Origin of the sequence: Phocaeicola coprocola DSM 17136, from assembly GCF_000154845.1 — a bacterium.
GTDB classification, from domain to species: Bacteria; Bacteroidota; Bacteroidia; order Bacteroidales; family Bacteroidaceae; genus Phocaeicola; species Phocaeicola coprocola.
The window spans coordinates 1-98,850 of record NZ_DS981432.1 but is presented as its reverse complement, the minus strand read 5'-3'; the positions used below and the strand labels follow the sequence as shown (position 1 = coordinate 98,850).

Annotated in this window: 73 protein-coding genes, 2 tRNA genes and 2 pseudogenes; 41 read left to right on the top strand and 36 right to left on the bottom strand. The window is 40.4% G+C overall.

Features of this window, described 5'->3' with window-relative positions:
- The first annotated feature begins 36 nt into the window (after positions 1–36).
- The gene (locus BACCOP_RS01425; protein ID WP_007565395.1) at positions 37–396 is read left to right on the top strand and encodes a hypothetical protein; all 360 of its coding nucleotides are present in this window, start codon (positions 37–39) and stop codon (positions 394–396) included.
- Between the two features lie 92 nt (positions 397–488).
- On the top strand, positions 489–1,652 hold the full coding sequence (locus BACCOP_RS01420) for an IS4 family transposase (protein ID WP_007565393.1): 1,164 nt from the start codon (positions 489–491) through the stop codon (positions 1,650–1,652).
- 383 nt (positions 1,653–2,035) lie between these two features.
- Here BACCOP_RS01420 and BACCOP_RS01410 read toward each other — a convergent pair whose 3' ends face one another.
- The 8 genes from BACCOP_RS01410 to BACCOP_RS01375 form a co-directional block, all read right to left on the bottom strand.
- A complete protein-coding gene (locus BACCOP_RS01410) occupies positions 2,036–3,517 on the bottom strand; it encodes an MBOAT family O-acyltransferase (RefSeq protein WP_007565389.1) in 1,482 nt (493 codons plus the stop codon).
- Positions 3,495–4,451 (bottom strand): GDSL-type esterase/lipase family protein, encoded by a 957-nt coding sequence (locus BACCOP_RS01405; RefSeq protein WP_007565387.1) that lies wholly within the window; start codon positions 4,449–4,451, stop codon positions 3,495–3,497. The genes BACCOP_RS01410 and BACCOP_RS01405 overlap by 23 nt, the downstream gene beginning before the upstream one ends.
- A 6-nt stretch (positions 4,452–4,457) precedes the next feature.
- A complete protein-coding gene (locus tag BACCOP_RS01400) occupies positions 4,458–5,834 on the bottom strand; it encodes an SGNH/GDSL hydrolase family protein (protein ID WP_007565386.1) in 1,377 nt (458 codons plus the stop codon).
- 61 nt (positions 5,835–5,895) lie between these two features.
- Positions 5,896–6,534: a TetR/AcrR family transcriptional regulator gene (locus tag BACCOP_RS01395; protein WP_007565384.1), complete on the bottom strand. Its 639-nt coding sequence runs from the start codon at positions 6,532–6,534 to the stop codon at positions 5,896–5,898.
- Positions 6,535–6,543: 9 nt separating this feature from the next.
- Complete coding sequence (gene lpxA / locus BACCOP_RS01390) at positions 6,544–7,311, bottom strand: acyl-ACP--UDP-N-acetylglucosamine O-acyltransferase (protein ID WP_040311708.1); 768 nt, start codon at positions 7,309–7,311, stop codon at positions 6,544–6,546.
- A gap of 24 nt (positions 7,312–7,335) precedes the next feature.
- Positions 7,336–8,718 (bottom strand): TolC family protein, encoded by a 1,383-nt coding sequence (locus tag BACCOP_RS01385; RefSeq protein WP_040311707.1) that lies wholly within the window; start codon positions 8,716–8,718, stop codon positions 7,336–7,338.
- A gap of 11 nt (positions 8,719–8,729) precedes the next feature.
- Positions 8,730–11,963, bottom strand: coding sequence for an efflux RND transporter permease subunit (locus tag BACCOP_RS01380; protein WP_007565377.1), 3,234 nt, complete (start codon positions 11,961–11,963; stop codon positions 8,730–8,732).
- Positions 11,964–12,010: 47 nt separating this feature from the next.
- Positions 12,011–13,168 (bottom strand): efflux RND transporter periplasmic adaptor subunit, encoded by a 1,158-nt coding sequence (locus tag BACCOP_RS01375; RefSeq protein ID WP_007565375.1) that lies wholly within the window; start codon positions 13,166–13,168, stop codon positions 12,011–12,013.
- Positions 13,169–13,541: 373 nt separating this feature from the next.
- On the opposite strand from BACCOP_RS01375, the gene BACCOP_RS01370 reads away from it, so the two are divergent.
- From BACCOP_RS01370 to BACCOP_RS01365, 3 genes are all read left to right on the top strand, one after another.
- A complete protein-coding gene (locus BACCOP_RS01370; RefSeq protein ID WP_007565373.1) occupies positions 13,542–15,827 on the top strand; it encodes an NADP-dependent malic enzyme in 2,286 nt (761 codons plus the stop codon).
- Positions 15,828–15,939: 112 nt separating this feature from the next.
- Entirely contained in the window at positions 15,940–16,116 is a 177-nt protein-coding gene (locus BACCOP_RS20580; RefSeq protein WP_007565371.1) for a hypothetical protein, read from the top strand.
- A gap of 164 nt (positions 16,117–16,280) precedes the next feature.
- Positions 16,281–17,615, top strand: a complete 1,335-nt coding sequence (locus tag BACCOP_RS01365; protein WP_007565369.1) for an NADP-specific glutamate dehydrogenase — start codon at positions 16,281–16,283, stop codon at positions 17,613–17,615.
- A gap of 149 nt (positions 17,616–17,764) precedes the next feature.
- On the opposite strand, the gene BACCOP_RS19175 is transcribed toward BACCOP_RS01365, so the two are convergent.
- Genes BACCOP_RS19175 through BACCOP_RS01330 form a run of 7 tightly spaced genes read right to left on the bottom strand, consistent with a single transcriptional unit; the run spans position 17,765 to position 26,682 of the window.
- Positions 17,765–18,460 (bottom strand): DUF4493 domain-containing protein, encoded by a 696-nt coding sequence (locus BACCOP_RS19175; protein WP_007565367.1) that lies wholly within the window; start codon positions 18,458–18,460, stop codon positions 17,765–17,767.
- Between the two features lie 11 nt (positions 18,461–18,471).
- Positions 18,472–20,667: a DUF4493 domain-containing protein gene (locus BACCOP_RS01355; protein ID WP_007565365.1), complete on the bottom strand. Its 2,196-nt coding sequence runs from the start codon at positions 20,665–20,667 to the stop codon at positions 18,472–18,474.
- The gene (locus BACCOP_RS01350; protein WP_007565363.1) at positions 20,660–22,279 is read right to left on the bottom strand and encodes a PCMD domain-containing protein; all 1,620 of its coding nucleotides are present in this window, start codon (positions 22,277–22,279) and stop codon (positions 20,660–20,662) included. Before BACCOP_RS01350 ends, BACCOP_RS01355 begins: the two co-directional genes overlap by 8 nt.
- A gap of 11 nt (positions 22,280–22,290) precedes the next feature.
- On the bottom strand, positions 22,291–23,019 hold the full coding sequence (locus tag BACCOP_RS01345; RefSeq protein WP_040311703.1) for a hypothetical protein: 729 nt from the start codon (positions 23,017–23,019) through the stop codon (positions 22,291–22,293).
- A 7-nt stretch (positions 23,020–23,026) separates the two neighbouring features.
- The gene (locus BACCOP_RS01340) at positions 23,027–24,673 is read right to left on the bottom strand and encodes a DUF4493 domain-containing protein (RefSeq protein WP_148315655.1); all 1,647 of its coding nucleotides are present in this window, start codon (positions 24,671–24,673) and stop codon (positions 23,027–23,029) included.
- A gap of 24 nt (positions 24,674–24,697) precedes the next feature.
- On the bottom strand, positions 24,698–26,041 hold the full coding sequence (locus BACCOP_RS01335; RefSeq protein ID WP_007565357.1) for a DUF4493 domain-containing protein: 1,344 nt from the start codon (positions 26,039–26,041) through the stop codon (positions 24,698–24,700).
- Between the two features lie 17 nt (positions 26,042–26,058).
- On the bottom strand, positions 26,059–26,682 hold the full coding sequence (locus BACCOP_RS01330) for a DUF4493 domain-containing protein (protein ID WP_185150264.1): 624 nt from the start codon (positions 26,680–26,682) through the stop codon (positions 26,059–26,061).
- Between the two features lie 277 nt (positions 26,683–26,959).
- On the opposite strand from BACCOP_RS01330, the gene BACCOP_RS01325 reads away from it, so the two are divergent.
- Positions 26,960–28,090 carry an ISAs1 family transposase gene (locus tag BACCOP_RS01325; RefSeq protein ID WP_007565353.1) on the top strand — a complete coding sequence of 377 codons (1,131 nt, stop codon included), beginning with the start codon at positions 26,960–26,962 and terminating at the stop codon, positions 28,088–28,090.
- A gap of 107 nt (positions 28,091–28,197) precedes the next feature.
- Here BACCOP_RS01325 and BACCOP_RS01320 read toward each other — a convergent pair whose 3' ends face one another.
- Positions 28,198–28,410 carry a hypothetical protein gene (locus BACCOP_RS01320; RefSeq protein ID WP_148315654.1) on the bottom strand — a complete coding sequence of 71 codons (213 nt, stop codon included), beginning with the start codon at positions 28,408–28,410 and terminating at the stop codon, positions 28,198–28,200.
- 265 nt (positions 28,411–28,675) lie between these two features.
- On the opposite strand from BACCOP_RS01320, the gene BACCOP_RS01315 reads away from it, so the two are divergent.
- Positions 28,676–29,791 carry a PCMD domain-containing protein gene (locus BACCOP_RS01315; RefSeq protein ID WP_007565349.1) on the top strand — a complete coding sequence of 372 codons (1,116 nt, stop codon included), beginning with the start codon at positions 28,676–28,678 and terminating at the stop codon, positions 29,789–29,791.
- A gap of 35 nt (positions 29,792–29,826) precedes the next feature.
- Positions 29,827–30,609 carry a porin family protein gene (locus tag BACCOP_RS01310; RefSeq protein ID WP_007565347.1) on the top strand — a complete coding sequence of 261 codons (783 nt, stop codon included), beginning with the start codon at positions 29,827–29,829 and terminating at the stop codon, positions 30,607–30,609.
- A 374-nt stretch (positions 30,610–30,983) separates the two neighbouring features.
- Here BACCOP_RS01310 and BACCOP_RS01305 read toward each other — a convergent pair whose 3' ends face one another.
- Positions 30,984–32,540 (bottom strand): PCMD domain-containing protein, encoded by a 1,557-nt coding sequence (locus BACCOP_RS01305; protein ID WP_007565345.1) that lies wholly within the window; start codon positions 32,538–32,540, stop codon positions 30,984–30,986.
- A gap of 218 nt (positions 32,541–32,758) precedes the next feature.
- Here BACCOP_RS01305 and BACCOP_RS01300 point away from each other — a divergent pair, with 218 nt between their 5' ends.
- Positions 32,759–33,607, top strand: coding sequence for a helix-turn-helix domain-containing protein (locus tag BACCOP_RS01300; protein WP_007565344.1), 849 nt, complete (start codon positions 32,759–32,761; stop codon positions 33,605–33,607).
- A 67-nt stretch (positions 33,608–33,674) separates the two neighbouring features.
- Here BACCOP_RS01300 and BACCOP_RS01295 read toward each other — a convergent pair whose 3' ends face one another.
- Complete coding sequence (locus tag BACCOP_RS01295; protein ID WP_007565342.1) at positions 33,675–36,629, bottom strand: PEP/pyruvate-binding domain-containing protein; 2,955 nt, start codon at positions 36,627–36,629, stop codon at positions 33,675–33,677.
- Between the two features lie 232 nt (positions 36,630–36,861).
- Between BACCOP_RS01295 and gdhA the strand changes: the two genes are divergently transcribed.
- The 8 genes from gdhA to BACCOP_RS01255 all read left to right on the top strand — a co-directional run bounded on the left by gdhA (position 36,862) and on the right by BACCOP_RS01255 (position 47,553).
- Positions 36,862–38,199, top strand: coding sequence for an NADP-specific glutamate dehydrogenase (gene gdhA, locus BACCOP_RS01290; protein ID WP_007565341.1), 1,338 nt, complete (start codon positions 36,862–36,864; stop codon positions 38,197–38,199).
- A gap of 232 nt (positions 38,200–38,431) precedes the next feature.
- Positions 38,432–40,168 (top strand): fimbrillin family protein, encoded by a 1,737-nt coding sequence (locus tag BACCOP_RS01285; protein WP_007565339.1) that lies wholly within the window; start codon positions 38,432–38,434, stop codon positions 40,166–40,168.
- Between the two features lie 73 nt (positions 40,169–40,241).
- Positions 40,242–41,111, top strand: coding sequence for a hypothetical protein (locus tag BACCOP_RS01280; RefSeq protein WP_007565337.1), 870 nt, complete (start codon positions 40,242–40,244; stop codon positions 41,109–41,111).
- A gap of 6 nt (positions 41,112–41,117) precedes the next feature.
- Positions 41,118–42,494, top strand: a complete 1,377-nt coding sequence (locus BACCOP_RS01275) for a S41 family peptidase (protein ID WP_040311696.1) — start codon at positions 41,118–41,120, stop codon at positions 42,492–42,494.
- Positions 42,495–42,637: 143 nt separating this feature from the next.
- On the top strand, positions 42,638–44,110 hold the full coding sequence (locus tag BACCOP_RS01270; RefSeq protein WP_007565334.1) for a TolC family protein: 1,473 nt from the start codon (positions 42,638–42,640) through the stop codon (positions 44,108–44,110).
- Between the two features lie 9 nt (positions 44,111–44,119).
- Entirely contained in the window at positions 44,120–45,106 is a 987-nt protein-coding gene (locus tag BACCOP_RS01265) for an HlyD family secretion protein (RefSeq protein ID WP_007565332.1), read from the top strand.
- A gap of 10 nt (positions 45,107–45,116) precedes the next feature.
- Positions 45,117–46,292 carry an ABC transporter permease gene (locus BACCOP_RS01260; RefSeq protein ID WP_007565330.1) on the top strand — a complete coding sequence of 392 codons (1,176 nt, stop codon included), beginning with the start codon at positions 45,117–45,119 and terminating at the stop codon, positions 46,290–46,292.
- Positions 46,293–46,302: 10 nt separating this feature from the next.
- Positions 46,303–47,553 carry an ABC transporter permease gene (locus tag BACCOP_RS01255; protein ID WP_007565328.1) on the top strand — a complete coding sequence of 417 codons (1,251 nt, stop codon included), beginning with the start codon at positions 46,303–46,305 and terminating at the stop codon, positions 47,551–47,553.
- Between the two features lie 116 nt (positions 47,554–47,669).
- On the opposite strand, the gene BACCOP_RS01250 is transcribed toward BACCOP_RS01255, so the two are convergent.
- A complete protein-coding gene (locus tag BACCOP_RS01250; protein WP_007565326.1) occupies positions 47,670–49,559 on the bottom strand; it encodes an AAA domain-containing protein in 1,890 nt (629 codons plus the stop codon).
- Between the two features lie 11 nt (positions 49,560–49,570).
- Positions 49,571–50,503: a DMT family transporter gene (locus BACCOP_RS01245; RefSeq protein ID WP_007565325.1), complete on the bottom strand. Its 933-nt coding sequence runs from the start codon at positions 50,501–50,503 to the stop codon at positions 49,571–49,573.
- A 109-nt stretch (positions 50,504–50,612) separates the two neighbouring features.
- Between BACCOP_RS01245 and BACCOP_RS01240 the strand changes: the two genes are divergently transcribed.
- Positions 50,613–51,437 (top strand): AAA family ATPase, encoded by an 825-nt coding sequence (locus BACCOP_RS01240; RefSeq protein ID WP_007565323.1) that lies wholly within the window; start codon positions 50,613–50,615, stop codon positions 51,435–51,437.
- Positions 51,438–51,449: 12 nt separating this feature from the next.
- Positions 51,450–52,448 (top strand): DUF4435 domain-containing protein, encoded by a 999-nt coding sequence (locus BACCOP_RS01235; RefSeq protein WP_007565321.1) that lies wholly within the window; start codon positions 51,450–51,452, stop codon positions 52,446–52,448.
- A gap of 50 nt (positions 52,449–52,498) precedes the next feature.
- Here BACCOP_RS01235 and BACCOP_RS01230 read toward each other — a convergent pair whose 3' ends face one another.
- Positions 52,499–53,536: a hypothetical protein gene (locus BACCOP_RS01230; RefSeq protein WP_007565319.1), complete on the bottom strand. Its 1,038-nt coding sequence runs from the start codon at positions 53,534–53,536 to the stop codon at positions 52,499–52,501.
- Positions 53,537–53,539: 3 nt separating this feature from the next.
- Positions 53,540–54,387: pseudogene (locus BACCOP_RS01225) on the bottom strand (HAD-IC family P-type ATPase); the annotation flags it as partial.
- 106 nt (positions 54,388–54,493) lie between these two features.
- On the opposite strand from BACCOP_RS01225, the gene BACCOP_RS01220 reads away from it, so the two are divergent.
- Positions 54,494–56,035, top strand: a complete 1,542-nt coding sequence (locus tag BACCOP_RS01220) for an outer membrane beta-barrel family protein (RefSeq protein ID WP_007565314.1) — start codon at positions 54,494–54,496, stop codon at positions 56,033–56,035.
- A 348-nt stretch (positions 56,036–56,383) separates the two neighbouring features.
- Here the strand turns inward: BACCOP_RS01220 and BACCOP_RS01215 are convergent, their stop codons facing one another.
- Positions 56,384–57,841, bottom strand: a complete 1,458-nt coding sequence (locus BACCOP_RS01215; RefSeq protein ID WP_007565312.1) for an aminoacyl-histidine dipeptidase — start codon at positions 57,839–57,841, stop codon at positions 56,384–56,386.
- A complete protein-coding gene (locus BACCOP_RS01210) occupies positions 57,834–58,847 on the bottom strand; it encodes a lysylphosphatidylglycerol synthase transmembrane domain-containing protein (protein WP_007565310.1) in 1,014 nt (337 codons plus the stop codon). Before BACCOP_RS01210 ends, BACCOP_RS01215 begins: the two co-directional genes overlap by 8 nt.
- 101 nt (positions 58,848–58,948) lie before the next feature.
- On the opposite strand from BACCOP_RS01210, the gene rsmA reads away from it, so the two are divergent.
- The 3 genes from rsmA to BACCOP_RS01195 all read left to right on the top strand — a co-directional run bounded on the left by rsmA (position 58,949) and on the right by BACCOP_RS01195 (position 63,078).
- Positions 58,949–59,737 carry a 16S rRNA (adenine(1518)-N(6)/adenine(1519)-N(6))-dimethyltransferase RsmA gene (gene rsmA / locus BACCOP_RS01205; RefSeq protein WP_007565308.1) on the top strand — a complete coding sequence of 263 codons (789 nt, stop codon included), beginning with the start codon at positions 58,949–58,951 and terminating at the stop codon, positions 59,735–59,737.
- A gap of 3 nt (positions 59,738–59,740) precedes the next feature.
- Positions 59,741–61,081: a magnesium transporter gene (gene mgtE / locus BACCOP_RS01200; RefSeq protein WP_007565306.1), complete on the top strand. Its 1,341-nt coding sequence runs from the start codon at positions 59,741–59,743 to the stop codon at positions 61,079–61,081.
- A gap of 194 nt (positions 61,082–61,275) precedes the next feature.
- Positions 61,276–63,078 (top strand): DUF349 domain-containing protein, encoded by a 1,803-nt coding sequence (locus BACCOP_RS01195; protein WP_007565304.1) that lies wholly within the window; start codon positions 61,276–61,278, stop codon positions 63,076–63,078.
- Positions 63,079–63,253: 175 nt separating this feature from the next.
- Here the strand turns inward: BACCOP_RS01195 and BACCOP_RS01190 are convergent, their stop codons facing one another.
- Together BACCOP_RS01190 and BACCOP_RS01185 are read right to left on the bottom strand one after the other, a co-directional pair.
- Positions 63,254–63,565 (bottom strand): hypothetical protein, encoded by a 312-nt coding sequence (locus BACCOP_RS01190; protein WP_007565303.1) that lies wholly within the window; start codon positions 63,563–63,565, stop codon positions 63,254–63,256.
- A 22-nt stretch (positions 63,566–63,587) separates the two neighbouring features.
- The gene (locus BACCOP_RS01185; RefSeq protein WP_040311695.1) at positions 63,588–66,344 is read right to left on the bottom strand and encodes a TonB-dependent receptor; all 2,757 of its coding nucleotides are present in this window, start codon (positions 66,342–66,344) and stop codon (positions 63,588–63,590) included.
- Between the two features lie 375 nt (positions 66,345–66,719).
- On the opposite strand from BACCOP_RS01185, the gene BACCOP_RS01180 reads away from it, so the two are divergent.
- The 7 genes from BACCOP_RS01180 to BACCOP_RS01150 all read left to right on the top strand — a co-directional run bounded on the left by BACCOP_RS01180 (position 66,720) and on the right by BACCOP_RS01150 (position 73,888).
- Positions 66,720–67,577 carry a sensor histidine kinase gene (locus BACCOP_RS01180; protein ID WP_007565299.1) on the top strand — a complete coding sequence of 286 codons (858 nt, stop codon included), beginning with the start codon at positions 66,720–66,722 and terminating at the stop codon, positions 67,575–67,577.
- A complete protein-coding gene (locus BACCOP_RS01175; protein WP_007565297.1) occupies positions 67,574–68,281 on the top strand; it encodes a LytR/AlgR family response regulator transcription factor in 708 nt (235 codons plus the stop codon). Before BACCOP_RS01180 ends, BACCOP_RS01175 begins: the two co-directional genes overlap by 4 nt.
- A gap of 164 nt (positions 68,282–68,445) precedes the next feature.
- Positions 68,446–69,741 (top strand): cardiolipin synthase, encoded by a 1,296-nt coding sequence (gene cls, locus BACCOP_RS01170; RefSeq protein WP_007565295.1) that lies wholly within the window; start codon positions 68,446–68,448, stop codon positions 69,739–69,741.
- Between the two features lie 110 nt (positions 69,742–69,851).
- Entirely contained in the window at positions 69,852–70,805 is a 954-nt protein-coding gene (metF, locus tag BACCOP_RS01165; protein WP_007565293.1) for a methylenetetrahydrofolate reductase [NAD(P)H], read from the top strand.
- A gap of 2 nt (positions 70,806–70,807) precedes the next feature.
- Entirely contained in the window at positions 70,808–71,932 is a 1,125-nt protein-coding gene (locus tag BACCOP_RS01160; RefSeq protein WP_007565291.1) for a DNA polymerase III subunit, read from the top strand.
- A gap of 4 nt (positions 71,933–71,936) precedes the next feature.
- Positions 71,937–73,382: a PSP1 domain-containing protein gene (locus BACCOP_RS01155; RefSeq protein WP_007565290.1), complete on the top strand. Its 1,446-nt coding sequence runs from the start codon at positions 71,937–71,939 to the stop codon at positions 73,380–73,382.
- Positions 73,379–73,888 (top strand): gliding motility lipoprotein GldH, encoded by a 510-nt coding sequence (locus tag BACCOP_RS01150; protein ID WP_007565288.1) that lies wholly within the window; start codon positions 73,379–73,381, stop codon positions 73,886–73,888. Before BACCOP_RS01155 ends, BACCOP_RS01150 begins: the two co-directional genes overlap by 4 nt.
- On the opposite strand, the gene rodA is transcribed toward BACCOP_RS01150, so the two are convergent.
- From rodA to purH, 6 genes are all read right to left on the bottom strand, one after another.
- Positions 73,847–75,301 carry a rod shape-determining protein RodA gene (gene rodA / locus BACCOP_RS01145; protein ID WP_007565287.1) on the bottom strand — a complete coding sequence of 485 codons (1,455 nt, stop codon included), beginning with the start codon at positions 75,299–75,301 and terminating at the stop codon, positions 73,847–73,849. The two genes, BACCOP_RS01150 and rodA, sit on opposite strands and share 42 nt — an antisense overlap.
- Positions 75,282–77,132 carry a penicillin-binding protein 2 gene (mrdA, locus tag BACCOP_RS01140; protein ID WP_007565284.1) on the bottom strand — a complete coding sequence of 617 codons (1,851 nt, stop codon included), beginning with the start codon at positions 77,130–77,132 and terminating at the stop codon, positions 75,282–75,284. Before mrdA ends, rodA begins: the two co-directional genes overlap by 20 nt.
- Entirely contained in the window at positions 77,132–77,632 is a 501-nt protein-coding gene (gene mreD / locus BACCOP_RS01135) for a rod shape-determining protein MreD (RefSeq protein WP_007565282.1), read from the bottom strand. Before mreD ends, mrdA begins: the two co-directional genes overlap by 1 nt.
- Positions 77,633–77,637: 5 nt before the next feature.
- The gene (gene mreC, locus BACCOP_RS01130; protein ID WP_007565280.1) at positions 77,638–78,477 is read right to left on the bottom strand and encodes a rod shape-determining protein MreC; all 840 of its coding nucleotides are present in this window, start codon (positions 78,475–78,477) and stop codon (positions 77,638–77,640) included.
- A gap of 98 nt (positions 78,478–78,575) precedes the next feature.
- Positions 78,576–79,598, bottom strand: a complete 1,023-nt coding sequence (locus BACCOP_RS01125) for a rod shape-determining protein (RefSeq protein ID WP_007565278.1) — start codon at positions 79,596–79,598, stop codon at positions 78,576–78,578.
- A gap of 150 nt (positions 79,599–79,748) precedes the next feature.
- Positions 79,749–81,275, bottom strand: coding sequence for a bifunctional phosphoribosylaminoimidazolecarboxamide formyltransferase/IMP cyclohydrolase (gene purH / locus BACCOP_RS01120; protein ID WP_007565276.1), 1,527 nt, complete (start codon positions 81,273–81,275; stop codon positions 79,749–79,751).
- 198 nt (positions 81,276–81,473) lie between these two features.
- Here purH and BACCOP_RS01115 point away from each other — a divergent pair, with 198 nt between their 5' ends.
- The 6 genes from BACCOP_RS01115 (at position 81,474) to BACCOP_RS01085 (ending at position 91,559) form a co-directional block, all read left to right on the top strand.
- A complete protein-coding gene (locus BACCOP_RS01115; protein ID WP_007565274.1) occupies positions 81,474–83,762 on the top strand; it encodes an inorganic phosphate transporter in 2,289 nt (762 codons plus the stop codon).
- 230 nt (positions 83,763–83,992) lie between these two features.
- Entirely contained in the window at positions 83,993–84,850 is an 858-nt protein-coding gene (locus tag BACCOP_RS01105) for a peptidylprolyl isomerase (protein ID WP_040311692.1), read from the top strand.
- The gene (locus BACCOP_RS01100) at positions 84,847–86,085 is read left to right on the top strand and encodes a M16 family metallopeptidase (protein WP_007565267.1); all 1,239 of its coding nucleotides are present in this window, start codon (positions 84,847–84,849) and stop codon (positions 86,083–86,085) included. Before BACCOP_RS01105 ends, BACCOP_RS01100 begins: the two co-directional genes overlap by 4 nt.
- Positions 86,082–87,407 (top strand): MATE family efflux transporter, encoded by a 1,326-nt coding sequence (locus BACCOP_RS01095; protein ID WP_007565265.1) that lies wholly within the window; start codon positions 86,082–86,084, stop codon positions 87,405–87,407. Before BACCOP_RS01100 ends, BACCOP_RS01095 begins: the two co-directional genes overlap by 4 nt.
- Before the next feature lie 2 nt (positions 87,408–87,409).
- Positions 87,410–89,914 carry a hybrid sensor histidine kinase/response regulator gene (locus tag BACCOP_RS01090; RefSeq protein ID WP_007565262.1) on the top strand — a complete coding sequence of 835 codons (2,505 nt, stop codon included), beginning with the start codon at positions 87,410–87,412 and terminating at the stop codon, positions 89,912–89,914.
- Between the two features lie 307 nt (positions 89,915–90,221).
- A complete protein-coding gene (locus BACCOP_RS01085) occupies positions 90,222–91,559 on the top strand; it encodes a sigma-54-dependent transcriptional regulator (RefSeq protein ID WP_007565258.1) in 1,338 nt (445 codons plus the stop codon).
- A gap of 379 nt (positions 91,560–91,938) precedes the next feature.
- Here the strand turns inward: BACCOP_RS01085 and BACCOP_RS01080 are convergent, their stop codons facing one another.
- The 3 genes from BACCOP_RS01080 to BACCOP_RS01070 all read right to left on the bottom strand — a co-directional run bounded on the left by BACCOP_RS01080 (position 91,939) and on the right by BACCOP_RS01070 (position 94,085).
- The gene (locus BACCOP_RS01080; protein ID WP_007565255.1) at positions 91,939–92,613 is read right to left on the bottom strand and encodes an RluA family pseudouridine synthase; all 675 of its coding nucleotides are present in this window, start codon (positions 92,611–92,613) and stop codon (positions 91,939–91,941) included.
- Between the two features lie 105 nt (positions 92,614–92,718).
- Positions 92,719–93,465 (bottom strand): 3-oxoacyl-[acyl-carrier-protein] reductase, encoded by a 747-nt coding sequence (fabG, locus tag BACCOP_RS01075; protein WP_007565253.1) that lies wholly within the window; start codon positions 93,463–93,465, stop codon positions 92,719–92,721.
- 26 nt (positions 93,466–93,491) lie between these two features.
- On the bottom strand, positions 93,492–94,085 hold the full coding sequence (locus tag BACCOP_RS01070; RefSeq protein ID WP_007565251.1) for a TetR/AcrR family transcriptional regulator: 594 nt from the start codon (positions 94,083–94,085) through the stop codon (positions 93,492–93,494).
- A 439-nt stretch (positions 94,086–94,524) separates the two neighbouring features.
- On the opposite strand from BACCOP_RS01070, the gene BACCOP_RS01065 reads away from it, so the two are divergent.
- The 4 genes from BACCOP_RS01065 to BACCOP_RS01050 all read left to right on the top strand — a co-directional run bounded on the left by BACCOP_RS01065 (position 94,525) and on the right by BACCOP_RS01050 (position 97,089).
- Positions 94,525–94,597 (top strand) — tRNA-Met (locus tag BACCOP_RS01065).
- Positions 94,598–94,615: 18 nt separating this feature from the next.
- Positions 94,616–94,688: transfer RNA gene (locus BACCOP_RS01060), tRNA-Met, on the top strand.
- A gap of 130 nt (positions 94,689–94,818) precedes the next feature.
- The gene (gene cysK / locus BACCOP_RS01055) at positions 94,819–95,766 is read left to right on the top strand and encodes a cysteine synthase A (RefSeq protein WP_007565249.1); all 948 of its coding nucleotides are present in this window, start codon (positions 94,819–94,821) and stop codon (positions 95,764–95,766) included.
- 36 nt (positions 95,767–95,802) lie between these two features.
- Positions 95,803–97,089 (top strand): O-acetylhomoserine aminocarboxypropyltransferase/cysteine synthase family protein, encoded by a 1,287-nt coding sequence (locus BACCOP_RS01050; RefSeq protein ID WP_007565247.1) that lies wholly within the window; start codon positions 95,803–95,805, stop codon positions 97,087–97,089.
- 210 nt (positions 97,090–97,299) lie between these two features.
- On the opposite strand, the gene BACCOP_RS01045 is transcribed toward BACCOP_RS01050, so the two are convergent.
- The gene (locus BACCOP_RS01045) at positions 97,300–97,947 is read right to left on the bottom strand and encodes a helix-turn-helix transcriptional regulator (RefSeq protein WP_007565244.1); all 648 of its coding nucleotides are present in this window, start codon (positions 97,945–97,947) and stop codon (positions 97,300–97,302) included.
- 238 nt (positions 97,948–98,185) lie between these two features.
- On the opposite strand from BACCOP_RS01045, the pseudogene BACCOP_RS01040 reads away from it, so the two are divergent.
- Positions 98,186–98,850: pseudogene (locus tag BACCOP_RS01040) on the top strand (hypothetical protein); the annotation flags it as partial.

Sequence of the window (98,850 nt, the reverse complement as noted above, 5' to 3'; positions counted from 1 at the left end):
TAAGATACAAAGAAACTGATACAAAAGAAGAATAATATGTTCACCAACAATTTAGGTCCGTTTTCCGGAAAAAACGCTCCTGAAATACATTATCATCCATCTATCGCAGATAGGATATTGGAAGGTACAGCAGCTCTCTGCTTGCTTTCTGGCATCGGAATAGTATGCTGGAATTATTTCCATACAGACCTCCTCTCCGATTATGGAGTATATGGAATATTCATCAGTATAGTAGTATTTGCTTTATTGTTTGGAGGAGCCTATGCTCCCGTACGTTGTATCAATTTTCCGGTACGCATTGGAAAACATAATGTTGTCAAACAATATATACTGGTCATTAAACTCATACGTATCTTCAATATCTTTTTGACATTAGTGTCCACTAAAAAATCATAGAAGTTCTTTGAAATTATTGAAATTCAATTTGTTATAGGAGATTTTTGGGAGAACGGATTTGAATTTACTTTTGTGGTAATTTTCAGACCGTTATGCATAAAGACCCATATATTTTTGCCCAATTAGTTAAGTTCCTTGACCGAAGTAAATTCAATCGTATCGTTACAAAGTATGAAGGCGATAAGTATATCAAGAGCTATACCTGTTGGAATCAGCTGCTTACGATGATGTTCGGTCAGCTATCCAATCGAGATAGTCTTAGAGATTTGATTGTGGCTATGGAAGCTCATGCTGGAAAACTTTACCATCTCGGAATCGGGAAGTCTGTAACTCGGAGCAATCTTAGTAAGGCTAATGAGCAACGTAACTACCGCATCTTCGAAGAGTACGCAACATTCATGATTGCCGAGGCCCGCAAGCGTAGAATCAATAAAATATTCGAACTTGACGGTCATGTTTATGCATTTGACTCTACAACGATTGATCTGTGCCTGTCAGTGTTTGAATGGGCTAAATTTCGCAAACATAAAGGCGGAATAAAGTTGCATACGCTCTACGATATTGAAGCGGAAGTACCTGCATTTGTGCATATTACACCTGCCAATATTCACGATTCAAAGGCTATGCCTGAGATTCCATATGAATCAGGAGCGCATTATATATTCGACCGAGGGTATAACGATTTCAGCAACCTTAATACAATAAATCGTATAGGTGCTTTCTTCCTTGTACGAGCCAAAACAAATGTACGGATCAAGCCTAAAACCTGGAAACGAAGATTGCCAGAAGGTGTAGTATCGGATGTAATCGGATGCTTTACGGTTTATAAAAGTTCTAAGGATTACCCTGAGGAACTTAGAAAACTCATCATTGAAAATCCTGAAGACGGTACACGATACATCTTCCTGACAAATAATCTTGACGCATCTGCAGAGTTTATATCATCGCTTTATAGAAACAGATGGAGTGTTGAACTGTTCTTCAAATGGATAAAACAACACCTCAGGATTAAGAAGTTCTGGGGAACATCGGAAAACGCTGTACGCATACAAATCTATTGTGCGATAATCACTTACTGCTTAGTAGCAATAGTCCAACACGATATGAAATTAGAACGTAGCGTCTATGAAATTCTCCAAATACTCGGAATCTCTCTGACCGACAAAACACATCTCAGTGACTTGTTTGACAAATCGAATTTCAAAAATGTCAAAGACCGATATGATTCAAGTGAACCGAATTTATTTAATTTTTAACCTTGTCCATTTTTAGTGGACAGTAGTGTCTTTTTGACAATGTTTATGGTTGCAGGCATTTTATCTGACTATTATAAATGGGCAGCAATCTTAAAAGTTATTTCATTGATAATATGTGTTTTATCAATTGGCGTATATTATATACTGGCATTCCGATACAAGTAAAATTTACAAAATAAGAAAGGACAGCAAATTCTACTGAAAATCTGTACAAATAATTGTAACTTTCGTACAGATTTCTATAAAAAATTGCTGATGTTTTCATGAAAACATCAGCAATTTTTTTCTTAAACAAGTTTTCTTATATTTTTCCCCTTTTGCACCCTTCACATATATGAGTTATTATACGATAAAAGGAAAAATCAATCACCCCATTTTTCAGTCTAGAATTGGAAATAAATAAACGGCTGTATGTCGCTGCTCTTTACCTGTATGACCAGAAATATCAGGGCTATCAGAATCAATGCCTGTCCTACCAACGGCATGCGTGTCATGCCACGGCTACATGCATTCTGCCAGCTATCCGGACACCAATGAAGCACATATCCTATTCCCATCAGCACGAATACTTTCCAGTATCCTTCTACGAGTTGTACGAACAGTTCGGGATGGAAAGAAGTGAATATCTGACGAATCATCGATACCGAACCTTCGAATTCGGTGTTACGGAAGAATATCCAGCAGAAACATACGAAATGGAAGGTAATGATGACAGCAAAAACACGTCGCCAGCCGGTACTGCGGTAGTTCTTGGGGCGATGGAACAGACTGCGGATAAATTTATGCACGGCCAGAGCTACACCGTGAAGTGCTCCCCAGATAATGAAATTCCATGAGGCTCCATGCCACAGACCTCCCAGAAGCATGGTCAGAATAAGATTGATATAGGTACGTATCTTGCCTTTCCGGTTCCCTCCCAACGAAATATACAGGTAGTCACGCAGCCAGCTGGACAGAGATATATGCCAGCGATGCCAGAAATCGGTTACACTGTCCGACTTGTAGGGTGAATCGAAGTTTATCGGGAAACGGAAGCCCAACAGCAAAGCAATACCGATTGCCATATCACTGTATCCGGAAAAGTCGCAGTATATCTGTAAGGCATAGCCATAAACACCAAATAGGTTCTCCAAACCGGAATACAGACTGGGATTATCGAAAATACGCTCTACAAAGTTTATACTTATATAATCGGATATAACGGCTTTCTTAAATAATCCGCTCACAATAAAGAATACTCCTTGTCCGAACATTTCTTTCGAAACAAACAGGGGCTGACGGATTTGCGGAATAAAGTCACGGGCACGTACGATGGGACCTGCTACAAGCTGTGGAAAGAATGAAACATAAAACACATAGTCCAACAGACTGTCGAGTGGCTTCAAATCACGGCGGTATACATCGATAGTGTAGCTGAGCGACTGGAACGTAAAGAAAGATATTCCTACGGGAAGGAAGATATCGAAAGCTTCATAATGGCCGTTCCACAACGGACAGAGTATTTCATAGAAAAAGTTAGTATACTTGAAATAGCACAACAGCCCTAAATTGATACATAAGCTCACTACAACCAGCATTTTACGTTTCCAAAGAGTTTCGGTACGTGCCATTCTAGCGGCCAAGAGATAGTCGCTTACAGAAACGACTCCCAATAAAAAGAAATAGACACCGCTACTCTTATAATAAAAATAATAAGAGAAAGCTGATACAAAAAGCAGACGTGCCGTAGTACGTTTCTGCAAAAGTGCGTATATCAGGCTGAATCCGAGGAAAAGAAACAGAAACAGTCCGCTGCTGAATATCATCGGCTGCCGGGGATCGTAAGTCAGTATGTCTGCCAGTTTAGTCCAATCTAGTTGCCACATAATTATTGTATGCTTTTATAAATGCTTCATGTAATAATAATCCTTGTAAAGTATATCCTTCGCGGGTAAAATGTATTTTATCTCGCTGATACATTTTTGCTGCATTCCAGTTAAGGCAGGCACGTTGTCGGCCTCCTACGATGTCATACATATCCCAGATAGCAATGCCATGCTCACGGGCAAATTCCAACTCGTTTTCTACAACCAGCGGTATACGTGGATTGATAACTCTGCCTCTTCTCCCGTTTCTGACATATGCTCCCGGAGGAGTTGTCATGAGAAAATGAACATCAGGACACGCTGTCTTCAACATATTTATCAGATGGCTCATAGCTTGTGTATGCTCCGATGCATTATAACGACGTGCGTGTGCCTCATTGGTCCCGAATGACAGTATGACCAGATCGGGATGTAAACCTACAATTTCATGAATGCGTTCCGGAGTAGAATAAGTCTGGCAGGTTGCTCCGTTTACACCAAGAATATGGTATACTATACCGTTCGAACCTGTTTCCTTTGCTATTCCAGAGGTATGGTACGATACAGGAATATGCTCTACTGCCTTTGCCCCAAAATCATCTTCCAGACAGCAACGCATTACATAGGGAAAAACATGACCTCTGACGTGTGAATCGCCTATATGTACAATACGTAACGGACGGTCTAATTTTCCGAGCTTTTCCCAAAAAGGATATAAAGAGCCCGCAGGATCTGTCAGTTCGTTTTCTGTAACATTCTTGAAAACATCGGGCATCGGGCTGTCTACTGCAACAAACTGCATGAGTTGTTTCATCTCACGGCTTGGATAGACGGGAGATGAATGTGTATCCGGCTTTGGACATACAGGTATAGCATCCTGTGCATACCCCGGCCTCACAACTAATAGTCCCAGAGCACTAAGCAGATAAAAAATCAGAACATTCAGCTGTTTCATAGTGCATTAATTTTCATATGCCTTACGCTTTTCGTATTGTTCCTTGTCGTACATCAGCGCTTCGAACAATATTTTTGCCAGATGTTTTCCTCCTCGGAAATTAATATGCGTATAGTCATAATTTGCCATTGCCGGTTTGCTGTTTACCATTTCTACCATACTTCCTTCCCCTCCCATCGCTTCGAACATATTCCAAAAAGCAACATGAGTATTTGCAGCCAAAGCCTGCTGGTAGCGGATGAGATTTTTTACTCCAGGCATAGTTCGCAACTCTCCGGTTTCTGTTTTATTTTCTCTGTCACCGATTCCGATTATCAGAATAGCTGCTTCAGGAAAAGCTTCTTTCAGATGTCTGACAACTTTCTCCATTTCGTGTGTGTAATAAGAATAGTTCGATACATTTTCGGAAGCGACATTCAATCCATACTGTAAAACAATCAGATCGTAGGTACGCAAGCGGTTGTATGCTTTCAGGATAGACAGAGGAATGCTGGTCAGTTGCTGTCCGCTACTGCCTCGGGTACTGAAATTATCGAGTATAACTCCTTCTTTCGAATCCATTGTAGCCGCAAAGCACCGGGTATTTTTTCCAGCCTGCAATACGTTCCAAGATACATTTCCTATTCTACCTTCTACCTGGGCAACCTGCATTCCCGTACTGTCGCCGGGGAAAATGTATTCTGTATCCTCACCTCCATTGACTTGCACGGACAGTTTTACGGAATCAGACGAAAAGAAATAGAAAGAAGATATATCGCATGTATCCAAACAAGAAGTATAATTTTTACCACCTTTCAGACTGACAGATGCTCCCTGACGAGGGATAAAATAATGATTGGATATATCTTGCATGGAACGATGAAAGGCTACGGAATCGGTTATAGCATGGCTCTCCCACCCGCTGAAAGTGTGTTTTACAGTGGGACGGAATCCAGCAATACGGGAAGTTACAGGCACGTATCCTACACCTCTTCCTCCAAACTTCTGCTGGAACAGAGTACGTAAATCGGCTGTCAATATATCACCTTCTATAAAGGAATCGCCAAAATAAGCGATACGAACGGGACGATTGAGTGAAGCACGATTCTCCAAAGCTTCATAGAAAGCTCCCATTCCCAACTCCAGAGAATCTGCATAGTCTTCTATACAGGTCATACCAGCCTTACAAGTATCAACAAATATAGGCTTTGCCACAACAGGCAAAGGTATGGAATCGGTATCGGAAACTTCTTCGATTACAGGATCAGGACGTAAGTCGGATAATAAATCGACCTTACGCAAAGGACTCCCGTTAAAATTTACAGGAGGCAAATAATAGAGTGCCAATAGTCCGCAGACTACCAGTAATGTAAAGGCAAAAGTTATTGTTATTTTATTCTTCATCGATGATTCTTTGCAAACAGCTGCAAAGATAGAGGTTTTTTGAAGAATATAGGGGGTATTATCAAGGCTTTTCTTTTACTGACTGTAAAAAAGCATCTACCATCTGCATACCTTTCGGGGTAGTAATTCCTCTCATATGCAGGAAAGTAACTTCACTATAGATTTCTGAAATAGGGTAATTTTCTGTTATATCCGAATATATCAGCATTTCCATCTGCATCGACATTGCCTGATTAATAATGGCAAAATTTATATCATTACGGAATATGCCTTCTTCTACTCCCTTTTGGAAATGTACCAATGCCGCTGCATCGTTCAATTTCTGATGTTCGCGTATATATGTCAACACATTAGGATACTTACGTAAATCGCGGAAGAAAAGCGGATTTATCTGTCCCAACTCATTCAACTTACGCTTATAAAAAGCAAAGATTACTTCCAGAGCATTTTCAGCTCTGGAAGCAACTTCGCTAATGTATGTACTCATCTCTTGCTGGTGCATGGCAAATACTTCCAGCAAAAGCTGTTCTTTATCGCAGAATAGCTCGTAAAGAGTCCGTTTGGATATAGAAAGTGCGCACGCAAGACTGTCCACATGAACATTCTTGATGCCAGATTTGGCAAAAGCATGGGAAGCTTCCAGTATTACTCGTTTCCTCAGCTCTGCTCTGTCACACTTATTTCTCTTTACGCCTGCCATAAAATACAATTAATGAATAATGCCTAACTTCGATGTTTTTACAAACTCTATAATCCGTTCGATTTCCGGACTATTAGGAACCTGTTCCTGAATACGAAGCAACGCATCGTGCTGAGAAGTATTTGCCTTATACAGAATACGATATGCCTGAGCAATATGTTTAATCAGAGTTTCAGAGAAACCAGCAAGCTCGAGCACTTTCGTATTTATGCTGTAAAAAGCAATAGGTTCGTGAGCTGCCACGATATAAGGAGGAATATCTTTGATAAAACGGCATCCTCCCTGTACCAGAGAGTAACTTCCCAAACGTGTGTTACCCTGCATCAGCACATTGGATGTAAGAATCGCACAGTCCTGGATAATACAATTACCAGATACCTGCGAGCCATTTCCGATAATACAATGATTTCCAACTTCAACATCATGTGACAGACGTGCACCTGCCATAATGAAGTTTCCATCGCCAACGCTTGTAGCATGTCCGGCATGTGTACCACGAATAATCACAGCATTTTCACGGATTACATTATTATTGCCAATATAGGCTAATGTATCTTCACCTGTATAAGCAAAATCCTGTGGAACTGCAGCAACAACAGCTCCCTGATACACTTTATTGCCATTTCCCATGCGAGTACCACTCATCAAGCTGGCATAAGGCATAATCACATTATCGTCGCCTATCTCGACATTTTTGTCGATATAAGCAAACGGATGTACCGTAACGTTTTTCCCAATCTTGGCAGACGGGTCAACGTAAGCTAAAGGACTAATCATAGTTTCTTTCATATTTAAGGTTAATTATTCTCTTCCTCCTCCCAAAGCACTATACAAGTTTATAACAGCTTGCATACGCTGGAAATTATCAGAAACCTCGCTCAGCTGTGCACTCAGCAAATTCTGCTGTGCTGTCAGAATTTCCAGATAAGTGGCTTCTCCACTCTGGAACAAAGCTTTGGTATAAGTAACAGCTTTATCCAACTGTTCTACCTGTCCACGGTCTTCTATAAGTTTCTTGTTCTGTGTATCATATAAGAACAATGCATCACTAACTTCCTTACCAGCTTCCAATATCGTCTGCTGATAGTTCATCTTGGCAATTTTTTCTTCTGCCTTAGAAACTTTCAAATTGGCTACCAGTTTGCCGTTATTGAATATAGGTTGAGCCAATGAAGCCAGTGCCTGCAACATAAATTCACCCGGATTAACTACAGATATACCTGAACCGTTTGTCCATCCGGCTGTTCCTGTTATGTTTAAACCTGGATAGAATGCTGCACGGGCAGAGTTCGTGGTATAATAAGCTGCTGCCAATGTCATTTCTGCCATCTTTACATCAGGACGATTTTCCAGCAACTGCAATGGTACACCGGCTGTCAATTCTTCAGGCATTACCTGTTCGCCCAGAGTATTACGGTCGATAGTTTGCGGAGCTTTAGCCAGTAATACAGCCAGAGAGTTTTCTGTTTCGCGTACCTGACGTTTCAAATCCATCAGCGAAGCTTCTACCTGATGACTAGCAGCACGCATTTGTGCAACTCCCGCTTCGGTTGTCATACCAGCCACTTTCATAGCTTCCATTACACGTACATTTTCTTTGTAGATGGCAGCAGTTTCTGTTGTAATTTCCACCTGACGGTCGAGCATCAGCAACGAATAATAGATATTGGCTATGCCACAGATAATCTGTGAACGTACTGCCTGTTCCGCATACTTGCTTTGTTCATAAGCAACTTTCTGTCCACGTTTTGTATTGAGAATCTTGCCAAACAAATCGATTTCCCAACTTGCAACAGCTGGAAGTTGATAAGCTTTTACATAACTTCCTCCTCCCATACTAGTTGTTGTTCCTTGAGGAGCCAGATTAATAGAAGGAAGATACGACAGTTTAGCGGCAGTCAGCATCACTTTAGCTTCCTGTACACGAAGAGCTGCAGCCTGCATATCTACATTGTTTGCCAATCCCTCTTCAATTAAAGCCTGCAATTTTGCATCGCGAAAGACTTCTTTCCATGGCAAGTTTCCCATATTTGAAGTATCGGCAACCAACGTATCGGTAGCCGACGCCGGGTCACGATAGATGCCTGAGGCATCTATCGATTCCGGACGATCGTAAGCTTTATAGATGTGACAACTACTCATCATGGCAGCCAGACACATCGCACCTAATATTTGTTTTTTCATTATCGTCTTTATCATTTATGAGTTTTAGCAGTAGGAGAATATTGTTCGATTTCAGCCTCTACTTCACTTTCGTCAAGGCTATCCCATTCCATCGGCTTAATCTTCTCCTGTAGCCATTGGAATATAACAAACAGTACCGGAACAATGAAGATTTGCAGAATCATACCAATCAACATACCACCGATAGCTGAAGAACCCAGAGTACGGTTACCGTGAGCACCTACGCCAAACGCAAACATCAACGGAAGCAATCCGACAATCATAGCCAAAGAGGTCATCAAGATCGGTCGCAAACGAGCTGCCGCACCCAGCACAGCTGCCCAGGAAATACTCATACCTTGCTTACGACGGTCGAGGGCAAACTCTACAATCAAAATTGCATTCTTAGCCAACAGACCCATCAACATAATCAATGCAATCTGCATGTAGATGTCATTTGACATAGTTCCCAGAATCATCTTCAATGCTGGTATATTTCCTAATGCACCGAATCCGTTAACGAAAATAAAGCTACCCATCAAACCGAACGGAACTGAAAGCAATACAGCCAACGGAAGAATATAACTTTCGTACTGAGCACTCAGCAACAAGTAAACGAATACAAAACACAACACAAAGATAATACCTGTTGTACTACCACTTGTAGATGCCTCTTCACGTGCCATACCTCCTAATTCGTAACCAAATCCAGCAGGTAAGTTTTCCTTAGCAACTTCGGCAATAGCCTGCAATGCCTGACCTGAAGTGTATCCTGAAGCCGGAGCAACCATGACTTTCATAGAAGTATACAGGTTGAAACGGTTGATGATATCCGGACCATACACTTTCTTCATGCTGACAAACTGTGTAATAGGAGCCATTTCGTTACCACTACGAACTTTGATACTGTTCAGAGATTCCATGTTTTTAGTAGCATCCGGCTCAGCCTGAATCATTACACGGTACATCTTACCGAAACGGTTGAAGTTTGATGCATATAAACCTCCGAAGTATCCCTGCATAGTAGAAAGAATATCGCTCGGGCTGATACCTGCTTTCTTACAAGCTGCGGCATCGATATCCAGCTGATACTGCGGAAAGCTAGGGTTAAATGTTGTTTTTGCTGAGTTAATTTCAGGACGTGCTTCAAGCGCAGCTCTATAGTTATTGACTACTTCGAAGAAGTGATCCAAACTACCACCGGTCTTATCCTGCATATTTAACTCGATATCACTTGATACAGAGTAACCCGGAATCATAGGAGGAGCGAAGAACAATACCTGTGCATCTTTGATGATTTTCTGCGCACGCATGAACAATGTTGCATAAATAATATCAGAGTTCTGCATCATAGAACGTTCTTCCCAGTCTTTCAACTTGATAATGACAGAACCGTAAGAAGGTCCCTGACCACCAATGAAGCTATATCCGGAAATAATAGTACGAGATTCAACAGCAGGTTCGGCTGCAACCAAACTATCTACTTTAGCCAAAACTTCCATTGCACGTTCCTGAGATGTTCCAGGAGGTAAAGTTACAGCACCCATGATAGTACCTGTATCTTCATTAGGAACCATACCTGTAGGAGTGATCTTCATAAAGAATACCAGCAAAACAATAGAAGCAGCTACCAAACCTAATGATAACCATTTCTTATGGATAAAGAATACAACACGTTTCTTGTAACTCTTCAACAATGAATCGTAAGCAGCGTTGAATGAAGTATGGAAACGATCGATAACACTCATTTTCTTTGGCTTGTGTTCTGAATCATGTGGTTTCAGGAAGATAGCACACAAAGCCGGAGACAGTGTCAACGCGTTCAGTGCAGAGAATGCAATAGAGATAGCCATGGTAATACCGAACTGACGGTAGAATGTACCTGCTGTACCTCCCATGAAACTTACCGGAATGAACACAGACATCATGACCAATGTAATTGAAACCAATGCTCCACCCAGTTCGCTCATGGCATCAATAGAAGCCTCACGAGATGATTTATATCCCTGATCCAATTTTGCATGGACACCTTCTACCACCACTATGGCATCATCGACCACAATCGCAATGGCAAGCACCATCGCCGACAGAGTCAACAAGTTCACACTAAATCCAATCAGCTTCAATACGAAGAATGTAGCAATCAAAGCTACCGGGATAGCAATAGCCGGAATCAATGTAGAACGCATATCCTGCAAGAATACATATACAACAATGAACACCAGGATAAATGCTTCGATCAAAGTCTTGATTACTTCATGGATTGATGCATACAAGAAGTCGTTTGCATTTTGAGCAACGTTGATCTTCAGACCGGCAGGCAAACTTTCTTCTGCCTTGCTGATAACATCAAGCAGGTTATTAATAGTTTCAGTAGCATTAGTACCTGCCATCTGGAACACAATACAAGTTACAGCCTTATGTCCGTTTACTGTATTATTAAAGGTATAAGCCAAACGTCCGAGTTCGATACGAGCAACATCACCTAAACGAAGAACTTCTCCATTTGGCAATGCTTTAATAACGATATCTTCAAATTCTTCTGTCTGCTGCAAACGTCCCTTATAACGAATAGTATATTGGAATGTCTGATTTCCACGTTCACCAAACTGTCCGGGAGCAGCTTCAATATTCTGTTCGGCCAATACACCAGAAATATCAGATGGGACCAAATTATATTGCGCCATTACATCCGGCTTCAGCCAAATACGCATAGAGTAGTCCTGACCCATCACGTTGGCATCACCCACACCCTTTACACGCTGAACTTCCGGAATCAAGTTAATCTTGGCATAGTTTTCAATAAACTCGATGTTATACTTATCTTCTGCATCGTACAAAGAGAAAATCAACAACATAGAGTTCTGACGCTTCTGAGTTGTCACACCGACTCTTGTTACTTCGGCTGGCAGCAAACCCTGCGCCATAGAAACACGGTTCTGTACATTGACCGCAGCCATATCCGGGTCAGTACCCTGGTTAAAATAAATACTGATATCGGCCGAGCCGTTGTTTGACGCACTAGACTGAATATACATCATGTTTTCTACACCATTGATCTGGTCTTCCAGCGGTGCAATAACTGAGTTCAATACAGTTTGCGCATTGGCACCCGTATAGGCAGCTCTTACCGATACGGTAGGAGGCGCAATATCCGGATACTGTGTTACCGGCAATGTAGCAAGGCCGATTATACCCAGGATAACCATCAAGATAGATATTACCGTTGACAGTACCGGACGATTAATAAATTTATCTAGTTTCATTCTATTCCTTAATAATATTATACGAATACATTATTCTCCCCACACAATCAATTGAAAGCAGTCTGGATATTTCCATCACGCTGATCCTGGAGGGCTTTTTGATATTTAGCTTCTTTTTGAGCAACAGTAATAGGAACGATCTTCTGTCCATCCTGTAAAGTTTGAACACCTTCCACTACTACCTTATCTCCTTCCTTCAAACCGCCGGTTACGATATAATTCTTACCGTCGTTCAAGTTAGAAACCTGTATTTCCGTATGTTTCAGTGTACTGTCTGCCTGCAATACATAAACGAATTTCTTATCCTGAATTTCCTGTGTAGCTGTCTGAGGTATCAAAATAATATTATCCATTGCATAAGGGAATACAACATTTGCCATACCTCCACTACGTAAAATATTTTGCTTGTTCGGGAAAATAGCACGCATGCTAACAGAACCTGTAGTCTGATCGATAACTCCACTTACAGCATCAATTTTACCTTCTGCATCATACATAGTACCATCAGAAAGTTGCAGTTTTACTGCCGGCATTTTTTCCAGCTGTTCTTTCAATGTACCACCAGCTTTTGTCAAAGCCAACAACTGTTTTTCTGTCATAGAGAAATATACATACATATCACCAATCTGAGAAACAGTTGTCAATGGTTGAGCTACCGATGCACTAACCAAAGCACCTACACGGTACGGGAAAGTTCCGATAACACCATCAGACGGACTTGTAACTGTACAGAAGCCAAAATTTTGTTTTGCAGCAGCATAAGCAGCTTCAGCCTGCGCCAGATTAGCCTTAGCTGTCAGCAAATTATTTACAGCTGTCTGATATTCAAAATCGCTGATAATCTTCTGTTCATGCAGCATTTTCTTATTTGCTTCTGTTTCTGTAACAGTCTTTAAATTAGCTTTAGCAGATTCTACACCAGCCTTAGCCTGGTCGTAAGCAGCTTTATACTGAGTTGGGTCTATCTGAAATAGAGCCTGACCCTTACGAACTGTAGCTCCTTCATCTACGCATAATTTCACTATGAATCCTGACACCTGAGGACGAATTTCAATATCCTGCAAACCTTTGATTGTAGCCGGATACTGAGTGGTCTGGCTACTAGAAGTTACTGTAACCGATTGCACAGCAAACTCGTTGTCACCCATTTTCATGCCGCCTTGGCCCCCACCACAGGCAGTCAAAACCGATAACCCTAAAGCCATAAGGGAAATTCGGCTAGAAAAAAAACTTCTGTTTCTTTTTACACTCATATTCATATTATAAAAAAATTAATGTTTTTCTTACCCTCGTTTTATCGTTTTAATAGAAAACTTTTTCAACCCGATTAGTTTTTAACCGTGCAAATATAATGAAAAAATCACTCACAAAACCAACTGTTTAACTAACAATAACCATAAAACTAGGATAGTTATTACATATAGCCAAATTAAAACGACTAATTGACAAATATTATCGACAGAAACTTCTGCATATTATACAAATTACAGTTTTTTAAAAGAAAAAATCTTCCATTTGTTATTTTATTCCTACATTTGCGCTACACATTAATTGATAATTCATAAAACCAATAAAATTATGGTCAAAATAACAAAAGAAGCCGCTTTGCTCTATCACTCACAGGGCAAACCGGGTAAAATTGAGGTCGTTCCGACCAAACCTTATCAAACACAAAGAGACTTGTCATTAGCATATTCGCCGGGAGTTGCAGAACCATGTCTTGAAATCCAGAAAAGTCCTGAAACAGCATACGACTATACTGCTAAAGGTAATTTGGTTGCTGTCATTTCAAACGGAACAGCTGTTCTGGGATTGGGTGACATAGGTGCCATGAGCGGAAAACCTGTAATGGAAGGAAAAGGATTATTATTTAAAATATATGCCGGCATCGATGTATTCGACATAGAAGTAAACGAAAAGGATCCTGACAAATTTATCGAAGCTGTAAAAGCTATCGCTCCTACATTTGGAGGTATTAACCTGGAAGATATCAAAGCACCCGAATGCTTTAAGATAGAACAACGCCTGAAAGAAGAACTTGACATTCCTGTCATGCATGATGACCAGCACGGAACAGCAATCATCTCAAGTGCCGGTCTGATCAATGCTCTGGAAGTAGCAGGAAAGAAAATAGAAGATGTAAAAATCGTCGTAAACGGTGCTGGAGCTTCTGCTGTATCATGTACCAAGCTGTATGTATCGCTGGGTGCACGCCTGGAAAATATCGTCATGTTGGATAGTAAAGGGGTTATTTCCAAGCAGCGTACCGACCTGAACGAACAAAAGAAATATTTCGCTACCGATCGTACTGACGTACATACATTGGAAGAAGCGATCAAGGGAGCTGATGTTTTCCTCGGGCTGTCAAAAGGAAACGTGCTTACTCAAGATATGGTAAGAAGCATGGCAGACCATCCGATTGTTTTTGCTTTGGCAAACCCAACTCCAGAAATATCTTACGAAGATGCTATGGCATCACGCCCTGACGTACTGATGTCAACCGGACGTTCAGACTATCCTAACCAGATTAATAACGTTATCGGATTCCCGTATATATTCCGTGGAGCATTGGATACACGTGCTACTGCTATCAACGAAGAAATGAAACTGGCAGCAGTACGAGCTATCGCCGGCCTTGCTAAAAAGCCTGTACCCGATGTAGTAAATGAAGCATATCACGTCAACAACCTGACATTTGGTCCTGAATATTTTATACCGAAGCCAGTAGACCCACGACTGATAACAGAAGTTTCCATGGCTGTAGCTAAGGCTGCAATGGAATCGGGAGTCGCACGTAAGCAAATTACCGACTGGGAAGCATACAAGAATCACCTGCGTGAACTGATGGGCCAGGAAAACAAACTGACTCGCCAGTTATATGAAACAGCACGTCGCTGCCCGCAACGCGTTGTATTTGCCGAAGGAACTCACCCCAACATGCTGAAAGCTGCAGTAGAAGCCAAGGCCGAAGGTATCTGTAACCCAATCCTGTTAGGTAATGAAGAAAGAATAGCTAAGCTTGCCAAAGAACTCGACCTGAATCTGGATGGAATAGAAATCGTAAATCTCCGTCACGACCGTGAAGCAGAACGCCGCGAACGTTACGCACGCATACTGTGTGAAAAACGTGCCCGCGAAGGAGCAAACTTTGCCGAAGCAAACGACAAGATGTTCGAACGTAACTATTTCGGTATGATGATGGTGGAAACAGGAGAAGCCGATGCATTTGTTACAGGTCTGTACACCAAATATTCAAATACTATCAAAGTAGCCAAGGAAGTTATCGGTATACAGCCGGGATACAACCATTTCGGAACAATGCACATCCTGAATTCCAAGAAAGGAACATATTTCATCGCTGATACATTGATCAACCGTCATCCGGATACCGATACACTCATCGACATAGCAAAATTGTCAGTAAAGGCAGTACGTTTCTTCAATCAGGAACCGGTTATGGCCATGCTTTCATACTCTAACTTCGGTTCAGATACTGAAGGAAGTCCGGCAAAAGTACACGAAGCAATAAACTACATGCACAACGAATATCCGGAACTGGCTATCGACGGAGAAATGCAGGTAAAATTTGCCTTGAACAATGCATTGCGTGATGAAAAATATCCTTTCACACGCCTGAAAGGAAAAGAAGTCAATACGCTTGTATTCCCTAACTTAAGTTCGGCAAATGCAACTTATCAGCTTATACAAAATATGAGTGAGACAGAGGTTATCGGTCCGATTCAGATGGGATTGAACAAACCTATCCACTTTACCGATATAGAAAGTTCTGTACGTGATATCGTGAATATCACCGCTATTGCCTGCATCGATGCAATAGTAGATAAGAAAAAGAAACAATGTTAAACCCTTTATAAAAGGAAAAGCTGAAATCGGGAAAATGACGAATTAAAATTCACAGAAGAATTACTTCATTTTCTGATTTCAGCTTTTCCTTTTTTATCCATAAACAAAAGCTATGAGAAAACCACTAACAAAAACCCAAAGTGTCATACTTACCCTGTTTTGGGCAGCTCTTTGTTTTGTAGTCCTGACTTCTTCTCCACGTATTGACGGACCGCTTATCACAATGCTTCTCATTTCAGGAGCTTTGGTATTTATTCCTATCGCTAAATCTATGAAAGACAATAAATAATAAGCATTTACACATATTTAATTCACAAAATCAAATATTTTGATATTTTTTCTTTGATTTTATTTATCAAATGTTGCACAAATAAATTTTTATCTATATTTTTGTCATATCAAAAATTGATCAATTTAGAAAATCAAATAATCCAACAACTAAATAGATAATTTATGAATGCAGCTAAAGTATTGGAAGATCTGAAAAGAAGATTTCCTAATGAGCCTGAATATCACCAGGCAGTAGAAGAAGTGTTAGGCACTATCGAAGAAGAATACAACAAACACCCTGAATTCGACAAAGTAAATTTGATTGAACGCTTGTGCATTCCTGATAGAGTTTATCAGTTCCGTGTAACTTGGATGGATGATAAAGGCAATATCCAGACTAATATGGGTTATCGCGTTCAGCACAACAATGCAATCGGTCCGTACAAAGGCGGTATCCGTTTCCATAGTTCTGTAAACTTAGGTATCTTGAAATTCCTTGCTTTCGAGCAGACATTCAAAAACTCTCTGACAACACTTCCTATGGGTGGTGGTAAGGGTGGTTCTGACTTCTCTCCACGTGGTAAGTCAAATGCAGAAGTAATGCGTTTCTGCCAGGCGTTTATGTTGGAGTTATGGCGTCATATCGGTCCTGAAACAGACGTTCCAGCCGGAGATATCGGTGTTGGTGGTCGTGAAGTAGGTTTCATGTTCGGTATGTACAAAAAACTGGCTCACGAATTTACAGGTGTATTGACAGGCAAAGGTCGTGAATTTGGTGGCTCATTGATTCGTCCAGAAGCAACTGGTTACGGAAATATTTATTTCTTGCTGGAAATGCTTAAGACACGTAACATAGATATTAAAGGTAAAACTTGTCTTGTATCAGGTTCAGGTAACGTAGCTCAGTACACAGTAGAAAAACTGATCCAACTGGGAGCAAAAGTTGTTACAATGTCTGATTCAGACGGTTATATTTATGATCCGGACGGTATCGACCGTGAAAAGCTGGATTACATCATGGAACTGAAGAACTTGTACCGTGGCCGTATCCGCGAATACGCTGAAAAGTATGGCTGTAAATATGTAGCAGGTGCTCGTCCATGGAACGAAAAAGCAGATATCGCTCTTCCTTCTGCAACTCAGAATGAAATCAATGGCGATGATGCAAAAGCATTGGTTGCAAACGGTGTAATCGCTGTTTCGGAAGGAGCAAACATGCCTTCTACTCCAGAAGCTATCCGTGTATTCCAGGAAGCTAAAATTCTTTATGCTCCGGGTAAAGCTGCTAATGCTGGTGGTGTTTCTGTTTCTGGTTTGGAAATGACTCAGAATTCTATCAAACTGAGCTGGAGTCAGGAAGAAGTAGACGAAAAACTGAAGAGCATCATGAAGAACATTCACGAAGCTTGTGTACAGTATGGTACAGAACCAGACGGTTATATCAACTACGTGAAAGGTGCAAACGTTGCCGGCTTCATGAAAGTTGCCAAAGCTATGATGGCTCAGGGTATTGTATAAACAGATTATCCCTAACATAAAAACAGAAACGGGTGGAATGCAAATAACGTTCCACCCGTTTTTTATATCAGTAAATACTGTTCACAACAACAAAAAATCCTCCTTTATTCATGAAGAACAAGAAGGATTTTGTGAATGTTATCAATTCTTTACTCTTTCAAAGACAAAGAATGAGTATCCCAGTTGTAAACAACAGTATATATCGTATTTGTGTTTATGACTTCTCCTTCATCTTTTCCCCAATCACCATTTAATGTATTCGTTTCTGAATCAGAGTTTGTCAAAGTCAACTGATAACTGAAAGAAACACCTTCAGAATAGGGAAAATAAGCAATATCTCCATTGTCTAAAGCTACAGTTCTATCTCCAGCAGTCACTGTAAAATCATATTCCTGTAACCAATCCCCGATCACTTCCGACAGATTTAGGCTTACAGCAAATGTAATCGTAGGAACCTGAACTTTCAATCCTGTAGTTTCTCCCAGTTTTACGACAAAAGGAACTTCCGTATAATAAACAGGCTCGCCTTTCTCATCGTTAGTCCAGCCTTTTTCCACTCCATAATTCGGACTATACACTTTCAACATATAATCATCTGCAGCATCCAATTCGATTTTATTCTGCATTTCTTCAGTAGAAAGTGTGCGAAGCTTCTCACCCCCCTTCCACAATTCAACAGTCCAGATTATATCATCAGTTGAACGCGAAGCGACTTCTGCCACAGTTTGCGATTGGACTTCTATACCAGAAACAGACATATAACCTGCCCCAGATAAAACTTCTTTTTGCTGACAACCAATCAGCAAAAAGATTCCACACAATATATAAAGTATATTTCGTTTCATGACTTCATCTTTTATTTATCAAATGCCAAGGAAATATCATCTATCTTCAAAATACTTCCCATATGCACAGTCCAATCGCCAATCACTGGATAAGTTATAGTTGTTCCTAAATCAAAATCACTCTGAGAAAGTGAAGTTTTATTCGAGGCCAAAAACTGCACACATATAGAAGTTGCTTTCCCAAAAGGTTCAGTATAATTAAAATCAACTGTGGCGTGTCCATATTCACCATCTTCTTCCGAAGAGGCAGCAGGTTCATACGTTCCAGTTGCAATTTCCCGATCTCCATTCTTTAAAGACACAACAACCTTGAAAGCATCAGAATTATAGGGCTTATATTTATACCAAAAAGACATCGAAGTTGGACGAGAACCAAAATCATGCCCTTGTATAATACCAGAGTCATAAGTTCCAATAAACAAGCTACCTACCATAGCACCACCGACATAAGTACCCGCAGTATTGGCATAGCCATCACCACATCCCGAAAGATACATCAACGCAGCTTTTGTGCCTCCATGAGCATCTTCTGTATAACTGACACAGGATGCAAAGCAACCTTCATACCAAATACCCAAAGCATACGTTCCTCCTTGAGCTTTATCGTTGTTTGTTGCCCACCAAGACGAGCTGGCATTACCTTCTGCATAAGGATGGAAAGTGTAATAAGTTTTATCCTTAAAAGGCCATGTACCCGATTTTTTCTTTTCCTCAATATACCATTCTTCCATATCCGAATTCGGTAACTGTTGCGGAGTTTCCAGCATTACATCCACTGGTTCTGTTTCGATACCCTCACGATAAACAGCACGTATCTGATATTGCTTATCCACAGGATAGTCGTCAAACTGTACCAAGCGATCACAGTCTATCCATTGCTCGTCGCCTTTCTTACGATATTGATATTGAATTTTCTGCGAAATCGTTTCGATATCTCCAGTCTTTATATCACAGCTGTCCACACTAAATTCCTTACACCAGAAGTTTCCCGGATTAGTTACGATAGAGAACTCCGGCTTATTACACTTAAGTGTATAAACCCGATTAACTGTTGAATCTTCACTAGCCCAGCGGTTATTGGCCTTCACATCCACTTCTATTGTTGACGTAACAGTTGCTCCCTTATTCGTCATCAGCTGTGGTAATAAAGAAGTAAAATCCAAAACAGCCTCCGTTGCTCCAACTTCCGGTAAGGAAATACCTAATGCATTTTCAATCGCAGACTTATCTTCAGCACTAGACAACAAATATTCTTTTCCTTGTTCCAATCCAGCAAACTTAGTATCTGCCGAATTAAATTTCAACTTCAACTCCTGCAAGGCAGATGAAAGTTTCAAACGAATAGTTGCCGATTTTTTTTCTGTTTCAGCGAACGAGAGCTCGTTATTCAGAAAACCATCCGATTCCAATTTCGGCTTAGGCATAAACTCTGAAGGTATCGTTTCAGCAATAGAAACCGTTTCTGTTTCAAGTTTCTCAATAGAAATACCTACTCCCGATGAAATTTCTGAATCACCCAGACCTAATGTAACCTTTACATGAGTCTTTACTGCAATATTTGCAAACTGCTCCTGATCCGGAATATCATATACGACCTCTTTTCCCGTACCAGATAAACGGCCATGGAAAACCAGCTTCACTGACGAACCTGCACGAAAATAAGCACTCTTTCCTGAATCAGCATCCAGATCGACAGACTCACTGCCTACAGATACTGTTACGAAATAGGATTCATACATCTTGTTCAGACTCTCTCTGTTATAAATGACAGACAACAGAGAATTGGCTACAGAGCAAGATATAGAAGCTGAAGTCATTTCTCCTTTTATCACTTCCTGTGCATTCAAACTTCCTACATAATAGGGAGCATCCAATGCAATCACTGGATTATCACCATACGTAGCAGTCAAATCGTACAGACCTTCCTGTAATAAAACATATTCCTTACAAGTTCCCTTATAGGCAGATTTATCGGTACCACTATATAGAATCTTCAACTGAAACATTTCTGTCAGCGGATCTTCCAACTCAGAAGGAGCTTTACGTGAATATGCTTTATTATCCTCATCAGTCAAGGTAACAAGCAATCCCGTTTTGCCAGATAAATCAGTTTCCTCATTCTCCTGACACCCTCCCAGTAGCATACATAGCAGCAGCGAGCACAAGCCTCCTATCCACTTCATATATTCAATAACTAATTTATTCATAACCTAATTCAAATTCATCTACCCACAACGTACTGCCGTCGCCAACCTGTCCGATTACTTTCTTTCCATTCTCATCAAAATCACCGCCATACTTACTGGAAGTAGCAACAATCGCGATTTTCGCAGGTTTCGATTCAGTATTACTATACTTAATATCAAACTCAAATTTCGTATATTCAGTAACAGTCTCTGTACCAATAAACTCACCATAAGCTATTTCCTGTCCGGCATCATCCCATAATCTTAAATAAATATGGCATTGATCTGTTTTCAGATTTCCGGGAACAGTACCAGCGTATGTAACAGGCATTGATTTATATTTATAATACCCACTCAGTTTTGTAGGACGGGCTCCAGAATAAGCACGTCCAAACGACGGACTCGACTCAGGTTTTCCTACATTCGTTTTATAAGTCCCGATAAACAAATTACCGGCAGCAGCACCGACCAATAAAATATCTCCGTACGTATACATTTTGGCAGCCTTTCCTTTATAAGCATCACTACCAGTAACAGGTACGGTACTCGACTCCTTATAAATAGTCACTCCCTCATTACCTGTAGCCCAATAAGCCTGCGGATCATCCAGATTATCGGCAACAGGGTTCGGATACCATGTTTTTCCATCCTGTGTCCAAGTTTCGAAATTCATGTTGGGAAGAGTCACAATCGTTTCCGTCTGGAAAGAATATACATCGCCTTCACTACCTCCGGCCAGTGCCCGTACTTCATAATCCGTACCACTCTGCAACCCCGTAAGTTCAGCAGAATAAGAAGTGCTTCCTGTTTCAGTAATAGCCGAATTATCCAATTTCGTCCATTCCTCATTACCTTTCACACGATATTCCACAGAAATATCAGTTCCAGCACGAAAACTTCCACTGATATAAGCCTTAGTAGCCCATGCATTTACTTTTTCTACAGAAGCGGCTACCGATGATTTCTGTACATCCACCGTCCAGTCGCATATATATCTGCCATTACGGTAAGCCTTAAACACACGTGGACGAGTAAAATCCGTTACTGTTGCCGGATCTGGATCTAATACTGTTTTTGAGCCCTCCAGATTTAATTTTTTAATCTTGATATTCCGGTAATCAGCATCTTCCGTGACATAGATAATAGCAACATGATTATATAAGTCCAATGAAGGAGCAGTACCCGACTGATTCTCCACCTCAATCACACGTTCAATTTCTTGCTTTACTGTAATCTTCCACCAGTACTCCTGATAAGTTTTCAATAAGACCCCTACCGGATTTGTAAAATCGACAGCAGTATTTGCATTGCCAGGAAGCTCATTTAACGAAGCAAAACTAAAATTCGGAAAACCGTTAGGCTTAATACAAGCAGCTGTATCCGGATAAATCAGTGCTTCCGAATTTGCAACCAACCTGGTAATCGGCAAACTATCGATAAAAGCATCTTCACCTATAGTAAGTTCAATAGTACGAGCCTGATTATTGAACACGGCTTCTCCCTGCATTCCGTCTACCTGAATTTCCTGAATAACCCCCTCGATATAAGGATAAGGAATGTCATTCTCTATACACGAAGACATGTTCAGTAACAAGAGTGATATAAAGCTAAACTTTAAAGCTTTTATAATCATAATTTGTCAATTTAAAAATAAGTACAAACACCGATATTGATGGAAAATATATTAATCTTAAAATCAGCGGAACTCTGACGGTATGACCCATGTTCAACCTGATTGGTAGTCTGTTCAATCCACTTGAAGTCCAGACCAACGACATTAATCGACACCTCGACTGCCATATTGTTCGTAACGAAAGCCGTCAAGCCCGGCGCCGCACCAATCTGTAAACGATGAGAGGTCTGATAGGTACCCGTAGCTTTCTCATCCGACCCGGACAACGTTTTTCCCTGACCATATCCATACGTCAGACGAAGCTCATTGAAAAAGCCAAAAACTTTACTGTTTCCCAGCCCCATATATGTGCGTAAAAATCCGGCAGCAGTATATTCATGCTCCAGATATTTATAATCGCTGATATCGAATGTCAGGTCATCTCCCAAATCCAGATTAATACTACCTATATCCGCATAGGTACGGTTATAATTCAAACGCACACCGGCAGCCATATTATCACGGAAAAAATATCCGGCATATGGACTTACCTTAAAGGTATACCCTTCACCGTTTACATCATCCAATATCAGAAGCTTATAATTATCACCGGTCAATTCTGTATAAGAGAATGTGACACCTCCCATCCACGATCCTTTCGGAACAAATAAGGAGGGCTTTATATTACGATCATAACCTTTTCGTGCGTAGACCGAAGTTACGCACAAAAAGGTTAATAATAAAATGAAATATTTCTTCATGCAAACATTAATAGTATGACAATTCAAAATCATCTACCCAAAGGGTACTGCCGGCTCCAACCTGACCAACTACTTTCTTACCACTAAAATTACCACCATAACGACTGGAAGTAGCAACGATTGTTAACTTAGCAGGACGTTTCTGAGTATTACTATAATTAATAGTAACTTCAAACGGAGTATATGTACCAACAGATTCAGAACTCACGAACTCACCAAAACCTATTTCTGTCCCACTTGCATCCCATAAGCGAATATAAATATTACATTCATCAGTTGTAAGTGTACCTGGTTGAGAACCATAATTGATTGCACAAGAAGTATATTTATAATAACCTGAAAGTTTTACAGGACGAGCCCCTGCATAATCACGACCAAAATTTACACTCGTTGATGGATTCGTCATATTGGTTTTGTAAGTTCCAATAAACAAATTACCAGCAGCAGCTCCAACCAGCATTACACCATCAACAGTAGTCATCTTAGCAGCTTTTCCGCTATGCGCTTCACTCCCCTCAACAGGAACAGTTGTAGCATCCTTGATAAGAGTCACTCCAGAATTACCGGTAGCCCAATAACTATCTGAAGCATCAGCATTGGCATACCAGTTCTTTCCTTTCTGTCTCCAAGTATCAAAGTTCAGATTCGGAATTTCCACATACGATTCTGTAGTAAACGTACAAGTTTCGCCTGTTTTATCTCCACATACAATATAATATTCGTACTCCGTACCGAAATCTAGCGGGGCAACCTTTGCTGAATAGTTCTTGGTGCCTTCTTCCTGAACAGCTTCAATTGTAGTCCATTCAGCATCGGCTTTCTTCTTGTAACGGAACTGTACCGGAGAAGTAATTTCCGCTAAATTACAAGAACCCGACAAATAAGCAAACTGTCCCCAAACCTTAGAAGCATCGTTCTTAATATCGCTGGTTACCATATCAGCACTTTCCTGCTTGGTAGGTACTTTTACTGTTACGTCGTACTGATGAATAGTCTGGTCTACCGAGATATCGAATCCGGCATTACCTTCCGTAATATCCAGGTTTACTTTATAGTGATAAGCAGCTTCCGCTTTCGAAGTGATTTCCTGAGAGAAAGACTTTCCATTACCGAAATCAACTTTTACAGTCAAAGGCTGACCAGCTTTTACATAAGCAGCACGTGCTTCATCTTCTACAAATGGAATGCTCAGCGCATCAGCACCTTCTATATAACATGTATAACCAGCAAAAGTAGATTTAAAAGTTTCCGAACAATTTACAGAAACCATTGTCTGAGCCAGCTTACAAGTAATGTTTACATTCTTTGCCTTATTGGCTTCGATTACTACATCTTTTTGTCCTGCATAATAAGGCTGAGCATCAAAGCCCTGAGTTTCCATATTCTTGTCGGCTGAATATGCCTTGATGGTATATGTAGCAACAGGCAATATCACATCATCTAAGTTTCTCCAATCGTCGGCATGCTGTACTACAGCATTCGACTCATCTAATATATCGACAGCTATTGCTTCCGATTCAGTTATGTCAGCACGAGTTTCTACACCCTTATTAACATCAATGGAAGACAGCTGGAGATAGCCATATCCTTTGGCTTCATCTATTTCTGACTGGCAGGAAGAAATCAGTCCTACACCCAGAAATAATCCTATCATTATATTTGTTAATTTCATAAACTCTTACTCTCCTTTCTTTGGATTTACAATAACTGTAATATCTCCGTCTTTAGTGCTAACACCATCCGAAACAGCTAAGTTAAATACACTCTCTCCAGATTGAACAACACTTGGAACAAGTACTAATAATTTTCCCAGTCTAAACGTAAAATCTTTACAAGTTCCCATATGCAACTGATTATATTCATCTTCTGTAATAAGTCCCAACATAATCAGTGTAGGTTTAATATCATCAGTTAGATTACAAATATCGAATGTTTCCAGTAAGCCTACCTCGCCTAACATAGCTGCAATCTCACCTGAAATAGTAACATTCAGATTTTTAATATCATTAGGAGCTAAGATGTGAACATCCTGCAAACCTGCAATAGTATCATTTCCATGGGTACAAGTATAAGTAGCAGGCAATCCTTCGAATGTGATAGAAGCTTCCGGTTCTTCACCACCACCTTCACCCGGAGTATCCGGACCTTCATAAATAATATTATCTACAGGGATTTTAATTGTTTCACCCACTTCAGTGAATGTCAGGTCAACTGTAATACCGATAGAAATATAAGAATCTGTAGAACCGTCTTCTGTCAGTTGAATATTAAAAGAATCTCCACCAGCCAAATAAGATTCGCTACCCTCTGCATCAGAAGGCTTCTGAATAGTTGCTTTCAATTCAATAAAATTACCTTCTACAGAAGTTGCCTTGATAGAAGCATTCAGGCTGTTCTGGCGTTCAGGAACCTGAAAATAATATTTCTTACCAAGAGAACTCTTATCGAATATTTGGGTGGCACCATCTCTATTATCAACTATTACTGAATAATCATCTTTAAAAGCTTCTTCAAACGAGCTTGTCAAACCTATTGATACTTCAACACATGCCAACTTACAAGTCAGATCAACATTTGTAGCAATACCCTTCTTTACAGAGAAAGTCTGTTCCCCTTTAAAATAAGGACGCTCGGATACTGTTACATTTTCACCTTCGTAATTGTAAGCAGTTACAGCATAGCTTCCTTCACCCAAAGGAAGAACTACCTTACCGTTTTCGTTCTTCAATTCACTGACTTTACCTCTGGCTGCTTCTTCCTGAGTTTCAGTATTCGTAACAACCAGTGTATAATTGTCTACATTTACATCTTCTTCATTAAAACTTCCGGTAGTAGTTCCGCCGTCTACAGTTTCTCCGGCACGACTTATTGTTACTCCGTTATAAATAGATGCCAGGTCAAGCTCCAGTGTACCGGCATTTTCTCCGGCTCCTCCTTTACCCAAAAGTTCGTCACGCATTTCGCAAGATGACAAACTTACAATAAGGCCTAAAAGCCATATTAAACTCTTATATTTTTTCATTTTATTCGTATTTTATCTTAATTTGGAATGTAATCACCCGGGATATTAACAGTAACATCTTCATCTGTTACCCCATCATCAACAGTAATAGTCAAGCCCAGCTTACCTCCTGGAATATCTGTTTGATTCGGCTTGATAGTCAAAGTATAAGAATAGCAAGGTTTCAAATCGATTACCTTAGAAGTATCGAAACCATCAACAGATACAGGTTCACCATTTTTATCGATTAAAGAGAAGGACAAAGTAGCATTTGTACCTTCATCACCGGTTTTCAGATAAAGCTGTTGACCTTCATTCGACTTGTTCATAGTCCAAGCCTCATCCATATAGTCGGTCTTTACAGTAACGGTACAATCCTGGAAGTAATCTTCGAATGCATCGTTATCACCATTTCCTTTATAAACCAAAGTAATTCTGGCATTGGCAGGTTTACAAAGAATAGAAACAGTTTTTTTATCACCTTGAGATACCGTAAATGTCTGCCTACCCTTTACGTACAGTTTGTCGTAACCAGCAGCAACATCCTCTCCATAATAAGCGGTCAGTGTATAAGAAACACCAAAATCAACTTTCTGTTCTACATCCAAATCTCCATAAAGCTGATCTGTATAAACAGGCTCTTCTCCTTTATATAGAGACACGGCTCTTTCATTTAAAACAACCTCTATAATCCTTGTTATTCTCCGAAAAACCATTATTTTTGCGCACAGCGATGCAGGAAGCACCGCTTCCGGTGTTTCTTTTTATCGTTCATATAAAATTATTTTTGTAGGCGGAAATCAAATGCGACAGAGGTCGTTTTTTGATTTCCGCCTTAATTTTCGCTATGCGAAAATAAGATTTATTTTGCTGATATGCAACATTTTGCATGTCTAATATATAAAAAAGAAACATGCATTCTGCCGTCGTGGCAGCATAATGAAACATCTGAAAGAATTTGTGAAATCAGTGCCGGATTACCGCAGGACAGACAAGGGAAACTACAAATACAAGCTGGAAGATATTCTTCTCCTTGTAATACTCGGACGGCTGGGCAAGTGTATGACAAGACCGGATATAATCAGATTCGGCGAGCGTAATCTGAAACGCTTCCGCTCTTTAGGAATTTTGTTGGACGGTGTGCCTTCTGAACCTACGCTCTGCCGTATATTCAAACATATTGATGATGAAGCCATGTCTGAGCGGATGTCTGAATTTACCTCCACCTTCCATGATGAGCTTGTCGGTTGTGCCGGAGACATCCTCTGTATTGACGGCAAGGCAATGAGAGGGACGGTACTTGAAAACGGACGCACCCCCGACATCGTATCCGCCTATTCCCTTGAAGGAGGTTTCACCCTTGCCACGGACATGTGTGAAGAAAAAAGCAACGAGATAACTTCCGTACCCAAACTGTTGGACAAGGTGGATGTGTCAGGATGCATAGTTACGGCAGACGCCATGTCCTTCCAGAAAGCCATCATAGATAAAATCCGGGAAAAAGGCGGTGATTTCCTTATCGAGCTGAAGGCAAACCAGAGAACTCTGCGATATGGGGTTGAGGACAATGTCGAACTTGCAGAGCCTGTGGATGTATATTCGGAAGGCCCTTTTCTTGAACATGGCAGAATAGAGACCAGAGTATGCCGTATCTTTCGTGGAAATGACCTGATTACGGACAGGAAAAAGTGGAATGGAAATCTGACGGTTGTCGAAATACGGACTGCAACGGAGAGAAAATCTGATGGTCAGAAATCTTCCGAGAGGAGGTTCTATGTCTCCAGTTTTCACGGAAGTGCCAGGCGGCTGAGTACAATAGCCAGAATGCATTGGGCAATAGAAAGCATGCACTGGGACCTTGACCGCAACCTGAGGCAGGACTTCATCAGGCGGAATAGTGCAAGGTCCGCCAGAAACCTTGACACGATACAGAGGATAGTACTGGCAATACTTTCTATATGGAAAGGTAAAAGGAAAAAGCTCTCCGACAAGGCTAAGGGAACGGCCGAACTTATTAGAGAACTTTCTTTGGACTTTACCGCAATGATACATATGCTGGATCAAAAATGAGATAATTTGTAATTTCAGAGGATTCGTAACGTTTTGGGTATCAATCATAACAAAATCCCTACTTCCCATAAGAAGTGGGTGGGGGAATTATGTGCCTTTATCTAAGCTTAAATGAAAGAGCCGTGATATAGAGATACCTTATAATTGTTTACGTTACGGTAAGCGCTCTCATCTACAGCGCGACTATAAGACAGATTGGTCGACAAATCAACCATGATACTGCCTTGCCCTGAAACACTCTCCTTTCCTTCTTCACCCGAGCAACTGCCTAAAAAAGCCAGTAACATTACGGAAGAAAGAACTTTTAAATAGTTTTTCATTTTCATTCAATTAGTAATTTTATTTTTTCGGGGCACAAAGTAATAGAATTTTCAGCTTATCGAAAAGGTCTGTTTTTTTTATTTTTGTTCTATTTTTTATCTTTCCGCACTTATACCATATCATAAAGTATCGAAAGTCATACATTTTACCAATATTGTTTTAGTCTATTTTTCATAAATACAGTATAAAAATTAAGATGGAATTAGCTTCCATCCTGCTTTTTTTGTTGTATATTTGCCACGTCAACGATAATTAAAAAGAAACATGAATTTAAAAAACATTTTAATCGGAATCACCTTATCCTTATCCACAATATCCTGCATTCAGGATGAAGCATTAAATGTAGAAGCGGCAATAGACGGATGCAGCGGAGCAAATATCCAATTAATAAACATCAATGAAATAAGCAGAGAAATCGAGATCTTCGTTTTCGAAGGCTCTAATATAGCAGCTCAGGAATTGAATTTCACTCTCCCTGACGGGGCTACCATCAGTCCAGACCAATCTCAAAGCAAGGACAATCCACCTTACTACGATTTCAGCACTGAAAAAGAGCGTACCTTCACTGTCACATCCGAAGATGGAAGTAACAAGGCAACTTATACAGTTAATCTATACACAATAGAGCTGCCTTTAAAACATTCATTCGAAAACTTAAGAGAAATCAATCCATATCATATATTATACCTGACTGATGTGAATGGTATCATGCAATGGGCAAGTGGTAATCAGGGATATAATTTATGCGGCATGGCAACCAATGCCATACAATATCCGACATCACAGGCTGACGGAGGAGTAGAAGGCAAATGTGTAAAACTAGTTACTCAGTCAACAGGAACCTTCGGTATGAATACCAATCCTAAAATGCCGATTGCAGCCGGAAATCTCTTTATCGGCTCTTTCAACATGACTTATGCTATCATTGCTCCACGACAAGCAACTCAGTTCGGCTTCCCCTTCACACGGAAACCTCTGAAAATGTCGGGATACTACAAATATAAACCGGGAGCAACATTGACAGACCAGAACGGAAATGTCATTTCAGGAAAAACCGATACCGGTGATATCTATGCCGTGCTTTATGAAGCACCCAACAGTGACTTCTCGCTGGATGGTGACTTATTTACAGAAGGCAACGAGAAGGCAAAGAACATTGTTTCAATGGCACGTATAGACAAAACAGAAGCAACCGACCAGTGGGCCAGATTTGATCTGGACTTCAAGCTCCAAAATGGTAAAACCATTAATGAAGATAATCTGAAAGCTGGTAAATATAAACTTGCTATTGTCTTCTCTTCCAGCATTCAGGGAGCCTATTTCGAAGGGGCTATAGGAAGTGAGCTTTGCATTGACGAAGTAGAAATAACTTGTGAATAATACAATTCAATCATCTAGATATTCGAAACAGGAATATGAAAAAATATATATTTATATTAGCTGCGGCACTTACCGCAGGAGCAAATTTGTTACATGCACAGTCTACCGAACATAAAGGTTTGCTATGGTCATCCCTACATGGACTGGATTACGAATTCAAGGCAGGAGTAAATATCGGAGGAACTTCACCGCTTCCTCTTCCAAAAGAGATCAGAAGTTTGGACAGTTACTCACCAGGACTTGCCATAACAATTGAAGGAAACGCAACAAAATGGGTTGATGCTGCCCAGAAATGGGGAATAAGTCTTGGAATAAGACTTGACAGCAAAGACATGACCACACGTGCTACAGTAAAAAATTACGGAATGGCTATCTTCAACGAGGTAGGCGGAAAAGTAGAAGGACTCTGGACCGGAGGTGTCAAAACCAAAGTCAAGATGTCGTATATCACTATTCCATTGTTGGCAAACTATAAAATCAATAACCGCTGGAAAGTTGTAGCCGGCCCTTATTTCTCATACATGATGGATGGAGATTTTTCAGGAGAAGTTTATGAAGGACATTTGCGCACTCCCGATGCTACGGGAAGCCGCATTGATTTTGAAGGTGACAACTCAGCTGCATATGACTTTTCTGATGAATTACGTCGTTTCCAATGGGGTATTCAGGCTGGAGGAAGCTGGAAAGCTTACAAACACCTCACTGTACACGCCGATTTGACATGGGGACTCAATGACATATTCAAGAAAGACTTCAATACTATTTCTTTTGCCATGTACCCCATTTATCTGAATTTCGGATTTGGCTACGAGTTTTAACCTCGCATAATGGAAATGCATATTTTTCAAGCCTCTCATCAAATTTTCAGCTATTGAAGAAAACGTGAGGGCAAAGCAAAGATCAGGCTCTTTCCAAAAGAGTTTATTACATTAAGAATCAACCACTTTACTTACTATAAAAAAGGCTCTGTCATTCTCCCAAATACGATTGATAGAGCCTTTCTAGTTTATATCAGATATCTATATTTTAGGAATCACTGCATACTAAAAAAAACATGAGCATAAATTCAAGAAAACTTGCCCAAGAATTGGATAAAACATCAGCATGTTTTTTTATAATTTGTACAAATAAAAAGAGGTGGTAAAGTAATAATACTTCACCACCTCTTCTCTTCTTGTTAAATATCTAGAAATTACTTATTTATGATTGTTACATCATCAATCAGCAATTTACTGCCTACTGCAGCATTGTAACTAGCTCCATCAGCACTTGCTGAAAAAATAACAGCGAACTTGTACAATTTTGAAGAATCGTAATCTTTTACGTATTCCAAATTCAATTCAAATGGTGCATAAGATTCTACAGCTTTATCATTTGTAAATACAGCTTTAGCTACAATTTTATCAGAAGTGTAAATATTACCACCATTCAAAGTTTCATCTTCACTAGAAACTTCATAAAGCACTGCACTTAAAGAGCATTTATCAGTAACACCAGCCTGCAATTCACCATTTGCATTATAAAATTCAGCACCCGGAGTATATTTATAAAAGCCTGTTACTTTAAGCGGTTGTTTGTCATACATAACACCAAAGCTTGTAGTAGCCATAGGATCTCCTCCTAATGCACCAAAAGCATTAAATGTTCCTAAAAATGCTGTAGCTGCTGTTACCTTAGGAACAGGAGTACCGAAAATGTTTCCGCCTTTAGTATCTACAGATTCCAGCAGAAGAGCCTTTTCACCTGCATGTACATCGTCGGTAGAAGGACGTACTGGATATTCTCCTTCATAAGTAATACCACCCAACGCTCCCATTTTTTTAATTAACAGGACAGCATCGTTACAGCAAGCCCATCCATTCAATATAGGACAATCCTGTTCTTCAGGATACATAGTACTACCATAACTCCAGCTTTCAAAATCATAGAAAGAAGCATTACCAGAAATAGAAGCTACATATTCTACTGTTGTTCCATTTTCAGCAGTAACTGTATAAGTTACAGTCTTGCCATTTGAGAAATCCTGTGCTACACCACTTGCAGGAGTAACTGTCGCTTTTTCAGAAACTTCAATAGTCGGAACTAAAGCCGTAAGATATTCAGCTTTTGCAGTATCAGCAACCATGAAAGTAATAGTCTTAGATTCTTCGTTGATAACCACATCACCAACAACCAATGAATCTACAGCTGCAACTTCTTTGTCGAAAACAAAAGAAAGGATCTTAGCTTCACCGCTTTCTGTACCAGAAAGTTTAGTACCAGAATAAGCTACTTTTACAGTATAAGGTACTGGAGATCCCATCAGTTTGACATCATCTATATCCAAATCGAGTGTAAGAGTTTTATCTTCAAAAACTCCATTTGCTTTGATTCCAGCAGACAGCAGCCCTGTTACGTCCATCGAAGAAGTTGCTGTAAAAGTATATTTACCATTTCCAGCATCAGTCAACTGGCAACCACTTACTTCAATATCACCTAGTTGCATTCCACTGAAAGAAAAGTTGCTGATTTTTAAATCTACAGTATTTTCTCCAGCATTAGTCACAGAAACAAGCTGAGCAGGAACATTACCAGCAGGAACATCTCCAGTTTCCATTTTCAACGTAACATTCAATGCTCCTTTATAGTCACCTGCTACATCAACATTGCCAGGGACAGTTACTGTTGGTTCATCATCGTCACTACAAGAAGTGAACAAGCTCACTGTACACAATACAGCAAACAAGTAAAAAAACAAATTCTTTTTCATTTGATACCTTAAAATTTTATTTTTATTAATCGGTGCAAAGTAATAACCTTTCAGACGAACTGACAAGGTCTAATTTTATTATTTTTGTTCTATTTTTTAATATGAGATTAAAAGTGAATATATAACGTACTAATTTATAAACTATATTAGGTTATTTAACTAATCAGTGAATAGTCTATATTTCAAAAAACATATAACTTTGCAGAAAGTTTTAAACGATGGAAAAAGAATTACCCAAGATAGATTTACCGGAAGAATGGATTGTAGGGACAGGTATCAGTAAAGAGCTACTAAGCTTATACACCAATTTCCCATGCCGAATAAAATCGGAAATTTTTGTTCTGTGTATGAGCGGTGAAGTAGAAGCATCGGTTAACCTGAACCGAATAACTGTACGTGCCAACGATTTTGTAACAATCATGCCCGGAACAATTCTTCAGATACATAGTGTAAAAGGAGAAATGGAGCTATACTTCGGAGGGTTTTCATCGAAATATGTAGAACAGGCTAACTTAAACCGTTCTACAATGAACACTTTATACATCACTTTAGGACGCCCGCTCATTACCCTCCGTCAGGAAGGTGCTGCACTGCTGAAAGATTATCTCTGTTTTTTGATAAAGCTGTATGAATTCTTTAACGAGAATACCCGAAAGTTCATAACTCCACACCTCTATAATAATATACATATAGGTATAGCAGCCATGTACAGCAACCGGGCAAATGAAAACAAAAGTAATTTGTCGAAGAGCGAAATATTATGCAAAAACTTCACTCAGCTGGTCATGCAGAATTACAATAAAACACGTAATGTAGCATGGTATGCCGAAAAGTTAGGAATAACTCAAACACACCTCTGCACTACGGTAAAACAGGCAACGGGAAATACCTGCATGGAAATTATTTCGCGCATGGTTATCATGGATGCAAAGTCGCAACTAAAATCAACAAATCTTTCGATTCAGGAGATCTCAGACTCGCTCAACTTTGCTAACATGTCTTTTTTCGGAAAATATTTTAAAAGATATGTGGGGATGAGCCCGCTGGATTACCGGAATAACGGATAAAAAAGCTATAAAAAGAAAGGTGGAGCAATTATACTGAAGTTGCCCCACCTGTCTTATATTTATCCGATCAGTCAAAACTAACCACTCCTATTTTCTTCTTACCATTCATCTTGACAGCAAGCGGCTTATCGAAATGTACCCAGCGTAAATACTTGGTTTCTTCCACAGCCGGCATACTGTTCAGCAATTCCTGATTATACAGTCCGTCGTTCATATAAGCATTTATCGTAAAATAACCGACACCGAAGGATGTCAGATTCTGGAAGAAATGGGTTCCCTGACTCGGATCGACACGATAATTGGTGAGTCCAGCCTCTACAATGACACGCGCAGCCGATATATTAGGCCATTTTACCGGAATACCCAGCCATGTATCACTGCTTCCCCAGCGTCCCGGACCAATAAGAATATAATGCTTTCCTTCATCCAGGAAACGTTTGTTAAGTTTCTCTATATCATAGGCAATCAGCTGATTATTGGAAGCGGAATATCCTTCGGTCTTTACATATATTACGTCTTGAATATCGTCCATAATACCTTGTCCGAGAGAATTTACACTCTTCAGCAGGAGCTGGTCTTCGGGGATAGCATCCAAATCTTCATTCAAATCGGCTTTCATATCTACCATCGGACGTATCTGTAACAAATAGAATACTCCTTTCTTCTCTGCTGCATTCAGATTTACGGCAAACTCAATCTCTACGGGACGACGCATTTCTCCCTGTCCATATTTTTGAACCAATTGAAGAATACGTGCCAATGGAAAGACATCGTGCTGAAGAATATTGGCAAAAGTTATCACTTTACGTCCACCCGGATAGATTCCGTCGCGTATTACCATATCATACGGATCGTATGTTGAAGCTATATAATTCAAAGAGCCATCGTTTTCGGCTTCCTTCACAGGAAGCTTTAACAGGTTAAAACCATCATCGAGTGAAAAATTTTGCCCCATATTTTTCAAATCGAGGGCATAAAAACGCGTCTGAGTTTCACGCAAAGCCATTTCCATCTCACTTGTCTGGAGCACTTTATCGGGATGGTAAGGACAAACTCTCAACGTAAGTCCTCCATCGACAATATATTTTCCTAATCCCAAAGCAAGACTTACAGTTCCCTCTTCTGCCAGTTCATCGTTAATCGGATAATAATTGATAGAACGTGCTACTCCTGAAATAGAAGGATAAAAACGGTCACCGTATTGGGTACCTACCACTTCCTGTAAAATAACAGCCATCTTTTCCTGATCGATAACGTTGCTGGTAGCTTGCATATATGACTTACTGTCTTTGTAGTAAACCGATGCATAAACACCTTTTATCGCATCACTCAGCATGCGCAGCATCTCATATTTATCTGTAAGGTAAGGAATCATATAAGTAGAATAGATTCCAGCAAATGGCTGATAATGAGAATCCTCTAGCAAGCTGGACGAACGGATAGCAATAGGTGACTTCACAACATCGAAGAAGGCGAAAAAGTCTTCAACCAGTTTGTCGGGCAACTTGGCTCTTAAAAAAGCACGTAATATGGTTTCATCATCAGCATCACTCAGTGCCACCTGATACAGCTGGTTCATATCCATGAATTCATCGAATATATCTGTACAAAGTACCACCGTCTTAGGAATCACAACTGAGGCATTTTCAAACTCTTCGAATTCGGCATGCCTCTTTACCATATTATCAATAAAGGCAAGTCCTCGTCCCTTTCCTCCCAGCGAACCGTCACCGATACGGGCAAAGTTAGAATAACGGTCAAAACGGTCACGCTGGAAAACGGCTACAACTCCCTGATTTTTCATTTTGCGGTACTTCACAATCGCCTCGAATATAATCTGGCGATGAGCATCGATGTCTTGCAAAGACTCCCAGGTTATTTGTTTCAAGAACTCTGCAACGGGGAATATGGCACGCGAATATAACCAACGCGATATATGATTACGACTGATGTGATAAAGGAATGATTCGGCCGGTATAGAGAAAATGGCATTTTGAAGTTCCTTCAAATTATGCACACGTACCACTTCCTCCATCGTATTCGGATTGCGGAAAATGAAATCACCAAAACCAAAATTTTCGGAAACAGCTTCGCGCAGGTCGATATTCATTTTCTTCGAGTTCTTATCGATAAACTGAGCACCGCAACTAAGGGCAAACTCTTTGTTGCTGACTTCTGCCGATTGAAGAATCAATGGAATAAATGGATCACGACTTCTAACTTCGGTAAGAAAACGAATACCTGCATGCGGATCAATTTTACCCTCACGCGGATAACGGGCATCCGATATGATACCCAACGTATTATTCTGGTATTTATTGTATAAGTCCATCGCCTCTTCGTAAGAGCGGGCCAGTACTATTTTAGGACGCCCGCGCATACGCAACGTACGCTGGTGCTCATTCAATGCTTCGGTGGCAAACTCCTGACTTTGGCGAAGCACGAACTTATACAGATTAGGTAGTACAGACGAATAAAAACGGATGGAATCTTCTACAAGTAATATCATCTGTACACCCACCTCTTTTATATCGTGTTCCAGATTCATCTTGTCTTCTATCAACTTTATGATAGATACCAGCAAATCTGTATTTCCCAACCAACAGAACACGTACTCGAAAATACTCAGGTCTTCATGCTCCATTCGTTCTTTAATACCATGAGAGAAAGGTGTCAGAACAACTAATGGTATATGAGGATATTTTTCCTTTATCTGACGAGCAATGTCGAACGTATCACTATTGTCCGATCCGGGCATACAGATAACCAGGTCGAACATTGTATTTCCCAGTTGCCTCCATGCATCTTCCTCAGTAGACACTTGTGTAAAGCGAGGGGGATAACGAAGACTGAGATTCATGTATTCGATAAATATCTTTTCATCAATGCGACCGTCATCCTCGAGCATGAAAGCATCATACGGATTTGCCACAAGAAGTACATTAAAGATGCGTTTAGTCATTAAACTGACAAACTGGGTATCTTTAAAATAAAGTTGGTTTAATTTTAACTTACTGAGCATAGCTTCAAGATTTAAGCTTTATTTGTTTAACAAATAACGTGATTTCTATTGATTTGTGCAACTTAGCAGCAGATAAAAATTACTTTCAGACACATGTAGCACCTTTCAGGCTTTAACTTTTTATCACTTTTCACCCGCAAAAACATTCTGAAATATTTTGATGTTCTACATAAAAACCTATCTTTGCAGTAACAAACAATTTCATTTTGTCAGACCTTAAATTAAAAATGTCATGAACATTAACCAGATTATGTCATCTCTGGAAGCTAAGCATCCGGGTGAATCAGAGTACTTGCAGGCGGTTAGAGAAGTTCTACTTTCTATTGAAGATATTTACAATCAACATCCCGAATTTGAAAAAGCATCACTGATAGAGCGTTTGGTTGAACCAGACCGTATCATAACATTCCGTGTACCTTGGGTGGACGACAAAGGCAAAGTACAAGTAAATTTAGGTTATCGTGTACAGTTTAATAATGCCATCGGCCCGTATAAAGGTGGTATCCGTTTCCATGCATCTGTAAATCTTTCTATCCTGAAATTCTTAGGTTTCGAACAGACATTTAAGAACGCATTGACAACTCTTCCGATGGGTGGTGGTAAAGGTGGTTCTGATTTCTCACCACGTGGCAAGAGTGATGCTGAAGTTATGCGCTTCTGCCAGGCATTCATGCTTGAATTATGGCGTCATGTAGGTCCAGACATGGATGTTCCTGCCGGTGATATCGGTGTAGGCGGCCGTGAAGTTGGATATATGTTCGGTATGTACAAAAAGTTAACACATGAATTTACAGGTACATTCACTGGTAAAGGTTTGGAATTCGGCGGTTCATTAATCCGCCCAGAAGCTACTGGATTTGGTGGTTTGTACTTTGTAAAACACATGCTCGATAAGAAAGGTATAGATATAAAAGGAAAGACTGTGGCTATTTCCGGTTTTGGAAACGTCGCATGGGGAGCAGCAACCAAAGCTACTCAATTAGGCGCTAAGGTAGTTACTATCTCTGGTCCGGACGGATACATTTATGATCCAGATGGTATCAGCGGAGAAAAGATTGACTATATGCTTGAACTGCGTGCTTCTGGCAACGATATCGTAGCACCGTATGCCGACAAGTTCCCTGGCTCTACTTTCGTAGAAGGACGTCGTCCATGGGAAGTAAAAGTAGATATTGCTCTGCCTTGTGCAACCCAAAACGAATTGAACGGAGAAGATGCCATGAACTTAATAAATAATTCCGTACTTTGCGTTGGAGAAATTTCTAATATGGGATGTACTCCAGAAGCTATCGATGCATTCATCGAACATAAGCTAATGTATGCTCCGGGTAAAGCTGTAAATGCAGGTGGTGTTGCAACTTCAGGACTGGAAATGAGCCAGAATGCAATGCATCTGAGCTGGACTGCTCAAGAAGTGGACGAAAAATTGCACCAAATTATGCATAACATCCATGAACAATGTGTAAAATACGGAACTGAACCTGACGGATATATCAATTACGTAAAAGGTGCCAACATTGCAGGATTTATGAAAGTAGCACATGCTATGATGGCTCAAGGTATTGTCTAAAGAACTAAAAAACAAAAGAAAGAATAGAAATTGCAATTTTCTTGTCCTCAAATTTTTATTTGTGGTTTCTATTTCTTAATTTTACAATATATCTCGTTTAGTTGTATTTGTATTTTGTATTGTAGCTTGCGCTGCCTGCCTGAGAAGGTTCGGCAGCGTATTTTTTTCCAAAAAAGTACATAAATTCTAAATATGGCGTTATTCTTATAAAAAGTCAAGTTGAAATAATGCCATGAAATATATATCAACAATCATAATCTTATTTACAATATTAAACGGATGTACATCCGAAAAGCTTTCCGAACAGAAATTGAAGCAGGTAATCATCACAGGAAAAGAATATGCCACTTTTGAAGAAAAAGAGTCAAGAAACGATATTTCCGGACAATTGGAAGAAAACAGTATAATCTCTTTTTACAGCAGAGGAGGTATAAGTGCAGAAAATATACCACTTACTTACACGCACGGAGTATGGAATTATACTTCCGAACTACAATGGAATACTGATCAGTCGGACGCGGTTGTCAGTGCCTATTACCCTTACATGGAGAGTGATAATTTTACGGTATATGAACCTGACGGAAAATTAAAAGACATTTTATATTATACAGGAAATACCCGATACGGTTCTCCTATTATTTTAAAATTCAGTCATTTATTCTCTCAACTTGTCTTTCATGTTGATCCGCTTCTAAACAAGCAGCTCCAAGAAATACAGTTTACTCCTTCTGTATCAGTACACACATTCGATCCTTTTTCTGCTGAAATAGAATACACAGAAGAGCACCCTTATCCCCAAGTATTTACAAAACAAGAAAATGGTATATATACGCTACTTGTTCCTCCAGCTCCAGAGATACGGGTAGATATAAGTATCACAACTGAAGAGGAAACATACACAGCATCTGTTCATTCTTCAGCCTTTCAAAGCGGATATCGATATAATTATAACATAAAATCATCAAACGACGGATGCGGAATCAGTACAGCTGAAGATTTTATCGCTTTTACTTATCTCATTAATGGAGAAGCGTATGCCGACAGATGTTTAGAAGAGTTCGGAACATCTGTCAATGGAAAAATGACTTATTATCTATTAAATGACATTCATTTTACTCCCGAAGAGTGTGCACGTTTGCAAAGTATCGGACATTATAACCAATCAGGTTTCGAAAACTCAGGATTTATAGATTGCCTGGACGGACAAAATCATACACTGTACGAACTAAAATTAGAGCCTAAAAGCAATATGGACTCATATGCTTTGTTTTCTTTTGTTGATACAGCTGGCATTATCAAGGATTTAAATATTGAGAACGTATCATACTCCAATGCCGGATATACCTGTAAATATGAAGCTATTCTTACAGGTAGAAACAATGGTACAATAACAGGATGTCATATCAAAGGGAACAATTCTTTTACAGGAGAATCGGTTAAGCAGGCTGGCGGTATTGCCGGAATCAATAAAGGATACGTCATTAACTGCTCTGCAGAGAACATTGATTTTCAACTGCCAAAAGCTCAGGCTTCCGGTATCTCTTTCAGTAATTTCGGACAACTGTTAAACTGCTATATGGCAAGTTGTGATTTTACTAATACACTGAGCAGTGGAGGTATCTGCTATACCATGGAACCAAGAAGTGAAATGAAAAATTGCTACACATACAAAACGATAGGATATCCATCAAAAAAGAAATATGGATCACTGGTATATAAAAGCAACAACTGTACGATAGAAAGCGGACTTTACTGCGATGTAGATGTCAGAGGAATATACGACACCTACCAAACTACCCCGAAACAGATATACACATACGATGAAAACACGATGACGGCAGAAAATGATATACCAGTTATCGACATACTTAACAACTGGATATCAGATAATGCACAGCTTTATCCGGAAAAGATCTTTTACCAATGGATTAAAGGAGATATTCCTCCTATAATACTGGAACTCCGCTAGATTTTGTTTTTTTTAGGCTAAAGGACGATGCTTATGAGTAAAATATTGTATTTTTGCCACAAAATCAGTTTTCATGGAAAAAAATAAGAAATTAATCATCGTTATAGCAGCATTGATTGTTGTAATTGCTGGAGTTTCATTTTTAGCGTTCAATGAATTTCGCAAAAATAAAGAAATGACTGAAGTATTCGCCGTCGAAAAAGAAGAGATGGAAAACGAATACAGCACTTTTGCCACTCAATATGACGAGCTTCAGGTACAAATAAATAATGACTCTCTACGCGAAAAGCTGGAAAGTGAAAAGTTAAAGACTCAACGTTTGCTCGAAGAACTCCGTCAGGTAAAAAGTAGCAATGCCGCTGAAATCATACGCTTGAAAAAAGAACTGAAAACTGTTCGTGCCGTATTGAGAAGTTATGTCATGCAAATCGACTCACTGAATCGAATCAATGCTGCACTGATGGAAGAAAATCAGGAAGTGAAAAGTAAATATACAGCAGCTACTGCACAAATCAATACCCTAGCCGCTGAAAAGAAAAATCTTAATGAGCGAGTATCACTGGCAGCCCAGCTTGATGCAACGAATATATCTGCTCTTCCAATGAATAAACGAGGTAAAAAAGCACGTAAAGTAAAGGACGTGAAGAAAATTGCTATCTCGTTCACCATCGTCAAGAATATTACAGCCAAAACGGGTAATAAAACTCTATATATCCGTATTGCCAAACCTAACAACGAAATCTTATCGAAAGGTGATACAACATTCCCATACGAAGATCGTCAGATTACATATTCCATTAAGAAATATATTGAATATACTGGTGAGGAACAAAGCGTTACTGTATATTGGGATGTAGAAGAATTCCTCCCTGCGGGAACATATACTGTATACATCTTTGCTGATGGCAATATGATCGGTCAGAACTCATTCGAAATGAAATAAAACTTTATGAGAAAATACTTAATTTATTTCATACTCAGCTCCATTTTTCCAACGTTTTTTCTATCGTCATGCGGAGAAGACCGTTCTGGTGAATACTATGCCTTAATTGCAAGTAAGACATGGATGTATGAAACCATGCAACAGAATTATCTGTTCTATGAGGATCTTCCTGCTGAAGACGGACTGGATTTTTTCGATAAGCCGGCAGATTTTTTAACATCGGTGGCATCTGATCGTGACCAGAAAAATGGTGTTCTTTTCTCTCACATCGATTCTGTTAAAATATCCCGTGTGCAAAGCAGTTATCCTACATTCGGCATCGAAGGAAGTTTGGTTCGCGGTGTAAGCGGAGACTATTATTATACCATATTATATACTCAACCGGATTCTCCGGCCAGCGAAATGGGATTGAAGCGTGGCGATCATATTTTTATGGTCGACAGTCAGAAAATTACGAGCAGCAATTATACAGAATACTTCCAACGCCCAAGCAAAACTTACCGCTATCAGGTTGCAAGAATGAATGACAACGGAGCTCCAGACAGTCTGGAATTTACGACACCTGCTCCACGAATCGTTGAGGAACCAAGTGTATACTTAACACGCAATTTTACAACATCGGGCGGAAAAAAAGTTTTCTATATCATGTATAACAGTTTCGAAATAACAGAGGAAACTGAGCTGAAAAGCAAATTTGCAGAAGGGCTAGCCTCATCACCCAATGAGATTGTTCTGGATTTAAGATACAACCCCGGTGGCTACGTTTCTACAGCTTTGCTGTTGAGTACCATACTTGCTCCTGCTGATGCAATGGGAAAAACATGTTTCAACCTGATATTTAATGATAAACTGAATAAAACAGAAAATTATGTGTTCGACCCAGCTCTTCTGCAAGGAGTATCCAATGCTTCGTTCGACCATCTTTATGTGCTGACAACAGGAAATACAGCTTCAGCTTCAGAAATCATAATCAACTGCCTGCGCCCATATTTAGGTGACAAATTAATTCAGGTAGGAGAAAATACATTTGGTAAAAATGTAGCTCAAAGTTTATTCACCAATGCAGCTCATCCGCAACTAGAATTCTGGCTAACTACTTCGTACATAAGTAATTCAGAAAATTATTACGATTATTATACAGATGGCCTGAAGCCCGATTATGAAGAAAGTGAGGACCTTACCGGATATTTGGGAGAACTGGGAACAGAACAAGATTCCTTGATGGTCCCTGTATTGTATCACATAGAGCATGGCAATTTCCCATCAACAACTCCTAGTGAAACTAGAATAATGACACGTTGGTTTGGTGTAAACTCTACCCCACAAGTGGTTTCTAATTCTGTCGCCAATAAACCCAAACGTTCAAAACTGACAAGTTTCTAATTTTTCAAAAAGACAGTTAAGCTAAAAAAGCAAAAAAGACACAGAAACGCTCTTCCTTTTCAACCTTTTTACTTGGTGATTTGTTTTTATTATAATACATTTGCAATGTTGCATAAGCAACTAAACACTAAAGAAAATTGGTAATGAAAAGAATTTTAAGTTTCATTTTATTGTTCGGGCTGGTTCTAAATGGTTATGCCCAACGAATCTTAAATTTGGACAGTTGCCGTGCACTGGCTCTCGCGAACAACAAAGAACTACGCATCGCGCAAGAAAAAATAAATGCTGCTCACTACCAGCAAAAAGCAGCATTTACGAATTATCTCCCAAAGATAGATGTGACGGGAAGCTATATGCGTACCCAAAAAGAAATATCTTTACTAAGCAATGACCAGAAACAAGTCATTGGCAATATGGGAACCAGCGTAGGAAACGAACTACAGCATTTTGGACAAGAATTGCAACAAATAGCAATGCAACATCCTGAATTGCTTCCCCTCCTTACCCCTTTAAGTAATGCTATGGGAAAAATTCCAGGAGCATTAAACAATGCAGGACAAAGTATTATTGATGCATTTCGTACTGATACCAGAAATTTATATGTAGGAGCTGCTACCCTTACCCAGCCTATTTTTATGGGAGGAAAAATCGTAGCATATAATAAAATAACGAAGTATGCAGAGCAGTTGGCACAATCACAACATGCTACAGGCATGCAGGATGTAATATTAAGTACGGATCAAGCCTACTGGCAAGTCATCTCTCTGGTCAATAAAAAGAAATTGGCAGAAAGCTTCCTGAAACTTGTTCAAAAGTTAGACTCTGACGTGAGTAAAATGGTTGCCGAAGGAGTAGCTACAACTGCGGATGAACTCAGTGTAAAAGTAAAAGTAAATGAAGCAGAAATAACACTTACTCAGGTAGAAGATGGGTTAAGTCTATCTAAAATGGTACTATGCCAGCTCTGTGGCATCCCATTGGATACAGAAATACGACTGGCAGATGAAGAAATTAAAGATTTGACATTACCCAATACATACACGGAAAGCAATGTAAATACAGCATTTGCAAACCGTCAGGAACTTAAATCGCTAGAACTTGCCGAAAAGATTTACAGACAGAAGGTAAATGTTGCTCGTGCCGAGTTTCTTCCTTCAGTCGGATTAACAGCAAACTACTTATTCACAAATCCTTCACTGACTAATGGATTTGAAAATAAATTCAGAGGAATGTGGGGAATCGGTGTTGTCGTAAAAATACCTGTATTCCATTGGGGAGAAGGTATATACAAAGTCAAAGCTGCTAAAGCTGAAGCCAATATAGCACGCTACCAACTGGAAGACATAAAAGAAAAGGTAGAGCTCCAGGTCACACAAAGCTCGTATAAAGTTAATGAAGCTGTGAAAAAGCTGACCATGGCAGAAAAAAACATGGAAAAAGCCGAAGAAAATTTGCGATATGCTAATCTGGGATTTAAAGAAGGAGTCATACCTGCAAGCAATGTGTTAGAAGCACAAACGGCTTGGTTGTCAGCACAATCTGGCAAGATTGATGCACAAATCGATCTAAAAATGAGTGAAATATATTTGAACAAATCAATGGGAACATTAAAATAATAAATCAATATGACTGAAAAATCTCAACACAGCAATATCATGCTGGCATTTTTTACACTTGCTGCAGTAATTGTCATTGTAAGTATCATCGGATTCTTTACTCTCGGAAAAGGTCCTGAAATTATTCAAGGTCAGGCAGAAGCAACTGAATATCGCGTTTCGAGCAAAGTGCCAGGACGTATACTTAAATTTTTAGTAGATGAAGGAGAAAAAGTAAAGGCTGGAGATACACTTGCTATACTTGAAGCTCCGGATGTACAGGCTAAATTATCTCAGGCACAGGCAGCAGAACAAGCTGCACAGGCTTTAAATGAAAAAGCAATCCGTGGCACTCGTTCAGAACAGTTGCAAGCAGCATTCGAAATGTGGCAAAAGGCAAAAGCTGGTCTGGACATCGCAGAAAAATCATATAACCGTGTAAACAGATTGTATGAAGAAGGAGTTATGTCTGCTCAAAAAAGAGATGAAGCAAAAGCTCAATATGATGCTATGGCCGCAACAGAACGGGCTGCCAAAGCACAATACACAATGGCTAAAAATGGTGCACAACGTGAAGACAAAGCAATGGCAGCAGCTCAGGTAGAGCGTGCGAAAGGTGCTGTGGCCGAAGTTACTTCGTATATAAACGAAACTTATCTGATAGCGTCTGCCGATGGAGAAGTTACAGAAATATTCCCTAAAGTAGGTGAGCTGGTAGGTACTGGAGCTCCAATCATGAATGTTGCTCAGCTAGACGATATGTGGGTAACCTTTAATGTACGAGAAGATTTCTTGAAAGATTTTACCGTAGGAGGGGAAATTACAGCTTATATACCTGCATTAGAAAAGAATGCAACTTTCAAGGTCACATACATGAAAGATTTGGGAACTTATGCAGCATGGAAAGCAACCAAGACAACCGGACAGTTCGATTTAAAAACTTTTGAGGTAAAAGCCAAACCCGTACAAACAGTAGAGAACTTACGCCCCGGCATGTCGGCTATTATTGAAAAATAAAGAATAAACTATGTCAATTACTGTCCATAAACGCCTGTTACAAATTGCGAAACGAGAAGTTATACGCATCGCAACCAAGCCGATGTATCTCTTTTGCATGGTAATAGCTCCGATTTTCAGTTATATTTTCTTTACTACGCTAATGAGCAGCGGGCTACCTACCAATATGCCTGCAGGCGTAGTGGACCTTGACAATACTTCAACTACACGTACGATCATACGTAATCTGGATGCTTTTCAGCAGACTAAAATCGTAGCCCACTACGGTAGTTTTAACGAAGCAAGGGAAGCCATCCAGCGCGGAGAAATTTATTCATTCTATTACATTCCGGAAGGGACTACAGAGAAAGCAATAGCAGGCAGACAACCTAAAGTGTCTTTTTACACAAACTATTCATACCTGATAGCCGGTTCTCTACTTTACAGAGATCAACGTACGATGAGTGAGCTTGCTTCTGCTGCCATAGGTCAGAGTACCTTATTGGCCAAGGGAGCAACAGAAGATCAGGCTGTAGCATTCTTACAACCAATTGTCATTGATACTCACCCACTGAATAATCCCTGGCTAAACTATTCCGTATATCTGTGTAACACACTATTTCCCGGAATATTGATGCTACTGATTTTTCTAATTACAGCATATACAATAGGAGTTGAAATAAAAGAAAATACAGCAAAGGAGTTACTTCATTTAGCAGATAATTCCATTGTTACAGCATTGGTTGGCAAATTATTGCCACAAACAATTCTGTTTTTTATCATAGCTGTATTCTACAATGTATATCTCTATGGATTTTTACATTACCCATGTAACAGTGGTATCTTCCCAATGTTATTGTCAGGACTCTTATTAGTACTGGCTTCACAAGCTGTAGGTCTGTTTTTCTTTGGCCTATTTGGCACGCTTCGTCTAGCTCTTAGTGCAGCCTCACTTTGGGGAGTTTTATCTTTTTCCATTTCAGGATTTACATTTCCGGTTATGGCCATGCATCCGACTCTTCAGGCACTCAGTGTGCTATTCCCATTGAGGCATTACTTTTTACTATATGCCAACCTTGCACTCAACGGTTATCCACTTATTTATGCCTGGCATTCTGTAGTGGCATTAATCATATTTATGCTGCTGCCATTCTTTGTATTGAAGAAACTGCGTACAATCATGTTACACTATACATATATTCCTTAAAAGGTCAATCATGGAAAAATATTCACTCCGACATATTATACGGCAAGGGCTGAATGGACTGTTCTATATATTCAGAAAGGAACTTAAAGCTACGATAAAAGATCAGGGAGTCCTGATATTTTTCCTGCTGGTTCCATTAGCTTACCCGTTGATATATGCTTTCATATATACAAACGAGGTTGTTCGTGAGGTTCCCACAGCAGTGGTAGACGCGAATAACAGTTCTCAAAGCAGAAAATACATACGTATGGTAGATGGAAGTCCCGATGTACATATACAGTCTTATTGCGCCGATATGGAAGAAGCAAGGCTATTGCTTAAGGACCAAAAGGTATATGGCATTATATATATCCCTGAAAGCTTCAGTCAAGATCTGGCCGAAGGTAAGCAAGCTCACGTAAGCATTTATTGCGACATGAGCGGAATGCTTTATTACAAAGCAATTTTGCTGGCAAATACAGAAACCTCCTTGAAAATGAATAAGGAGATTCAGGTAAAGAGATTAGGTAATACAACAGAACGACAAGATGAAATCAGTACAACTCCAATAGAATATGAGTCTGTTTCTTTGTTCAATCCACAAGACGGTTTTGCCAGCTTCCTTATTCCAGCTGTTTTAATACTTATTATCCAACAAACTCTATTGCTGGGAGTAGGTTTGTCTGCTGGAACAGCACGCGAAAACAATCGATTCCGCGACCTTGTACCTATCAGCCGGCAATATCAAGGGACATTACGCATTGTATTAGGAAAATCGCTTGCATACCTGATGATCTATACTGTTATGTCGACATATATTCTCTGTCTGGTTCCTAAAATATTCAGCCTGGTACAGATAGCTCAACCAGCTACTTTATTCTGGTTTACTTTACCTTATCTGCTGGCATGTATTTTCTTTGCCATGACCTGCTCTATATTCGTTCATCACAGAGAATCGTGCATGCTGATATTTGTATTTACCTCTGTACCTTTACTGTTTATATCAGGTATATCATGGCCAGGCGCAGCTATTCCTAAATTTTGGGAAATATTCTCATGGCTCTTCCCTTCTACGTTTGGAATAAACGGTTATGTACGCATCAATACCATGGGAGCAACACTACATGATGTCTTACCTATAATCAGGGGATTATGGATACAAGCCGTAGTGTATTTTATTACAACCTGTATCGTATACCGACGTCAAATCATGTTAAGTCGTAAACACGCGTTAGAACGATTAAAAACTTACCGGAATAAAAAGCGTCTTCAAGCAGGATAAACCCATATCCATATTTTAAAAAGCATTATAAAAAACTCTTCTTTTATCATCTGTAAATGTTTGTTTCCAGAAATAAAAGAAGAGTTTTTGTTTATCAGTGTATCAATATCCTCGAACTATTCATGCAGACTTTCTATGTAAGTATATAGCTTCTTGTAAAAAGCATGCCGGGTTAATGTTGAAGCATCTCCCAATATAATCAGTTTCATACGAGCTCGGGTAATCGCAACATTCATACGTCGTAAATCATTCAGGAAACCAATCTGTCCTTCCTCGTTAGCACGTACCAAACTAATCAGAATCACATCACGTTCCTGTCCCTGAAATCCATCCACAGTATTAATCGTGATAGCCTGCCGGTAAGGCTTAAAAAAAGCATCATTTCGGACAAGACGACGCAAATATTGTACCTGTGCCTTATATGGCGAAATCATACCTACATCAATCCGTTCATTCAAGAAACGTTCCCGTCCTATTTTGGTAATATAACCTTTCAGCTGCTCGATAGATAATTCAGCTTCCGACTTGTTTATTCTTCCATAATTTTCACCAATAAACTCCTCATTACAATCTAATCCTTCAGTATTGATCCATTCAATAGGAGTATCAAAATCGAGAATGCTACGATATTTTACTTCAGGAGCAGACTGCAACATCCCTCCGTAAAACCATTCCGATGAAAAACGCATAATCTCATCATTCATACGATACTGGAGCTTCAGCAGTGAAACAGTATCGGGTTTATTCTTTACAATAGTCTGCATCAGCGTATGTCCCAGTCCTGCACGAAGAGCTTCCGGTGCCTTTACCGTCGGAGGAAGCTGACAATGATCTCCTGCCAATATCACCCGGTCGGCTTTCCGTATCGGAATCCAGCAGGCAGCTTCAAGTGCCTGAGCGGCCTCATCAATAAACAATGTTCCGAATTTCTGCCCTGTCAACAAGCGATTGGCACTGCCAACCAATGTGCAGGCAATTACACGAGCCTCAGAAAATAAAGATTCATTGATACGAATCTCCAATTCTGTTGCACGGTCTTTCAGCGAATTAATCTTTTGCCGGACAGCTTCTCGTTCAGCGCCTTTTCTGCTTCTGGCATACAATTCGCGTATCGCTTTACGAATACTCCATAGCTGCGGATAATCAGGATGAGATTCAAAACGGCGTTCATAAGTGAACGATAACATCTTATCATTCACCCGACTAGGATTTCCTATACGTAATACACTTACTCCCCTGTCGACTAGTTTTTCACTTATCCAGTCGACGGCCATATTACTCTGTGCACAAACCAATACCTGATTTTCCCGATGAAGAGTTTCGTATACAACCTCTACCAGAGTAGTAGTTTTTCCCGTTCCGGGAGGCCCATGTACGATTGCTACATCCTTAGCATGAAGTACTTTATTCATAGCTTCCTCCTGCGTAGCATTTAACCAAGGAAAGCGCAAAGGATGAAACGAAAAAGTAGAAGCAGGTTGAGTTCCATGAAAGATATCACGCAACTCTGCCAAACGATTATTTTTTGCTCCGATAACTTGCTTTAAAGCCTCAAACATCAGGCGATAACTTGTTTCATCAAAATAAAGTTGTACACCTACGACTTCTTTACTTTGCAAGGCAAGCAAAGCATCAACGGAAGGAAGAATCACAACCAACCGATCTTCATCCACGTAGTTTACTGTTGCGACAAAGTTCAGATAATTCAATTTACCCGAAACGTCTTGCGTAAAGAAACATACCGGACGTCCATATTCAAACTGATGTTCGACATCCTTGTCTTCACGTCGCTCAACTTCTATCACCAGCTGATTTAAGGCGTTATAATAATTTCGTCCCAGATTTAACGGATACCAGCACATACCGCGCTTGATTTTCCGTCCAATGCCCATCAGCTCTGTTTGCTGCTTAAACTGTTCCTTTTCGTATTCATATTCTATCTGCAACAATTCATATTGATGTTGCAAATAAAGTACAGGAGATTTTATACACGGATCTTCTCTCATAGGCTAAACATTTATTCCTTCTCACCTTCAGCCAGCATCTGTGCCCGCGACTTACTCTGGGTTACAACATAAACACCTACAAAAATCAATACCGCTGCCAATGCTTTGGTCCAGCCAAAGACTCCCATTCCTAAAAAGACTGATACTGTAGTTCCGACAATGGGCTGTATATAGTTATACATACTTACGACGGTAGGACGAAGTGTCTTCTGACCTACGAGCATCAAAATATAGGCAAAGAATGTTCCGAATAAGACAACATAACCAACTTCCATCCATACCGTAGCAGAGAAAGACATAGTCGTCATTGCTGAAAAATCACGGTAGGAAAAAGGAATGAAACAGATAGCCGCATAAGTAAACATCCATTTCATCAGTGTAAACACATTGTAGCGCGAAATAAGTTTCTTAAATATAGTCAGATAACAGGCAAAACTTACCTGAGCCGTTATGCACAATGCATCTCCCAAAATGCTGCCTCCTCCATCTACCGATCCGCCCTGATTGCTTAAAATCAGCATAAGCGCACCGATTGAGCCTAGAAATATACCAATAACCTTCTTGGGTGTAACAGGTTCTTTCAAAAAAAGTGCAGCCAATATCATAGTTACTATCGGCATGGTAGTAGTTACAATAGAAGCATCTATAGGAGATGTAAGCGACAAACCAAATGTAAAACATCCCTGATTGCACACAATACCCAACAGTCCGGCAAAGAAAAGTAACATCAAATCATGCGAACTAACTTTCTCCTTCGGAGCAAACAATGACGCAATCCAAAAACAAACCGCACCACCTATCATACGCATTGTAGCCAACGACAATCCGGTTATACCAGCTTCCATGGCCGCCTTTCCCATTGGCGACATCAATCCCCACATACTTGCCGCACCCAGCAAAGCAAGATGTGCTCTTATAACTTTTACATTCATGTTTTCTATCATATTTTTTACGATGCAAAGGTAAGAGTTATCCGAAAAAAGAGAGCTGTAAACATTGATTTATTCCAAGATTATCCGTATTTTTGTTTAAAGCGTATAAACAAATACAACCATGAAGAAGCAAGCCGACTACATTAAACGTATCGAAATTAAAGGTCTATGGGGAAGAAAGAATATCTCATGGGACTTACGTGCTGATGTCAACATTTTAAGCGGAGTAAATGGTATTGGTAAAAGTACAATTTTGAACAATTCCGTACGATATCTTAACGAACTGGAAGGGCATGCATTGACTAATGGCGTACAGCCGGGAGTTTCTTTCGTATTCTCTCCTGAAGATGCTAATTTCATCCGATTTGACGTAATCCGTAGTTTCGACCGTCCGCTAATCAATTCCGGACTGCTTGAAAAGATAGGAAACTCAAATGTAAAAACAGAACTCGACTGGCAATTATATCTGCTTCAGCGTCGCTATCTGGATTATCAGGTAAATATCGGAAACAGAATTATCGAACTGCTTACAAGCGGAGTTATAGAAGATCAGGCTCGTGCTGCTGAAGTTTCACGTCCCAAAACAAAATTCCAGGACTTAATGGATGATCTTTTCAGCGAAACCGGAAAAAAAATAAACCGCAGAAGCAACGAAATCTTATTCGAGCAAGATGGTGATATATTAACTCCTTACCAGCTGTCATCAGGAGAAAAACAAATGCTTGTCATTTTGCTTACCGTACTGGTACAAGACAATCAGCCATTTGCACTATTTATGGATGAGCCCGAAATATCTCTTCATGTAGAATGGCAACAACGGTTGATTTCACTCATCCGAAGCTTAAACCCTAATGTACAGATCATACTTACCACCCACTCTCCTGCCTTAATTATGAACGGATGGATAGATGCAGTGACAGAAGTAAGTGATATAACTACTCATTAAACAATTACGGCTATGGGAAAAAGACTTACAGAAAACCTTTCTTCACTCTATATTGGAGCAGCCAACAGTCTGAAGCCAAAACAAGCAAAAAGAAAAATCGTCGCATATGTAGAAAGTTACGATGACATATCTTTTTGGCGTTCCCTTCTGGTCGAATATGAGAATGACAAACGTTACTTTGAAGTCATGTTGCCATCCCGAAGTTCACTTGCCAAGGGAAAGAAATCAGTTTTGATGAACGAACTGGGAAGTCGTCTGGGAGAAAATATGATAGCCTGTGTTGACAGTGATTACGATTATCTTCTTCAAGGAAGGACTCAAACGTCACGGTATATCATCAACAGCCCCTACGTATTACAGACGTACGCCTATGCCATAGAAAATTACCACTGCTATGCCGAAGGCTTACACGAAGCGTGTGTTACAGCTACGCTAAACGACCATAAACTGATTGACTTTCCTGCCTTCATGAAACTCTATTCAGAAATAGCCTATCCGCTTTTCATCTGGTCTGTATGGTTTTACCGCCAACATAATTTATCAGAATTTTCCTTACTGGATTTCTGCTCTTTCGTAAAGTTAGACCAAGTCAGTACACGCCATCCTGAAAAAAGTCTGGAAATCATGTCCAAAAAAGTCAACCGTAAACTTCATGAGTTAGAAAGACGGCATGTAGAAGCTCTGGAAGAGATCGAAGATATGAAAAAAGAGTTCCGTACATTGGGAGTGTACCCGGACAATACTTACATGTTCATTCAAGGGCATCACATTATGGACAATGTCATACTGCGTCTGCTGATTCCGGTATGCACAGTACTCCGCCGCGAACGTGAACAACAAATACACGATTTAGCTTTACACGACATTCAGTTACATAATGAGCTCACAGCCTATCAGCGTAGTCAGGTTGATATAGAAGTGGTTATCCGTAAAAATCCCCATTACCAGTCATCACCTCTTTATCAGATGATCCGGCGAGATATAGAAGCATTTCTGAAAATAGCCAAATAAATATCTGAGAGTGTGCCCCGAAAGACATCACGACACACTCTCAGAAAAAATTATATCTCATACCCTAACCTGATTAGTCCGACCCAATTACATTCACGAGTGTTGGCTATCAGATGGAAGGCAGGCTGTACATATCCGCTTTTCCCAAACAAGAACTTACAAGTCAACTCACTTGCCCATTCATGTTCAGTTGTAAAATCCGCATAATCAGCAAACACACCTCCTTCTATTTTCTTATAACGCATTACAAGTCCACCACCTACATAACTACGGCATCCTTGTTTCTCTGTCGGATTTATGGAATATTGAAACAAAGCATACAGACCAGAAGAAAGTTTTTGTTCCGCATATCCCCAAAGTACTGTATTCAACTTTTTCTTTTCTTCCGTTTCACCATTTCCACTTTCATCACCAGCAGACATCCCGCTATGTAAAGCAATGCCCATATAATAACCGCTATCATTGTTTTGATAATTTAATGATGTAATACTCAATATTCCATCCGTTTTCGGACAAAAACGAAAAACATTTTCCTTTCCGACAAACATGTTATAGCCGGTTCCATTATAAATGGAAGTTTCCATATGCCAGTTTCCCAGCTTCAACTTATAATCCATACCTACTGAAGCCACCGGATAATTTGCAATCGGATAATTAGCCGACAAAGTAGGGAATATACCGCATGAGCTATTGGTAAACAAAGATGTACACGGTGAATTAAAATAATCTTCATTCAGATTCCGTATTCCAACAAAAAGAGAAGAAGCCCCTACATGCCAGTTTATCCCTAATATGGCTAAAGCCAGAGGCAAGTTTTCCTCTTCAATATTCGAATATACTTGCAAATCATCAACCAGCTTCTTATCACTCGTTCGTGCCACACTGATAGAAGCAACCTCAATGTTAACCGAATTACCTAAGGATTGCAGGAAATCAGTACGAAGTAAATTCACCCATTTTGCTCCTTTACGAAAATCAGTTTGAAATTCAGTAGTGTAGGTCAGATTAAAATCCTGAGCTGCAAGGTAATGGTTTGTAAATGTAACCATTACCACAGCAGCACATAAAACAAATCTCTTCACAATCATTTATCACAACCATTTTACAAATCGCTTGATATACCAGTTTTTTATCATTTGAGTCAGTACACAGTATGAAAGCAGAATACCGACAAGCCAGGGGAAATAGCTTAATGGCAAAGGTTCAAGTCCGATTGAAGTTCCGAAAGGAGAGAAAGGAATGATAATTCCAATAACCATTATCAGCACAGTCAGTCCGGTAACCTGCCACGAAGCACAACTTTGTATAAATGGTATTTTCTGCGTACGAATCATATGAACAATCAATGTCTGCGACAGTAAACCTTCTATAAACCAGCCCGACTGAAACAACGTCTGATGCTCCACAGAATTACAGCTGAACACATACCACATCACCAGATAAGTAACAATATCAAAAATAGAACTTATCGGTCCGATGAATATCATAAAACGGCTAATATCAGAAGCATCCCATTTACGAGGCTTACGGAGATAATCAGCATCCATACGGTCAAAAGGAATGGTAGTCTGCGAAATATCATAAAGCAAATTCTGAATCAGCAGATGAATCGGCAACATCGGAAGGAAAGGCAAAAATGCACTTGCAGCCATTACACTAAACATATTTCCAAAATTCGAACTTGCTGTCATCTTTATATACTTAGTGGTATTTCCAAATGTTTTTTTACCCTCAAGTACACCATCTTCCAACACCGTCAAGTCCTTTTCCAGTAGAATAATATCTATTTGGCTATATCTACAGCAGAATCAACCGAAATGCCGATATCCGACTGACGCAAAGCAGCAGCATCATTAATACCGTCACCCAAGAATCCTACAGTATTCTGCTGCTCTTGAAGCAACATAATGATCTGTGTCTTCTGAATAGGAGTTAATTTACGGTCCAGCTATTATCAGTCAAAAAATACAGACTGGATCGAACAGGCCAACCTGAATTATCGTCATCACGACCTGGATATTTTCGGCTCCATTTACTTTAGTAATATGAAGTATATACAGGATTATACCGTTATTCTTAAGAAAAGAGGAACGCAGGAATGGACCCATAACATGAACAGTTTCAACGATAATTTATCCAAGATACTGGAAGGCAATATCGGATTCAATTATCAAATAAACGACAAGCATACATTGGGAATGAAATATCAACCTAACAAACAGCTTTCTCCAGATGGATCCAGAGAAACCTATACACATGTAACCACCGACAATCAGCTTTACGACGAAATATATTCTACCGCCAACAATTATACCGACGATGATTGGGGACATGAAATCAATGCATATTATAACGGTATAGTCGGTACTGCAAATATTGATTTCAATATAGACTATTTCCAAAATGGTAACCGGGAATACTCCAATGTAAAAGAGTTGAGTGAAAAGTATGAAGATCGCGATGTACATTCAATAGGAGATGTAAAGAACCGTCTGGTTGCCGGAAAACTCATAGTTTCCTTGCCTTTAGGAAAAGGAACACTTGCCGTAGGAAGTGAGGTAACCTATACACATCGAAATGATGATTATCTTAATGAAGAAAATTATGTACCCACTTCATACAGCAAGCTTAAAGAAATAAATGCTGCCGGATTCGCAGAATATAGCCAGAACTTCCCGTGGGGCGACTGGTCTGTTGGAGTAAGATACGAACATGATAAATTCGACTATTTCGAGAATAACCAACATATAGATGAACAGAGCCGGACATTCGACAATGTATTTCCTCATCTGTCGTTCTCTACCAAATGGGGAAATATACAGACCCAGTTAAGTTACACAGCAAAAACAGTCAGACCTTCTTATCAACAACTTAGTAACAATGTTTCCTACTCAGACCGTTTCATCCAGCAAAAGGGAACTCCGACACTTCGCCCAACCATTATACACGACCTGTCATTGGCTACCGTATGGAAATGGTTACAGCTCAGTCTGTCTTACAGTCAGACTAAAAACTGGATATTATATTGGGGTGAATTGACAGAAGAAGATGGTTCACAGACCATGTTAAGCTATCGTAACTGGAATAAATCCATTCCAACTTTCTCAGCTTTTCTTTCGGTCTCACCTAAAATAGGCTGCTGGTCACCAATGATTGGAATAGGTGTAAAAAAACAATGGCTTACAGTAGAATCCTTTAGCAAACCTTTCGATATGAAAACTCCAGTTTATGTAGCAAACTTCAATAATACCATCGAATTGCCAAAAGAATTTATTATCGGACTGGATGCCAATATCCAAAGTAAAGGTGCTTATCAGAATATTTACATAGAACATCCGACAGGCAGCATAAATCTGTCTGTCAGAAAAAGTTTCTTGAAAGATGCTCTCAGTGTTGAATTGAAAGGCAGTGACTTACTCGATACAAACAAAGATTATTATCACTTATATTCTGGAGATTATAATATTTATCAAAAAAATTCTTACGATAATCGTGAGTTTTCTGTAACAATAAGATACAAGTTCAATACAGCCAAGAGCAAATACAAAGGTACCGGAGCCGGTGAAAGCCAGAAAAACCGTATGTAATTTGTAGATATTATCAGTAAAAACACACATAATTTTGCTTCAATCCAGGTAATAAATTGATAAACCGATAATGGAGCAATAAAGGAAATTTGTAACAATTAGAGGTCTACAAAAAAACATGCTGATAAATGCAGAAAAACATCTCGATATTTTCAAAAAAATTGTAGAAATTTCCAGATGTTTTGTACAAAAAATCTAGCTATTCTGCTGAGCTTTTTAAAAGAGTTCACAGAGAGTAAGAAAAGAGAAAAGAACGTTTTTCCCATAATACAAGGAAAGACAAAAAATAGCCTGCCCGGACAACGATTTCCTCGTCGTTCAGGCAGGATATTATATGTATCTCAAGAATTATTTTTCAGGAGTATTTTCCAACGTTGCAGTCAGGAAGTCATAGAACTTCGAAACTGAAGGAATGTGACAACGTTCTTCCGGAGTATGCGGGCACTGCAAAGTAGGACCGAAAGAAATCATATCAAGTCCCGGAACTACTGCTCCGATAATACCACATTCCAGTCCGGCATGTATAACCTTCACTTCAGGAAGTTCGCCAAACTGTGCCTTATACGATTCCTTCATGGCGTGAAGGATAGGAGAATTAACATTTGGTTCCCATCCTGAATAGCTGCCTGAACGTTCTACATGCATACCAGCCATAGAGAAGCAGCTTTCGATAGCTGTATTACGGTAATCTTTCATTGATTCACGAGAACTACGTGTCAAAACTTTAACAGCTGCCTTTCCATTGGCAATTTCAACAATGGCAAGGTTAGAAGATGTTTCTACTGTATCAGGAATAGTCGGGATGAAACGTTCCACTCCGTTAGGACATGCATAGATAGCATCTACCAAGTTATCGCGGATTTCTTCAGGAACCATGTACTTCGGCAATTCCACACGTTCTGCCTTAAAGCTCAGTCCTTCTTCGATTGTAGCAAATTCATCACGCCATACTTGTTCACACTCACCAACGAATGCCAGTACATCTTCTACTTCTGTTTCGGGTACAGTAATCACAACTTCGCATTCACGAGGAATAGCATTACGCATGTTTCCACCTTCCCACGATACCAGACAAGCTTCATCGTATGCAATAACCTGATTCAGGAAGCGAGCCATAAGCTTGTTTGCATTGGCATGTCCCCAGCCAATCTGTATACCAGAGTGACCACCACGCAGACCTTTCAGAGTAACTTTCAAAGCTACATCTTCCGGATCGGTTTCTTCTTCCTTATATTCCAGTGTAGCTGTCAGATCTTCACCACCGGCACAACCGATATACAGCTCACCTTCTTCTTCAGAATCGAGGTTCAGCAAAATATCGCCTTCTATTTCTCCAGGTTTCAAGCCGAAAGCGCCATACATACCAGTTTCTTCATCGGCAGTGATCAGTGCAACCAATGGGCCGTGTTTTAATGTTTTATCTTCCATTACAGCCATGATTGCAGCTACCCCCATACCGTTGTCCGAACCAAGTGTAGTGCCTTTTGCCTTCACCCATTCACCGTCTACATAAACCTGAATAGGATCGTTTTCGAAATCATGCTGTGTATCTTTGTTCTTTTGTGGAACCATATCCATGTGTGCCTGCAAGATAACCGTCTTACGGTTTTCCATGCCCGGAGTGGCAGGCTTGCGGTAAATGATGTTTCCAGCCTCATCCTGAAAAGCTTCAATACCAGCATTCTTACCGAACTCCAGTAAAAATGACTGAACTTTTGCCAAATGTCCTGACGGGCGAGGCACTTGAGTTAACGAATAAAAATGCTTCCACACATTCTGTGGAGCCAGAGAAAGAATTTCATTCATAGGTTTTAGTTTTATTTTTATTTGTAAGCGGCAAAGCCACCAGTCCATATATTCCTAACAAAATTAATAAAAAGGTTTGAATACCATGCACTAAAAGCGCAAATATTCCTGCATCTTCCTTACTTACTCCGTACATCATCATCATGGTGATGACAGCAAAGTGCCACGGACCCGCTCCATTTGGTGTAGGAACAATAACGGCAATACTCCCTACCACAAACAATACCAGTCCGGCAACCCAGCCTAGTCCGGCAGAAAAGTCGAAACAGTAAAACGTCAGATAAAAATGCAGATAATAACATAACCAGATAGCGACAGTATAAATGATATACAATACCGGACGGTGTACCTGACGGATGGAAAGACATCCTAGCCAGACATTTTTAATCAGTCCCCTGACCTTAGCAAAAATTGTCAGATTACGTATCAGCCAGAAAAGCAGAACCAAAGCCGCTACTATACAGATTAACGTTATATAAAAATTAGTCGACGAAAACAAATGCAGAAAAAAAGCTCCGTCAGTACCTGTTATACGAAAGAAACGGGCAAAGACTCCCGACTGAAGCAACAGCGTACCTGCGGTAATAAGCAGTACACAGACAGAATCAACTAAACGTTCGGAAACGACCGTTCCAAGAGATTTGGAAAAAGAAGCATTGTCATATTTTGCAAGTATGCCGCAGCGCGAAACCTCTCCTACCCGAGGTAAAACCAGATTGGCCGCATAAGCAATAAATATGGCATACACACTATTCGAAATTTTAGGATGTTCACCAAGAGGAGCCAATGCCAGGTTCCAGCGCCACCCGCGAAACAGATGACCGAAGACGCCAAAAACCAGTGAAAAAAGCATCCAGCCATAATTCATACCTCCGTCCATCACCTCATAAACATGCCGGAAGTTGAATCCATGATACGTCCATAGCAAAATAACCGCCCCTAACACCAAAGGCAAAGCTACCTGAAAGACTTTATTTATGAGTTTTTTTATATCAGTTCGTTCCAAAACCTAATCATTTATTAAAGATTAATGCTTACATTTGCACGATGCAAAGATAATATCTTGCTAGAATAAATCTTTATTTATATCGAGAAAATACATACGGAATGAAATTAGTTAAACCGAAAAAGTTCTTAGGACAGCACTTTCTGAAAGACTTGCAAGTGGCAAAAGACATAGCCGATACAGTAGATACCTGCCCTGACCTGCCGATATTGGAAGTAGGACCTGGTATGGGAGTGTTGACGCAATTTCTCATCCCGAAAGGAAGACCGGTAAAGGTAGTAGAACTGGATTTTGAATCAGTTGCTTACCTACGGGAGAATTTTGCAGAGCTGGGTGACAATATTATTGAACAGGACTTTCTGAAAATGGATTTATCTGCTCTGTTCAATGGAAACCCTTTTGTCCTGACAGGTAACTATCCGTATAATATCTCCAGCCAGATATTTTTTAAAATGCTCGATTACAAAGATCTGATACCTTGCTGTACAGGCATGATACAGAAAGAAGTAGCCGAACGTATCGCCGCTTGTCCGGGAAACAAGACATACGGTATTCTGAGCGTACTGATTCAGGCTTGGTATAAAGTAGAATATCTGTTTACCGTACACGAGCATGTGTTTAATCCTCCTCCCAAGGTTAAAAGTGCCGTAATACGCATGACACGCAACGAAACCAAGGAGCTGGGATGTAACGAGAAGCTGTTCAAGCAAATAGTAAAAACTACGTTCAACCAACGTCGCAAGACATTGCGTAACTCCATTTCTCCGATACTGGAAAAAGGAAACCCACTCAGTGCAGATCCTATATTCAACAAACGTCCGGAACAGTTATCGGTAGAAGACTTCATAGAATTGACCAACCGGGTGGAACAGGCACTCGCAACTGAGTAAGGTATGGAAAGCGAAGAAATTAAAAAGGTATCAGAACTGATCGAAAATAAAAAATCGGAGGAACTAAAAGAGTTTCTGCAAGAACTGCATCCAGCCGATATTGCCGAATTGTGCGATGAACTTGATGCAGAAGAAGCGCGCTCCATTTATCTGTTACTCGACAATGAAAAAGCTGCCGACGTACTGATTGAAATGGATGAAGACGCGCGTAAGAAATTCCTCGAAATATTGCCTTCGGAAACTATTGCCAAACGTTTTGTCGACTACATGGACTCTGATGATGCTGTAGACATCATCCGTGACATGGACGAGGACAAGCAGGAGGAAATTCTTTCGCACATCGAAGACATCGAACAGGCAGGCGACATTGTAGATCTGTTGAAATACGATGAAGATACAGCCGGTGGTTTGATGGGTACAGAAATGGTTATCGTAAATGAAAACTGGAGTATGCCCGAATGCCTTCGCGAAATGAGAATTCAGGCCGAGGAAATGGACGAAATCTACTATGTGTATGTAGTAGATGACGATGAACGGTTGCGTGGAGTATTTCCTTTAAAGAAAATGATCACCAGCCCATCGGTTTCGAAAGTAAAGCATGTAATGAAAAAAGATCCGATATCGGTACATGTAGATACCCCGCTGGAAGAAGTAGTACAAGTCATCGAGAAATACGACTTAGTGGCTGTTCCGGTAGTAGACAGTATCGGACGCCTGGTAGGACGTATTACAGTAGACGACGTAATGGATGAAGTTCGCGAACAGGCCGAAAGAGATTACCAGTTGGCTTCCGGTTTGTCACAGGACGTAGAATCGCACGATAATGTATTCCGTCAGACAACGGCACGTCTCCCCTGGCTGCTCATTGGTATGCTGGGAGGTATCGGAAACTCCATGATATTGGGTAATTTTGATACAACTTTTGCGGCACATCCCGAAATGGCCCTGTATATTCCGCTTATCGGTGGAACAGGAGGAAATGTAGGAACACAATCGTCTGCTCTTGTCGTTCAGGGACTTGCCAACAGTTCGCTCGACTCTGGAAATACTTTTCAGCAAATATTAAAGGAATCGGTCGTTGCTCTTATTAATGCAACAATCATTTCCATGCTGGTATATATTTACAACTTTATCCGTTTTGGAGCGACCGCTACAGTCAGTTATTCTGTTTCCATCAGCCTGTTTGCCGTAGTTATGTTTGCTTCTATTTTCGGTACACTCGTTCCCATGACACTGGAAAAACTGAAAATTGATCCGGCAATTGCTACCGGACCGTTTATATCAATCACCAATGACATTATAGGTATGATGATGTACATGGGAATCACCGTATTGCTTTCTTAAATATTTTCATACATGGAGGCTTGTTCTTATAAATACTGAAACAGCCTCCATGCCTTTTATTCTTAATAAGGAATCCCCAAAACTTATTTAATGCAAAAAAATTTAGAAAAAAATATTGAAAATCAGATTTTATTCTTTTAATTTGTAACTACGGATTAAGATAAGCCGACATAATTCTTTAAAATCTATATACGATGGAAGTAAATGAAACAACCCGTCCACTAACTGAAGTTCCGGCAGAAAACACTCCCGAAACTCCGGTTTCTACTGTTGAGAATGATGAAAAGACGTTGTATTCTCCAAAACAAACGCAAGAAGAAGTAATAGAACGCTTAACAGAAATCAACAATAATACCTGCGATGCAGACAAACAAGAAATAGACTACCTGAAACAAACGTTCTACAAATTGCACAAAAGCGAGCAAGATACAGCGAGAAAGAACTTTATCGAGCAAGGCGGAAACCCTGAAGATTTCACTCCGGCCCCCGACCCGCTGGAAGCTAAATTCAAGGAAATCATGAGTTCCATCAAAGAGAAACGTAGTGTTATGGCAGCAGAACAGGAACAGGAAAAAGAAGAAAACCTGCAAAAGAAGCTCGAAATCCTGGAAAAAATGAAAGCGCTTACCGAAAATACGGAAGATACAGGAAAGATCTATAACGAATTTAAGCAGCTTCAGCAGAAATGGAATGAAATCAAACAGATTCCTGTTGGTAAAATAAACGAATTGTGGAAAACATATCAGCTTTACACTGAAAAGTTCTATGACATGGTAAAGCTTAACAATGAATTCCGTGAATATGATTTCAAAAAGAATCTGGAACAGAAAACTTATCTGTGTGAAGCAGCCGAAAAACTGGCAGAAGAACCAGATGTTGTATCAGCTTTCCATCAATTACAAAAATTACATCAGGAATTCCGCAGTATCGGTCCTGTTGCCAAAGAACTGCGTGAAAGTATCTGGGCACGGTTTAAAGCCGCTTCTTCAGCAGTAAACCGCCGCCATCAGCAACACTTTGAAGCTCTGAAGGAAAAAGAACAGAATAACCTGGACCAGAAGACTGTTATCTGCGAAATTGTAGAGTCAATGGAATATGATACATTCAAAACTTTCGCCGACTGGGAAGACAAAACTCAGGAAATTCTCGCTTTGCAAGCTAAATGGAAAACTATCGGATATGCTCCGCAAAAAATGAATGTGAAAATATTCGAACGTTTCCGTGCTGCCTGCGATGAGTTTTTCAAACGAAAAGCTGCTTTCTTCAAGTCTGTAAAAGAAAGCATGGTCGAAAATCTTGAAAAGAAAAAAGCTTTATGCGAAAAGGCAGAAGCTCTGAAAGACAGCACTGACTGGAAAGAAACTGCAGAAATTCTGACTAAATTGCAGAAAGAATGGAAAAACATCGGTCCTGTTGCCAAAAAGCATTCAGACGCTGTATGGAAACGCTTTATCGGAGCTTGCGATTATTTCTTTGCACAAAAGAATAAAGCTACTTCTTCACAACGCTCGGTAGAGTTTGAAAACATGGCAAAGAAAGAGGAAATCATCAAACAGCTGGCTGCACTTGACGCATCGGGAACAACAGATGAAACAACATCGGAACAAACACGTGCTTTAATGAAAGAATGGAACAGCATAGGTCATGTTCCGTTCAAAGAAAAAGACCGTTTATACAATGAGTTCCACGGCTTGATAGACAAACTGTTTGACAAACTGAATATTTCAGCTTCTGAAAAGAAATTAAGTAATTTCAAATCGGGTTTGAATAAAGGTGATAACTTATACCGTGACCGTGAAAAACTGGTACGTACATACGAAGGGCTGAAAAATGACATTCAGACTTATGAAAATAATTTAGGATTTTTATCGTCTGCTTCGAAAAAAGGTAATACCCTTGTAACTGAAATTACCCGTAAGATTGAACGCTTGAAAGGTGAAATGGAACTGGTTTTGAAAAAAATACAAGCTATCGATGAAAAGCTGAACGAAGAATAAACCAAACGAAATTCATATTTTAGAATAAGAGTACCGATTTTTTCAAAAAGTCGGTACTTTTTATTTATTAGCCCTAAACTGAAGAATACAAATTTCCAGACTATTATCTACAAAAAATTCCTTCAGACAATCCAGTGAAGATATCTGAAGGAATAGATAACAGGAGTTTTTACTATCAGGAACGTTTACGTTGCGGACGTTCCTTTTTCATCTGTTCGAAAGCTTCTTTCTGTTCATCTGTCAGCAAAGAAGTGATTTTCTCATTTAGCTTTTCCATTTCACTTCTCCGCTCCTCACGTGAAAGTTCTTTCTTGAAAAATTCCGTATAAAGTTCAGTAATCTGCTTTTCCTGCTCATCAGTCAGGTTCAGCTTCTTGCCAAGCTTTTCTACTATCTGTTCTGGAGTACGAGTTCCTCCTCTGCGCTGAGCATCAACTGTATGTATGCCCAGTAAGGCTACTAAAGCCAGAAAAATAATTTTCTTCATGACAATTGTCTTTTAGTAATATTTATCGAATCGTATATACAAAACTTATCATAGCATAAGGTTTCAGTACATTGCTGTTGATATAATCGTAATAGTTGCTTCCGATACTATGAGTAAAAGCCTGATTCTGCTTCAGCACATCAAAAGCTTCCACCCTGATTTCGGCTGCATTGTTTTTCAGGAATTTTTTACCTAGTGACAGATTCCATAAGAAATAATCTTCTGTACCCGTATCCAAACCAGTATATCCGATATAATCGAACGTACTGCGGAAAGTAAGTCCCCAGAAGAATGTCCATCCCAACTTTGCCGAAGCTGAATGAGTAATATAATCACTACCTGTAGCAGTATCCAAAGAACTGAACATCTTATTGATACCAGCTGAATAAGACGCAGTAAAATCAAGGTTATTACTTATATTGCTACCAATAATAATCTTCGGTATCAGATTCAGTTCACGCGTCTTACTTTCTATTCCGTCGAAAATAGTAGGTACATTGGCATAATTAGCCGAAAGACTGAGGTTGATATTACTCCGAATAAAATCAATAGGGAAACCATAAGTCAGCATCGACTGCAAACTATAGTAACCATCCATATTTACCGGACGAGTAAACTGTGCTCCCTTACTCAGTGTGACCGACGGAGTAAGCTCCATATCTTCTTTTGCAACGAAAGTACTGTCGGCTACATAATCTTGTTGTATGGTAGCCCCAACCATGGCAATAAACGTATGTCCAGACTTTGTCGTACGCAAATAACGCAGATTTGCCGTATGTGATAACTGCTGGTCAAGGTCCGGATTTCCCGCAGAAAGAAAAAGCGGATTGGAATTATCTATAACATTCTGCAAGCTCGTAACCGAAGGAGCAGATGATTTGCTGCGATAACGTAACTGTAGCGAATTGGTCCGATCTAAAGAATAACGCATGGTAAACGATGGCAATATAGAAAAATACCTGTGCGACAAATTGTCTGCCTGCGGATAGACCATATCACCTCTCAAATCTGCCCATTGTGCATCAACTCCCAGCATAGCATTGAATTTACCGGCACGATAACGAAGTCCTACACTTCCTGCCTGAGTAAGATAGCCCGACTGATACTCATTCGACAGGCTTTCATCCAACTGATCGTAAAGATCGCTCACCGCAGACTTCTTATACGTCTTACGGTCATTTTCTGAATCGGTATAACTCAACTTATATCCTAGCTGCAACTGCATATAGTCGGTTAACCTTTCCGTATAACTCAGATTAGAGCGCAAGGTATATTGACGGTTCAATGTCTGCTTCCACTGACTGTAGCTGTCTGTTTCCGACAAGCCGTCGACACTATACAATGTATTAAGATAATCTGTATATGTATTTCCATCGGTATTGCTCATTTTCCCACTGAGCATCAACGACAGGGTACGTCCTTCCTTCAGGAAACGATGACGCAAGATAAGGTCAGCTCCAACATTGTAAGCATCATTTTCTCCCAACGTAGCAGTTTCAGTTTCATTATCAGACATGCCATTCAACAGATTCAGTCCCTGAAGCAATCCATGCCTGTCATTATTCTGAAAGCTCAGTGTTGGACGAAACTGTAACGAGGTTCTATTACTTATCTGATAATCCAGTTTCATATTAAAACGATGGTTCCAGTTCTTCATAGAGCTTTCCTGATACTCACTGTAAGTCATTCCAGGAAGAGATGAGTCGAAATATTCACGTTCGGTCTGCTGCTGTGTCAGATTGTCCGACTGATTAAAAAAGTAACTGCCTGTCACCTTCCATTTTTCTCCCCACTGATCCACATAGTTTATACCAAGTCCGTTCGACGAAGTAACACCTCCTGTACTGCCTACCATAAAATCAGAAGCATTTCCACCGAAAGCACCTCCACGTCCTCCGTTACGACCACCTCCACGCCGCTTGCCACTTGCTCCAGAAGACATAACTCCCGCTAAATCCTCCTGCGAGAAGTTCTGCTGGTTCACATTGTTCGACATACCCAACAATGAAATACGACGATCTTCATTGAAGAAATTTACATTACCGTTTACCTTATAACGATCCTCAGTACCGTATCCTGCCGACACTTCACCAAAAGTTCCCTGGCGGAATCCTCCCTTCGTCACAATATTGATAGTTTTTATTTCTTCGCCATCATCGAACCCGGTAAATTCTGCCTGCTCACTTTTTTTATCGAAGACCTCGATACCTGCAATAATATCAGAAGGTAAATTCTTAATGGCGAGATTCACATCTCCATCGAAAAATTCCTTCCCATCTACTAGCACCTTTTTCACTTCCTCTCCTTGAGCCTGAATACTTCCACCTTCTACAACAATCCCCGGCATCTTAGCCAATAAATCTTCGGCTGAACTTCCTTGCATTACTTTAAAGGCCTCAGCATTATACAGCAAACTGTCGCCTTTCTGCTCGGCACGTGTAGCACGCGCATTAACAGATACCTCATCCAGCAGGTTTACATCCTCGCGCATCGTTACATTAACCTTTTTTTCTCCAGAGGAAGGAATAATAACGGCTTCCTTATATGTTTTATATCCTACATATGAAATCTGTAGCGTATAAGTACCTGCCGGAAGTTTCTTAAATTGAAACATTCCTTTCAGATCGGTAGATGTATAGTTGATTTTTCCATCCCCAGCTATCAGTTGAACCGTAGCCGAAATCAATCCCTCTCTAATCTTCTGATCTGTCACAACTCCCGAAAGTGTCTGTGTAAAAACAGAGAGTGAACATAATAAAGCAACTCCTAAAAAACAAATCTTACCCTCGTAAACATACTCACTTTATATAATTTTTTTCTTATTCGATATCTTTACTTCAACAAAAATAATCTACTTGCAAATACAAAATATGTTCTCTCAACAAAGTAGTGGTAAACAACATCAATGTAGTGGTGAACACCACTTTGCTTATTTTTTCAAACCGACAGAAACTTTTATTTTTGCAAAAAAGAACAAGTTATGTGGTAAATTAAAAAGTTACCGTTTTACATCGATCTGATATTCTGTCTGGTGTTATTACCGGCTATGATGACCTTGCTGCCTATCGAACGATGGCTGATAAACAATTCACTATTCGTATACCTGTTGGTTTCATGGTTGTATATCGTATATATCCTGAACCGCCGCTTTATCATGCCTTTTATGTTTGCCGGGAAAAAACGTTTTTGGATAGCTGTTTCTCTTATTTTACTTACAGCTGTTGGTACTTACCTCATAACTCGCTATCAAATGAAAGTCCCGTTACACCACATGAGACGTACCCGACTTTTACAACATATCCAAAAAATCAAACTTCAGCAACAAGCTGTATGGTTTCTGTATGTAGTTGTGATTGCCTTTAGTGCAGCTGTAGGACTACTGACTCAACTTTATCACCAAATAATGGAACGACAAGCTGTAGAATTTGAGAAGAAAAAAGCCGAACTAGCACTTTACAAAGCACAGATTAATCCTCATTTTCTTTTCAATAATCTGAATACTCTATATGCTATGGTAGTAACAGAATCTCCTAAAACGGAAGATGCCTTTATTCAATTTATCAATCTGATGAAATATATGTATGCCAATAATACAAAAGATAAAATTCCTCTACACATTGAAGTAGAATACATTCGTCAGTATATAGAACTCCAAAAATATCGAATAGCAGAAAACTTTGATGTTCATTTTTCTTATGTACACGATGAAACGGAACAAATGAATATAGCCCCTATGATTCTGATTACCTTTGTCGAATACGTATTTAAACACGGTGTATCTTCTCATAAAAAAGGAGAGGCGTATATTACCATTCGCGTAGAAAAAGGAGAATTATTATTGGCAACAAACAATCCTTTATTAAACCATCCGGACTCAAAAACATCCAAAGGAATAGGAATAGAAAACTGCAAAAAGCGCCTCGATCTTCTTTATCCGAACAGGTATAGTTTGTTTACAGGAGAAAGAGAGGGGAAATATGCCGTCACACTGAGTATCAATTTAAGACAATGAACATAAAATGTATAGCAATCGATGATGAACCAATGGCGCTGGAAATCATATCCAGCTTCTGCCAGCGCCATGGAAATATAGAACTGACAGTCTTTACCAATCCGATTGCAGGCATTGAACAGGTCAAGAAAATAAAACCCAATATTCTTTTCCTTGACATAGAGATGGAAGACATCAATGGAAGAGATCTGGCTCGTGACCTCCCTCACGAAGTAATGTTGATTTTTACAACAGCCTATGCACAATACGCTCTCGATGGTTTTGAATTGAATGCTATAGATTTTCTTCACAAACCATTCTCGTATGCTCGTTTTGAAAAAGCAGTACAAAAAGCTATAGAGCTACAAACACTACAACAACTTTCCGCTCAACCAACATTTACAGACGAGTATATCACACTAAAAGTGGAATACAAAAATACAAATATCCAGCTGAAAGATATTCTATATATAGAATCGATGGATAACTATGTGCGTATTCATCTCACCAGTCAGCCGACTCTAACTTCACAAATGAGTTTGAAAACGCTACAGGAACTTTTGCCCGAAGAAAAATTTATACGAGTACACAAGTCCTTCGTTGTTCCAATCTATCGGATTGCCAGTTATACTTCTAAAGAGATTCTTTTATATAATGGAATCAAAATTCCTGTAGGCAGAAGTTATAGTAAATATCTGAAAGATAAAAATTCAAAAATGGCATAAGATACAAGATATCAATAAAATTAAGCAGAAGAAAAGAAGTGCAGAAAAGTCATTTCATCTGATTTTACAGTCAAATAGTAACAATTTGGAGAAAAGCAAATAAAGTCATGACGGTTTCTTGATTAAAATCCATATTTTTGCACCTCACAAAAACTACCAAATGCATGAATGACTACAAATTTCACAAAAACTTTCTTTGTTTAATTTTACTGATTGTGAAATTCGGCTTACTTTGCCATGCGCAATCATCCATCATTGCGGAAAAAGATTCTACTTATCTGCCAGCTGATTCGCTATTTGCCAGATATCTGCATAGTCAGAATGTAGCAATCATAAATAGCAATGACCTGAAGCTGCTGCCCAGTGGCAGAGAAAAATTTAACGACCTTTTTGAAGAAATCAAAAAGGCAAAGCATCATATACATCTGGAATACTTCAATTTCAGAAATGACTCTATCGGAAATGCATTGTTTGACTTGCTTGCGGAGAAAGTAAAAGACGGAGTGAAGGTACGAGCTATGTTCGATGCCTTCGGAAATATGTCAAACAACCGTCCGCTTCGTAAAAGACTACTTAAAGATTTAAGTAAAAGAGGGATAGAGATTATTACATTCGACCCTATTACTTTCCCGTATGTTAATCATGCAGCCAGTCGTGACCACCAAAAAATTATAGTCATAGACGGTAAAGTAGGATATACAGGAGGTATGAACATTGCCGATTATTATATAAACGGACTTCCCAAAATCGGCGCATGGAGAGATATGCATATCCGTATCAAAGGACCTGCCGTTGAAAAATTGCAGGAAGTTTTCCTCACAATGTGGAATAAGGAAACCAAACAGCAAATCGGAGGAGACGAATATTTTCCATTCGGGGAAGATTCATTGAATGCAGCTCCTGTACATGCGGGACATCAGGTAGCAATCGTACAGCGGGCTCCCAAAATATCTCCTGAAGCAATGAGACATGCATATATTGCAGCCATCAATTCGGCCGAACGGAAAATACAGATTATCAATCCTTATTTCACCCCGACATCCAGCATTCGCCGTGCCATTGAAAAAGCTGTCGACCGTGGAGTCAGAATAGAAATCATGATTCCCGGAAAGTCGGATATCAGCTTCACACCCGATGCAGGATTTTATCTTGCTAACCAACTAAGAAAGAAGGGAGCGCATATTTATGTTTACAACGGAGGATTCCATCATTCTAAAGTCATGATGGTAGACGAACGATTCTGTACCGTAGGTAGTACAAACCTGAACAGCCGGAGTTTACGATATGATTACGAGATAAATGCATTCGTTTTCGATTTGCCTGTTACAGCACAACTGACTGATATATTCAGTGCCGACAAACAGAACAGTACGATCATGACTAAAGAGGTTTACAAAAAACGAACTCCATGGAAACGATTTGTCGGATGGTTCGCTCATTTGTTTACTCCTGTACTCTGATTATCGGTCAGTAAATTAAAAAAATTAAGAAACATTCTCCCATTAAGTACAATATTTTTCTTATTTTTGCCAAATATGTAACACGCCTGACAAGGCGCAAAAAAAGCAAAATGAGAGTAATCGACTTAATAAAATCACCTGAAAAGACAGCCTTTTCATTCGAGATTCTTCCTCCGCTGAAAGGCACTGGGATAGAGAAATTATATGAAACAATCGATTCGTTGCGCGAATTCGATCCTAAATACATAAACATCACTACCCATCGAAGCGAATATATATATCGCGAACTGGGTAATGGTCTTTATGAGCGCAAACGAATCCGTCGTCGTCCCGGTACAGTAGCGGTAGCAGCTGCCATACAGAACAAATACAATATTACGGTAGTTCCACACATATTATGTAGCGGATTTACACGTGAAGATACAGAGTATGTATTATTAGATTTACAGTTTTTGGGAATCACTGATTTATTGATTCTGCGTGGTGATAAAGCCAAACATGAACAAGTATTCACTCCTGAGCCAGGAGGGTATGCACATGCCATAGAACTGGAACATCAAATCAATGATTTTAATCAAGGTGTATTCGTCGACGGATCACCAATCAAGGCTCCTGTACATCCATTCAGCTATGGAGTAGCCTGTTATCCGGAGAAACACGAGGAAGCTCCCAATATGGAACAAGATATCTACTGGCTGAAAAAGAAAGTAGAAGCTGGAGCCGAGTACGCTGTAACTCAATTATTCTATGACAACCGGAAATTTTTCGAATTTGTAGATCGTGTCCGTCAGGAAGGTATTGATATTCCTATTATTCCGGGAATTAAACCGTTCAGTAAGTTGTCACAGCTGTCCGTTGTTCCCAAAACATTTAAAGTTGATTTACCTCAGGAACTGGCATTGGAAGCTTTAAAATGTCAAACAGATGAAGAAGCTCGCCAGCTGGGAGTAGAATGGTGCATCAATCAATGTCGTGAGTTGATAGCTCATGGTGTACCTAGTATTCATTTTTACACCGTAGGAGCAACAGAAAGCGTACGCCGTGTAGCTAAAGAAATTTATTAACTGTGTTTTTCAAAGACGTCATAGGACAAACCGAGGCAAAACGCCATTTGTTGACACTCGTACACGAAGGACGAGTGCCCCATGCCATATTGTTTTGCGGAGCAGAAGGTACAGGGAAATTACCTCTGGCATTAGCGTTAACTCGCTATCTGTGTTGTGAAAATCCGGGTGAAGAAGATGCCTGCGGAAAATGTCCTTCATGCATAAAAATGAACAAACTGGTTCATCCTGACGTACATTTTGCTTTTCCGGTAATAAAGAAAAAAGCAGGACGCGACACCGTTTCTGACGATTTTATAGATGTCTGGCGACAACAGTTGATTGACTCTCCTTATTTTTCACTGGCAAACTGGCTGGCACGTATGGGAGCCGAAAATCAGCAAGCGCAGATCTTTGTCCGCGAAAGCGATGAAATACAACGCAAGCTTTCACTGAAAGCCGGAGAAGGCAGTTACAAAATCATGATTATATGGCTTCCGGAAAAGATGAATGCAGAGTGTGGAAACAAATTGCTCAAATTGTTGGAAGAACCACCAGCCTACACAATCTTTTTATTGGTTAGCGAGGCTCCCGAAAGCATTTTGCCAACACTTACGAGCCGTATGCAGCGCTTTAACCTGCCTCCACTTAACGAAGAAGATATTGCCGGACTATTACGTACACGTTATATGCTTCAGCCAGAAGATGCTTCCGACATTGCACATTTATCTGCCGGGAGTGTACTGCGGGCTATAGAAAACATACACTTAGGAGAAGAGAACCGACTTTTCTTTGAATTGTTCACTTCACTGATGAGATTAGCTTATGCACGTCGGCTCAAGGAAATGAAAGCCTGGAGTGAACAAGTTGCAGCTTTAGGCAGAGAAAGGCAGAAAAATCTGCTAGCCTATTGCCAACGTATGATACGAGAAAACTTTATATATAACTTCCACCACTCGGAAATGAACTATTTAGGACGTGAAGAAGCACAATTTGCCTCACGATTCGCTCCTTTTGTAAACGAAAGAAATGTGATAGGTATCATGGAAGAATTGGAGGAAGCCGGACGACACATCGAACAAAACGTAAATCCCAAATTTGTTTTTTTCGATTTCGCCCTGAAAATGATTGTACTATTAAAGAATTGAAACTATGAGCAAATTTATATTGAAAAACGGAAGCGGTTCTTTATGCTGCAAGGGCTGCGGACGACAAGATAACAAGCTGAACACTTACGACTGGATGGCAGATATCCCTGGCAACAGTGAAGAGCAGGATATGGTAGAGGTTCAATTCAAAAATACCCGCAAAGGATATTTCAAGAACAGTAACCATCTGAAACTGGAAAAGGGAGATATCGTAGCAGTAGAAGCCAGCCCCGGACACGATATCGGCACAGTTACACTGACTGGCCGACTCGTACCTTTACAAATGCGTAAAGCAAACATCAAGCCTGATGCTGAGATACGCCGAGTATACCGTAAGGCTAAGCCTGTCGACATGGAAAAATATGAAGAAGCTAAAAGTCGTGAACATGCAACAATGATTCGTTCACGCCAGATTGCTGCGGACTTAGGGCTTCAAATGAAAATCGGTGACGTAGAGTATCAAGGTGACGGAAATAAAGCTATTTTCTACTACATTGCTGATGAGCGTGTCGACTTCCGCCAGCTAATCAAAGTCTTGGCAGAAGCTTTTCGTGTGCGTATCGAGATGAAACAGATTGGTGCACGTCAGGAAGCCGGACGCATCGGGGGTATTGGCCCATGCGGACGTGAATTATGCTGTGCTACATGGATGACAAACTTTATCTCTGTATCTACAGGAGCAGCACGTTATCAGGATATATCACTTAATCCTCAAAAACTGGCAGGACAGTGCGCAAAACTGAAATGTTGCCTCAACTACGAAGTAGATGCCTATGTAGAATGCCAGAAACGACTTCCGAGTAAAGAAATCACACTCGAAACACTGGATGCTACATATTATTACTTCAAAGCAGATATTTTAAAAGGAGAAATCATTTATTCTACCGATAAGAGTTTCCTTGCCAATGAAGTAACGCTTACAGCACGCCGTGCTTTTGAGGTTATCAATATGAACCGTAGAGGTGAGAAACCTGAAAAGCTTAATGACAACGGAATGCATGAACCTGCACGTCCGAAAGATTTGCTGGAACAAGAAAGCGTAACCCGCTTCGATAAAAGCCGGAACAGCAAGAACCGTAAAAAGAAGAAAAACGGAGAAAACCGTCAACAACCGGTTCAGGAAAATAATTCTCAGAAGGCTTTACCCAACAATGCTGCCGGTCAGGAAAAAGGAGAAAATACAGCTAAAATAGCAGTTAATGCTACAACTGCTAATAATGTTCCATCCAATTCAGGCAAAGATAACAGACGAAAAGAAGAACGTCAAGGAGAAAAACGCAGAGAAAAAGGAAATCGTCCGCCTAAACAACAAGGAGCAGCTCCAAATCCTTCCGATAAACAAGCTAACCAACCAGAAGCTCGTGCTCAGCAACCGCAGCCGGAAGGAAACAAGCAAGCCAACAATCGCCCGCGCCGACAGGGACGAAAGAATAACAATGAGATAGTATGACCACACGAAAAACTTCATCATATATTCGCATCGCAGGGGGAATAATCTGTTTACTATTCTCCCTTGCGGCATGCGATAACCAAACCATTTACCATACTTATCAAAACCTGAGTATTGAGGGCTGGAAAAAGACAGATACCCTGAAATACCAGTTACCTGCTCAATTGGCAGGAAAACAATACGACTTAGAAGTAGGACTACGACATACAGAAAACTATCCTTATCAAGATATATGGATGGAAATATTATATCCGCTTAGTCCCGACAGACATCCCGATACCCTCCATATCACACTGGCAGACAAACAAGGCAACTGGAAAGGAAATGGAACTTCCAGCAATTTATACCAGTATACCTCCCCTCACCACCCTGTCACTTTTTCTCCATCCGACAGTATGGTTCAGATAATACACATCATGCGAGATGAGCCTTTAAAAGGTATCAGTGATGTAGGCATACGCTTATTACCGTTCACGAGCAGCATCAATACGCAGAAAGACAAATAATAAAATTGTAAAGCCCCAAAGCGAAGATCCTCCGTAACTAAAGAAAGGAAGCGGTATACCGATGACTGGAGTTAACCCTAACACCATGCCTACATTAACAAACAGGTGAAAAAAGAAAATACTTAACACACTATATCCATATACTCTTCCAAAACGGGTACTCTGACGTTCAGCCAAATAAATCAAACGCCATATTAATGAAGCAAACAAAAGAATAACGAAAGTAGAACCCACAAATCCTTTTTCTTCTCCTACCGTACAAAAAATAAAATCAGTATCCTGTTCAGGGACATACTTCAGTTTTGTCTGAGTACCGTTCAGAAAGCCTTTACCAAGAAAACCTCCAGATCCAATGGCGATTTTACTTTGATTTACATTATATCCAGCTCCCGTCGGATCGTCTTCCATACCCAATAATACCTTTATACGAATCTGCTGGTGAGGTTCCAGTACTTCATTGAACACATAATCGGCAGAAAAAAGGAAACCTACCGAACCAATGGTAAAAACCAATATATACAGATAATTACGAATACGTTCATGCAGGAATAAATAGACCAGATAAATACATAAGGCTGCACAAACACCTCCCTGCAAATAAACGACATCAAACGGAATGACATAAAGCGAAAAAAGCCATCCCAATAACATCGATCCCAATCCAAATGAAAGTATATAGACTACAGTTCGATCGCTATTCTTACAATATGCTTTGACCAATAAGGCAGAAAACAATATAATTAACCCCAATACGGCAAATTCTCCCAATGAAGTGAGTCCATCTGCCATCAGTTCATTGCTGAAACGAATACCGACAATAAAATAAATAATGGCACATACACCAGCAAACAAGATGGAACCGGTCATACCTTCTCTATAGAGAACAAGAAAAAATGATAAGTAAACCAATGCCGAACCCGTTTCTTTCTGACAGACTATCAGCACCATAGGGATAAGAATTATAGCAAGACATACCAGCATGTTTCTACCCCGCTCGATAGAAAAGGTATACTCGCCCATATATTTTGCCAAAGCTAAAGCTGTTGCAAACTTCGCAAACTCTGCGGGCTGTAAACTCACAGGTCCCAATACAATCCACGAACGTGATCCTTTTATCTCATGTGGATTAAATATTGTTCCAAAAAGCAACAACAACAAAATACCGTATATCAGATAAGCATAAGTATCATACAAACGTTCTTCAAGCATCAACAAAACAAAACCTAAAGTCAAGGAACATCCAATCCACATCAACTGCTTTCCGGCACGTGTAGTAAAGTTCAGAAAATCAGGATCACCATAATCATAACTGGCTCCGCACACACTGAACCATCCACATACGATCAGCACCATGTAAAGAGCTATCGTCCACCAGTCAACTGTTTTCCATAAACTATCTTTCCTGTAAGCCATAATCAATTCTTCGGTTTTGAATATCGGTTGCCAACGCCTCGTCTTCCGCAGTCAGCTTACCAGTCAAATACTTTTCTATCATCAATTTTCCGATAGGAACCCCATATATGGCTCCCCATCCTCCATTCTCTACATAAACAGCAATTGCTATCTTCGGATTATTCATCGGAGCAAATCCCATAAATGCAGAATGGTCCTTTCCATGATTTTGCGCTGTACCCGTTTTTCCGCAGATTTCCAGTTCTGGAATATTTGCCGTACGGCATGTACCTCCAAGCACAGCCGAACGCATGCCTTGTACAACTTCTTCATAATGCCCTTTATCTACTTTCGTATACCGGCGAGTTGTATAAATCGAATCAATAGACTCTCCTTCTATTTCCTTTACGACATGAGGAGTTACAAAATATCCCCGATTGGCTATAGTAGCACCCAAGTTGGCAATCTGTAATGGAGTAGCAGTAACTTCTCCCTGTCCGATTGAAATACTAATAATAGTCAAACCATTCCATGAACGGCGGTATGCCTTATCATAATACTGTGCATTAGGAATCATTCCACGTTTTTCTCCCGGCAAGTCAATTCCCAACTGATAGCCAAATCCCATTGAAACCATGTAATCACGCCAGGTATTCATCGCCTTCTGCACAGAACCATATTTCTGTCGTGCACCAATCATATAATACAATCCCCAGCAAAAATAACCATTACAAGAAGTTGCAATGGCAGGAATCAAAGACAGAGGCGAGGGATGAGCATGGCATCCCACATGAAGTCCACGGTAAGAGAATCCTCCAGAGCATGGATACATGGTTCCTGTATTAATAATTCCTTCCTGAAGAAAAGTCAAGGCCTGAGTAGTTTTAAAAGTAGATCCCGGAGGGTAAGCTCCCATTATAGCACGGTTCAGCAAGGGTTTCCAAGGGTCCTTTGACATAGCTAAATGATTCTTTCCTCTGTCACGTCCAATCATCAGACTGGGATCATAAGTTGGCGATGAAACAAGGCATAGTACCTCACCCGTAGAAGGCTCAATAGCAACAATACTTCCAATTTTCCCTTCCAGCAGCCTTTCACCCAACATCTGAAGCTCAATATCCAGACTTAATGTCAGGTTCTTGCCAGGAACAGGAGCTTTATCAAATTTTCCTTCCATATAATTGCCCTGAATACGGCCATGCGCATCACGAAGCAGTACTTCAACTCCCTTTTCTCCTCGAAGTTGTTTCTCATAAGAGCGTTCCACTCCCAGCTTTCCAATAAAATCACCGGGCAGATAATATTCATCGTCCTCCATTTCCTGTTTGGAAACTTCCCCTATATCTCCTAATATATGTGCCCCCGAATTGTAATTATACTGACGAATAGTACGTCTTTGAATATAAAAACCGGGAAATTTAAAAAGCTTCTCTTGAAAAACCCCACAGTCTTCAGCTGAAAGTTGGGTAAGAAAGACTTGATTGGTATAAGGCGAATAACCAGGATTTAAACGACGATCTTTCAGATCGCGAAACTTACGCCGTAAAAATTCAGGGGTAATCCTCAGCGTACGACACAAGTCCAGCGTATCCAGTGAAGTAATTTCCTTCATTACCACCGTAATATCATAAGCAGGCTGATTATAAACCAACAGCTTACCCGTACGGTCGTATATTACTCCACGACTCGGATATTGGATTTTTTTCAGAAAGGCATTACTGTCTGCATTCTTTCTATAATCGTCACTCAATATTTGTAAGGCAAACAAGCGAATGATAAAAAGAACAACTACCGTCAGCACGACGCCACCTATTACATATCTTCTTTTTGCCAGCTTATAATTTCTATCCACTACTTCTTCCTCCTTATAGTGTCTATACAAATAATACCGACAATCGTCATCAATGTATCTGTCAGAATTTTCCACATCAGCTCACTCATGCGGAAAAAGGTAAAAGCATCGATAACCTGCAAAGTCACAATAAATACCACCGTTTCACTCAGAACATACCTGAAAAACGGATAGAATCCCATTGAGCGAATACCGGGAACATAATCGTCAGTCACATCACGAAGCATCTGCATACGCAGTAACGGACGACGGGTAAAAGCCATCATTGTAGCCGCTGCCGCATTCATGCCGGGAGTATTACTAAATATATCAATGCAAAGTCCAATAAAGAATGCCTGCAACAACAACGATTTACGCGGAGTTTCAGCATTCAATATCAATATATAATAGATATAAAGCATAGGAGTTGCATAGCCTAAGATATGCACATGGTTCAGTACCAGTACCTGAAGCAGTACCAGAAACACAAACCAGCCCAGTCTATGTAAGAACAATACCATATCCTTTATTTTATATTATCTTCGAGTACAGCCTGTTCTGACTGTCCACGAGCACTAATCACATTTACATCGTTCAGACGAGCAAAATCGGTAAACAGTTTTACTTTCAACACATACGACAACCCGTCATGACTATCCATTATATCATCTACCATTCCCACAGGAATACCTTCCGGAAATACAGCACTATGCCCGCTAGTCACAACTGTATCGCCTAACGAGAACTCAGAATGTCGCGGAATATCCCTAAGCCAGGCATAGAGTGAAGAACCTCCACTCCATTTTAAAGAACCGAAATAATCTGTCCGACGTATTTTACAACTGATACTGCTTTTCGAATTCAAGACTGGTAAAACAATGGCATAATGAGCCGAAGTCTGATATACAATGCCAACAATTCCATTTCCGCTCACTACCCCCATTTCAGCACAAATACTATCAGCAGAACCCTTATTGATTGTTATGTAATTATCAACGTGTGTCAGACTGTTATTCACCACCTGAGCCGGATAGATAGAATAATCAGCCAGCACATCTTTATAATTCTTTTCTACTTCGGTAGTATCGCGTGTATAAGCTTTAAGTGCTTTACTCAAAGACTCAACTTGCAATTCCAGTTCTACATTACGGCGTACCAAATCACGGTTTACCGTATGCAACCCGAAATAAGAAGTAATCTCGCTGGCTACTTCATAAATATTTCCGGCAATACGATTGGCTGAAGTAAAAAAGACACTCCCCTGATAGCTGTTGAAACGAAACAGCAAAATGAAGCTCACTACCTCTAAGAAGACAAAGAGCAGCCAATAATCATATTTCAATAAAAAGTTTAGCAGATTTCGCATACCTACAACCTATCAGAGAAGAGAAATATCAAGATTAACGCGGAGCCATAATCTTTCAAGGCCCCGCAACTTCCATAAATAATGCTTCAATGGAAGTTTTATCTCATCAAGAATGAAAAACGATCGACGTTCTTCAGTGCAATACCTGTACCTTTAGCTACACTCAGCAAGGGGTCTTCGGCTATATGGAACGGAATATTGATCTTGTCAGTCAAACGTTTATCGAGTCCACGCAACAATGCGCCACCACCAGCCAGATAAATACCGTTGCTCACGATATCAGCATACAATTCTGGAGGAGTATTTTCCAATGCGCTCAGAATTGCAGTCTCTATCTTAGCTATGCTCTTTTCCAGACAATGAGCAATTTCCTGGTAACAAACCGGAACTTCCATCGGCAATGCAGTAATTCGGTTAGGTCCACGCACGATATAGTCTTCCGGAGCATCCTCTCCCAAATCTGTCAAGGCAGCTCCCACATGAATCTTGATACGTTCTGCCATACGTTCACTCACCTTCACATTATGCTGACGGCTCATATATTCCTGAATATCGGCTGTCAAATCATCTCCGGCAATACGGATAGAATTGTTCGACACAATACCTCCCAATGAAATAACCGCAATTTCGGTAGAACCACCACCTATATCTACAATCATATTACCTTCCGGAGCTTCTACATCCAGTCCGATACCGATAGCAGCTGCCATTGGCTCAAAAATCAGATATACATCACGTCCGCCCGCATGTTCAGCACTATCGCGTACTGCTCTCAGCTCTACTTCAGTAGAACCAGAAGGAACACCAATCACCATACGAAGTGAAGGAGTAAACAAACGGCGCCCCGTATTCACTTTCTTTATCAAACCACGCATCATCTGCTCGCACGCATTAAAGTCGGCAATCACACCATCACGAAGCGGGCGCACAGTACGGATGTTTGGGTTTTCCTTTTCATACATCAGTTTTGCACGTTCACCGACAGCAATCATTTTGTCAGTGCGACGGTCGAGTGCTACCACCGATGGCTCATCCACTACAATCTTGTCATTGCTCAATATAATGGTATTGGCAGTTCCAAGATCCATTGCTATTTCTTGTGTAAAAGAAAATAATCCCATAATCTTTCTTCTCTGTAATAAAAGGATCTTATTAAATTAATATGGAAAATATAAATATATAATGAAGAATAAAGACTTATACAGCCTCGCCTCATGCAATTCCCCACGGAAAGCCTTTATTCCTCATTATTTATATTCCTTATGTAAATATTAATGCTTGAAATGACGCACTCCAGTAATGACCATAGCTACACCATGTTCATTGCAATACTGGAAAGTGAGTTCATCTTTCACTGAGCCACCCGGCTGGATGACAGCTTTAATACCTTCCTTATCTGCAAGTTCTACACAGTCGGGGAAGGGGAAGAAAGCATCACTAGCCATAACAGCACCATTCAGGTCGAATCCGAAAGACTTAGCTTTTTCGATAGCCTGCTTCAATGCATCAACGCGTGAAGTCTGACCAACTCCACTAGCTACAAGCTGTTTTCCTTTAGCCAGTACAATTGCATTGCTCTTGCTTTGTTTTACAATCTTGTTAGCAAAAAGCATATCGTCTATTTCAGCATCCGAAGGAGCTTTTTCAGAAACCTGTTTCAAATCGTCACGAGTTTCAGTCTTCAAATCACGATCCTGAACCAATACACCGTTCAACAAAGAACGGAACTGTTTTTTCGGAGTTTCAGCTTCTTTGCGAACCAGAATGATGCGATTCTTCTTTTGAGTAAGAATCTGTAAAGCATCTACATCGTAATCAGGAGCAATAATAACTTCGAAGAACAAACCATTGATTTCTTCGGCTGTAGCACGGTCTACTACAGTATTTGTTACAAGCACACCACCGAAAGCAGAAACAGGATCTCCTGCCAATGCAGCACGCCAGGCATCTACCAATACAGGACGAGAAGCCAGACCACAAGCATTATTGTGCTTCAGGATAGCAAATGTTGTTTCTCCCTTGAACTCATCAATCAAATCAACTGCTGCATTGATGTCAAGCAGATTGTTGTATGAAATTTCTTTTCCATGAATCTGATCGAACATCTTGTTCAAATCGCCGAAGAAAACACCTTTCTGATGAGGATTTTCACCATAGCGCAATACTTTCGGTTCTTCAGCAGCACAACGGAATGCAGAATCTTCACCTCCATCGAACCATCCGAAGATAGCTGAATCATAATGAGAAGAAACGGCAAATGCTTCTTTAGCAAACCAGCGACGTTCTTCACGAGTAGTAACCGCACCGTTTTCTGTAATGATATCAAGGAACGGCTTATACTGAGCTTTACTTGCTACGATAACTACATCATTGAAGTTTTTCGCTGCTGCACGAATCAATGAGATACCACCTATGTCAATCTTTTCGATAATAGACTGAGCATCGGCTCCTGAAGCAACTGTATCTTCAAACGGATAAAGATCGACAATCACCAGATCTATTTCAGGTATTTCATACTGAGTAACCTGCTGACGGTCTTCTTCCAGTTCACGACGGCATAAAATACCACCGAACACTTTCGGATGAAGTGTCTTTACGCGACCACCCAGAATAGAAGGATATCCAGTCAGATCTTCCACTGCATGACAGGGATAACCCAAACTTTCAATAAAATGACGTGTACCGCCGGTAGACAAAAATTCTACACCTTCTTCCGCCAAACGACGAATGATTGCATCTAAACCATCCTTATGGTATACCGATACCAAGGCAGTTTTTATTCTCTTTGACTCTGACATTGCTATAATATTTTAGTAATTACTATAATAATTCTATGTTTAGGGTACAAAGTTACGAATTTCCAGTAGATAAACATGCGAAGAAATTCTAAAAAATCCCTTTTTCATTTTGTAACACGATTGTAACATTTATGACATTTCAATATAACACCCCCTGCATACCTTTGCGACACTGAAAAATTCATTTTATAGTAGTATATGGAAACTCTTTACTTGGGAATTGTAATTTTCCTTTTTATGCTGGCAATATTCGACCTTCTGGTAGGTGTCAGCAATGATGCAGTTAACTTCATGAACTCCGCCGTAGGTGCAAAGGTTGCCCGATACAGGACAATTATCATTGTAGCGGCAGTCGGCGTTTTTGCCGGAGCTATTTTGAGTAACGGCATGATGGACATCGCCCGGCACGGCATTTTCCAACCCGCCAATTTCAGTTTCTATGAAATTATGTGTATCCTGCTTGCCGTCATGGTAACGGATGTTGTGCTGCTGGACGTATTTAACACGCTGGGGTTACCTACCTCAACCACCGTTTCAATGGTATTCGAATTATTGGGAGGTACATTTATTCTGGCTATTCTGAAAATTATCGGCGATGAAACCGGTCTTCTTTCATTGGGAGATATGATGAACACCGAAAAAGCATTGTCCGTTATCATGGGTATCTTCCTCTCTGTCGCTATCGCATTTATTGCCGGAACTCTTGTTCAGTATATATCCCGAATCATTTTCAGTTTCAACTATAAAAAACATCTTTCCTGGACAATTGGTATATTCGGAGGAATTTCAGTCACATCACTTTCATACTTCGTTCTGATCAAAGGCTTGAAAAGTGCACCGTTTATGAGTGCTGAATCACTTGCCTGGATAGATCAAAACACGACATTACTTGTAGCCGGATGCTTTGTTTTCTTTACATTGCTGATGCAGATTCTTCACTGGTGTAAGGTAAACGTATTCCGCATCATCGTATTACTCGGTACTTTCGCACTGGCCCTGGCTTTTGCTGGAAACGACCTTGTAAACTTTATAGGTGTACCTCTTGCCGGTTTTTCAGCCTATACCGACTACGTTGCCAACTCGAATGGTGCAGGTATACACGACTTTATGATGAGTTCTCTTATGTCGTCTGCCAAAACTCCGGCTATCTTCTTGTTTGCTTCAGGCATCATCATGGTATATGCACTTGCTACCTCTAAGAAAGCTAAAAACGTAATCAAGACATCTGTCGACCTGGCACGTCAGGAAGAGGGTGACGAAATGTTCGGCTCATCTGCTCTGGCACGTACCATCGTACGCCGCGCTACAACGATTAATGAATTCATGGTAAAGGTAATTCCGGTAGGAATGCGCCGCTGGATAGACAGCCGTTTCAACAAGGATGAAGTTATCCTGGAAAATGGAGCAGCATTCGATATGGTTCGTGCAGCAGTCAATCTGGTACTTTCTGGTTTGTTGATCATTATCGGTACAACAATGAAGTTGCCGCTTTCTACTACATACGTTACCTTTATCGTAGCTATGGGTTCTTCACTTGCCGACCGTGCTTGGGGACGTGAAAGCGCTGTATACCGTATCACTGGAATGCTGTCAGTTATCGGCGGATGGTTCATTACAGCTTTCGTAGCCTTTACTATCTGTGCACTGGTTACTGCCATCATGTTCTACACTAGCTTTGTTGGAATGTTTGTCTTCATCTGTGTTGCAGTATTCTTGCTGGTTCGCAGTAACATCAAATACAGCAAGAAAGAAAAGGCAGAACAGCAGGATGATACGTTCAAACGTATGATGGCAAGCAAAGACAAAGCAGAAGTCTTGTCACTGCTCCGTCTGCACGTGAAAGAAACATTGACCGACTACATCAACTATACCGAACAGGCTTATATGCAAGTAACCGACGGATTCATCAATGAAGACTTGAAACAGTTGAAGAAGGTAATGAGTTCAACTGACGATCAAAGGAAAATGTTGAAAAAACGTCGTCGTAAAGAAATTCTCGGTTTACGTCGTATACCTATTCCTATTGCTATCGAAAAGAATACATGGTTCCACCTGGGAAGTAACAGCTGCGAACAGATGTTATACTGCTTGAAGCGTATTTGTGAGCCTTGTAAGGAACACGTAGACAACAACTTCAACCCGATATCAAAAGATTGCATTGCAGAATTCTTACCAATACGTGAAGAACTCTGTCAGCTGATGGATCGTACTCAAACAGTCATCGAAAACAACAACTATGCCGAAGCCGATGATATTTTGGTAAAAGGTGATGCTTTGAAGAATAAGATATCAGCATTGCGCAAACAGCAGATGAACCGCATGCAGGAAGCAGACAGCACAAGTCTGAAAGCTTCGATGGTATATCTGAACATTCTTCAGGAATCACAAGAGTTGGTAAGTATCTGGCGACACCTGCTTCGTGCCAGCCGTTTCTTCCAGGGAGATTATGTTCCTCAGGAAGCACAGATGCTTAGCTTAACAGAATAAGATCCTGATTATAAGAATGCTAGAAGTCTCAAAATAAATCGTACAAAAGCTTCTGTATTTTGTACAAAAAATAAAAAAACATCAGCATGTTTTCCCCAAAATATGCTGATGTTTTTTTTATTCTTCCCGATAAACTGAAAAGACAGCCATATCGGGTAGCTACAAAAACAAAAACAATATCCTGAAATGATACGGCTTTTTTGTACATTTGCAGACAAAACACACACTGTATGAAGAAAACAATCATTTTATTCACCCTGATTCTCTGTTGCATGGCCGCATGCACCGGAAGTCAAAAAAAAGAAAAATCTATGATGACTGGAAACGAAACACTTGTATGTCTGGAAACCACGATGGGAAATATTATTGTAAAGTTGTATGACGAAACGCCTAAGCACCGTGACAATTTCATAAAACTGGTGAAAGAAGGGGTATACGACAGTACACTTTTCCACCGAGTTATCAAAAACTTCATGATTCAGGCAGGCGATCCGCAAAGCAAGACTGCTACCGACACCACAACAACTTTAGGAACCGGTGATGTAGGCTATACTATTCCTGCAGAAATCAATCCGAAATTTTTCCACAAAAGAGGTGTACTTGCTGCTGCACGTCAGGGTGATGAAGTCAACCCCAACAGAGAATCATCAGGCTGCCAGTTTTATATTGTAACCGGAAGAAAATTCTCTGAGGCACAGATGATCAATATGGAGAACCAGCTGAACGAAGCCAGACTAGACACCGTATTTCAGGCTTTGGCACGCAAGCACATGAAAGAAATCTATAAGATGCGTAAAGCAAACGATATGGAAGGCCTGATGGCACTGCAAGATACACTGGAAGCACAAGCACGTGCTGAGGTTAAGAAAGAGCCTGCTCTGAAATTTACCCGTGAACAGATTCAGGCATATACTACAGTAGGCGGAGCTCCACATCTTGACGGCAGCTATACCATATTTGGAGAGGTAGTAGACGGAATGGATGTTGTAGCACGTATCGAAGCTGTAAAAACCAACCGTACAGACCGTCCGGAAAAGGATGTACGTATACTGAAGGCTTCTGTAATAGAGAAATCGGATAAAGAATGATACAAGTAAACCATCATACATTGCCCAACGGGCTGCGTATCGTACACAATGAGGACAACTCTACCCAAATGGTTGCCCTCAATTTGCTGTACGATGTAGGAGCACGCGACGAAGATCCGGAGCATACCGGTTTTGCTCACCTGTTTGAGCATCTGATGTTCGGCGGTTCAGTGAATATTCCCGATTACGATGCACCGGTACAAAATGCCGGTGGGGAAAACAATGCATGGACCAACAATGACATTACTAATTATTACATTACCCTTCCCTATCAGAACGTAGAAACAGGATTCTGGCTGGAAAGCGACCGCATGCTGAGCCTCGACTTCAGCCCGCAAAGCCTGGAAGTACAGCGACAGGTCGTAATTGAAGAGTTCAAGCAACGGAATCTGAACCAGCCTTATGGCGACGCATCACATTTGCTGCGCGAAATGGCTTACCAGGATCACCCATACCGCTGGCCGACCATCGGTAAGGAAATCAGCCACATAGCCAATGCTACACTAGATGAAGTTAAGAACTTTTTCTATCGTTTCTATGCTCCTAACAATGCGATTCTGGCAGTTACAGGTCATATTTCATTTGAAGAAACTGTCCGTCTGGCTGAGAAATGGTTCGGTCCGATACCTTCACGCAATATACCCAAACGTGAATTGCCGGCAGAAAAGCCTCAGACAGCGATACGCCGACGCAGCGTAGAACGAAAAGTTCCGGTAGATGCTTTATATATGGCCTTTCATATGTGTAACCGGTTCCATGCCGAATATCACGTATTCGACATCATAACCGACTTGCTTTCAAACGGACGTTCATCGCGATTCATACAGACATTGGTACAAGAGAAAAAACTCTTTACCTCCATCGACGCCTATATTTCGGGAAGCCTCGACGAGGGTTTGCTGCATATTACAGGAAAACCAGCTTCGGGCATCACCCTGGAGCAGGCAGAAGAGGCTGTATGGCAGGAGCTCGACAAACTGAAAACGATTCCGGTAGCCGAAGAAGAACTGGAAAAGGTAAAGAACCGCTACGAAAGCGAACAGATTTTCAACAACATCAATTACCTGAATGTAGCAACCAACCTTGCATTCTTTGAATTGCTTGGACACGCGGAAGATATAAATCTGGAAGTAGGAAAATACCGTTCGGTAACGGTCGGACAGATACAAGATACGGCATGCCGTACTTTTGTACCCGAGAATTGTAACATTCTATATTATAAAGCTATCAAATGAGTCAGTCACATTACCGCGCATTATTATCGTTAGGCCTTCCTATTGTCATCGGGCAGATAGGAGTTATCGTATTGGGATTTGCTGATACGCTGATGATCGGACATCACAGTACGACAGAACTGGCTGCTGCCAGCTTCGTCAATAACATGTTCAATCTTGCCATTATCTTCAGTACAGGATTTGCCTATGGACTGACGCCTGTTGTGGGCAGTCTGTTCGGACAGCACAAAGTAAGCGAGGTAGGAAGAACGCTTAAAAACAGCCTTGCAGCCAATACTGTACTGGCAGCGATCGTATGCCTGGTAATGACTATACTTTATCTGAACCTTGACCGTATGGGTCAGCCTGATGAGCTGATACCGCATATGCGTCCTTACTTTATGGTATTGCTGGTTTCTCTGCCATTCGTATTATGGTTCAACGGATTCAAACAGTTCTCCGATGGAATCACCGATACCAAAGTATCCATGTGGATATTATTAAGTGGTAACATTCTGAATATTATCGGCAACTATATCCTTATTTACGGTAAGCTTGGCATGCCCGAACTAGGCCTCCTAGGTGCAGGTATATCTACAATGGTATCACGTATTCTTATGGTCATAGCTTATCTGGTTCTGTTTTTCGGTACCCGTCGTTACCAGAGTTTCAGAGAAGGTTTCCGACTGGGAAAAATCAACACAGCAGATTTCAGCTTGCTGAACAGACTAGGATGGCCCATTGCAGCACAAATGGGAATGGAAACAGCTTCCTTCAGCCTGAGTGCGATCATGGTTGGTTGGCTGGGAAGTGCAGAGCTTGCCAGCTATCAGATTATGATTGCTGTTTCACAAATATGCTTCATGATGTATTATGGCATGGGAGCTGCTGTATCTGTACGTATCAGTAACTTTCTAGGACAGAGGGATATAGTCAATGTAAGACGTACAGCAAACATTGGTTTTCACATCATTCTGATTATGATAGTCTGTACATCCATACCTATTTACCTGCTGCGTAACCACTTGGGCGGATGGTTTACGGATGACGCAACTGTTGCTGTCATGGTAGCTCAGGTTATTATTCCGTTCCTTCTTTACCAGTTTGGCGACGGACTGCAAATCAATTTTGCCAATTCCTTGAGAGGCATTGCCGATGTACGCCTGATGATGTTGTTCTCATTTATTGCTTATTTCATTATATCACTTCCTTTGGGATACTTGTTCGGCTTTGTTTTCGACTGGGGAATCACCGGTATATGGATGGCTTTCCCGTTCGGCTTGACCAGCGCCGGAATTATGTATTATCTCAGATTCAGATATAAAACGGGAAAAGGAGTCTGACTATGTTTTCTACTTCAACGAAAATTGCCTTCGGATATATTTTACTCATTTGCTTGCTTTTCGGAGCTATCGGATACATTCACCAGCAAATGACATTGCTCACTACGCCTACGGGACTGGAAGAAACGATCAGTAACCGGAGGAAAACAACGCACCAGATTGTAACCCAACTATACGAAGCAGAAATTATCGGACAGACATTACGTATCGGACGACTTAATGAATATCCTAAATACAAAAGGGCGATGAAAGAAGCCAGCGCCCTTATAGACTCTCTTCAGCAACTTCTGACTGATACATTGCAACAGATGCGTCTGGATACAGTACGTTCATTGCTGCGGAATAAAGAGCAAAACATGGTACTGGTGCTCGAAGCCATGAAGCAAAGCCCCACAGACGAATTGTACCGGCAGCAGCTGGATAGTCTGATTATGCAGCAAGACTCCATATTGAGCAGTACACACGTACGCCGACGCGCGGTTACCCACCGTAACTCATATACTATTCATCATAAGCCCAAAAAGTTTTTCCGCAGACTTGCCGATGTATTTTCTCCCGGTAAGCCCGACTCAACCCAAGTGGACAATATCATCCAGGAAGAATATACAGATACAATAGACGAAGCTTACAATCCGGTTGATACCATTGCTACTATGCTGACTTCTATACAGCACAAGGTTTTCCAGACAAGACAAGAAAGTATGCGGACGCTTGACGCACGCATCAACCAGCTGCGTATTGCAGGAGGAAGGGTGAGCCAGCGTGTAAATCAGCTGCTGGATAATATAGAGGATGATGAACAAAAGGCAATGGAAGTCCGCATAGCGCACGAACAAGACATCCGCCAGCAGGCTGCATGGACAATGGCAACGATTGCTATTCTGGCTGTATTGCTTGTGCTTATTTTCTTTACCATTATCTGGCGAGATATAACACGAAGTAACCATTACCGTAAAGAACTGGAAAAAGCTAAACTATATGCTGAAAATCTACTTGTGGCACGAGAGAAACTGATGCTTACCATCACGCACGACATCAAAGCTCCTGCCGGATCCATTATCGGATATATAGATTTGTTAATCAGACTGGTACAGGACCGTCGTCAGCAGTTTTACTTACATAATATGAAAAGTTCGGCAAATCATCTGCTGGACCTGATTACTTCACTTCTTGACTACCACCGACTGGAAGCAGGAAAAATGGATATTCACCCCGTAACGTTCAATCCACATGAACTGTTCGAAAGTATCTATACCAGCTTCTTGCCCGGAGCAGAAAAGAAACAACTAACCCTCAACTTCGAAGAGAACATACCACGTACGCTTAATCTTGAAGGTGATCCTTTCCGCATACGCCAGATTGCAGAAAACCTGATATCGAATGCACTGAAATTTACTTCACAAGGAAGTATCACAATTCAAGTAGATTATGAGCAAAACCGGTTTACTTTCCGCGTAGAAGATACCGGTTGCGGTATGAGTATTCAAGAGCAGCAACGTGTATTCCAAGCTTTTACTCGTTTACAAAGTGCGCAGGGACAAGAAGGATTCGGACTTGGTCTGTCTATTACAAAGAAACTGGTTGAACTACTTAACGGCGAAATAACCATAGAAAGTGCTCCCGGAAAAGGAAGTATGTTTCAGGTTGTACTATTCTTACCCAAAGTAACGAAAGCACCAATAACTCAAGTCGAAACACTGTCGGACGACAAAAAGCAATGGCGTATTCTGTTAATAGATGACGACCGTATCCAGCTCAATCTGACAGAAGTCATGATTTATGACCTGTTCAATCATGCCCAACATAACATTCCTCCTGTCATAAAATGCTGTACACAGCCGGAGGAACTCTTCAAGCTGATAGCTTCAGAAACATTTGATATTGTTTTTACTGATATACAAATGCCTGCAATGAACGGCTTTGAGCTACTCCAGAAACTGAGAAGCCTCGATGTTCCACAGGCTAAAAACATTCCCGTCATAGCCATCACCGCCCGAAGCGATATGGATGAAACTGATTTTTGCACACAGGGCTTTGCCGGATGTCTGCATAAACCTTTCAATCAGACTGAGCTGTTGAAAATTTTCAAAACTCACATGCAAGAAGACTGGAAAGGAAATACAGTACAAACAGACAGTAAACCGTCTGATACAGAATGTACATATAATTTTTCACCCCTCACAGCTTTTTCGGGTGATGACCCTGCCGCTGCACATGAGATTCTGGAAACTTTCATCGGAGAAAGTACGAAGAATTATGAACGTATGAAACAGGCTCTAAGCAATAAGGACATGGCAGATTTGTGTAACGTAGCCCACAAAATGCTTCCTACTTTCACCATGATTGAAGCTAGAAAAGCTATACCGGCCTTACAATGGCTGGAGTTTCATCGGGGAAACACAGATCTAAGTGATGAAGCCAGACAACATGCAGACGAAGCATTAAGTTGCATAGCTGACGTAATTAAGGAAGCCAAGAAGGTTTTAAACGACGGGAAGGACAACTAAAATAGTAAAAAAACTTCCAAAAGAAAACTTAAAAAACAATCTGAGGTACTCTGTTTACTGGAAAATTTAAATATGGTCTGAGTACTATACTGAAAAAATATTATCTTTGTATCAGATTACAGCCTTGGAATACCAGAAAAATGAATTAAAGAATGAAGTAAAACTCCGAAAAAGGAGCAGAATATTTGCGAAAAAACAAAGTGTTTCTGTAAAAGAGGCCACTGTTTCTCCACGTATTACCACAAACTAAATCCATTAGGACAACAAGGCTTTTTTTATTTGTAACATACCGGATAAAAAGAAATATATGACTCCGTCTATTCTCATAATCGAAGATGATTTAACTTTTGCTACCATGCTGAAAACGTGGTTGGGGAAAAAAGGTTTCGAAGTTGATACGGCAGGTAGTAGTTCACGTGCCAAGAAACAACTCTCAGCACGTTCTTACGACCTCATATTGTCTGACTTACGGCTTCCTGACCAAGACGGAATACATTTGCTGGTATGGCTTCGCAGCCAGTCGTGCACTACTCCTTTTATTATTATGACGAGTTATGCCGAAATACAGACTGCCGTACAGGCCATAAAACAAGGAGCAAGCGACTATATAGCGAAACCAGTTCAGCCTGACGAATTGCTGAAAAAGATAAAAGAAGCTATCCAAAAATCTGAAGTTCCTGCTACGCCTAATGAAGCGCATATTGAAAAAAATACTCCGCAAAGTTTTCTGGAAGGTGAAAGTGAAGCAGCTCACCAATTATTCAGTTATGTCCGTCTGGTTGCCCCTACTCAAATGTCTGTTCTCATAAATGGAGCAAGTGGTACGGGAAAAGAATATGTAGCACACCGAATCCATGAACTAAGTAAACGAAATGGAAAGCCTTTCATAGCAATAGACTGTGGATCGATACCCAAGGACTTGGCTGCATCTGAGTTTTTCGGACATATAAAAGGTTCATTTACCGGAGCGCTAAATGATAAAGTAGGTGCATTTGAAGAAGCCAACGGAGGTACTTTATTTCTCGATGAAATAGGAAACCTGAGTTACGAGGTACAGGTTCAGCTGCTGCGTGCTTTACAGGAACGCCGTATTCGCAGAATAGGTTCGACCAAGGAAATAGAGGTGGATGTACGACTTGTAAGTGCCACCAACGAAAACCTGAAGGAAGCTATAGCTAAAGGTACATTCCGCGAAGATTTATATCATCGTATTAATGAATTTACCCTACGAATGCCCGACCTGAAAGAGCGTCCCGAAGATATTCTGCTCTTTGCTAATTTCTTTCTGGACCAGGCAAACCGAGAACTGGAACGTACGTTGATCGGTTTTGACGCTGCTGCAAGTGAAGCACTTCAACGCTATTCGTGGCCAGGCAACTTGCGTCAACTAAAAAATATTGTCAAACGTGCTACGTTGCTGGCACGAGGAGAATTTATTACTGTACACGATTTAGGAGAAGAGATTCTCGCACAGCCCGTAAGTCCTGCTACATCATCATTTGCTTTACACGATGAAGAAGCAGAAAAGAAACGGATAATGAATGCTTTGCAACAAACGGGAAATAATAAAACCAAAGCAGCACTGTTGCTGGGGATAGACCGTAAAACATTATACAATAAAATGAAACTGTATAATATCGGGTAATATTTCTCCTGAAAATTTATTCATTGAAGAAAAAATTCCACAAAACTGTGGATTTATTCCACAGTTTTTTCTACACATTCCACACTTTCCCCAATCTACAGGAAGTCACAGTTTTGCCCAAACATTTATAAATCAAAGAATTAAATAAAACCCTTTTTTCTGGCACGATGATTGCAATATATCTCTTACGAGAGAATTGGATACACACACTCTATACAACATAAAAAAAGGCAAAAACTAAACTATAAACCCAACCCCATAAAAACAAAAGAGAGAAAGGTTGATTTCCCCCTGAAATACAACCTTTTGACAAGAAAATGAAGATGCCTATGTGTTTTTAACAAACGAGGACGCTGTGAAGCGTCCTCGTTTTCTCTTTTTATTTGTTCATTTCGAAGCCATTCCATAAATTACCGGAAGGAACAGGTGCTGTTATATCAATCGGTTCTTTCGATACCGGATGAATAAACCGTACCCTACGCGCATGCAGGCAAATACTTCCGTCAGGATTCGACCGTGGAAAGCCATATTTCAGATCACCTTTAATGGGACATCCCATCTTTGCAAGCTGACAACGAATCTGATGATGCCGTCCGGTTTTTAAATCCACTTCCAGCAAATAATAATTTTGTGAATGCCCTATCAGTCTGTAGTTAAGAACAGCTTTCTTCGAGTTCTTCACTTCTTTATCGTAAGCATACGATTTATTTTGCTTTTCATTGCGTACCAAATAATGTACCAGCTCCCCTTCTTCAGCAGGAGGACACTGCTTCACGATGGCCCAATAAGTTTTCTTCACTTCACTGTTGCGAAACATATCGTTCAGACGAGCCAAAGCTTTACTGGTTTTAGCAAAAACCACCAGTCCGCTTACAGGTCGGTCCAGACGATGTGCTACGCCTAAAAACACATTACCAGGCTTGGAATACTTTTCCTTCAGATATTGTTTTACAGTTTCAGACAAAGGTATATCTCCAGTCTTGTCACCCTGCACAATTTCGGAAGCCGTTTTATTTACTATAATAATATGGTTGTCTTCGTATACTACGGTCATAATGCCATAAAATAAAAAAGATGAAGAATGAAGAATACGATGCAGCGACAAATATTGACTGCATGTAGGTTCCTCATTCTTCACCTACAAATTATTTACTAAATATTACATGTTCATACCACCGTCTACCTGAATTACCTGACCTGATACATAAGCAGACAAGTCAGAAGCCAGGAACAATGCGATGTTTGCAACATCTTCCGGAGTACCTCCACGACGCAAAGGAATCTTCTTAGCCCATTCAGCTTTTACTTCGTCAGACAATTTTGCTGTCATATCAGTAATGATGAATCCCGGAGCAATAGCATTTGCACGGATACCACGAGAACCAAGTTCCTGAGCAATAGACTTAGCCAAACCAATCATACCTGCCTTTGATGCAGAGTAGTTACACTGTCCGGCGTTACCATGTACACCTACAACAGAAGCCATGTTGATGATGTTACCACTCTTCTGACGCATCATGATTGGAGTACAAGCGTGAATAAAGTTGAAAGCAGATTTCAAGTTAACACCGATTACGGCATCCCACTGTGCTTCACTCATTCTCATCATCAAACCGTCTTTTGTGATACCTGCATTGTTAACCAGAATATCGATAGTACCAAAGTCTTCTTTAATCTGTTCAACAACTTTTGCAGTATCTTCAAAGCTGGCAGCATTTGAAGCGTAACCTTTAACCTTTACTCCCAATGCAGCAATTTCAGCTTCTGTATTCTTTCCGTTTTCATCAATTACCAAGTCTGTAAATGCAATATTTGCACCTTCGGCAGCAAATTTCATTGCAATAGCTTTACCGATACCACGAGCAGCACCGGTTACGATAGCTGTTTTTCCTGTTAATAATCCCATGATTTGTTATATTTAAAAGATTAAACTTATTTTTCTTTCCGACATCCCAAAGCACCATACACGATTTTAGACACATACCGCCAGCCGGTTTCGTCGTCCAGATCCTCTCCTATCTGTCCACGAATGTATGGTACCTCGATTCCTTTGATGCAGTAATGCAATATATCGGCGGTTATCTCTACATTATCTATATCGAACAGCCCTTGTTCTTTTCCTTCTCTCAAGACTTCACGAAAAAGCTTTATTTCGTTGTTGTCGAAATACTTTCTCATTGTTTCTACACGCCAAATATCACGGAAGAAATCAGCACGGAGCGTACCATTACGATAAACCGCCATTTTAATAATATCAAGATGTGTAGTAATCAGCTCCAGGATTTTCTCATCGGGTACAGTCGGTTTCTTGGCAACCTTATCCATTGTATCCGAAAGCATCTTGAGTTCCGACTCTACCACAGCCATATAAATCTGATCTTTACTTTTAAAATAAGTATATAGAGTACGACGGCCTTTTTTAGATGCCACGGCAATATCATTCATTGTCGTAGCCTCAACTCCTTTCTTGGCGAATAGCTGTCGGGCAACGTCTACTAACTTGGCTCTGGTCTTCAATACAGTCATTCTAACTCTCTTATTGCACAATCTACATTATTGTGAGCAAAATTACTGTTTTTCTTTTATCTACACAAATTCAGACCAGATTTTCCACTGTAAGCGACAGAGTTTATGAGTTCTTTTGCCTTTATCCTCCCCAAAATGAATCTTACAAGCTCTTGTCGCCGAGAGATTTTTTCAGCTAAAGGATAAAAAAACATCAAAGTTTAACCTAATACGGCAGTAAATCTATCTCTCAAACTTTTCTTCCAGCGTCAGATATTCTAAGAAAAAACAAAAAAATCCACTTAATAGATTTTAATATTTACGGCAAGAAAAAGTAAAAAAAGATGCATAGATCTACATTTTCCACGAAGAAATACACAAAAAAGATCAAATAATTCGTCCAAAAATTTGTTTTTCAAAATAAAACCCTTACCTTTGCACCACAATTAAGAAATAACATCGCGGAGTGGAGCAGTTGGTAGCTCGTTGGGCTCATAACCCAAAGGTCGTCTGTTCGAGTCAGGCCTCCGCAACTACAAAAAAAATAACATCGCGGAGTGGAGCAGTTGGTAGCTCGTTGGGCTCATAACCCAAAGGTCGTCTGTTCGAGTCAGGCCTCCGCAACTACCGAGAGAAGCAAATGCTTCTCTTTTTTTATTTCCCCATTTTCTACAATATACCCTAAATGGTGTATTGCTATTCCCCTAATAATCTCTTAACTTTGCCATAAAGCAACCCCCAAAAACAAAGACCTATGGCAAAAATATACCAAAATCTTACAGAATTGATAGGAAACACCCCTTTACTAAAGTTGCAACACCTAAGCCAAACGCATAAAGCAAAGGCAAATATTATTGCAAAACTGGAATTTTTCAATCCCGGAGGGAGTGTTAAAGACCGCATTGCACTTGCTATGATAGAAGATGCTGAACAAAAAGGCATCCTGCGACCTGGCTCAGTTATCATCGAACCGACAAGCGGCAACACAGGTGTAGGTCTTGCATGGGTAGCGTCCGTAAAAGGCTATAAAGCCGTACTCACCATGCCTGAAACAATGAGTTTGGAGCGCCAAAACCTATTAAAAGCCATGGGAGCAGAGCTAGTCCTAACTCCCGGCAACGAAGGAATGAGCGGAGCCATAAAGAAAGCAGAAGAACTTCGCGACAACACACCAGGAGCAGTCATTCTGCAGCAATTTGAAAATCCAGCAAACCCTAGAGCCCATTCTCTGACTACAGCAAAAGAGATCTGGCAGGATACTGACGGAAAAGTAGACGTATTCATAGCAGGAGTCGGAACTGGAGGAACATTAAGCGGTGTAGGTGAAGGACTGAAATCATACAATCCCAATATCGAAATCGTAGCAGTAGAACCAGACAGCTCAGCTGTCCTTTCTGGTGAAAAACCGGGTATGCATAAGATACAAGGTATAGGAGCCGGATTTATCCCCAGCACCTACAACACACAAGTAGTAGATAAGATAATAAGAGTCAAGGACGACGATGCCATCCGAACAGGAAGAGAACTTTCCCTCCAAGAAGGACTCTTGGTCGGTATTTCTTCGGGAGCTGCAACATTTGCAGCCCTGCAACTTTCTCAAATGCCAGAATATAAAGATAAAAACATCGTCGTGTTGCTGCCCGATACCGGAGAACGATATTTATCAACCGTACTTTATGCCTTTGAGGAATATCCGCTTTAAAACAGAATTACAGTAACATACAAAATCATTGCAACTATGGACATCAAAAAACTTCATTTCGAAACACTCCAGCTCCACGTAGGACAAGAACAGGCAGACCCAGCTACAGACGCACGAGCCGTCCCTATCTATCAGACAACTTCGTACGTTTTTCATAATTCAGCTCATGCAGCTGCACGCTTCGCCTTACAAGATCCAGGAAACATCTACGGAAGACTTTCCAACCCAACACAAGATGTCTTCGAAAAACGTATGGCTGCACTAGAAGGAGGTGTTGCTGCTCTTGCTGTTGCTTCCGGAGCAGCGGCCATCACATATGCGTTTCAAAACATCACTCGTACCGGCGACCATATCGTAGCCGCCAATACAATTTATGGTGGGACATACAACTTGCTGGCACATACACTGCCTGCATCAGGAGTAACCACAACCTTCGTAGATCCATGTCAAGTGAAAAATTTCGAACAAGCCATACAAGAGAACACCAAACTTATTTTTATCGAAACACTGGGTAACCCTAACTCGAATATCATCGACATAGCAGCTGTTGCCCAAATAGCTCATGCACATAAAATACCTCTGATAATAGACAACACCTTCGGCACTCCCTATCTGATTCGTCCAATAGAACACGGAGCAGATATTGTAATACACTCAGCGACTAAATTTATCGGGGGACACGGAACTAGCCTCGGAGGAGTTATCATCGATTCCGGAAACTTTGACTGGAAAGCATCTGGAAAATTTCCACAACTAACGGAACCAGACCCTTGCTATCATGGAATACGTTTCTGCGACGTAGCCGGAAACGCATCCTATATAATCCGTATCCGAGCTATTCTGTTACGTGACACAGGAGCAGCAATCAGCCCGTTCAACGCTTTCCTTTTATTACAGGGCCTAGAAACTCTTTCACTTCGTGTTGAACGACACGTAGCTAATGCCCTGCAAGTAGTAGATTATCTAAGCAAACATCCCAAGGTAGAAGCCGTGCATCATCCATCCCTACCTCAGCATCCAGACAACAAGCTATATAAACGTTATTTTCCAAAAGGCGGAGGATCTATATTTACGATTGACATCAAAGGCGGAATAAAAGAAGCTCAACGTTTTATCGACAGCTTAGAAATATTTTCCCTACTTGCTAATGTGGCCGACATGAAATCACTGGTTATTCATCCTGCAACTACCACACATTCACAATTAAATGAAAAGGAGCTGGAAGAGCAGCATATCAAACCAGGTACAGTACGTTTGTCCATAGGAACTGAGCATATAGACGATTTAATAGCAGACTTAGCTCAGGCATTGGAGAAAGTATAAGCATCATAATTTATCGAAAAGACTACGTTCTTAATTTGAAAGAGACAACCCTTAAGCAATTGCTTCAAAAGAGAAAAATTGAATAGATTTACTTATAATCATAAGTTACAAAATGAAAATCTCCTGCTATTGGTCACATAAATAAACAAAGACCAAAAGCAGGAGTTTTTTCAAAGGCTAGTAGTATTAAAGACACTACACCTGTTTATATCAGATACAATACTCTGCAACATTAACTATTCCTGCCCTTAAGGCATACCGTATCGCTTCCTGAGCGTTATTCACATTCAACTTCCTGAAAATATTTTTGCGATGCGTCATTACTGTATAAACACTTAAAAAGCGTTCCGCTGCTATTTCTTTAGTAGTCTTACCCAACGTCAAAGAACGCAGAACTTCTTTTTCTGTCATTGTCAGCTGTGGCATATCAGAAACAGCATCCCGCTCTTTTTCATACAACCAACTTTTTGCTTTCATACAAATATACTGCCGCCCTTGCTCAGCCTCATCCAGGCAAGCAGCAACCTCGTGCACATCTGAATCTTTAAACAATAAACTAAACTGAATGCCTCCCAAAACCATCCGCCTGATAAAGCTCTCACTTAAAGCATCACTAAACAGTACAAAAACAGATTGAGGAAAACGCTCTTTCAGTATCCAAAGCTGATCAGCCGTACAATCGAACAAAGTATAGTCAATAATGACAACCGAATCCGGATAAGACGAAAGCATCATCGACAATTCCTGCAAACCGACAGCCTCCTTAATCGAGGAAAGCTCTCTACCAGCCTCCAAAGCCAAATATTTCACTCCCAAACGAGTTATTGCCTGATTATCTGCCAATATTAAATGCCTCATATTCTTGTATCAATACTTCGGTAAATTTTTACCGAAAAATTAAAAGTTAAACAATAAAACCGGCAAAAGTCGGTTCGGAAACACTAAAGAGGTCATTGAAATGTTGTCTAAAACGAATGGTTAAGCATGAAGAAATGTGCTGAAAAAAATGTGCTAACCTGCTGATAATAAAGGTAAAAAAGTATTGCATAATTCGCTGGTTTTTTAGTAAATTAGAAGTCTCTCAACTCTTCTGATTATGACTAAAGAAACACTCCTTATGCAATACCAATCCGAGTGCCTGTCGGCTCTCAAATCAGTAGCGAATATACAAAAACCTTTTGAAAAAACGTTCATGGACACCATGAAATTATTCATGGCCATCCCGGATCGTATAAACTTCCTCCAATTGGGCAGATATGGCTGTTTCTCAGAACAGACTTATCGTAACCTTTTTGAGCATGAAACTTTCGACTGGTTTGCGTTCAACGGCTCTATCATCAGCAAGCATCTCACAGGCAAAAGAAAAGCCATCGCCATCGATCCTTCCTATATTCCCAAATCAGGCAAGAAGACACCTTGGATAGGTTACTTCTGGTCTGGTTGTGCAGGAGAATACAAGCGTGGACTGGAAATCATGGGCATCGGTGTCATTGACATCGACAATCATGAATGCATGACTTTAGGTTCCATTCAGACGCCAGATTGTAAGACCTTGGATAATATGGACAAGAGCCTCGTTGACTGGTACAGCAGCTATCTTATCTGTAGAAAGACAGCTACAGAGCCTGTCCAGAACGGTGGTGCAGACGCATTCTTTCCAGGAAACATCATACACTATGTGTGAGACGATTTCATGTCATCAGCGCTTCGGATGACGTATCCTGTACTATCCGACATTGGAGCAGAAAAACAGGAAACGTG

What these genes read in the sequence shown, in the direction of transcription:
- BACCOP_RS01295 (WP_007565342.1), bottom strand. Translation starts at nt 36,629, where the DNA reads ATGCTCAGTAAGTTAAAATTAAACCAACTTTATTTTAAAGATACCCAG.
- BACCOP_RS01310 (WP_007565347.1), top strand. Translation starts at nt 29,827, where the DNA reads ATGAAAAAATATATATTTATATTAGCTGCGGCACTTACCGCAGGAGCA.
- BACCOP_RS01420 (WP_007565393.1), top strand. Translation starts at nt 489, where the DNA reads ATGCATAAAGACCCATATATTTTTGCCCAATTAGTTAAGTTCCTTGAC.
- BACCOP_RS01190 (WP_007565303.1), bottom strand. Translation starts at nt 63,565, where the DNA reads ATGAAGAAAATTATTTTTCTGGCTTTAGTAGCCTTACTGGGCATACAT.
- BACCOP_RS01345 (WP_040311703.1), bottom strand. Translation starts at nt 23,019, where the DNA reads ATGAAGAAATATTTCATTTTATTATTAACCTTTTTGTGCGTAACTTCG.
- BACCOP_RS01340 (WP_148315655.1), bottom strand. Translation starts at nt 24,673, where the DNA reads ATGATAGGATTATTTCTGGGTGTAGGACTGATTTCTTCCTGCCAGTCA.
- mreD (WP_007565282.1), bottom strand. Translation starts at nt 77,632, where the DNA reads ATGGTATTGTTCTTACATAGACTGGGCTGGTTTGTGTTTCTGGTACTG.
- BACCOP_RS01155 (WP_007565290.1), top strand. Translation starts at nt 71,937, where the DNA reads ATGAGCAAATTTATATTGAAAAACGGAAGCGGTTCTTTATGCTGCAAG.
- BACCOP_RS01070 (WP_007565251.1), bottom strand. Translation starts at nt 94,085, where the DNA reads ATGACTGTATTGAAGACCAGAGCCAAGTTAGTAGACGTTGCCCGACAG.
- BACCOP_RS01150 (WP_007565288.1), top strand. Translation starts at nt 73,379, where the DNA reads ATGACCACACGAAAAACTTCATCATATATTCGCATCGCAGGGGGAATA.
- gdhA (WP_007565341.1), top strand. Translation starts at nt 36,862, where the DNA reads ATGAACATTAACCAGATTATGTCATCTCTGGAAGCTAAGCATCCGGGT.
- BACCOP_RS01365 (WP_007565369.1), top strand. Translation starts at nt 16,281, where the DNA reads ATGAATGCAGCTAAAGTATTGGAAGATCTGAAAAGAAGATTTCCTAAT.
- BACCOP_RS01405 (WP_007565387.1), bottom strand. Translation starts at nt 4,451, where the DNA reads ATGAAACAGCTGAATGTTCTGATTTTTTATCTGCTTAGTGCTCTGGGA.
- BACCOP_RS01325 (WP_007565353.1), top strand. Translation starts at nt 26,960, where the DNA reads ATGAAACATCTGAAAGAATTTGTGAAATCAGTGCCGGATTACCGCAGG.
- BACCOP_RS01245 (WP_007565325.1), bottom strand. Translation starts at nt 50,503, where the DNA reads ATGATAGAAAACATGAATGTAAAAGTTATAAGAGCACATCTTGCTTTG.
- BACCOP_RS01240 (WP_007565323.1), top strand. Translation starts at nt 50,613, where the DNA reads ATGAAGAAGCAAGCCGACTACATTAAACGTATCGAAATTAAAGGTCTA.
- BACCOP_RS01355 (WP_007565365.1), bottom strand. Translation starts at nt 20,667, where the DNA reads ATGAATAAATTAGTTATTGAATATATGAAGTGGATAGGAGGCTTGTGC.
- BACCOP_RS01080 (WP_007565255.1), bottom strand. Translation starts at nt 92,613, where the DNA reads ATGACCGTAGTATACGAAGACAACCATATTATTATAGTAAATAAAACG.
- BACCOP_RS01425 (WP_007565395.1), top strand. Translation starts at nt 37, where the DNA reads ATGTTCACCAACAATTTAGGTCCGTTTTCCGGAAAAAACGCTCCTGAA.
- mreC (WP_007565280.1), bottom strand. Translation starts at nt 78,477, where the DNA reads ATGCGAAATCTGCTAAACTTTTTATTGAAATATGATTATTGGCTGCTC.
- BACCOP_RS01100 (WP_007565267.1), top strand. Translation starts at nt 84,847, where the DNA reads ATGATACAAGTAAACCATCATACATTGCCCAACGGGCTGCGTATCGTA.
- BACCOP_RS01305 (WP_007565345.1), bottom strand. Translation starts at nt 32,540, where the DNA reads ATGAAAAAGAATTTGTTTTTTTACTTGTTTGCTGTATTGTGTACAGTG.
- BACCOP_RS01400 (WP_007565386.1), bottom strand. Translation starts at nt 5,834, where the DNA reads ATGAAGAATAAAATAACAATAACTTTTGCCTTTACATTACTGGTAGTC.
- BACCOP_RS01085 (WP_007565258.1), top strand. Translation starts at nt 90,222, where the DNA reads ATGACTCCGTCTATTCTCATAATCGAAGATGATTTAACTTTTGCTACC.
- BACCOP_RS01180 (WP_007565299.1), top strand. Translation starts at nt 66,720, where the DNA reads ATGCCTTTTATGTTTGCCGGGAAAAAACGTTTTTGGATAGCTGTTTCT.
- BACCOP_RS01195 (WP_007565304.1), top strand. Translation starts at nt 61,276, where the DNA reads ATGGAAGTAAATGAAACAACCCGTCCACTAACTGAAGTTCCGGCAGAA.
- BACCOP_RS01375 (WP_007565375.1), bottom strand. Translation starts at nt 13,168, where the DNA reads ATGGCTTTAGGGTTATCGGTTTTGACTGCCTGTGGTGGGGGCCAAGGC.
- BACCOP_RS01255 (WP_007565328.1), top strand. Translation starts at nt 46,303, where the DNA reads ATGGAAAAATATTCACTCCGACATATTATACGGCAAGGGCTGAATGGA.
- cls (WP_007565295.1), top strand. Translation starts at nt 68,446, where the DNA reads ATGAATGACTACAAATTTCACAAAAACTTTCTTTGTTTAATTTTACTG.
- BACCOP_RS01410 (WP_007565389.1), bottom strand. Translation starts at nt 3,517, where the DNA reads ATGTGGCAACTAGATTGGACTAAACTGGCAGACATACTGACTTACGAT.
- BACCOP_RS01315 (WP_007565349.1), top strand. Translation starts at nt 28,676, where the DNA reads ATGAATTTAAAAAACATTTTAATCGGAATCACCTTATCCTTATCCACA.
- BACCOP_RS01250 (WP_007565326.1), bottom strand. Translation starts at nt 49,559, where the DNA reads ATGAGAGAAGATCCGTGTATAAAATCTCCTGTACTTTATTTGCAACAT.
- BACCOP_RS20580 (WP_007565371.1), top strand. Translation starts at nt 15,940, where the DNA reads ATGAGAAAACCACTAACAAAAACCCAAAGTGTCATACTTACCCTGTTT.
- BACCOP_RS01260 (WP_007565330.1), top strand. Translation starts at nt 45,117, where the DNA reads ATGTCAATTACTGTCCATAAACGCCTGTTACAAATTGCGAAACGAGAA.
- BACCOP_RS01090 (WP_007565262.1), top strand. Translation starts at nt 87,410, where the DNA reads ATGTTTTCTACTTCAACGAAAATTGCCTTCGGATATATTTTACTCATT.
- BACCOP_RS01395 (WP_007565384.1), bottom strand. Translation starts at nt 6,534, where the DNA reads ATGGCAGGCGTAAAGAGAAATAAGTGTGACAGAGCAGAGCTGAGGAAA.
- BACCOP_RS01045 (WP_007565244.1), bottom strand. Translation starts at nt 97,947, where the DNA reads ATGAGGCATTTAATATTGGCAGATAATCAGGCAATAACTCGTTTGGGA.
- BACCOP_RS01115 (WP_007565274.1), top strand. Translation starts at nt 81,474, where the DNA reads ATGGAAACTCTTTACTTGGGAATTGTAATTTTCCTTTTTATGCTGGCA.
- BACCOP_RS01265 (WP_007565332.1), top strand. Translation starts at nt 44,120, where the DNA reads ATGACTGAAAAATCTCAACACAGCAATATCATGCTGGCATTTTTTACA.
- BACCOP_RS01350 (WP_007565363.1), bottom strand. Translation starts at nt 22,279, where the DNA reads ATGATTATAAAAGCTTTAAAGTTTAGCTTTATATCACTCTTGTTACTG.
- BACCOP_RS01380 (WP_007565377.1), bottom strand. Translation starts at nt 11,963, where the DNA reads ATGAAACTAGATAAATTTATTAATCGTCCGGTACTGTCAACGGTAATA.
- mgtE (WP_007565306.1), top strand. Translation starts at nt 59,741, where the DNA reads ATGGAAAGCGAAGAAATTAAAAAGGTATCAGAACTGATCGAAAATAAA.
- BACCOP_RS01370 (WP_007565373.1), top strand. Translation starts at nt 13,542, where the DNA reads ATGGTCAAAATAACAAAAGAAGCCGCTTTGCTCTATCACTCACAGGGC.
- BACCOP_RS01215 (WP_007565312.1), bottom strand. Translation starts at nt 57,841, where the DNA reads ATGAATGAAATTCTTTCTCTGGCTCCACAGAATGTGTGGAAGCATTTT.
- BACCOP_RS01220 (WP_007565314.1), top strand. Translation starts at nt 54,494, where the DNA reads ATGAAGTATATACAGGATTATACCGTTATTCTTAAGAAAAGAGGAACG.
- BACCOP_RS01175 (WP_007565297.1), top strand. Translation starts at nt 67,574, where the DNA reads ATGAACATAAAATGTATAGCAATCGATGATGAACCAATGGCGCTGGAA.
- BACCOP_RS01270 (WP_007565334.1), top strand. Translation starts at nt 42,638, where the DNA reads ATGAAAAGAATTTTAAGTTTCATTTTATTGTTCGGGCTGGTTCTAAAT.
- BACCOP_RS01235 (WP_007565321.1), top strand. Translation starts at nt 51,450, where the DNA reads ATGGGAAAAAGACTTACAGAAAACCTTTCTTCACTCTATATTGGAGCA.
- rsmA (WP_007565308.1), top strand. Translation starts at nt 58,949, where the DNA reads ATGAAATTAGTTAAACCGAAAAAGTTCTTAGGACAGCACTTTCTGAAA.
- BACCOP_RS19175 (WP_007565367.1), bottom strand. Translation starts at nt 18,460, where the DNA reads ATGAAACGAAATATACTTTATATATTGTGTGGAATCTTTTTGCTGATT.
- BACCOP_RS01285 (WP_007565339.1), top strand. Translation starts at nt 38,432, where the DNA reads ATGAAATATATATCAACAATCATAATCTTATTTACAATATTAAACGGA.
- cysK (WP_007565249.1), top strand. Translation starts at nt 94,819, where the DNA reads ATGGCAAAAATATACCAAAATCTTACAGAATTGATAGGAAACACCCCT.
- BACCOP_RS01280 (WP_007565337.1), top strand. Translation starts at nt 40,242, where the DNA reads ATGGAAAAAAATAAGAAATTAATCATCGTTATAGCAGCATTGATTGTT.
- BACCOP_RS01095 (WP_007565265.1), top strand. Translation starts at nt 86,082, where the DNA reads ATGAGTCAGTCACATTACCGCGCATTATTATCGTTAGGCCTTCCTATT.
- BACCOP_RS01320 (WP_148315654.1), bottom strand. Translation starts at nt 28,410, where the DNA reads ATGAAAAACTATTTAAAAGTTCTTTCTTCCGTAATGTTACTGGCTTTT.
- BACCOP_RS01335 (WP_007565357.1), bottom strand. Translation starts at nt 26,041, where the DNA reads ATGAAAAAATATAAGAGTTTAATATGGCTTTTAGGCCTTATTGTAAGT.
- BACCOP_RS01050 (WP_007565247.1), top strand. Translation starts at nt 95,803, where the DNA reads ATGGACATCAAAAAACTTCATTTCGAAACACTCCAGCTCCACGTAGGA.
- rodA (WP_007565287.1), bottom strand. Translation starts at nt 75,301, where the DNA reads ATGGCTTACAGGAAAGATAGTTTATGGAAAACAGTTGACTGGTGGACG.
- fabG (WP_007565253.1), bottom strand. Translation starts at nt 93,465, where the DNA reads ATGGGATTATTAACAGGAAAAACAGCTATCGTAACCGGTGCTGCTCGT.
- BACCOP_RS01125 (WP_007565278.1), bottom strand. Translation starts at nt 79,598, where the DNA reads ATGGGATTATTTTCTTTTACACAAGAAATAGCAATGGATCTTGGAACT.
- BACCOP_RS01105 (WP_040311692.1), top strand. Translation starts at nt 83,993, where the DNA reads ATGAAGAAAACAATCATTTTATTCACCCTGATTCTCTGTTGCATGGCC.
- BACCOP_RS01230 (WP_007565319.1), bottom strand. Translation starts at nt 53,536, where the DNA reads ATGATTGTGAAGAGATTTGTTTTATGTGCTGCTGTGGTAATGGTTACA.
- BACCOP_RS01385 (WP_040311707.1), bottom strand. Translation starts at nt 8,718, where the DNA reads ATGAAAAAACAAATATTAGGTGCGATGTGTCTGGCTGCCATGATGAGT.
- BACCOP_RS01300 (WP_007565344.1), top strand. Translation starts at nt 32,759, where the DNA reads ATGGAAAAAGAATTACCCAAGATAGATTTACCGGAAGAATGGATTGTA.
- lpxA (WP_040311708.1), bottom strand. Translation starts at nt 7,311, where the DNA reads ATGATTAGTCCTTTAGCTTACGTTGACCCGTCTGCCAAGATTGGGAAA.
- purH (WP_007565276.1), bottom strand. Translation starts at nt 81,275, where the DNA reads ATGTCAGAGTCAAAGAGAATAAAAACTGCCTTGGTATCGGTATACCAT.
- metF (WP_007565293.1), top strand. Translation starts at nt 69,852, where the DNA reads ATGAGAGTAATCGACTTAATAAAATCACCTGAAAAGACAGCCTTTTCA.
- BACCOP_RS01275 (WP_040311696.1), top strand. Translation starts at nt 41,118, where the DNA reads ATGAGAAAATACTTAATTTATTTCATACTCAGCTCCATTTTTCCAACG.